Raw genomic sequence first — 92,202 nt, 5'->3', positions numbered from 1 at the left:
TGTTGTTCTCGCCAATGAACTGCGCAACAAAGCTGTTTTGCGGGCTCTCGTAGAGCTGATCCGGCGGTGCGATCTGTTGAATGCGGCCATCGTTGAATACTGCAACGCGGTCCGACATGGTCAGCGCCTCGGTTTGGTCATGGGTCACATAAACCGTCGTGATTCCCAGACTATGCGCCAGATGGGTGATCTCGAACTGCATCTTTTCGCGCAATTGCTTGTCGAGCGCGCCCAAGGGCTCATCCATCAAAACCAATTCCGGCTCGAACACCAGCGCGCGTGCAAGGGCAACCCGCTGTTGCTGCCCACCCGAAAGTTGCGCAGGGCGACGACCGCCAAAGGCCCCCATCTCGACCATTTCGAGCGCACGCTTGACCTTGGCCTCGCGGTCGGATTTGCCGATCTTGCGCACCTCAAGCGGAAAGCTGAGATTCTCGGCAATCGTCATATGGGGAAAGAGGGCGTAGTTCTGGAACACCATGCCGATGCCGCGTTTATGTGGCGGGATGTTGTTGATGCTGATGCCATCGAGCTTGATCTCACCATGCGTGGCGGTTTCAAATCCGGCCAGCATCATAAGGCAGGTCGTTTTGCCCGACCCGGACGGCCCCAGCATGGTCAAGAACTCGCCCTTGGGCATGCTCAGGTTCAGATCTTTGACAACCAGAGTTTCGCCGTCGTAGCTCTTTTGAACACGTTCAAACGCAACGAACGCATCGTTGTTCCCGGTATCTGCCAAGGTCGGCTCCCTATCTTTTTTATCGTCGCGGGCGTTTGCCCCGCGTTCGGGGAAAACTAAAACGTCAATGGCCTAATCATGCAAGCGGATTGCGGCACTTTTTTCCCGAATCCGACGCGCGCAGGTCAAATCGCCTGCAAGTCAAGCAAGATAAGTCAAATTTCCTGCAAATCGCCGGGGCACGCTCCGCTTTAACGCGAGCCTCGGCAAAGGTTTTATAGCGTATTGGCCTATCCCAAGACTGATTTCACGGCTTTTGTAGTTTTGTGAATCACCTCGTCCGCTTCGGATTGCGTGAGACAGAAGGGCGGAGCGAAGCCCAGAATGTCCCCCTGCGGCATGGCCCTCGCGATAACACCTGAGGCCGCCAGCGCGGCGGAAATCTGTGGGCCCACCTTGTCGGCGGCATCAAAGAATTCCCGATTGTCGCGATCCTTGACGAATTCCACGGCACAGAGCATCCCCTCGCCCCGGACCTCGCCCACATGCGCATGCGCGACCAGCGCCTCGGCCAGGCCACGATTGAGATAGCCGCCCACATCGCGGTTATTGGCGATCAGGTTCAGATCATCGAGCAGCTTGAGGTTGGCCACCCCCGCCGCCGCCCCGATGGGATGCGCCGAATAGGTCCAGCCATGGCCGATGGGGCCATTTTCGTCCGTGCCCTGCTCCAACACCGTCCACATGCGGTCGCTGACGATGCTGCCCGAGAGCGGCGCATAGGCGCTTGTGAGGCCTTTGGCGATGGTGATCAGATCCGGCGTCATTCCATAATGATCCGAACCGAACATGGTGCCCAGACGACCAAAGCCCGTCACGACCTCATCGGCAATCAACAGGATGTCATGCTTTTTCAGCACCTCTTGAATGGCCACCCAATAGCCGGCGGGCGGTGGCACGATGCCCCCGGTGCCCAGCACCGGCTCGCCGATGAAGGCGGCAATGGTATCCGCACCTTCGCGCTCGATCAGCGCCTCCAGTTCTGCGGCGCAATGCGCCGAGAACTGCTCCTCGGTCTGATCCAGATTGGCGCGGCGGAAATAATAGGGGGCGTCGGTATGGACAACCTGCGCCAACGGCAGGTCGAATTTCTTGTGAAAGAGCTCCAACCCGGTGAGCGAACCGGTCATCAGTCCTGAACCGTGATAGCCGCGCCAACGGCTGATGATCTTCTTCTTTTCAGGTCGTCCAAGGATGTTGTTGTAATACCAGATCAGCTTGATGTTGGTCTCATTGGCGTCAGAGCCCGACATCCCGAAATAGACCTTGCTCATCCCCTTGGGCGCCCGGTCCATGATCATTTTCGACAGGGTGATCGACGCCTCTGTGCCATGCCCGACATAGGCGTGGTAATAGGCCAGTTCGCGCGCTTGGGTGGCAATCGCCTCGGCAATCTCTTGGCGGCCATAGCCGACGTTGACGCAATATAGCCCTGCGAAGGCATCGAGAAAGCGATTGCCGTCACGATCCTCGATATGACAGCCCTGCCCGCCTTTGATCACCCGGTTCGGCGCCTCACCGCGCGCGAATTGCGCCAGATGCGTGGAAGGGTGAAAAAAGTTATCGCGATCCCATTGATCGAGTTGGTCGTTGCGCAGCATCGTGTTTCCTTTCTTCGGGGGCACACCCCCAGCTTCATCGTTCCAAAAATACTCGAATCCCGACCTTCACGCCCAATCGCGGCAGACATATTTGATCTCCATGAATTCCTCCATGCCGCGCCGCGCCCCTTCGCGGCCCAGACCCGATTGCTTGACCCCGCCAAAGGGAATCGGTGCGCCGGTCACCTTGGTGCGGTTGACCGCGACCATGCCGAATTGCAGCGCCCGCGTCATCCGGTAGATGCGACGCGGATCATGGCAATGCAGATAGGCGATGAGACCGTATTCCGTGGCATTGGCACGGGCCACCACCTCTTCTTCGGTGTCAAAGGGCGTGATTGCCGCCACCGGGCCAAAGGTCTCGTCGCGCATGATCGCTGCGTCATCGGGCACATCAATCAGAACCGTAGGTTGATAAAAAAGCGGCCCAAGGTCGTCGCGTTGACCGCCGCAGGCGAGCGTTGCGCCATGGGTCAGCGCATCGGATACATGCTCTTCCTGCTTTCTGACCGCGTTCTCGTTCATCAACGGCCCGATATCGGGATCATCCATGCCGCGCCCGAGGGTCAGTTTCTGCGTCTCTTCGACAAAGCGACGGCAAAAAGCGTCATAGACAGGCCGCTCCACGTAAATCCGGTTCGCGCCCAGACAATCCTGTCCCGAGGTGGCGAATTTCGCCTTGATCGATTCCGTCACTGCCGTTTCCAGATCGGCATTCTTGAACACAATCACCGGCGCGTGGCCGCCCAGTTCCAGCACCAGTTTCTTGACCGTCCCGGCGCATTGGCGATAGAGCAACTGCCCGATATTGGTGGAGCCGGTGAAGCTCAGGACGCGCACGCGGGCGTCTTGCGTCCAGGGTTCCACCACCGTCGCCGCACGTCCCGTCACCACATTGAACACACCCGCCGGGATGCCCGCGCGCTCGGCCAGTTCCGCCAAGGCCAGTGCCGAATAGGGTGTCTCACCGCTTGGGTGCGCAACGACCGTGCAACCGGCCGCCATCGCCGCCGCCGCCTTGCGCGTGAGCATCGCTGCGGGGAAATTCCACGGGGTGATCAGGGCCGCCACGCCCACCGGCTCCAACCACAATTCCACCTCGGCATCGGGCAGATGGCTTGTGACCCCCTCGATATTGGGGCGTTTGGCCTCTTCGGCGTAGTATTCCACGAAACTCGCCGCATAACTGATCTCGCCGCGCGCCTCACTGAGGGGTTTGCCCTGTTCCAGCACCATGATCCGCGCGAGGTCTTCGCGATGCTCGATCATCAGATCGAACCACCGCCGTAGCAGCACAGAGCGGTCTTGCGGCAGGGTCAGAGACCACATTTGAAACGCCGCCTCCGCCGCATCCACCGCCGCATGTGCCTGATCTGCACTGAGGCTCGCCACATCGCCCAGCGCACGGCCATCGGCGGGATTGGTGACGGGAAGCGTTGCAGTGTGGTCACCGCCCACCCATTTGCCATTCACATAGGCAAAGCTGCGCACGAGGCGTGTGTCGGTGATCCCGTTGCGGGTCCAGATGGCTGAGTCGGACATGAAGGCGCTCCTTTTGCGCCAAAGAATGTCCTGTGATTGCCACCGTGTGTGGCTGAAGTTTCACAAGTTTGCAGATTATTCGTCTGCGGAACCGCCAAAGCGTAGATGTTTCATTCGAAAAATATCTCGAGCGGTGGCAGGCGCGGGGATTTGACCGGCTTGGTCACAATATAGGTGAAATACCGTGCCAGTCCGATCCGGGCCTCCAGCATCTGATCAATCAGCCGCTGATAAGCGTCGATGTCGCGGGTCACGATCTGCATCAGATAGTCAAACCCGCCCCCCAACGCCCAACAGGCCGTCACCTCGCCATAGCGCTGCACACTGTCTTCAAAGGCGCGAAACGAGGCGGGCGTGTGATCCGCCAGTTCCACCGCAACAAAGACGGTCACATGCGACCCCAACTTCTTGAGAGCGATCCGGGCGTTATAGCCCTCGATCAGACCCGCCGCTTCGAGACGCTTCAAACGCTCCCAACACGGGCTGGCCGAAAGACCGACGCGCGCCGCCAGATCGGCCTTGGTGATGCGGCCCTCATCGGCCAGCACCCGCAGGATATCGAGATCGCGCGCATCCAGCTTCATGCAAGGATCACCGTGCCCACGTCACGTCCCTTGAGACGGTCCATCACATGGGTGGCAATCGCAGTATCCTGCACGCCTGTGCCGGTCAGATCGCAAATGGTGATTTCGGCATCGCTCTTGCGCCCGCGCGCCCGACCCCGGATCACATCCCCCAACTCGACCGGCGCGCCCTTGGTCCATATCCCGGCCTCGATCGCGCTGCGCAGCTCGCCCAGTTTTTCGACCTGCGTCGCACGGTCGGCGACGTAAAGGTCGGCCGTGATCAGGGCCTGCGGGTCAATCTCATTCTTGCCCGCCTGATCAGAGCCCATGGCGGTGATATGCAATTCGGGATGCAGCCATTTCGACTCGATCACCGGGGTTTGCGCCGGAGTCGTGGTGATCACCAACTGGCTCGCCAACACTACATCTGCGGGATTGTCCATCACGCGAATATCGCATTTGAGGTCCGCCAGATCGGCCGCGCAGGCGCGCGCGCGGTCACCATCACGCCCCCAGATGAGCAGCCGGTCATAGGGGCGCACCAACCGCGCCGCCCGCGCCTGGAGCCGTGCCTGAACGCCAGTGCCGATGATGCCCGCCGTATGAACCACCTCGGGGGCGAGATGCTGCGCCGCCACCGCTCCCGCAGCCGCCGTGCGCAGATCGGTCAGATAGCCATTGTCGAGAAACACCGCCTCGACCAGCCCGGTCTTGGCCGAAAAGAGGATCATCAACCCGTTGAGGCTGGGCAGACCCAGCTTGGGATTGTCGAAAAAACCCGGACTGACCTTGATTGCAAAGCCATCAAAGCCGGGAATATAGGCGGTTTTGACATCCACCTCGCCATGCACATCTGCCAAATCCATCGACATCACCGGCGGCATCACAACGCCGCCATCCGAGAGCGCGGCAAACGCCTGCTCGATCACCTTGACCGTCTCTCGGTCGAGCTTGATCGCTCCGCGCAACTCGGCCTCTGTCACGATCCTTATATCATGTGTCATATGGTTTGCCCTCAATCACCTTGTCGCCCAAAATCACGGTCTGCCCGGTTATCACCTTGGTAAAGAGCGCCATATCGAGATTGCGGCCCGTGATGATGGTGGCCGTTGGCCCTTTGGGCGCAACCTTGCCACTCAGCACCGCGGCAAGGCCCACGACGCAAGCCCCTTCTGCCACGATCCGATCCTCGTAATAGAGCACCTGCATCGCGTGATAAATCTCTTCTTCGCTCACGAGAATCACCTCGTCCAGCAACTCGCGGCACATGGCAAAGCTGAGACGGTTCGCCATGCCAATCCCACCGCCAAGGCTATCGGCAAGGCTTGGCACCTCTTCAACCTCAACGGGGTGACCTGCGCGGATGCTTTCATACATCGCGGCCCCCCGGTCCATGCTAATCCCAATCACGCGCAGGGTGGGTCTGATCGTCTTGGCGGCCAGCGCCACCCCCGCTGCAAGGCCCCCACCAGACAAGGGCACGAGGAGCGTTTCCAGATCCGGGCGCGCCGCTAGGATTTCCAGCCCGATGGTACCCTGACCTGCGATGACCAGCGGATCATCAAAGGGCGAGATTTCGGTCAACCCTTCCTCAGCAACCAGCCGCTCGGCCTCGGCCTGGGCAGCATCCTGACTGCGTCCAATGATCCGCACCTCCGCCCCCAGCGCGCGGATGCCATCCACCTTGGCCTGTGGCACCAGGTCCGACATACAGATCACCGCCCGCAAACCGCGTGCCCGCGCTGCATAGGCGACGCCGCGCCCATGGTTGCCAGTCGAGCAACAGGTAACGCCCGCCGCATCCCGCGCACCCGCCACCGCATTGAGCGCGCCGCGCAGCTTGAAGGCGCCGATGGGTTGCATATTCTCCAGCTTGAGCAGGAAGTCAGCGCCCAAAACGCCACTCATAAAGGGCGAGGGCACCAGCGGCGTGTGATCCGCCACACCGGTAATCACCTGTGCCGCAGCAAGAATATCGGCCAGAACAGGCTGCATTGTTTTCTCCCATCAGCTGATCGCGCGCAGCTTGCGTTGGGGCAAGCCTAGCGTCAACTCTGCGGCACGAGATGGTCTGAAAACGACAAAACGGGGCGCATTTCTTGGGGCAAGCCCAAGACAAACCCCCAAGTATGACCGGGACATTCTAGATACGGACCCCCGACATGATTGAAAAAGACCTGCCCTTCTCGGCTCAGGAGTATCAGCGCCGGTTGGAAAAAACCCGCGCCGCCATGGCCCGGCTTGACCTTGACGCGCTCTTTGTCACCGACCCGTCAAACCAGCATTGGCTGACCGGCTATGACGGCTGGTCCTTCTATGTGCATCAGGGCGTGCTGGTCTTTCCAGAGGCCGACCCGATCTGGTGGGGCCGCAATCAGGATGCCAATGGCGGCGTGCGCACCGTCTGGATGACAGATGACCGGGTGATCGGCTATGCCGACAATTTCGTGCAATCGACCGAACGCCATCCTATGCAGGATCTGGCGGAGCGATTGAAGGGGATGGGTCTTGCCGACAAACGCATTGGTGTGGAAATGGACAATTACTATTTCTCCGCCAAGGCGATGCAGACCCTGCGCGAGGAATTGCCCGACGCGACCTTTCTCGACGCAACCGCGCTGGTGAACTGGCAACGGACGGTGAAATCCGAGGAAGAGCTTGGCTTTATGCGCAAGGCTGCGCTCATTTCGGAAAAGATCACCGATGGGCTGATGGAGCGGGTCGAACCGGGCATCCCAAAGAACGAGATCGTGGCCGAGATTTTCCGTGATGCCATCCGTGGGGTCGAGGGCGCTTGGGGTGATTATCCGGCCATCGTGCCGCTCTTGCCGTCAGGGTCAGACGCCGCCGCGCCGCATCTGACGTGGAATGGGCGCGAGTTTGCCACGGGAGAGGCGACATTCTTTGAAATCTCGGGCTGTTACCGCCGCTATCACGCGCCCTTCTGCCGCACGCTGTTTCTGGGCAAGCCGCCGCAGTTCCTGCTTGATGCTGAGAAGGCGCTGATCGAGGGGCTGGAGGCAGGGCTAGAGGCCGCAAAGGCAGGCAACCGCGCCTGTGACATCGCCAATGCTTTGGCCGCCCCGTTGGAGCGTGCTGGCATTGAACGTGGCGCGCGCTGTGGCTATCCCATCGGTCTGAGCTATCCGCCCGATTGGGGCGAGCGCACGATTTCCCTGCGGTCCGAGGATGAAACCGTGCTGGAGCCGGGAATGACATTCCATTTCATGCCGGGGCTCTGGATGTCCGACTGGGGTCTGGAAATCACCGAATCCATCCTGATCAAGGACACGGGCCCGGCAGAAACCTTCTGCAACCGCCCGCGCAAGATGTTCGTCAAGGACTGAGCATGAAGGCCCCCACAGGCGATGTGGGGGCCGTTTGCTAATGCGCTATTCCCATTCCATCTGTTCATAGACCCGGCCCGCATTCTTGGTGGCCAACTCTTCGAACGTATCAAGATGGGTATAGGCGGATTGGTCGACGTAATACGCCCCGGCTAGGTCGCCGCCCGAATCGATATGCGCCCGGATCTGGGCGCGCAGATGTTCCAGATAGCCTTTGGTATAGCGGCGCACCTGATCCATGTTGGTGGGATGGCCGTGGCCGGGGATCACATAGCTGGCTTCCAGTGGTTCGAACGCGCTATCCCAAGTTTCCAGCCAATCCGCCGTGATCGTGTCGGGGAAAATCGGCAGCATGCGTTCGTGAAACGCCATGTCGCCCGAGATGACAAGTCTTTGATCTGGCAGCCAGACGACAATATCCCCCGCGCTATGGGCTGGTCCCAGATAGCGCGCCTCGATCCGGAAACCGCCCATCTCGACGAGATACGCGTCGCTGAATGTCTCTGTCGGCAGCACGACGCTTGTGCCTTCGGCCTGCTCCTTGGTCACACGCTGCGCCGTGTCCAGATCGCTGCCGCCGTGGTTCTCGAACTCGGCGGCGGCATCCTCATGCGCCACGATCGGCACGCCCTGTTCGGCCCAATAGGAATTGCCCAGCATGGCATGACCCTGACCGTTCTCATTAAAGACCAGCTTGACGGGTTGATCCGTGATCACCTTGATTTCAGCGTGCAGCGCCTTGGCCAGCCCATAGGACGCGCCGCCATTGATCACCACGACCCCGTCACCCGTGACAATAAAGCTGAGGTTATTGTTGTGCCCCGCATTCTCATAGGTCGGCGGGGCGGTGGCACCGATGGCGGACCAGACATGCGGGATCACTTCGACCGGCTTGGAATAGAGCAGCGATGCGGGATATTGGTCGGGGATATCCTCGCTCGCCGAGGCCAAGCCGGCGGCAGAGAGCAGAACGGCGAGAGTTGCGCGCCGCATCTCAGACCTCCGCCACGAAACGGTAGGCATCGCCATCGCGCTCTACCCGACCCAGACCGCCGTCTGGCAGGTGAAAGCCGACCATGGCCATCTGATCGGTCGCCAGTTGGTCCAAGAGCCGCGTGCGCGTGATAATGCCGGTTTCGGCATCCTGATCCGATCCGCTGGCCCAATCCGGCCGCGCAAAGGCCAGGTGACCGTTGCCAATGGCATCGCCCACCACCAGCGCCGCCTCGGTGCCTTGACGAACCTCAAACGCGATATGCCCCGGCGTGTGGCCGGGTGTGTCATGCGCGAGGATACCCGGCAGCACCTCTTGCCCGCCGCTGATGAACTCCATCTGATCCTCAATCGCCGCCAGCCGCCGCGCCGCGCCCACGGCAAAGCTGGCGCGCTCTGCGCCGATGCTCTCGACCGTGGCGGGATCGGTCCAATACTCCCATTCCGCCTGCCCGATCATATAGCTGGCATTGGCAAACACCGGATCGTCGAAATCATCCAGCACGCCCCAGAGGTGATCGGGGTGCGCATGGGTAAAGAGCACATGGGTGATGGCATCGGCGCTGACCCCAATGGTATCGAGCGCCTCGAGGATCTTGCCCGCTGTGGGCATGAAACCAGACCCGGACCCGGCATCAAAGAGCACCGTTCGGTCACCATCCTGCAACAGTGTCAGGTTGCAAGGCGGCTCTACCGTGTCACCGGTGATGCCGTACTGCGCCAGAACAGGGGCGGCATCGGCAGCGGGCAGGTTACCCAACAGAAACGCCATCGGCAGCACGAGATTGCCATCGCTGAGGGTGGTGATCTTAGCACTGCCCAATGTCAGTTCGGTCGCAGCAAAGCCGGGGCGCGGCAGGCCGACAAGCGTGGTGGCACCTATCGCAGCCAGGATTTGACGTCGCTTGAAATGCATGGTTTCGTCTTCCCTTATTTATTCGCATTTATGAATATGATGCTCCGGCAAGCGTCACAATACAAGACAAAACAAGGATGCGTTTGATGCTGATTTCCGCGCAGAGATGCGATAGGAACGCAGCATTGGAATTCCTTATGCATGATCGACACTCACTCATGGACAATGACATCCCCGCCTATCTGACAACCAAAGAGGTTGCTGACCTCTTGCGAGTCAAAGAGCGCAGAGTTTACGACATGGTCGCCACGGGCGAGATTCCGCATCGCAAGATCACCGGCAAGCTCTTGTTTCCACACAATGAACTGATGTGCTGGATTGAGGGTACTGGTGTCACGCTGCCGACAGAGCGGATGGCGCTCGTGACCGGTTCGCATGATCCGTTGCTCGATTGGGCTCTGCGCGAGAGTGGTGCGGGCCTTGCCACTCTTTGGAACGGAAGCCATGACGGGCTGGAGGTCTTTGCCGAGGGGCGCGCGGTTCTGACGGGGCTGCATATTCCGGGCGATACCGACTGGAACATTCCCGCCATAGAGGCGCGTGGGTTGCGCGATGCGGTGCTGATCGGCTGGGCCGAACGGATGCGCGGTCTGATTCTGACGCCCGCTGTGGCCGATCTGGTGCAGAGTTTTGGCGATCTGCGTGGTCGCCGTGTGATCCTGCGACAAGAGGGGGCAGGCACCACGACGCTGTTTGACCGAATGATGGCCGAGTCCGGATTAGTGCCCGGCGACATCCTGACGCCTGCCAGCCCCGCGCACACCGAGAGCGACGCCGCCGCCGCCGTAGCGGCGGGTGAGGCAGAGGCGACGTTGGGGATCGACTCAATGGCGCGGCAGTTTCGGTTGGTGTTCCGGCCCCTGGTGCAAGAGCGGTTCGATCTTTTGATCGACCGCCGCGCCTATTTCACTGAACCCGTGCAACGCCTTGTCGCCTTCATGCGGTCGGATACGATGATTGCCAAGGCGGCGGCGCTTGGAGGCTATGATCTGGGCGCACTCGGCACCGTTCGCTGGATTTCCGCCTGAGGCCGCGCCTCCCCAAGGAAATTTCAAACTTCCTTGGGGAGAGCTCTGTAGACTGCCGCGCAGGGTCAGCCGCCCGCGTTCGGGAAAAACAACTGCTGGCCGTCGATCTTGTAATCGGCGATGGCCTGTTGGCCGTCTTCCGACAGAACCCAGTCAATGAACGCTTGCCCGGCCTCGGCCTTGACGCCCGCATGCTTTTCCGGGTTCACGAGAATGATGCCATATTGGTTGAACAGGCGATCATCACCCTCGACCGAGATCTGGTAATCGCCCTTGTTGCCAAAGGATATCCACGTCGCGCGGTCGGTCAGCACATAGGCCCCCATCGCCGTGCCGGTGTTGAGCGTGGCCCCCATGCCGGAGCCAGTCTCGCGATACCACGCCCCAGATGCGGCGGCGGCATCGACGCCTGCGTCTTTCCACAGTTTCAATTCTGCCTTGTGGGTGCCGCTGTCATCCCCGCGCGAGGCAAAGGGTGCCTCGGTCTCTGCGACCTTGGTCAAGGCCGCCGTGATATCCTTGGTCCCGGCGATACCTGCCGGATCGGCGGGCGGCCCAACCAGGATGAAATCGTTGTACATCACATCCGACCGTTTCAGCCCGTGCCCATCGGCCACGAATTTTTCCTCGGATGCCTTGGCATGGACAAAGAGCACATCGCCATCGCCATTCTCGGCGTTCTTGATCGCCTGCCCGGTGCCTACGGCCACGACGCGCACCTCGATCCCGGTCTTGTCCTGAAAGATTGGCAGAATGTGGTCAAACAGACCGGAATTCTGCGTCGATGTGGTGGATTGCACCACGATGAACTGATCCTGCGCCTGCGCGGATCCAGCCAGGCCCAAGGCCAGTGCCGCACCGGCAGCAAGCGAAAAAAAATGACGTCTGAGCATGGAACACTCCCTGTTCGGTTGGATGTCAGAGGGTTGAGTTTGTGTAGAGCCGCCCTTCGGTCCAGGCGCGCGCGGCCTCGGAGCGGGGGTGGCGAAGGACTTGATCAAGCGGGCCGGTTTCGGCCACCTGCCCCGCGTGCAGAAAGATCACTTCATCTCCCATCCGACGCGCCTGACCCATATCATGGGTGACCATGACAATGGTCACACCCCGCGCATGGGCCGCGTCGATCAGAGACTCGATCATCTGCGTCGAGGCGGGATCGAGGCTGCTGGTGGGTTCATCAAGAAAAAGCAGGTGCGGCTGACCAATGAGCGCGCGTGCCAAGGCGAGGCGCTGCTGCTCTCCGCCAGAGAGAACGCGCGCAGGATGCCGCGCCAGATCGGTCAGCCCGGCCATATCGAGCGCGCGCCCCGCTTCTGTCGCCCGCTGCGCACCGCGCACGCCATGCATTGAGAGGGCGAAATTGAGATTGGCCAGCACCGACCGGCGCAGCATCACGGGACGCTGGAACACCATCGACTGCGCACGTCGCGCGGTGTGATCCGGGGTTGCCCCCCGCCACAAAACCTGCCCGGCAGAGGGTGGCAAAAGACCATGCAGAAGACGTAAAAGCAGGCTCTTGCCCGCGCCATTCGCCCCCATGATCAGAGTGCGCGACCCTTCGCGGATTGTCAGGGATACACCGTCAATGAGCCGCTTGCCTCCTGCCTCGAAAGACAGGTTACGCGCCTCGAGCAACGCAGCGCTTGTGGCGACCTGTGCCGGGATCATATCCATCACCGTATCACGCATAGGCCGCCCGCACCGCAGAGGCCCGGAGCGCCATGACCACCGCATTCACGATCACCGCGATGGAGAGCAACAGCACACCCAGCGCCAATGCCAGTTCCAGATTTCCTTTGGACGTCTCGAGCGCGATGGTGGTGGTCATCACGCGGGTCACATGATTGATATTGCCACCCACGATCAGCACCGCGCCGACCTCGGCCACCGCGCGGCCAAATCCCGCCAGTGCGACAGTCATCAGGCTATAGCGCGCATCCCAAAGCAAGGCGGCGATGCGGTCATAGGCGCGCAGGCCCATGGAGGCGAATTGCTCGGCATATTCGCCGTGCAGATCCTCGACCACCTGTTTCGTGAGTGCCGCGACGATGGGCGTCACAAGGATCGTCTGCGCGATGATCATTGCCAAGGGCGTGTAGAGCAATTGCAGGGGGCCAAGCGGGCCGGAGGCGGAAAGCATGAGGTAGACAAAGAGCCCAACCACCACCGGCGGCAGGCCCATCAGCGCATTGAGCAGGACCGTCAGAATGCCCCGCCCCGGAAAGCGGAATGCGCCGACCAAGGCGCCCAGGGGCAGTCCAATGAGACAGGACAAGAAAACAGCGGAAAGCGTCACCCGGAGCGACAGCGCAACGATCTCGCTCAGGTTCCGATCCCAATTGAGGATCAGGACAAAAGCCTCTGACATGATGTCGCCAAAGCTGAACACGTGCGATTTCTCCCCTTGTTGGGAAAAAAACCACAAAAAGACATAAGACACCAGCCCCTAAACGCGACAGCCCCTCAGGGTTTTGCGGCGCGCAATCGCCAGAGGCGCAGCGGTTGGATCAATTCCGGCCCATTCGATCCCATGCTTACATGCACCGCATAAAGCCGCCCCAGCGTCTCGCGCTGTGCCTCGGCCAGGGCGCGCCGGGCGGGATCGACACGGGCAAGATAGGCAATAAAGGCGTCCAGATCAGCCACAGGCGTGGGCCGCGCATAGGTGACAGGCGCAGGGCCAGTGGCCTCGCCCGTAGCCAGCATCGTATCAATCGCCCGAATCGCCGCGTGACGTATCGCTGTCTCATCCTCGACCGGGCGCATCACCTCAAAGAACGCGCCTTCTGCCAAGGGTTCGACAATGATCACCTCGCCACCGGGGCGCAGCACGCGCAAGGCCTCTCGCAAGGCGTCCGGCATGAGAGGCACCGGGACATGGTGCAAGGAATTGAGAAAAACGCAGGCTTGAAAAGACGCGGCCGCAAAGGGCAGCGCCTCTGCCCCGCACGCCTCGAACCGGGCCTCGGGCACGGACAGACGCGCGGCAGCGACCGCCTCGGGCGAGGGGTCAATTCCGGTCACGTCATAGCCCGCGCGCGCCAGATTGCGCGCCAGCGCCCCATGACCACAGCCGATATCGAGCACCGCATGTGCGTCGATTTCGGACAGAATTGCCAAAAGACGCGTGCCGGTATCGTTTGTCTCAGTCATCGCCAAACTCCGCGCGCAGCGCGGCGCTATGCGCCCCAAGGGCGGGCACAGACCCCGACGCGGCCTCGACACCGTCGATCTGCGCGCCGGGGGCCAGCATTCGGACCGGGCCAGAGGGGGTGTCGACCGTGACGTGCCGGTTCTGCGGATGGCTCACGAGATCTTCCATTTCACTGACCCGTCCATAGGCGATCCGCGCGGCGCGCAATCGGTCCGCCATGGCGTCGCGCGGGATCGCGGCAAAGACCGGCCGCAGGATCGCGTCCAGCGCCGCGCGATTGGCAACGCGGGCCGAATTGCTGTCAAACCGCGGATCGCGGGCCAGCGCGGCGTCCCCCAGAATCGCCTCGCAGAACATCGCCCATTCCCGCTCGTTCTGGATCGAGATGAGCACCGCTTTTCCGTCACTGCCCTGATAGACACCATAGGGCGCGATAGTCGGGTGGTTGAGCCCCGCACGCTGCGGCACCTTTCCTCCATAAGCATATTGCAGGTAAGGCACATTCATCCAATCGCCCAGCGCATGAAAGAGCGAGACCGCGATATGCCGTCCCTCTCCGGTTGTCGCGCGACCGATCAGCGCCTCCAGAATGGCCTGATAGGCGGTCATTCCTGCCGCGATGTCGCAGACCGAAACCCCTGTGCGCGCCGGGCCATGCTCATTGCCGGTGATCGACGAGAGGCCGGTTTCAGCCTGCACCAGAAGGTCATAGGCCTTGAGGTCCGCCAATGGCCCTTCCTCACCATAGCCAGAGATCGAAACAGTGATCAGACGCGGGTAATCGGCGCGCAGCCGATCCGGCGCGAATCCCAACCGATCAATCGCACCCGGTGCGAGGTTCTGGATGAAGATATCTGCCCCCGCCAGCATCCGCTCCATCAGCGCGCGATCCGCCATTTGCCGCAGGTCGAGGCAGAGCGATTCCTTGCCCCGGTTGAGCCAGACGAAATAAGCGCTCTCCCCATGGACCAGCGCGTCATACCCGCGCGCGAAATCGCCTTCGGGCCGCTCGACCTTGACCACCCGCGCGCCTGCCTCGGCCAGACGGCTTGACGCATAGGGGGCGGCGACCGCCTGTTCGACGGAGACAACAAAAAGACCGGCAAGGTCGCTACGCATATGGGCCTCTTACTTCTGGGTCGCATTCCGGTGGAGCATGCCCCATTCCGTCCAGGATGAGAAATATCAGTGGCGTTGAACGGGTATAGCGCGGGGCTATAGGACATCATAGGCTTGCGCTCTGACCTTTCCAGTTGGTAGACGTTCAGCTTATGGATATCCGCCAACTCCGCTATTTCATCGCCATCGCCGAGGCCCCTTCGCTCTCGGCGGCGGCGCATCGACTGGGGGTCGCGCAACCCTCGCTCTCACAACATGTGGCGCGGATGGAAGCCGAGCTTGGTGTGCGCCTGATCGACCGCTCGCCGCGCGGCTCGATGCTGACCGCCGAGGGGCAAGTCCTCTTGCGTCACGCGCGCGAGATCACCACCGCAATGGAGCGCTGCGTGGACGAGATGCGCGATTCGTCGGGCGCGCCGCGCGGCAAGGTGGGATTTGGTCTGCCATCCTCTGTCTCTATGGTGCTGTCGGTCCCTCTCGCGGAAACCGTCCGTGTGGAATTGCCCGATATCCGTCTGCGCGTGGTCGAGGCGATGAGCGGCTATATCAAGTCATGGGTGAGCGACGGCACCGTTGACATGGGCTTTATCTACGACTTGCAGAACGCCGATCACTTTCGGATCACCCATGTGCTTGACGAACGTCTGCATGTTTATTCCGCCCCGGACAACTGGCCCTTTGATACGCCGCCCGGCACGCCGGTGCCGCTGCGTGCGCTCGAGCGGCTGGAGATGATTCTGCCCGAAGCCGCACATGGCCTGCGCAAGACGATCGAGAGCTATGCCGCGCCGCTTGGCCTGCGCCTGAATGTTCCCATCGAGATGGATGCGATGACGCAGATCAAAGAACTGGTGGCGCGCGGGTCTGGTCATGCGATCTTTTCGCCCTCAGCGGTGCATGACGCGGTTGCGCGGGGCGAACTTGTCGGCGCGCCCATCACGGCCCCTGATATGGTGCGACCGGTTTATCTGGTGAGCAACCCCTCCTTTCCCACCAGCCGCGCCAGTCGTGCGGTCGAGGCGATCACACTCGATGTGCTGCGCGATCTGGTGCAGCGGGGCATCTGGCAGGGTGAGTTGCGGCTATAGGCGCGCCCAATGGCCGCAAGCGGGCATTGGTATTTCCGTCAGGCCGGAAAACCTGCCACCTAGAGCACGAAAATCGGGCATGAGAAACATAAGAGGCTGACATGACGTCATTTGATCCAACGGCAGACTATGCCGATATCCGCGCAGGCGTGGCAAAGGTCTGCGCCGAGTTTCCCGGCGCCTATTGGCGCGATCTGGATGCGCGCCGTGCCTATCCCAAGGACTTCGTTGATGCGCTGATTCGCGAGGGGTATCTGGCGGCGATGATTCCCGAGGAATTCGGCGGATCGGGGCTTAATCTGACGGCAGCCTCGGTCATACTCGAGGAAATCCACCGCTCTGGTTGCAATGCCGCCGCCTGTCACGCGCAGATGTATACAATGGGCACCGTGCTGCGCCACGGGTCCGAGGCGCAAAAGGCGGCCTATCTGCCCGGCATCGCCGATGGCTCCTTGCGTCTTCAGGCCTTTGGCGTGACCGAGCCCACCAGCGGCACTGACACGCTGGCGCTGAAAACAACGGCGCGGCGGGATGGCGATGAGTATGTCATCAACGGCCAGAAAATCTGGACTTCGCGGGTGGAACATTCAGACCTGATGGTTCTCTTGGCCCGCACCACACCGCGCGAGGAGGCGAAATCGAAAACGGACGGTCTGTCGGTCTTTCTCATCGACCTGCGCGGCAAGGTGGGTCACGGCATCGACATCCGGCCCATCCGCACCATGATCAACCACGCCACGACCGAAGTGTTCTTTGACAACCTGCGCATTCCAGCGGACAGCCTGATCGGAGAAGAGGGCAAGGGATTTCGCTATATCCTCTCGGGCATGAATTCCGAGCGTATCCTGATCGCCGCCGAATGTATCGGCGATGCCAAATGGTTCCTCAAGACCGGGTCCGACTATGCCCGCGAGCGGGTGGTGTTTGGCGCGCCCATCGGGGTCAATCAGGGCGTGCAATTCCCACTGGCCCGCGCTCAGGCGCATCTGATGGCCGCCGAGGCGATCGTCTACCGCGCAGCCGCGATGTATGACGCAGGCCACAATCCCGGCGTCGAAGCGAACACCGCCAAACTCTTGGCCTCTGAGGCGAGTTGGGAGGCGGCAGAGGCCTGCATGCAGACCCATGGCGGCTTTGCCTTTGCCGAGGAATATGATGTCGAGCGTAAATTTCGCGAGGCGCGGCTCTATCAGATCGCGCCGATTTCGACCAATCTCATCCTGTGCCATATTGCCGAACAGGTGCTTGGCCTGCCAAAATCCTACGGGCCGGGACGTGGGCAATAGGGGAACGGAATGAACGATTACGCAGATTGGATCGGGCGCAGCTATAGCCGGTCAGAGCCGATTTCCGCGCGGCTGGTCCGGGAGTACCGCGCCACGCTGGCGGGCACTCTGGCCGAGGTGGATATGCCTGTTGGGCTGCATTGGTGTCTGGTGCCCGATACGGTCACGCCTGATCAGTTGGGGCGCGATTGCCATCCCAAGACGGGCATTTTCCTACCTGCCCTGTCCTTGCCCCGCCGCATGTGGGCGGGGGGAGAGATCGAATTTCACGCGCCCTTTGCCGCCGGTGATCTGGTGACGCGAGAGACGACGATTGACGATGTGACCTTCAAGGACGGGCGCAGCGGCAAGCTGGGCTTTGTCACGCAGCGACATGTCTACAGCGTGGACGGGGCGGCGCGCCTGACCGAGCGGCAGGATATCGTCTACCGCGAAGACCCCAAGCCGGGACAGGCCAAGACGCCGGAGGCCGCTGAGGAGTGGCCCGGTGCGACCGCATGGCAGATTACGCCGGATTCGACCCTGCTTTTCCGGTTCTCGTCGCTCACCTTCAATGGCCACCGCATCCATTATGACCACCCCTATGCAACCGGGGTTGAGGGGTATGAGGGGCTGGTTGTGCATGGTCCGATGCAGGCGGTCTGGATGATGAATCTGGCCACCCATTTCCTGGGCCACCTGCCGACGCGGTTCACCTATCGCGGCCTGACGCCGCTTATCTGCAACCTGCCCGTCGCAATCGAAGCGCGCCAGACAGACGGCGGTCTCGACCTGCGGGTGCGGCGCACGGGCGATGGGGTGGCGACCATGGCGGCACGTGCCGAGTGAGATAGATTGACATAACTAGAATTATCGTTATATTGATCGCATGAGCATCACAAGCCCCACAGCCCGCGCCCTTGCTGCCCTTGGCCATGACACGCGCCTTGCGATCTTTCGCCTGTTGGTACGCGCGGGCGACGAAGGGTTGAACGTGGGTGACATCGGTCAGCATCTGGATCAGGCGCCTTCAACCCTCGCGCACCACCTCTCGGCGCTGGTCGAGGCTGGTTTAGTGGTGCAAGAACGGCAGGGGCGCGCGGTGATCAACCGCGTGGATTATGCTGCCATGCGCCGCACGCTGAATTTCCTGACCTCGGAATGCTGCACCGGGGTGAAGTTGGCCAAGACAGAGACTGCTGCCTGAACGCCATTTATTTGGCCAAACTTAACGACATTTCTAGGGATATGGACATGACAGACTCGAGCCTTCCGCAACCACGCGCAACCGTCATATTGCGACGCGCGTGGAAAGATCACCGCATCTGGATGATATCCGCCCTGATCCTGATCGTGCTTGCAATCTTCGATGCGGCGCAGGCCCGCGCCACGCTGGTCTTTACGACCGACGCCCTTCTTGGCACCGCGCCGTTTCTCCTGCTCTCCATCGGCATCGCCGCATGGGCGACAGCCACCGGCGCGGACAATCTGATCGCGCGCGCCTTTACCGGCGCACCGGCGATGATGATCCTGCTCGCGGCCTTTGCGGGCGGACTCTCGCCTTTTTGCTCTTGCGGAGTGATTCCGCTGATCGCCGCCCTTTTGGCGATGGGTGTGCCGCTCTCGGCGGTCATGGCCTTCTGGCTTGCCTCGCCGGTGATGGACCCGTCAATGTTCATGCTGACCACCGGCGTTCTCGGGCTAGAGTTTGCCGTTGCCAAGACATTGGCCGCTGTCGGCCTGGGCCTTATGGGTGGCTGGGTCGTGCATCTGGTGGGCCGCGCCGGGGGGCTAAGCGATCCGCTGCGCGACGGCATCGGCAACGGTGGTTGTGGCGGCAGTAAAGTGCGCGCGCCCAAGCCGGTGGTCTGGCGGTTTTGGACCGATCAGGCACGCCGGGCCAAGTTTTCCCGTGAGGCGCTGACTGTGACCCTGTTTCTGCTGAAATGGCTCACTTTGGCGTTTATCCTGGAAAGTCTCATGCTGGCCTTTGTCCCGGCAGAGACCATCACGAAGGCGCTTGGCGGCACCGGCATCGGCCCGATCTTCCTCGGCACCCTGATTGGCGTCCCTGCCTATCTCAACGGCTACGCCGCCCTGCCACTGGTCGGCGGATTGATCGGTCAGGGCATGGCCCCCGGTGCCGGTCTGGCCTTTCTCGTGGCCGGGGGCGTCACCTCTTTGCCTGCTGCGATTGCGGTCTGGGCGTTGGTCAAGCCACGGGTTTTCGCGCTCTATATCGCGCTGTCGCTCACCGGGGCGTTTGCGGCGGGCCTGCTCTTTCAACTGTGGAACATGGCATGAGGCAGTTGCGGATTGAGGTGAGCGGCCTTCAACCCGGCGCGCACCTGTTGGCCCCGGCTGGCATGTGCAGCCCCGGGGACGCGGTGACAGCCACGACCGTGACGGGAGGAGAGATCACTACCGTCGCACTTGAGCCGGAATTGGGTCTTGCCGCGCTCTGGATCGAGGCAGCAGGGACAAGCCTGACACTCACCCATATCATCGCGCCAGCCCCCATCGGCCAAGGTTATCCCGAGGCGGTCTTTGCCCCACGCGTCACCCGATATACCGCCGCCGCCGCTGATCTGGCCGAGGCCAGCCGCGCCATTGCAGCCAAGGCAGGCGGGGGGCGCGCGGGTATCGACGCATTGGTGGCCGAGGCCGAGGCGCGTTTTACCTACGATCACCCTGAGGCGCGATTCAACGATGGCACAGAGGCGGTGCCCTATCTCTCTTGCGGAACGACGCCCGGCTCTTGTGTGGATATCAACACCTATCTTGTCGCCAGCCTGCGCGCGGCGGGCTATGTCTATGGCTACTTTTTTCCGGCGGAAAAGGGTGGCGTCACCCATGACATGCATTGCTGGGTCGTCACCCGCCATGCCGGCGCGGTGTTGGACTGGGACATTGCGCATCACATGAAGGCGGGGCTTGGCCCGACCAAGCCGGGCCTCAATCCACGGCCCGGTTGGCGCGTGGCTCTCGGGCACTCCATGGGGCATTGCTATCGCAGGGGCGAGACGACGGCCCGCCTCAAACTTTTGGCTGAGCCGATGCAGGCGGGGCCGGACGGCACATGGCAGAAACTACCGATCACCGCGCGCCTGCCCGCAGCCTGACCCTTGCGAACCTGCTCGCATTTTGAGCATAAACCGCTGGGAGTCGGCCTCTCAGCGGTTTAGTTTTGTCCAGTGGCAAATTTCTGTAGAAAATCTGCCGGATAAATTTTACCAATTGGTAAAACCAAAAAGACTGCCCACCTGCCAACATGGAGATCAACATGACACGCCTGCCACTTTCCCGCCGCCGCTTTATGGCCACCTCGGCCGGAGCGGCTCTCATTGCCGGGGCCTCTGGCCTTGCCTCGCCGCTGCGCGCCGCAGAACCGATCAAGACCGCCGGTATTTATACCGTGCCCGTTGAACAACAATGGGTCAGCCGCATTCACAAAGCCGCCATGACCGCGCAAGAGCGTGGCGATGTCGAGTATGTCTATTCCGAGAATGTCTCGAATACCGATTACGCCCGCGTCATGCGGGAGTATGCCGAACAGGGCTACAAGCTCATCATCGGTGAGGTCTTCGCGGTCGAGCAAGAGGCTCGCGAAGTCGCCGCCGATTATCCAGATATCGCCTTCCTGATGGGATCGAGCTTCAAGCAGGATGACGCCCTGCCAAATTTCGCCGTGTTCGACAACTACATTCAGGACGCCTCATATCTCTCGGGCATCATCGCGGGCGCCATGACCAAGACCGCCAATATCGGGATGGTCGGCGGTTTCCCGATCCCCGAGGTCAATCGTCTGATGCATGCCTTCATGGCCGGTGCGCAGGAGATGAATCCGGACATCAAGTTTCAGGTGAGCTTTATCGGCTCGTGGTTCGATCCGCCCAAGGCCAAGGAAACTGCCTTTGCGATGATCGAAGGCGGCGCGGACATGCTCTATGCCGAACGCTTTGGTGTCTCGGATGCGGCACAGGAAAAGGGCGTGCTGGCCATCGGCAACGTGATCGACACCCAAGCCGATTATCCCGAGACGGTTGTCGCCTCTGCGCTCTGGCATTTTGAGCCGACGCTTGATGCCGCGATTGCCGCCGTGAACGCGGGCAATTTCACCGCCGCCGATTATGGGGTCTATTCCTTCATGAAGGAAGGCGGATCGTCACTGGCCCCGCTTGGCACGTTCGAGGGCAAGGTGCCAGAGGCGGCTTTGGCGTTGGTGGCGGAACGCGAGGCGGCGATCAAGGCGGGGACGTTCTCTGTCGAGATCAACGACGAAGAGCCGAAATCCTCGTAAATGACAGGCGCAGACACGGCGCAGGTCGTTCTGCGCCTCGATCGGATCACCAAGCGTTTCGGCGCGCTCACCGCGAATGACGCGGTGAGCCTCGACTTACGGCGGGGCGAGGTTGTTGCCCTCTTGGGCGAGAACGGCGCAGGCAAGACCACGCTGATGAACATCCTCTTTGGCCAATACACCGCCGACGAGGGACAAGTGATGGTGATGGGACGGGCCTTGCCCCCCGGCAATCCGCGCGCGGCGCTCGAGGCGGGCGTGGGTATGGTGCATCAGCATTTCACGCTGGCCGACAACCTGACGGTTCTGGATAACGTGACACTTGGCACCGAACCGCTCTGGCGCTGGCGCTCTGATACTGCCGCCGCGCGCGCCAAAATTGCCAAACTCTCGGCGGATTTTCATCTGGCCGTTGATCCCGACGCTCGCGTTGGAAGCCTGACGGTGGGGGAACGGCAGCGGGTCGAAATCCTCAAGGCGCTCTACCGCGAGGCGCGCATTCTCATTCTGGACGAGCCGACCGCCGTTCTGACACCGCAGGAAACCGACGACCTCTTTGCAACATTGCGTGAAGCGGTGGCCAAAGGCCTGTCGATCGTGTTCATCAGCCACAAACTGCATGAGGTGATGGATATCGCCCACCGGGTCGTGATCCTGCACCATGGCAAGGTTGTGGCGGAAATGGCCACGACAGATACTGACCGCCACGCGCTTGCCGCCGCGATGGTCGGCAGTGAAGTCAGCGCGCCACGGGTGGCCCCCGGCACACCCGGCGCGCCGCTCTTGCAGTTGCACGCGGTCACCACGCCCGACCAAGGCAGCGCGCCGGGGCTGAAATCCGTGACGCTGTCGTTGCGCGCGGGGCAGATCACCGGGCTGGCGGGTGTTTCCGGCAACGGCCAGGCGGCGCTGGCCGATCTCATTGCCGGTCTCAGCGTCCCTGCTTCGGGGCGGCTTGATCTGGGTGAGGCTGACTTGGCGCAATGGTCGCCGCGCGCCGCCGTTGAACATGGCATCGCGCGCATTCCCGAAGACAGGCACAAAACCGGCACAATCGCCGATTTCTCCCTGACTGAGAATGCCATTCTGGAGAGCTATCACAAACCGCCCATGAGCCGCGCCGGCTGGATGAACTGGCCACGCGCCGAGGCGGAAACACAGGCGATTATCAAAGGCTATGACATACGCTGTCCCGGGCCTGATACGCGCATTCGCCTACTTTCAGGCGGGAATATGCAGAAACTGATCCTTGGCCGCGTGCTCGAGGCCAATCCGTGTATCATCCTTGCCAACCAACCCGTCCGAGGGCTGGATATCGGCGCGGTGAACTATGTGCATGAACAATTGCTCAAGGCGCGCGACCGGGGGGCGGCGGTGCTGCTCATTTCCGAGGATCTGGACGAGATCATGGCGCTCTCGGATGTGATCCATGTGATGTCCGAAGGTCGCCTCTCACCGGAATTCGCGCGCGGCACCATGACCCCCGCCGCTCTGGGCGTCTGGATGGCGGGGCATGGCTTTGACGAGGGGTTGGCGCATGCGTCTTGAACCCATCGCAAACCCGAGCCTCGCGCGCAGCACCCTGCCACCTATGCTGGCGATTGTTGCGACCGTGGTCGTCGCGTCGCTCTTGGCGATGCTGGCCGGGGCCAATCCCTTTGCCGTTCTTGGATTGATCCTCAAGGGCGCGGCGGGGTCACAATTCGCCGTGTTAGAGACACTGAACCGCGCCACGCCACTTATTTTCACCGGGCTTGCAGTGGCGGTGGCGTTCCGCGCCCGGCTCTGGAACATCGGGGCCGAGGCGCAGCTATATGCCGGAGCCTTGATGACGGTCGTGTTGGGCACCGGGGTGTTGTCTTGGCCCGCCGCAGCGCTCTTGCCCACGCTGGTGCTCGTATCGATGCTGGCCGGTGCGGTGGTTCTTCTCATCCCTGCGCTGCTCAAGGTGCGGTTTGGCGTCGATGAGGTGGTCACAACGCTATTGTTCAACTTCATCTTTCTGCTGTTCATCTCTCTCCTGCTCGAAGGACCACTCAAAGACCCGATGGGCATGGGATGGCCCAAATCCGAGCGCCTGATTGCCGAGGCGCGCCTGCCGCGCCTTATCGAAGGGTTGCGCCTGCATTGGGGCTTCGCCTTGGCGCTCATTGCCGCCGGTCTCGTTTGGCTGGTCGAGCGGCGCACCACCTTGGGCTATGAGATGCGCGCCGTTGGCCTGAACCGCGAGGCGGCGCGCTTTGCCGGTATTCCGGTCAACGCGGTGTTGATCAAGACGGCACTCCTGTCAGGTGGTCTTGCAGCCTTGGCCGGTTTTTCCGAGGTGGCGGGCGTCAAAGGCAGCCTCACGCTCGATCTCAGCCCCGGCTTTGGTTATACTGGCATCATCGTGGCGATGCTTGCGCTGCTCAATCCGTTGGGTGTCATCGCAGCCGCCCTCTTTGTCGCAGGCATCTTTGTGGGTGCTGACAGCATGAGCCGCGCGGTGGGCGTGCCCACTTATCTCGCCGATATCATGCTCGCCACGGCACTCCTGTTGATGGTGCTGGCGATCCTGCTCACGCGGTTCCGGGTGGTGAGGGAATAGCCCATGGATATTTTCGACATCCTCCTCTCCGCCAGCTTCTGGGCCGCCGCGATCCGCATCGCCAGCCCACTGATTTTCGCCACCTTGGGCGAGTTGATCTGCGAACGTGCGGGCGTGCTCAACCTCGGGATCGAGGGGATCATGGTTGCAGGCGCATTTGCGGGCTGGATGGCGGTCTATTCCGGTCTGGGCCTCTGGCCCGGTGTCGCCGTGGCGATGGTCGTGGGCATGGGATTTGGCGCGGTGCATAGCCTTTTGACCGTGCCCTTCGGCCTCTCTCAGCATGTGGTGGGGTTAGGCGTCACGCTTCTCGCCACCTCGTCAACCTATTACGCCTATCGTCTGGCGTTGCCAGAGGTGACAAGCCCACCCAAGATCATGGCCTTTAAACCTTGGGAAATCCCGCTGCTGTCGGACATTCCCCTGATTGGTCCCGCGCTTTTTTCACAAACCCCGCTCACCTATCTGGCGTTCATTCTGGTCGGCGTCGTCAGCCTCGTGCTCTACCGCACGCCTCTTGGCCTTGCGCTGCGTGCGGCGGGCGAGAACCCGGCGGCGGTGGCGGCACAGGGCCTGTCGGTCACCGGCCTGCGCATGGGCGCGGTGATCGTCGGATCAGGGCTGATGGCGGTGGGCGGCGCGTTCCTGACCATGTCGGCGTTTGATTCCTTCTTCTTCGAGATGGTCAACGGGCGCGGCTGGATCTGCATCGCGCTGGTGGTCTTTGGCGCGTGGAAACCGGGCAAGGCGCTCTTGGGAGCCGTGCTTTTTGCCGCCTTTGACGCGCTGCAAATCCGGGTGCAACAGACACCACTCGGGGCGGATATTCCCTATCAGATCTTCCTGATGACGCCCTATGTCCTCTCCATCCTCGCGCTCATCGTCATGTCGCGCCGCGCCGAGGTGCCCGCCGCCCTGATGGTGGCCTTCAACAAGGGAGAACGCTGATGTTCGATCTGATCGTCAAGGGCGGCACGCTGCCCGATGGCAGCACCGCCGATATTGGTATCACCCGCGACCGGATCACGGCGATGGGCAGGCTTGAGGGGGCCGAGACGGGCCAGGTGATCGACGCCACCGGCGATCTGGTCAGCCCGCCCTTTGTCGATCCGCATTTCCACCTTGATGCGACGCTGAGTTACGGCCTGCCGCGCATCAACGCCTCTGGCACGCTCCTCGAGGGGATCGGCCTCTGGGGCGAGTTGAAAAAGATCGTGACGCAAGAGGACATGGTCACCCGCGCGCTGGAATATTGCGATTGGGCCGCCTCGATGGGCCTTCTGGCGATCCGCAGTCATGTCGATACCTGTGACGACAGCCTCAAAGGCGTGGCGGCGATGCTCGAGGTGCGCGACAAGGTCAAAGGCTATATCGACCTGCAACTCGTGGCCTTTCCGCAGGACGGGTTCTACCGCGACCCCACCGCGCGCGCCAACACGCTGCGCGCCCTCGACATGGGCGTGGACGTTGTGGGCGGCATCCCGCATTTCGAGCGCACGATGGCGGATGGTGCGGCGTCCGTGCGCGAACTCTGCGAGATTGCGGCGGCGCGTGGCCTGCGTGTGGACATGCATTGCGACGAGAGCGACGACCCGTTGAGCCGCCATATCGAGATGCTGGCTTATGAAACGCAGCGCCTCGGGCTTCAGGGGCGGGTGGCCGGATCACACCTGACGTCCATGCATTCGATGGACAATTACTATGTCTCGAAACTCCTGCCGCTGATGGCCGAGGCAGGCGTGGCCGCGATTCCCAATCCGCTGATCAACATCATGTTGCAGGGACGGCACGACACATTCCCCAAACGGCGCGGTCTCACACGGGTCAAGGAAATGCAGGCGCAGGGCATCACCGTCGGCTGGGGTCAGGATTGCGTGCGCGACCCGTGGTATTCCCTCGGCACCGCCGACATGCTCGATGTCGCCTTCATGGGGCTGCATGTGGCGCAGATGTCGAGCCCCGAAGAGATGCGGCGCTGTTTCGACATGGTGACAGTTGAGAACGCCCGCATTCTGGGGCTTGAGGATTACGGCCTGCATGTGGGTGCCGTGGCCTCACTTGTCGTGCTGGATGCGGACGATCCGATTGAGGCCGTGCGCCTGCGTGCCGCGCGCCTTGCGGTCCTGTCCAAGGGGCGCCTCATTGCCCGCACTCCGCGCGGCGATGCCACGCTAGAGCTGCCGGGGCGGCCCGGTTCTGTGCGGCGGCGGCACCCGGTGGCATAGCGCCCCCACGGCGTAAACCTGCGCATGACCACGCGGCACGCTTGCACTCTGGCCAAGCAACCCCGAAACATCGCTACAGATAATTCAGGAGTGTCCCGCATGCGTGTCCTTTCCGTGCCTTTGATCTTTCTCGCCCTGCCCGCCATGGCCGAGGATATCGCCCTCGCGAGCCGGGTCAGCGCCGTGATCCTCTATCCCCAAGGCGCGACCGTGACCCGCGAAGTGCCATTTAGCGCCCCCACCGGACAGCATGACCTCATCCTCGCCGACCTGCCACAAGGCACGCCGCTGGCCTCAGTGCGCGTCACGGTCGAGGGCGCACGCATGGGCGGGGTCACCACCCGCAACGATTACGTGCCGCCGCGCGATCCGGACGACAGCGACGCGCTGATCGCCGCCCGCGCCGAGGTGGAGCGGCTGGAAGAGGCACTGCGCACCGCCCGCAACGAGATCACCGACATTCGCCTAGAAGCCGACGCCGCCCGCGCCCGCATCACCTTTCTGAGCCAGATCGGTCAGGGCGACGGGGCAGCCGCCCTCGCCATCGACCAACTGCGTGACCTCACGACCATGATCGGCGCTGAAACCCTTGCCGCGCGGCAAGCCGAAGCCGATGCCACCCGCCGCGCCGATACCGCAGAACGCGCGCTCAAGGACCAGATCGAGACGCTGGAAGAGGCGCGTCAGGCGCTCAATGCGCTCGTTCCGGAGGACGAGGCCCGCGCCATGCTCGCCGTGGCCATCACCTCGGACACCGAGACCCAAGGCATGCTCACCGTGACCTACACCATCCCCGATGCAGGCTGGCAACCGCTCTACGATCTGCATCTGGCGCGCGACAGCGGCGCTCTGCGGATCGACCGGGGGGCTTTTGTGCAGCAATCCACCGGCGAGAACTGGCAGAACATTTCGCTCTCCCTCTCGACATTGCGCCCCTCCGAGCAAACCGAACCGGGTCAGATCTGGCCTTGGATACCCCGCATTCAGGACCCCGAGGAAATCCAGCCCTTGGCGCGGGGCAAGGCAGAATCCGGGCTGATGACCATGGCCGCCCCGATGGCAGAGGCCGCCAATGCCGACATGGCCAGCGCCAGCTTTGACGGGCTCTCCGTCACCTACAGCTATCCCACGCCGGTCACCGTCACCACCGGGGCGGATCGCGTCCGCCTGATGCTCGCCCCGCTGGAAACAGACGCAGAGATTGTGGCGCAGGCGGTGCCGATGCTCGATCCGACGGCCTTTGTCATGGCGCGACTGACCAATGGCACAGGCGAGATTCTATTGCCGACGCCGGAAGCCCGATTTTATCTTGATGGTCGGTATGTCGGGCAACGCTGGCTTGATCTGATCGCGGACGGGGACAAGGCCGACATGTCCTTTGGCCCCATCGAGGGACTGCGACTGACCCGTCTGGTGACAGATCGCAACGAAGGTGACCGAGGTATCATCACAAAATCCAATCAACAAACCGAGGCTGTTGAAATCACCGTCGAAAATCTGACCGGCGAGACATGGCCCCTGCGTCTGATTGATCGCGTGCCGGTATCAGAACAGGAGGATCTGGAGATCACATGGGAGGCCGAGCCGATGCCCGCCGAGCGCGACATCGACGGCGCACGCGGCATTCTGGCATGGACCTTTGATCTGCCCGCCGGAGAGACGCGCAAGATCACTCTGGACACAACGCTCACGTGGCCCGAAGGCAAGGTGCTGCGCTAGCGCCGCGCCTCCCAACTGCTGGAGGCATATTGGCGCGTATAGAACTCTCCCATCAACCCGATCATCAGCAGCGCAAGCCCGACATAGATCGGATACTCTAGAGAGGTTCTATGCGGGAAATAGTTGATGAATACAAAGCCACGGGTCTGGTCGATGATGTGAAAGAGTGGGTTCCAGTCGAACATGTTCATCATGAAGGTGGGAAGGGTGTTGACCACGAACATCTTGCCCGAAGCAATCATATTTGCGCGCTGATAAATTGAGGCGAATATGGAAACAAATCCGGGCGACCATGGCTTGATCGCCATAAGAACAAGACCGACCGACAGACCCGTAAACCAAGCGGCAAGGATCATTCCGAACGCCTGAATGGGTTGGTAGATCGTGATTGGCACAAAGCCCACGTGATAGACAAAGAGCACCACAAACAACGACAATACCTGAATATAGAGCGAGCTTAGGGCAGCGGCGGAAATCGCGATGATCGTGTTCATCGGCGCGTGCTGCATCATCGGCGAGGCTGGTCCCTCGGCCCCGATGACTGCGCTCATCGCCTTGATATGTGTGATGTAGATGAAGATGCCGGACATCATGAACAGAAGAAAGTCGCCACGCATCTTTGTTCCCTTTAGGCCCAGCACGCTGAACATCAGGTAAAAGGCCAGAACCATGATCACGACGGTCATGATATTCTTGGCCAGAGCGATGATCGCGTTTCCGTCGCTTTTGCGGACGTCTCGCACGGCTGCGTGATAGATCAACTCTGCAATGACAATTGCTGAATGCAGCCTTGAACGGGGACGCGTTGTTTTGAACATTGGAAAGTGTCGCTGCCCTATGATTTTGTGGTCCGGGTTTCTTGCTGTCCCTGACATAGCATATCATAAGGGACATCGGGTAATCCATCGGTTAACGGCGCAAAGTGGCGTCTTGGCGGCAAAGGAGCGGCGATTTGGAGTATGACAGGCTGATCTCGGTGATGCGCAAGCTGGCGCTTGAGGCCGGAGAACGGATCATGGAGATCTATGAGGCGGATGATTTCGCGGTCAAGGTGAAGTCTGATGCAAGCCCTGTGACCGAGGCGGACGAGGCAGCCGATGCACTCATCTCGGCCGGGCTGCGCGCCGCATTTCCACAGATTGCGCTTGTGACCGAGGAACAAGCCGCGTCTCACAGCGAGACCGCAGCCACGTTTCTGATTGTCGATCCGTTGGACGGAACCAAAGAATTCATCAACCGGCGCGGCGATTTCACCGTCAATATCGCCTTTGTCGAGGCAGGTGTCCCCACACGAGGGGTGGTCTATGCCCCTGCCAAGGGACGGATGTTCTACACTCTGGCGGATGGATCGTCCGTCGAGGAAGAAGGTCCATTCGAGAGGGATGCGCCGGGCAAACTGCGCCCCGTTCGGGTGTCAGAGCCAGACAATAAAGCCCTTATGGTGGTGGCGAGCAAATCGCACCGGGATCAGGCAACCGATGATTATATTGGCAGATACGACGTCAAAGACATGACGAGCGCCGGATCTTCGCTCAAGTTCTGTCTGGTCGCGACCGGCGAGGCCGATCTCTATCCTCGTCTTGGGCGGACCATGGAATGGGACACGGCGGCAGGTCACGCGGTGCTGAATGGCGCTGGCGGTCAGGTGGTGCGCTTTGAGGATCACGCACCGCTGACCTATGGCAAGGCGGGCTTTGCCAATCCATTCTTTATCGCACTCGCCCCCGGCGTTGACCTGAAGGGTGCCTGACATGAGCGTGGCGATTGTCATTCCCGCGCGATTTGCCTCGACCCGCTATCCGGGCAAACCATTGGTGTCCCTTACAGGCGCAACGGGTGAGGCCAAGAGCCTGATCCGGCGCTCATGGGAGGCGGCCTGTCAGGTGCAGGGCGTGGACCGGGTGGTTGTGGCCACCGATGACGACCGTATTCGAAGCGCATCAGAGGCGTTTGGGGCAGAAGTGGTCATGACCTCTGAGGCCTGTGGCAATGGCACCGAACGCTGCGCCGAGGCGCTGGAGGTTCTAGGCGACGGATTTGACATCATCGTCAACCTGCAAGGTGACGCGCCCCTGACACCGCATTGGTTCGTCGAAGATCTGGTGGCAGGGCTGAGCGCCGATGCAGGGGCCGAGGTGGCGACCCCCGTGCTGCGCTGTGACGGGCGGGCACTCAACGGGTTTCTCGAGGACCGGGCCGACGGTCGGGTGGGCGGCACCACTGCGGTGTTTGGAGAAGGGGCGCGCGCGCTCTATTTCTCGAAGGAAGTGATCCCCTACACCGCGCGGCGCTATGGCACGGAGGAGGCGACGCCAGTGTTTCATCACGTCGGGGTCTATGCCTATCGCCCGCAAGCGCTGCGCGATTACGCAACCTGGCCCTGCGGCCCACTGGAACAACTGGAAGGCTTGGAGCAACTCCGATTTTTGGAGCGGGGACGCGCGGTACTCTGCGTCGAGGTCGAGGCGAAGGGGAGACAATTCTGGGAGTTGAACAACCCCGAGGATGTCCCCCGGATCGAGCGGATGATGCAAGAGATGGGGATGGCCTGAACCCCCGAACCGGACCGTTGGCGTCGGTGGAATTCTGCCGGAAAGCTGACACATAAGACAGGCTGCGTGCATTGTCCTTGCCGCGTCGGTGGGAATCTGCAATTTCATAACAATTCGCAACTTTTCCCCTTAACACGATGCAATGGTGTTTGCTGTTGTGTAGACTGTGCGGAAAAAAACGAGTTAGGAGCAGGCGATGCGTACGAAGGTTACCAAGGCAATTTTCCCAGTTGCCGGACTAGGAACACGGTTCCTTCCGGCCACCAAGTCAGTTCCCAAGGAAATCATGACTCTCGTAGACCGACCGCTTGTGCAATACGCCATCGACGAGGCGCGCGCCGCCGGGATCAAGGAATTCATCTTCATCACCTCGCGCGGGAAGGGTGCCCTGGAGGATTATTTCGACTATGCCCCCCAGCTTGAGGCGGAGTTGCGCCGCAAGGGCAAGGATGATCTGCTCGAAATCCTCAAATCCACCAATATGGACAGCGGCGAAGTGGCCTATATGCGCCAGCACAAGCCGCTGGGTCTGGGCCACGCGGTGTGGTGCGCGCGGCGGCTGATCTCGAATGAGCCATTTGCTGTGATCCTGCCGGATGACGTGATCGCGGCAGAGAAACCCTGCCTTGCCCAGATGGTTGAAGCCTTTGAGGAAACGCAGGGCAATATCGTGGCGGCGATGGAAGTGCCGGATTCAATGACAAAGTCTTACGGTATTCTCGATATCAAAGAGGACATGGGGAGCATCGTGTCGACCAAAGGCATGGTGGAGAAACCTGCTTCGGGCACGGCACCTTCAAATCTCGCGGTGATCGGCCGCTATATCCTCACACCCACAGTGTTGCAGAAACTGAACCGCAAACAGGCCGGCGCAGGTGGCGAGATCCAACTGACCGATGCGATCGACGCCGCACGCGAGGATGGCGAAGAGGTTTACGGCTTCCGCTTTCAGGGTCAGCGGTTCGATTGTGGCTCTAAAGCAGGGTTTTTGCAGGCGACGGTGGCCTTTGCATTGGCGCGCGACGACCTGCGCGACGAACTTTGGAATTACATTTCGGATGTCGTGCATTCCGAAAAAGCCGCTCAGTAACAAACCGCAAGGGAGACTGCGGTGACGCATATACTGGTCACGGGCGGCGCGGGCTATATCGGAAGTCACGCCTGCAAGGCATTGGCCGCGGCGGGATACACGCCCATCACCTATGACAATCTCAGCACAGGCTGGCAGGATGCTGTAAAGTTCGGCCCCTTCGAGCAGGGCGATCTCACGGACCGCGCGCGGCTCGATCAGGTGTTTGCCGCCTATCAGCCCGTTGCCGTGATGCATTTCGCGGCGCTCAGCCAAGTGGGCGAGAGCATGCAGAATCCGGGTCTATACTGGCACAATAACGTCGCCGGCTCCCTCAGCCTCATGCAGGCGGCGGTCGCGGCGGGCTGTCTCGATCTCGTGTTTTCGTCCACCTGCGCGACCTATGGCGATCAGGATAATGTGGTGCTGGATGAAACCTGCGCGCAGTTTCCGATCAATGCCTACGGGGCGAGCAAGCGCGCGATCGAGGATATGTTGCGCGATTTCGAGGGCGCCTATGGGCTGCGCCATGTGATCTTTCGCTATTTCAATGTGGCGGGGGCCGATCCAGAAGCGCAGGTTGGCGAATTTCACCAGCCCGAGACCCATCTCATCCCGCTGATACTGGATGCGATTGACGGTAAACGTGATGCGCTGACGATCTTTGGCACCGATTATGATACGCCTGATGGCACCTGCGTCCGGGATTATGTACATGTCTGCGATCTGGTTGATGCGCATGTTTTGGGCCTGAATTGGCTCGAAAATGGCAAAGAAAGCCGTGTTTTCAATCTCGGGACTGGCACAGGATTTTCGGTGCGTGAGGTCACGGATCAATCGGCGGCGGTGACGAACCGGGCCGTGCCGATCGTCGAGGGGCCACGGCGGCCCGGCGATTGCACGCGGCTGGTGTCGGGGTCGACCCGCGCGGTTGCGGAATTGGGCTGGAAGCCGACGCGTTCGACGCTGCCTCAGATGATCGGCGACGCGTGGCGCTGGCATCAGACTGGACATTACGACAAATAGCGCTGACTTTGCCTATTGGGGGATCACGGAGTCCGCATGGGCAGAGGTGAAAGGATCAGCGATCTGGCGATGGCCTATCGCCTGCGGTGGAGGCGGCGACGCTTGCTCTGGCGCAGCTTTCGCAAAAGACATCAATTGCACTGTGTTAGAGACGAAACGGCGCAAATCAAACCGGATGATATCCTATGCTTCAGCACGGTGCGCAATGAAGCGCTGCGTCTGCCTTACTTTCTGGAGCATCACCGGCGTTTGGGGATACGGCATTTCCTCATCGTCGAGAATGCGAGCGACGACGGCACGCGCGAGTATTTGGCCGCGCAGGCGGATGTTTCGCTCTGGACGACGCCAAGGAGCTATAAACTCTCAAGATTTGGGGTTGATTGGCTGACCTGGTTGCAAATGCGGTATGGGCATGGGCATTGGTGCCTGACACTCGATGCTGATGAGTGTCTGGTTTATCCCTATCACGACACACGCCCCCTGCCCGCGCTCTGCGCGTGGCTGGAGGATCAGAAACTGCGGTCCTTTGGCACCCTTATGCTGGATATGTATCCGCAAGGACGACTGTCAAACTATCGCTATCAGGCCGGATTAGACCCGTTTGAGACGCTGTGCTGGTTTGATGCGGGCAACTATTCCATGAAGCGCAAGGCGGATTTGCAAAACCTGTGGATTCAGGGAGGACCGCGTGCGCGGATGTTCTTTGGAGAAGACCCTGCCCGTGCGCCGACCATGGGCAAGGTGCCGCTGGTCAAGTGGGACCGACGCTATACCTATGTGAGCTCCGCGCATTCGCTGCTGCCCCGGCAATTGAATCATGTCTATGACAGCACAGGCGGCGAGATGACTTCGGGCATTCTCTTGCACAGCAAGTTTCTGAACACGGTGGTCGAGCGCGCCGCAGAAGAACAGGCGAGACAAGAGCATTTTGCCAATAGTAGTCTCTATCATGGCTATTATGACGCCTTGCAGGCTGATCCTGACCTGTGGTGCGAGGGGTCAACACAATTGACCGGGTGGCGGCAATTGGAGGCGATGGGCCTCATGTCGCGCGGCGGCTGGGTCTAGCCGATCTGAGCGATAAGCGCGTGATACCGTGCGGTATAATCTTGTCGGGTCTCGACCGGGGGGCGGAGTGTGATCCTGAGCCCCTGCAGGAGCGCAGGATCAGGTTTGCCAAAGAAACGATCAGCCTCGGCTACGGTAAAGCCTGCGATTTCAGTGGCTTCCATCCACGCACTGATTTTATCAGCCTGCTTGATCTGCTTTTTGATCGCGGGCGGGATCAAAGCGGGAAGACCGAAACGGATGTGAATGGCCGCCGCAAGGCGTTTGTCGAGGTCATCATAGCCCGGCCCGACGGCGTTCTTGACCGGGGAAATCATGTCGCCGATCACGTATTCCGGGGCGTCATGCAGCAGCGCCGCAAGCTGCCATTTGGCGGGTGTGGAGGGAGTTAGGCGGGAATAGAGTCTTTCGACCAGCAAGGAATGCTCGGCCACGGAGTAGGCGAAATCACCAAGAGTCTGCCCATTCCAGCGGGCAACAAAGCTGAGACCGTGGGCGATATCCTCGATCTCGATATCAACGGGCGTGGGATCGAGCAGGTCGAGCCTGCGGCCCGAGAGCATCTTTTGCCAGGCGCGGGGTTTGGGCATGGGGCCTCCGGAAGTGTTGGACGATCCTGCCTAGCGCGGCTGATCCGGTTTTGCAAAGCCCTGCGCGATCTGTGCCAGAAGCGGCGAGTCGGTGCGGGCGGCGAGGAAGTTGTAGCCCTTGAACGGATCGGTTTTGAGAGCGCGGATTGTGGCGGTGTCGGGCATAGAAGTAAGGCCAGTTTCGGTGGAATAGAGACTGAGTCCCGGCTGCGCCAGCAGATGCGCGCTGACGGTGCAGGCGGGGTCGTTGCCGTGATCCTCGTAGATGAGAACAGAGCCATCGGCCAAGGCGCGGGCGGCGCCGGTGATGGCGGCGATCTCGGCGCCTTCGACATCGAGCTTGATCAGGGCGGCGGTGCCGGGCGGCACGAGATCGTCGATGGCGAGGGTTGTTACAGTCTCGGTCCGGTCCTCTGTCCCGGCCGGGGTATCGCCCATCAGACGGGCAGAGGCATGGCTGAGATGGGTGTTGACGAAGGTCAGAACCTCGCCCGAGGTGGCGTGAATGGCGGCGTGATGGAGGGTGACACCGTACAATTGTGCGGCGTTACCGTACAACCGCTCAAAGGTCTGCGCCGATGCCTCGACCGCGATCACCTGCTCGAAGAGCGGCGCGGCGCGGGTGGTCCAATAGCCCATATTGGCCCCAAGGTCGCAAAAGAGCGGCGTGGCCCCGGCGGCGGCGCGCAGGACTGTGTCAACTTCGGGTTCATAGGGCGCGCGGTAGAGGGCGAAACGGGTCCAATATCCGTCATTGAGGGCGATGCGGTACGGCGCGGCATCGGCGGCATGCAGGGTCACGGCATTCTCTGGATCAAAGAGCCGTCCGAGACCGCGCGCGAAGCGCCCGTAGAGACCACGGGTGACGGCAAGCCGAAAGAGCCCCATCAGGAGGAGGTATTGCACCCGCGCGGCGGGGCTGGAGAAGGTGAGGCGATAGGGTGCTGTCATGGCGACAGAGGTAGGCAAAGCGCGCCCTCTGCGCAAACCTTAAACACATGCGCCACACGCGCTTGTGCGCGAAAATTTAGTGCAAAACGGGCGACGGATCCCCAAATTAATACCATGGGAACCGGCGCGGCCCTGCGCCAACTCTCAAGTCTGAGGAGAAAAGCCATGTTCAAACGTCTCTGTTCCACTGCACTCATCTTTGGCGCGGCAGCGCTTGCGCCGCCGTCCGCCGATGCTCAAGTGACACCCTGTCTGCCGCGCGGCGATCTGGTCGAACGGCTGGAGGGGCAATTTGACGAACATCTCGTCGGGGGCGGGCTGCAGAGCCCGCAGCAATTGCTGGAGGTCTGGGCCTCTGGCGAAACCGGGAGTTTCACCGTCTTTGTGACCCGGCCCAGCGGCGTGAGTTGTGTCATGGCCACTGGTCAGCATTGGCACACTGCGCCGCCGCGCCGTCCCGAGGAAGTCGGGGGCTAATCGCGCATTGCCCAAAGTGGGGGTGAGTGCTATCTGCCTTGCAAAATCGTCATGCAAGGAGCCACTTCAGATGGCAAAAGATTACATCGTCAAGGACATCAACCTCGCGGCATATGGGCGCAAGGAACTGGATATTGCGGAAACCGAAATGCCCGGTCTGATGGCCCTGCGCAAGGAATATGGCGAGGCCAAGCCGCTCAAGGGTGCGCGGATCGTGGGCTCTTTGCACATGACCATTCAGACCGCAGTGTTGATCGAGACGCTGGTTGATCTGGGGGCTGATGTGCGTTGGGCGTCCTGCAACATCTTTTCCACGCAGGATCACGCGGCGGCGGCGATTGCCGCAGGCGGCACCCCGGTGTTTGCGATCAAGGGGCAGAGCCTTGAGGAACATTGGGATTATCTCGACAAATCCTTCATGTTCGAGGATGGCCCGAACATGATCCTCGACGATGGCGGCGATGCCACGCTCTATGTGCTCTTGGGTGCGCGCGCCGAAGCCGGTGAGGACATCATCCCGGTTCCCGCCTCGGACGAGGAAGCGGTGATCAAGGCGCAGATTGCCAAGCGCATGAAAGCCAGCCCCGGTTGGTTCACCAAGCTGCGCGATCAGATCAAGGGCGTGTCCGAGGAAACCACGACCGGCGTGCATCGTCTCTATGATCTGCATAAGAAGGGGCAGTTGCCGTTTCCGGCGATCAATGTGAACGATTCCGTGACCAAGTCGAAGTTTGACAACAAATATGGCTGTAAAGAGAGCCTTGTGGACGGTATCCGCCGCGCCACCGACACGATGATGGCGGGCAAGGTTGCCGTGGTCTGCGGCTATGGCGACGTGGGCAAGGGATCTGCGGCCAGCCTGAGCGGGGCCGGGGCGCGCGTCAAAGTGACCGAAGTCGATCCGATCTGCGCGCTGCAGGCGGCGATGGACGGGTTTGAAGTGGTCGTGCTGGAAGATGTGGTCGGGAGCGCCGATATCTTTATCACCACCACCGGCAACAAGGACGTGATCCGCATCGAGCATATGCGCGCGATGAAGGATATGGCGATCGTTGGCAATATCGGCCATTTTGACAATGAAATTCAGGTGGCAAGCCTGAAGAACCATAAATGGACCAATATCAAGGAACAGGTGGACATGATCGAGATGCCCTCGGGCAACCGGATCATTCTACTGTCGGAAGGGCGTCTGCTGAACCTTGGCAATGCCACCGGACACCCCTCGTTCGTGATGTCCGCGTCGTTTACCAATCAGGTGCTGGCGCAGATCGAGCTTTGGACCAAGGGCGAGCAATATGGCAACGAGGTGTATGTCCTGCCTAAACATCTTGACGAGAAAGTTGCTCGGCTGCATCTTGATCGCATTGGGGTCAAGCTGACCCAATTGCGGCAGGATCAGGCGGATTATATCGGTGTTGGCACCGATGGTCCGTTCAAGCCTGAGCATTATCGGTATTGAGCATTTAGGTAATTGGATAGGAGACCGATGTTGAAGAAATGTATTCTTAATGTCGGGATCCTAGCCATTGGTCTGATGTTTGCGGTTTCTGGTGGAACACCTGCTCAGGCAAAACCAAAAGTAACCGAAACCATCAAGACCTATGCGGTATCGGCCACCTCTCTCCAAGGTTTGATACAGGAAATGGATCAAAAAGGCCCCAAGACCTATTGGGCCTTTACGGAGTGGTATGTGCGGTGGACCGGGGATTGCAAACTCAGCGTTACGGTGGACATTACCCTGCCGAAACACAAGAATCCGGAAAAAATGCCCGCTGATCTGCGCCAGAAGTTCGACACCATGCTTGCCGCGCTCACAGCGCATGAGCGCCAGCATGGCCGTCACGGTATCGAGGCCGCCCAAGAGATTGAACGCGCCGCCTGTGTCGGCGGTGACGCAATCCTCAAGAAGTACAACGCCATCGACGTCACGTTCGACAAGAAAACCGATCACGGTCGCAAGCAGGGCGTGGCGCTAAACTAGATCCTTGCCCACTGTCATCGGCGGATTCTGTTGGGTTCTCGCCCATGGGGAGCGTTTAGGAAAATTTCCCTTTGTATGGCTAATAACCCCGGCTATCGTGCCGAGAGCGTCATTTGTGAGGCTTGGTGAAACGATGGGCCGGTCATTCGCCGGAAAAAGGGAGAGAATTGATGGGAAAGCGTGACGACCTGATCGCAAAATACGCCGACGATCTGCGTAACAAGTGCAGGATGGAACCGGATATGGACCTGCTGACCAAGGTAACGATTGGTTGCGGTCCGGCGATTTACAACGCAGATTCCTCGACGGTCGCGGGCGGCCAGCCGGCGGAATTGGAAACGGTCAAGACGAATTTCCTCGTCAAGAAACTCGGGTTGGCGGATAGCCCCGCGCTGATGGATGCGATCAATCAGGTGATCGAGACCTATGGCAAATCCGAACGCAACAAATATCGCGCGGTCGTCTATTACATGCTGACCAAGCATTTCGGCAAGGAATCGGTCTACCGCTGAGGCCTTGACCCGTCATTGACAGAAGCGCCCGCCGATGTGGTGGGTGTTTTTGTTTGTCGCTCAGGAATGGTTCCGAAAGTCGCTGGTATCGAGCACCGGGGCCGCGTCGATATCCTCGGCATCGAGCAGGGTGGCGACCCGTTCAAGCGATGCCACAAGCTGCGCCTGCTCCCAATCCTCGAGCGCCTCGAACTTGCGCACATAGCGCTGTTGCAGGGCGTCGGGGGCGCGCCGGATGGTATCGCGCCCGGCCTCTGTGATCACGATATTGGTCTGGCGGCGATCCGTCTGAGACTTTTCGCGTGTGACCACGCCGTGTTTCACCAATTTATCCACCAAGGCCGTGATGGTCGCCTGAGACACGCGCATCTGCTGGGCAATCTGGGTCGCGGTGCAGCTGGTTCGGTCCGCAACGATCTGAAGCACACGGAATTGCACCGCTGTCAGCCCGGCAGCGGTGGCAAGTTTACGCCCATAGATTTCGGTCGCGCGCAAAATGCGACGCAGGGCGATCAGGCTTTGGTCTGTGCGGTCCATGCGGGCCCCTCTTGTGATGGCTGTAATGGTTGCAAAGCTGTCGCTCAATTGCAATTTCATTCCTCCTAAGAAAAATTATTTAGTTTGCTAAATAAATATATAGGGTATTTTGTGTAGAAAAATAAGGGCTTTCTTGGTAAAACCGCGCTCAGCACGTTAAAATGACTCCGAAGGTTGATTTCTAAGCTTCGATGATATATTTAGTTACACGAAGCAAATAGAGAGGTCACGCACCCATGCGACATGCAATGGAAATGTTTCGGAAAGCCATGCCAACCCTGCGCAAGCCCTCGTCAGAGGATGGCGCAGCGATTTGGGAGCTGATTCAGGCCTGCAAGCCGCTCGATGAGAATTCGATGTATTGCAATCTGATCCAATGCGATCATTTCCGTGACACCTGCATTGTGGCCGAGTTGAACGGTGACGTTGTTGGCTGGGTGTCGGCCTATATCCTGCCGGATGACCCCGAGACGTTGTTTGTCTGGCAGGTTGCCGTATCGGAAAAGGCGCGGGGCACCGGCCTTGGCACGCTGATGCTGCGTGGCCTTCTATCGCGCGAGAATTGCAAGGGCGTGAGCCGGGTGCAGACCACGATCACGCGCGACAACGGTGCAAGCTGGGCGCTGTTCCGCAAGTTTACCAATCTCAACGACGGTGAGCTGTCGAGCACGCCGTATTTCTCCAAGTCGCTGCATTTCAACGATCTGCACGACACCGAATACATGGTCACCATTGCCATGAAAGAGCGGATGAAGAAGGCGGCCTGATCACAGGCCCCCTGCCCGCCCTCTCTCCCAATCACATGAAGGAACACGTTATGACGACTGACATGTCAGCCGATCTTGCTATTTTTGAACGCCGTGAATCAGAGGCGCGCAGCTATTGCCGCAGCTTCCCCAAGTCGTTCGTCAAGGCGAAGGGGGCGGAGCTGACCGACGCCGAGGGTCGGACCTATATCGACTTTCTGGCGGGCTGTTCCTCGCTCAACTACGGCCACAATGACCCCGATATGCAATCCGCGTTGATCGCGCATATCACCGCCGATGGGATCACCCATGGTCTGGATATGCACTCTGATGCCAAAGCGGATTTTCTGCGGGCGTTCGAGGATATCATCCTGACGCCGCGTGGGATGGATTATAAGGTGATGATGACCGGCCCCACCGGCACCAACGCGGTCGAGGCCGCAATGAAGCTGGCACGCAAGGTCACGGGGCGGCGCAATATCATCGCCTTTACCAACGGATTTCATGGCATGACCATGGGCGCGCTGGCTGCCACAGGGAATGCGGGCAAGCGCGCGGGCGCGGGTGCAGTATCCTTTAGCGATGTGGCGCATATGCCCTATGAGGGTGCGTTCGGCGAGGGCGTGGACAGCCTCAGGATCATCGAGGAAATGCTGAACAACCCGTCAAGCGGTGTTGATGCGCCGGCGGCGTTCATCATCGAGCCGGTGCAGGGCGAAGGCGGGCTGAATGCGGCCTCCACCGCGTTTATGCAAGGTGTTGCGCGGCTGGCGAAAGAGCATGGCGCGCTGCTGATTGCCGATGACATTCAGGCGGGCTGTGGGCGCACGGGCAGCTTCTTTAGCTTTGAGACGATGAGCATTGAGCCGGATCTCATTCCGATGGCCAAAAGCTTTTCCGGCATGGGCCTGCCCTTTGCAGCGCTCTTGATCAAACCGGAGCATGATATCTGGGGACCGGCAGAGCATAACGGGACGTTCCGGGGCAATACCCATGCCTTTGTCACCGCGCGTGTGGCGCTTGAGAAGTTCTGGACGGATGATGCGTTCCAGAAATCTATCGCCACGAAAGCCGAGATTCTGCGCGATGGGCTGGAGCGGATCGCGGATGCGATCCCCGGCGCGCGCCTCAAGGGGCGGGGCATGATGCAGGGGGTCGATGTTGGCCGAGGCGACCTGGCCTCTGCGATTTGTGCGCGCGCCTTTGAAAAGGGGCTTATCATCGAGACATCGGGTGCGCATGATGAGGTGGTCAAGGTTCTGGCCCCGTTGACCATCCCCGAGACAAGCTTTCGCAAGGGGCTCGATATTCTGTTCGAGGCCGCGCGCGAAGTCACTCAAACCCATAAACTTGCTGCGGAGTAACAAGAATGATTGTCAGAGACTTCAACAAGATCATCGAGGAAGAACGAAGCCGCGTCGTGTCGGACGCGCAGTGGTCGAGTGTGCGGATGCTGCTGGCCGATGACGGGATGGGGTTTTCGTTCCACATCACGTTTCTGGAGCCGGGGTCGGAGCATACGTTCGAATACAAGAACCACTTTGAGAGCGTCTATTGCATGCAGGGCAAAGGCTCGATCACCGATATCGCCACGGGCGAGACGCATGAGATCAAGCCCGGTGTGATGTATGCGCTCGACAAGCATGATCGCCACATTCTGCGCGCAGAAGAAGAACTGGTCATGGCCTGCTGCTTTAACCCGCCGGTGACCGGCAAGGAAGTGCATCAGGCGGATGGCTCTTATGCGCTGGAAAGCGCCTGACAAAAGGGTTCGGGCCCTAGCCCGGATAAGGGACTATGACATTTCCAGATCATACCGTCGAGAAGATCGGCGGCACATCCATGAGCCGTGTGGGCGAGTTGCTCGACACGCTCTTTGTCGGCGACCGGACGGGTGCCGCGCTCTATCATCGGATCTTTGTGGTCTCCGCCTTTGGCGGGATCACCAACAAGCTGTTGGAGCATAAGAAATCCGGCACGCCGGGGGTCTATGCGCTCTTTGCCAATGACGATGACGATCACGGCTGGCTCGATGCGCTGACAGAGGTGGGGCGTGCGATGCGCGAGGCGCATGGTGCGATTCTGGAGCATCCCGGCGACCGCAGCATGGCGGATGAGTTTGTCCGTGAGCGGATCGAGGGGGCGCGGTCGTGCCTGTTTGATCTGCAACGGCTGTGCTCCTATGGGCATTTCCGCCTGAGCGATCACATGCTGGTCATTCGGGAGCTGCTGTCTGGTCTGGGCGAGTCGCATTCGGCATTCGTCACCACGCTCCTGTTGCAGCGGGCGGGGGTGAATGCGCGGTTCATCGACCTGAGCGGTTGGCGCGATGAGAGCGAGCATAGCCTGATCGAGCGGATCGCGGCGGGGCTGTCGGATGTGGATCTGAGCAGCGAGATGCCGATTGTCACAGGCTATGCGCAATGCACCGAAGGGCTGATGCGCGAGTTTGACCGGGGGTATTCCGAGGTGACATTCGCCACGATCGCCGCCCATACGGGGGCGAAAGAGGCGATCATCCACAAGGAATTCCACCTGTCCTCGGCGGACCCCAAGCTGGTGGGCGAGGGTGCTGTGCGCAAGCTGGGTCACACCAATTATGATGTTGCCGATCAGCTGTCGAACCTCGGGATGGAGGCGATCCATCCCAAGGCGGCCAAGACGCTGCGGCAGGCGGATGTGGCCCTGCGGGTGACGAATGCGTTTGATCCGGGCGATCCCGGGACATTGATCGACGATCAGCCGACCGATGCCCCGAGTGTTGAAATCGTGACCGGATTGAAGGTCGTGGCGCTGGAACTCTTTGAGCAGGATATGGTGGGTGTCAAAGGCTATGATGCAGCCATTCTGGAGGCGCTCAAGCGACATAATGTCTGGATCGTGTCCAAGACATCCAACGCCAATACGATCACGCATTATGTGCATGCCTCGCTCAAGGTGGTGCGGCGCGTGGCGCGCGATCTGGAAGAGATCTATCCCTCGGCTGAAGTTTCGGCGCGGACGCTGTCAGTGGTGTCGCCCATCGGGCGCGACCTCAGCGGTTTGCGGGTGCTGAGCCGGGGTCTTGCGGCATTGGAAGAGGCCGGGATCGAGGTGATTGCCGCGCATCAGACGCCGCGCAGTGTGGATGTGCAGTTTGTCCTTGGGTCCAAGGATATGGAGGCGGGGATTACCGCGCTGCATCGGTCCTTGATCGAAGGCGAGGGGGCGCAGGTCCCTAGCAAGGCCGCCTGAGCGCGGCCTGTCCTTAAATTGAAATGAATGCGCGGCATTCGCCATTTGGCGGGGCCGCGCATTTGTCGTAGGGTGGATGTATTCGGGCCAGTATGGCCGAGACCTGATCAAGTTACACGTGTGGTGCGTAGGGAGCACGTGGGGGACGGAGGGTGTCGGCATCTGCTGGCATCCTCCGTTTGGGTTTTTGGTTTCGATGCGTGCGGGGATGGTTTTGGGCGTGAGCTGACATTGACCATGGTGATAAGCCGCGCGGTCGCTGGGCCGGGGACTAGCGATGCAACGGCAGAATTTGCCACTTTATACCCGAAAACTCCGTATGACTTCAATGAGTTGCGCGACGCCTCAAAATCGCTAGGCCGCGGGACGGCCCAGCGATCGCGCGGCGGCGCTACGCGCCTTGATTCCGCGCTTTGGGGATTGGGCGGATGTCAGCAACAGGCCCGCCCCAGCCCTCTTACACCTTCAATCCCGCCATATCGCAGATGATGCGCCATTGCTCGGCGGTGACCGGCTGCACCGAGAGGCGGGAGTTTTTCACGAGGATCATTTCGGCAAGGCGCGGGTCGGATTTGATCGTGTCGAGCGTGACGGGTGTCCTGGCCGTCTCAATCGCCTTGATGTCCACGCATTCCCATCGGGGATCGTCGGATTTGCTGTCGGGATGCGCCGTGGCGATCACCTCAACGATCCCGACCACGGCCTTTTCTGTCTGGCTGTGATAGAAGAAGCCGCGATCCCCAATCGCCATGTCGCGCATGAAATTGCGGGCCTGATAGTTGCGCACGCCGTCCCATTCCTCGCCCGCGTCGCCCTTGGCCAACTGGTCCTGCCAGCCCCAGGTGGAGGGTTCGGATTTAAACAGCCAATACTGCATCAGATCACCTTTTTCCACGGGATCAACTCGACATTGGCGAAGAGCCCGGCCTTGGCATAGGGGTCGCCCGCCGCCCAATCCTGCGCGGCCTGCATATCGGCCACGTCGAGGATCACGAGCGAGCCGATCATCTGGCCTGCGTCATCGAGCAGGGGACCGGCCTGAGACACAACGTCGGTCTCTTTGAGATAGGCGACATGCGCGTCGCGGGTGTCGAGGCGGGTTTGCAGGGCACCGGGTTTGTCGCGGGCTATGAGGGCAATAAGCATCATTCTTCCTTTAAGGGGCGTGACAGCAGCATATCCATCGCCTGCGTCACGCGCAATTCGCCTGTGACGAGCGCGGTGACGGCATGGGTGATGGGCATATCGAGATGAAGGGACCGGGCGCGCTGGAGGACGGCGCGGGCGGTTGCCGCGCCTTCGACGGTGATCGAGGGGTCGAACTCCGTGCCGTCTCCGATGCTCTGGCCATAGCGGTAGTTGCGGGATTGGGCAGAGGTGCAGGTCAGCGCCAGATCACCAAAGCCGGAGAGGCCGGCGAGAGTCTGAGGCTCGGCACCAAGCGCGCGTGCGAGGCGGTTCATTTCGGCAAAGCCACGGGTCATCAGCGCCGCGCGGGCGCTCTCACCCAGACCGGCGCCCATGACCGCGCCGCAAGCGATGGCGATCACGTTCTTGAGCGCGCCACCAAGGTCAGCGCCGATGGTGTCGGTGGTGCGGTAGAGCCTTAGGGTTGGTGTGGTCAGGGCACGTTGCAGGGAGTGGCCGGTGCTGTCATCGGCACAGGCCAGCGTGAGGGCGGTGGGCAGGCCAAGCGCGATGTCGCGGGCAAAGCTGGGGCCGGTCAGGATGGCGGGCGTCGCATCGGGGCAGGCTTGCGCGATGAGCGAGGTGGGGCCGAGGCCCGTGGCAAGGTCCATGCCCTTGCAGCAGGCGACGAGAGGGCGGATGGCCAACGCGCTGTGATGCGCGGACAGGAACGCGCCAAGCGTCTGCATCGGCACGGCAAGCAGGCAGGGCGATGTGCCGCCCGGCAATGGGCCCGTGATCACGGTCACATTGTCTGGCAGGGGAATGTCTGGCAGGCGTCTGGCGTTCTGGCGGGTGGCCTGCATCTCTGCCGCGTGATCTGCGTCGCGCGCCCAGAGGGTGACGGGGCCGTTTTGCGCCAATGTCACGGCGAGGGCCGTGCCGAATGCGCCTGCGCCACAGATGAGGATCATGCCTTGGCTCCCTTTTTGCCGCTTCCCAGCATGGCAGGGCTGGTGTGATCCAAGGGCCAGCGCGGGCGGGCGGCAAGGGTCATGTCATGACGGCGGCCAAGTGCGTAAAGCTCGGCCCCGGCATAGGCGATCATCGCGGCATTGTCGGTGCAGAGCGCCAGCGGGGGCGCGACAAAGGTCACGCCCAGTTCGGCGGCACCAGTCTCTAACCTGGCGCGAATGGCGGTATTTGCGGCGACACCCCCGGCGACGGCGATGACCGGATGCTCTGGGCTATCGGCGAGATAAATCGTCAGCGCGCGGCGGGTCTTTTCGGCCAGCACGTCGCGCACGGCGGCCTGAAACCCGGCGCAGAGATCGGCGCGGTCCTGACGTGTCAGGCCGGATTTCTCGGCCACGACTTCATCGCGGGCGCGCAGGAGCGCGGTTTTCAGGCCGGAAAAGGACATGTCGCAGCCGGGACGGTCCAGAAGCGGCCGGGGAAAGCGGAAGCGGGTGGGATCACCTTGGGTCGCCTCGCGCTCGACGTGCGGGCCACCGGGCTGAGGCAGGCCCAAGAGGCGCGCCGTCTTGTCGAAGGCCTCGCCGGGGGCGTCGTCAATGGTGCCGCCGAGACGGGTGAAATCATCCGCGCCGCGCACGATCAGGAACTGGCAATGCCCACCCGACACAAGCAGCATGAGGTAGGGATAGGTCACGCCATGCGTGAGACGCGGGGTTAGCGCATGGCCCGCAAGGTGATTGACGCCGATCAAGGGAATGCCTGCGCCCGCCGCGATGCCCTTGGCGCACATGACACCGGCGATCACCCCGCCAATGAGGCCCGGACCAGAGGTGACGGCGACGGCCTGCACATCGCGCAGTGTCAGATGCGCCTGTGCCAACGCCTCGCGCACGCAAATATCGAGTTTCTCGGCATGGGCGCGGGCGGCGATTTCGGGCACGACACCGCCGAAATCGGCATGGAGCGCGGTTTGGCCATGCACCACCGAAGACAGGATTGCGGGCACGCCATCGGGGTCAATACGCAGCAGAGCGGCGGCGGTATCGTCGCAGCTGCTCTCAAGTCCGAGGAGGATCAAAGGCTCTGTCATCATGCCCATGCGTTGCGTGACGGGTGGAAGGCAGGTAACACCGAATGAGGCAGGCAACAACTCTGGATGGGCCATGAGCGTTACGATCCTGATCACCCGGCCCGAAGCCGAGGCCAGTCGTATGGCCGAGCGGCTAGAAGAGGTCTTGGGCGACGGCGTGGCTGTGGTGGTCTCGCCCCTCTTGCGGATCGAATACGACGGGGCTTTGCCGGACTTGTCGGGGGTGAACGTCCTGATTTTCACCTCGCGGCACGGGGTCGAGGGATTCTGCCGCCTGAGCCGTCGGCGCGATTTTACCTGCTACGCGGTGGGGGATGCCACGGCAGAGGCGGCGCGGACGTATGGATTGCCTGCAATCTCTGCCGGAGGTGATGCCACGGCGCTGCTCGCCCGCATCGCGAAGGACGGGACGCAGGGCCCGTTTCTGCATCTGCGTGGGGCGCATGTGGCGGCGGATGTGGCGGGAGCCCTCGGCGCGGCCGGGCATGATGCACAGGATGTTGTGGTTTACGATCAGGTCGAGGCGACGTTGAGCGCGCAGGCGCGGAACGTGTTGAGGGGTGCGGGCGTTGTCATTGTGCCTCTGATGTCGCCACGCTCTGCGCGGATTTTCTTTGATCAGGCGGGGCGGATCACAGCACGGTTGTGCATCGCGGCCATAAGCCGCAAGGTGGCAGCAGCGGTGCCGGAGGGTGCGGCGACGCTGGTCGATATTGCGCAAACGCCGGATCTGCCGGGTATCCTTGCGGTTGTGCAAGGGCAAGTCGGCGCGGCCAAGCGGCTTGAGGGTGGAAAACGAGCGCTGTAAGGTCAAGTTGACAGGGACGCATCGTGAGATTCGAAAGGGTGGCGCAAGGTGGCCGATAAGAAGAAAGCTGCAAAGGGCAAGACCGAAGCGGACGCGCTGTCTGATGCGGTCGATCCGGTAACAGAGGCAGCACCGGAGCCTGAGACGCAGGACGCGCCGACCGATCCTGTCGCGCGAGATTTGGCGGAGACCGATGAGGACCATCCCAAAACCTCGGATGCGCCAGACCCTGCGGCGGGCGATGACGAGATGTCGGACGGGCTGACGGAGGCCGCAGAGGCCCGCGAGCCTGAGGTAGTGGAATTTGAGAGCGACACCAGGGCAGACGTACCCGGCGCCATTTATGCCCGGACGGAAGAGGCAGAGCCGCAGCACGCCGCCATGGTGAAGACCGAACAGGTGTTTGTCCGACAAGGTGGCTTCTGGTCGATGCTGCTGGGCGGTGTAGTGGCGGCGGGTGTGGGCGTGGCCGCCGCGCCCTATGTGCTTCCACCCGCGTGGTTCTCTAACTCCGACGAGGGTGTCGAGGCAGCGTTGAGCGCACAGAATGAGCGGCTCGCGGCGTTGAGCGCCGAGGTGCAAGGGCTGGAGACCCCACCAGACCTGAGCGGAGAGATGGGCGGGCTGAGTGAAACGCTGACAGCGCTTACAGGGCAGATTTCGGAGCTGGAAGGTCGTCTTTCGGCGCTTGAAGAACGCCCTGCGGCGCAGGGCGATAGCGTGCCTGCGGCCGAGTTGGAGGATTTGCGCGCGGCGCTCGCGGCGCAGGCGTCAGAAATCGAAGCGTTGCGCGGGGCCGCGGATGCGGAAGAGGCCGCTGCGCGCGACAGCGCAATGGCCGCGCTGCGCCGCGCCGCGCTCACTCGGGTGATGACCGCGCTGGACAGCGGCAGCGATTTTGCCCCGGCGCTGACCGATTTGCGCGACACCGGGGCCGAGGTGCCCGATGTACTGGCCGATCAGGCCGATACTGGCGTGCCGACGCAGGCCGCTCTGGTCGAGAGCTTCCCCGAGGCGGCGCGCGCGGCGCTGGCCACGGCACGCGCTGAAAGCGGCGATACGGTGGCCGGGGTCGGCGGCTTTCTCAAGAGCCAGCTGGGCATCCGGTCACTGAACCCGCAGGAGGGCGATGATCCCGACGCGGTGCTCTCGCGTGCCGAGGCGGCATTGACCGAGGAGCGTCTGGCGGATGCGCTGGCCGAGATCGAAAGCCTGCCCGAGGCCGCGCGCGCGACCATGCAGGACTGGGTTGCCGAGGCCACACGCCGCCAAGAGGCGCTGTCCGCCGCAGAGGCTCTGGCCGGAACATTGAATTGAGTTAGAAAAGGCGAGCGCCATGCTTTGGTCGATTATCAAGATTGCGGTTTTCATTGCCCTCGTGGCGGGCGTGACGCTGGGCGCGAGTTTCCTGCTCGAACTGGATGGCGGCGTGCGTATCGTGATGGCAGGGGTCGAGATCAACCTGACCCCGATCAAGGCGGTGATTGCGCTGGGTGTGCTGGTCTTTGCCATTTGGCTCTTGATGAAACTGACCGGGCTCTTGGTGGCGTCGCTCAAGTTCATCAATGGCGATGAAACCGCGCTGTCGCGCTATTTCGACCGCAGCCGTCAGGACAAGGGCTATCGCGCGCTGTCCGAGGGGATGCTGGCGCTCGCCTCTGGCGAGGGGGAGGTGGCGATGGCGCAGGCCGCCAAGGCCGAGAAATATCTGCGCAAACCGGCGCTGACCAATCTGATCACCGCGCAGGCCGCCGAGATGGCGGGCAACCGCAGCAAGGCCGAAGAGGTCTACAAGCGCCTTTTGACCAATGAGAAAACCCGCTTTGTCGGGGTACGCGGCATCCTGCGGCAAAAGCTGGCCGAGGGTGATACCGAGACCGCGCTGAAACTGGCCAAGACCGCCTTTACGCTCAAGCCACGCCATGCTGAGGTGCAGGATACCTTGCTCGACTTGCAGGCCAAGACGTCGGATTGGAAAGGCGCGCGCGAAACGCTGAATGCCAAGCTGAAATACGGCAACCTGCCGCGCGATGTGCACAAGCGGCGCGATGCGGTGCTGGCGCTCTCCGAGGCGCGCGATGTGCTGGATGAGGGCAAGACCATCGAGGCGCGCGAGGCTGCCATCGAGGCCAATCGCCTCTCGCCGGATCTGATCCCGGCGGCCGTGCTGGCGGCGCGCGGCTATATTGACCAAGGCAATACCCGCAACGCGCTGCGCGTCATCAACAAGGCCTGGCTGGTGCACCCGCATCCCAATCTGGCCGCGGTCTTTGCCGCGATCGAGCCGGACGAGACACCGAACCAACGGCTCAAGCGCTTTGCCAAGCTATTGAAAGTGCATCCCGATCACCGCGAGACGCGGCTGCTGGCGGCCGAACTCAACCTTGCCGCTGAGGACTTTCCGGCTGCGCGCCGCGCGCTGGGCAATTTGGCCGAGGTCGAGCCGGACGCACGTGCGGTGACGATCATGGCGGCGATCGAGCGGGGCGAAGGCGCGCCCGATGCGGTGGTCAAGGGCTGGCTGGCGCGGGCCTTGTCCGCCCCCCGCGGACCGCAATGGGTCTGTGATAAATGCCAGCATATCCATGTTGAATGGTCCCCCACCTGCGAAAATTGCAACTCCTTTGACACATTGAGCTGGCGCGCGCCGCCGAACAGCACAATCGCCACGCCGACAGGCCTGGAAATGCTGCCGCTGATCGTGGGAGCGCTGGACGAGCCGCACAAGGAAGCGGCGAAGGAGATGGACGACACGGTCGTCGATGCCGAGATCGTGGCGGAAGAGGACGAGGTAAAGCTCGAAAAATAGGGCTTTTCCCCTGCCATACGCGATGCTATAGCGCCGCCACCGGGGCCGCTGTAGCTCAGCTGGTAGAGCACGTCATTCGTAATGATGGGGTCGGGGGTTCGAGTCCCTTCAGCGGCACCAGAAATATCGCCATAACAAACTGATTTTATTGGCGTTTATCCTGTTCCATTGCGCCTGTGTTATGCACGCCCGTATACACAACGGGGTTAGCATATGCGGAGTTTTGCGGTGAAACACGTCCAAGTTCCCACGAGGGATGGGCCCTAGGTCTATAAGCGGCGGGTGCCGGTTGCCCTAGCGGGACTAATCGAGAAGCCGCACGTCATAAAGACACTCGGCCATACAGAGGCGGAGGCACTGATCGCCTAAGCACCTTGCGGTCCTACGTCTGCTCCGCGACGTCCTCCACATGGACCTTGCCATACGGCGCAGTTCCGAAAAGACTATCGTCTGAACGACATGGCCGGAGACTATGACAAGGTTCGGGCCTGATCGTACAATTAACCCGACACGCTCCGCCTCAGAGCGCATTGAATGCTCGGCTGGCGGCTTCAAATCCCGAATGCAGCGTATTGAACTTCTGTTCTGCGGCCCCTTTAGCGGTTTCGGCAATCGTCACGAGACTTTCTGCCGTCACCTTTACCGCTTCGAATTTTGGAATGGTTTTGTCGCGCAGTTTCTGCATATCGTCAGACAAGGGTGTGGGGGCCGATGACACCTCTGACCTCATGGTCGTCAGGGTGTTTTCTGTTTTGGCAGCAGAAAGGCGCGCCAGCCGTTCACGGTTTCTCGCGTCCCTTAAATCAATCAGCGCGCCCAGGCGGTCCCGCTCGGCCTGACGCATAGTTTCTTGCGCAGCCGCCTTTGTCGCAGCTGCCCTGAGCGCCACCTTGTCGGATGTGTCCTCGGCCTCTGCCTTTTCAGCGGCGACCGCGGCAGCCGACGCTTCCATCACGGAGCGGGCCAATGCGATGTTTGCATCGTCCAATTTTTTCTGTCTTTGATCGTCCACTCTGGCGCTTTTGAGTTGGCTTTTCAGCTTTTCGTTTGCGGCACGGGCCGAATTCAACTGTGTTTCAAGGGCAGCGATGTCATCGGCGGCTTTGGTCACTGCAGACTGGTCTGACGGGTCCGTTTTCGCGGCCTCCGCCTTGCGCTTTTGCAAATCCTTATGCAGGGTGTTCAGCTTGTCATTGGCCGCGTCGCGCCGGGACTGCAGACGGACAAGGGTTTCGGCACGGAACTCCGCATCGTCTTCAAACATCGCTTCAACGCCATCAATCTCGGCGGACCATTGCGCTTTGGCGGCGTCAAGCGCATCGGGGCTGCTGTCCAGCGCCGTGCGCAGCGCGTCTTTCCGCTCGGTGCGCTCGTTGGCGACTTCGGTATCGGTCGGGGTTGTTGACAACGCCTGCTGGTCCTTGACCTCCTGCACAAGGGATTCCGCAAGCGATGCCTTGTCCGCGAGGATTTTAAGCTCTTTCGTAATCTCGGCAAAAGCTGCGCTTTTTTCGCCCCGAGTCTTTTCGGCCTGAACGGCCTTGTTCGCTGTGGGGTCGTCTGTTTCATCCCGGGCAGCATCAAAGGCTGCATCGAACTTGGCTTTGGCTTCATCGCGACGTTGCGTTTGCGGGGTGACCTGTGGCCGCAATTTCCCCAGATGTTCGTCGCAGACGTCTCTCAACTTCTTTTGGGTTGCGATCTTGTTTTCTGCCAGTGCCAGTGCTTCCAAGGCTTTCTGATAGGCCTCTGCAGTGGATTGTTTGGTTGGATCATCTGCTGCTGTCTCATAGGCAAGTTTCTTGGTTCCAAGGTCTGTTTCCAGACCTGCAAGCAAGGCAGTGGTGTCCGTCATGGCCGTGTCGGCAGCAGCGCGATGCGTTTCAACGCTGACAATCGAGTCCGTAATGCTTTTCAGTTCTGCCTCTTCCGCAGCCAAGGTCCGCGTCGCAACCGCCAAGGCAAGAAGCTGCAGACCGCCGGGATCTTGTGTCGCAAGTTGATGAATTTCATCCTTAGCTGCGTCATACTCGGCCTGTTTGGTGGCCAGTTCACCGCTCCGGTTCAGAATAGCCGCGTCCGAGGCCGCACGTGCATCTGTCGCAGCCGTTTGTGCCGCATTCAGGGCGTCAGCCTGAGCTGTCGCGCGCTGGGTGGCGAGATTTTCCGCGGCGTTATTTTTTTCAAATGACTCCGCAGTTACGTTGGCGTCTGGGAAGGCTGTGATCGTCCGAAACGACCCGTCAGGCAAGGTTTCGATGATGATCCGGGACTGTTTGATATCGCGCTGGATCAGGATTGCCTCGGCGCGGACCTTGATCTCGGCGTTCTTTGCTGTCGCGGTCCCGGTGTTCAGCGTGTTATGGAAGGCGTTTCTGCTGGACAGGGCCGTCTGTGCCCCGGACACAGGCGCGCTGAGTGTCTGCCCGCCAGAATTCTTTTCCAGCATGGCAGCTTCACCCACAGAAACATCACCCGTTCGCGCGAGGGTTTTGACCACAAACGTGTCACCACTGTTCGCCTGATTGTACATGCTGCTTTCATGTATCTGGGCCAGCGCGTCCTCGATCATGTAAAGCGCCGCTTCGCCCGAGCCGGTTCGGCTGGCTCCGGTCGCATAATGCGGCCCCGCCACCCCCACTTTGGGAACATTTGCATTGACCGGATCTCCGGTCACGCCGCCAGCGGTGTCGCTGCGGGTTGTGATGGGGACCACATCTGTGGGGAGAAGCGTCGATGGCAATGGATCATCGGGCGCAAACCCGGTGGCGATACGGGTGATGTGTTGCTCAATCGTCGTGGCTGGGCCATGGCGGGACGCATGGTGGGCAAGCGACCCCTGATTTACCCGGCTCGCCATATCGGCAATGGCAATGTTTGTGGCCATGCGCTTGCTGTGCCCGTTCGTGGTTTCTTCGGCCTCGCGTTTGGCGATGATTTCATCAGCGACATACCGTTGCATGGCCCGCTGTTTTTCCAGCTTGGCCTTGGCCGCATCGACGACCAGTGCGTCCGTTGCATCCGTTGGCTCGCGGCGGGCGTCCTTGTATTCTTGCTCGGTGACTGGAGCGAGCTTCAGCACGATCTGGTTGGCGTTCAGCCCGTCCTCGTCCCGCAACAAGATATCCTGCAAGTGCTTTTCGCGGCGGTCCTCGCTGGCACTTGCCCGATCATCCAGAGGCAAACGAGTGTCCAAGACCCGGCCCGTATCGGCAAGCTTTTCTTCAAGTCCCGCCTTGGCCGTTGCCGCGCCAACGGGAATGTCGCCAAGCGTGTCGCGGGCCGCGCGTATGGTCTTCATCGCCGTCCGTTTGGAGATGTATTTTGTTACGAAATTACTTTGTTCACCTGTAAGCGGCATGGAATACGTCCTTGAATTAAAGTTCGGGGTACTTGGGAATTGGTTATCCCACACAGCAGGAGCCATTTTTGCGCGAGACTATAAGGCAATCAACTATTTTTTAAATTCTGGTATGCAACTGCGTTGAACAATCGACGCAGTTCTGAAGCGCCGCTAGACCACAGATATCATCGGGTTTGGGGCGGGGTTTGCGTCTGGGAACAAGGTTGGCCTATCGCGGCCGCCCCTTGCCGCCGCGCATGATCCTGCATATCTTGCTGCGTACAGCACCGGCATCGCGCCGTGCCTGCTGCGCCCGAGGGCTCATCGCCCTGACCCTGTCAGGCCCCCTGATCCCCTGAGCACGACCCGGCCCGGCACATTGCCCGACCGGGATCATTCAGGAGACGATCCCATGTCCAAAGGAAAGAGCCAGAGCAACCGCGAGGCAAAGAAACCCAAGAAGGAAAAGCCTAAGGTTCTCGCCACCGCGAATTCCAACAATGGCAAGAACGCCACCGTGATAGCCGGCAAATCGGTCAAGTAGCACGACCGGCATCGCCGCTCAGGCGGTGCCGCACGCGACACACCCAAGAGTGACTCACTCGGTAATGGCGGCCCCGTCCGAGCGTGGGTCGGCTGCGGCCTCGATCAATCCCGAGGCATGGCGCACCACCGCTCCGGCATGGCCGGCAAGATCAGAATAGGGTGCGATCAGCTCGACCTCATGCCCGGCCCGTTGCAGTGTCGCAACCAGATCCGGGTTGAAACGATCCTCGAGTTTCAGAGATGTGGTGTCTTGCCCCCATGTCTTGCCCAAGAGCCAACGGGGCGCGGTCACGGCCGCTTGCAGGTCCATGCCAAACTGGACATAGCGCGTGAAGACGGCGGATTGCGTCTGGGGCTGGCCTTCGCCGCCCATCGTGCCATAGGCCATGACCCGCCCGTCGTGCAATTCGGCCATGGCGGGATTAAGCGTGTGGAACGGGCGCTTGCCAGGAGCGAGCTGGTTCGGCCCCGGAGCCAGCGCAAATCCCGCGCCACGGTTCTGAAAGAAGACGCCTGTGTCCGGGCATGTGAGCCCCGAGCCGAATTCCCAAAAGACCGATTGGATAAAGCTGACCACGGTGCCGTCGGCGTCGCAGGCCCCCATCCAGATCGTGTCGCCGTCTTTGGGCTCATAAGGCCAGGGCAGTGCCTTGGTTTTGTCAATCCGCGCCGCCAGCACGTCCAGCGCCGCATCCATCAGCCAATCCTGCGCCGGTGTCGCCATATGGGTGTGGTCACCCAGTTCGGCATTGCGCCGGATGAACGCCTGTTTTGTGGATTCGATCAGCCCATGGATGTGATCAAAGCCTTCACCCGTCGTCACGAGCAGACGGTCAAATAGGCCAAGGATCATCAGGGATGAGATCCCCTGCGTGGGCGGTATCATGTTGTAGAGCCGCCCTTGCGATGTCTCCAAACTCAGTGGCGTCACCTGCTCTGCGGTATAGGCGCTGAAATCTTCGGCGCGCAGCGGGCTGCCGTTGGCCTCGAGATAGGCGGCATGGGTGCGGGCCAGCGGACCGTCATAGTAGGCGCGCAGGCCCTCGTCTGACAGGTGGCGCAGGGTACGGGCGAGGGCCGATTGACGAAGATGCGCGCCCGCCTCCGGCACCTTGCCACCGATCAGAAAGGTCTCGGCAAAGCCCGGAACGTCGCGCAGCCCGTCCAGTTTTTCAGCCGTGGTGCGGGATTGATTACCAGTCACGGCGATACCGTGTTCGGCATAGGCAATCGCCGGGGCCAAAAGGCGAGAGAGCGGCAGCCTTGTCTCCTGCACCCCAAGCGCAGCTTGCCAGCCACCGATTGTGCCGGGAACGGTCAGCGCAGCCAAACCGCCCCGCGTAGGGATCGCACGATCATGCCCGCGCGCCGCATACCACTCGGGTGTCGCCAGCGCCGCCGCCTGTCCGCCCGCAAAGATGCCGACGGGCGTCTTGCCCGGTTGCTTGATCAGCCAGAACCCATCTCCGCCGATGCCGTTCATATGCGGATAGACCACGGCAATCGTGGCAGCAGCGGCAACCATCGCCTCTATCGCCGTGCCACCGTCGCGCAGCACATCGCGCCCCGCCAGAGCGGCGGCGCGGTGGGGTGCGGACACCGCGCCGTTATATCCCAAGGCAGCATGGAGCATGAGTCACCATCCGATCGCTTGGGGCAGCCATGTGGCCAGCCCCGGTGAAAAATAGACAAGGCTCAACGCGACAAGCTGGAGGCCGATGAAGGGCAGAACGCCTTTGTAGATGTCCGACGTCGTGACCTCAGGCGGGGCGACGCCCTTGAGAAAGAACAGCGCCCAGCCGAAGGGTGGCGTGAGAAACGAGGTTTGCAGGTTCATCGCCACCAGAATGGCAATCCATGTCAGATCCGCGCCCGATTGCATGAAAATCGGCAAAAAGAGCGGCAAAGCGATGTAGGAAATCTCGATCCATTCCAGAAAGAAACCCAGCACGAAGAGCAAGAGCATCAGGAAAAAGATCTGACCGTCCAGCCCCCCCGGAACGCTGGAAAACGCTGATTGCACCAGATGTTCGCCCCCAAGGCCGCGAAAGGCCAACCCGAATGGCTGGGCGAAGATCAGGATCAGGAACACCATGGCTGAGGTGACAAACGCCGCGCGCATCGCGTCGCGCAGGATCGAGAGATTGAGCCGTCCTGCCAGCGCCGCGAGAACGATAGAGCCGAACGCGCCCATGGATGCGGCCTCGGTCGGGGCAGCAACGCCGCCGATGATCGAGCCCAAGACCAGCACGATCAGGGCAATGGGCGGAAAGACGACCTTGAGCAGTTTGCCTGCAAGTTCGCCACGCAGCATCGCGGCGCGCTCCTCGAGTGGGATGGCGGGCAGGGTCTTGGGCGAAAGAAACCCGAGGATGAGAACATAGCCCACAAACAGTCCCGCCAGCATCAGCCCCGGCAAGAGCGCCGCCGCAAAGAGCGTACCCACGGATTGCCCCATGATATCGGCAAGCAGGATCAGAACCAGACTGGGCGGAATGATCTGCCCAAGCGTGCCCGAGGCACAGATGACACCTGCCGCCACGCTGGCGCTGTAGCCCCGCTTGATCACCGGGCCGAGTGCGATCAGCCCCATCGTGACCACGGTCGCACCGACCACACCAGAGGCCGCCCCCATCAGCACGCCAACGAGAATGATCGCCAACGCCATTCCCCCGCGCAAGCCGCCCATGGCAAAGCCGATCACCTCCAGCAGGTCTTCGGCTATTCGGGATTTTTCGAGCATGATCCCCATGAAGATGAAGAGGGGCAGCGCCAGAAGCGTGTAATTGGTGATCACCCCGAATATCCGCGCGGGCATCAGCGTGAAGAGCATGGAGCCAAAGCCCATGTAGCCAAACACAAACCCTGTCACGCCAAGGCAAATCGCTACCGGCATGCCAATGAGCAACAGGATGAAGAATGCGCCGATCATGCACAGCGCGAGAATTTCTGTATAGGGCATTGGACTTGCCTATTCCTGTCTTGCTGGAGGACGTGTCATCAGTTTGAGCGCGGCATGTCCGGTCATCGCCACTGCCTGCACCGCCAAGAGCACGAAGGCCAAGGGCATGGTCGCCTTGAGCAGGTAGCGATATCCGAGACCGCCGGGGTCGGGCGAGCCTTCGTTGATCGCATAGCTCGATTGTACGTAGGCGATGCAAAGCCAGGCAATGATGAGCGCGAGGGCAATAAGGGCGATGTTAGAGACGAAATCAACCAGCGCCTGCGTCCTGGGGCGCATCGTGCCGTAGAAGATATCGACCCGAACCTCGCCCCCCTGATTGAGACCGTAAGACATGCCAAAGAGCGCGCTCACGGCCATGATGTGCCACTCGGCCTCTTGCAAGGCGACGGTGCCGTAGGAAAAGAGGTAGCGCGCCAACACATTGAACGCGACAACGAGCACCAGTGCCAGCGCGCTCCATGCCGCGACATGTCCGGTCACACGGACGAGGCCAGAGGCCCCGTCCGTAACGCGTTTGATCCCGGCCTGCATCACAAGGCGTAGAGCGGCTTTTCGGACACCGAGGCCCAGCTGTCATGCTCTGCCTTGAACGCCATAAAGGCGTCATGCACCTTTTTGGTCGCCGGATCGGCGGCGGCGCCTTCCTCCAGCACCTTCTGCGTGACGGCTTTCAGCTCGTCCACCACGTCCTGCGGCAAGGTGTTGGCGATCACGCCCTCATTCTCGACCAGATCCTTGAGGGCGGCGGCGTTATTCGCCTCGCACCATGTGTGGCTCTCGAGATTGCAGGCCATGGCGGCGGTGGACACGATCGCCTGAAGATCGGCCGGCAGCGTGTCCCACGCGGCCTTGTTGATCAAGAGTTCGGTCACGTTGGAGGGTTCGTGCCAGCCGGTCGTGTAGTAATATTTGGCCGCGTTGTGCAATCCGAGGCGACGATCCTGATAGGGTCCGACAAATTCCGCCGCATCAATCACGCCGCGTTCCAGCGCCGGGAAAATCTCGCCGCCCGGCAGCAGTTTCACATCGACACCCAGCGCGGCATAGACTTTGCCGGCAAGGCCGGGGATGCGCATCTTGAGGTCTTTGAAATCGGCGACGCTCTCGATCGGTTCACGGAACCAGCCGGTCATCTGCACGCCGGTATTGCCCATCGGCAGCGCCTTGAGGCCAAGCGGCTCGTAGAGTTCGTCCCAGAGCGCCATGCCGCCGCCATGATAGAGCCACGCCGTCATGCCCTGAAAGTTCATGCCAAAGGGCACAGTCGTGAAATACTGCGCCGCAGGCAGTTTTCCGGCCCAGAAATAGGCGTTTGCGGCGTTCATTTCGACCGCGCCACCGCGCACGGCGTCAAAGCCTTCGAGCGCCGGGATCAACTCACCCGCAGCGAAATGCTGAATGGTGAGGCGACCATCAGACATGGCGGCAACCTTGTCGCAGAAATCCTTGGGGCTGCCCGGACCCTCGACATAAAAGGGGGAACCGGGACCATAGGCGTTGGTCATTTTCCATGCGAAACTCGTCTGTGCCCGCGCAATGCTCGGTGCGGCCAGAGGGGCGGCGGCAGTGGCCGCCAGAAACTTGCGTCTGTCCATAGTCCTGTCCTTTTCCATCGGTTGCAGATGGGCAGACCATGATGTTCCGAAGACCAGAAACCAGATTCCGCAGCGCGGAAAATACGAGCTTGCCGCGTTCTGTATACAATTTTGGTGAAATTCAGGCAGGGTGGCTAGAAAATGAGCAGCATATAAAGGTTTGGCGGGCGCGGCACGGCAGATTCGCCATATCTCTGCCTCCCGACTCGGATGAGTTCGCGCGCAGGACAGCTATGTCCCGTCGGCCTCAGGCCCAGTCTGCCTCGACGATATTCAGGGTGCCGATGCGGGAATATAGCGTTGTCGGCTTGATCCCGAGCAAGGCGGCGGCACCGGAGGGACCAGCAATGCGGCCGCGTGTTTCGCGCAGGGCGGCGATCAGATTGACCCGAACCAAGTCCTGCATCTGCGCTTCGGTCCGAAAGGATCGGCCTGTCTCTGCCTGCGGACCCACGCCGCCCAGTTCGACAACCAGCTTGCGATCCTGTGACACAATCGCGGCCCGTTCCATCACGTTGTGAAGTTCGCGCACATTGCCGGGCCAGTCGTAGGATTGAAGCTGTTGCACCACCCCTTCGGTCAACACCGGTTCCGGGCGGTTGAGCCTGCGACAGGCGATCTTGAGCAGATGGGCGGCCAGAAGCGGGATATCTTCTTGCCGGTCGCGGAGTGGCTGGCAGGTGATCGGGAAGACGTTGAGAAACAAATACAGGTCTTCGCGGATGCGGTGAGAGCGGCGGGCCTGTTTGTCCGACAGTGTGGTCGAGGCGATGACGCGTATATCGAGCGGCTTTTCGCGGGTATCGCCCAGACGGGTCACGGCGCTGTTTTGCAGCGCGGCCAAAAGTTTGCCCTGTATCTCAAAGGGCAGTTCCTCGACATCATCGAGAAAGAGCGTGCCGCTATGCGCCAGTTCCAGTTTGCCGGGCTTGTCGCGTGTGGCACCGTTGGGGGCGCCGCGCACCTGACCCCATAATTCGGCCTCCACCTCTTCGGGCGCGACAGAGCCGCATTTGAAATGAATGAGGGGACGGCGGGCGCGCGGGCTCGCCTTATGAATGGCGGTGGCGACAAGTGATTTGCCGGTGCCGGTTTCCCCGCTGATAAACACGGTGGCATCGGTGCGTGCCACAAGGTCGATGCGTTGAACGGTCTGGCGCACCGCTGGCGACGCGCCGATGATGTTGTGATGCGCGCGTTCTGTGGTGATCGCCTCTTGCAGATAGGCGTTTTCCTGTTCCAGCCGGTCGCGGAGCGCGGCAACCTCTGTCATCGCCTCGCGCAGCTTGCGTTCGTTTTCCTTGCGCTCGGTGATGTCGCGAAAGATCACCACAGCCCCCGCCAGAACATTCTGATCGTAGATCGGGGTTGAGACATATTCGACGCGGATCGGTTTGCCATCCTTGCGCCAGAACACCTCATCCTCGATGCGGTTGACCTCTTCAAAGCGGAAGGATTGATAGATCGGGCAATCATGCGCGTGATAGACATCGCCGTTCAGATGGTGGTGGTGGATCACGGAATGAATGTCGTGACCCAAGAGATCCTCGGCGGTCCAGCCCAGCATTTCCTGTGCAGCGCGGTTGAGAAAGGTGGTCTTGCCATCCGCGTTGACGCCGTAGATCCCTTCTCCGGCGGCATTCAGGATCAACTGGTTCTGACGTTCCAGTTCGGAAAAGAATTCCTGTGCCCGCCGCCATTCGAGCAGGCCCGAGCGGTGCAGTTCGGCGGCCTGCGCGATGCGGTCGTGCCGCTCCATTTCCGCGAGATCGAGCAGGGTCAAGGCGAGGAGCGACGGGGCATTGGCAACCAGCCTGCCCCGGATTTCAACGCGCAGGGGCGTGCCTTTGGTGGTGGCGAGGGTAATGTCGCGGCTCCATGCCTCGCCCCGATGGGCGATTTCATCCACCAGGACGATAAAGCCGGGCAGGCTGGCCCCGACCAGAGGCGAAAAGATGGCGCCGGGGGCCGGCTCCAGATCGAGCAGCTTGCGGGCGCGAGGATTGGCAGCGACGATCCGGTCGGCGACAAGGTCGATCACCAGCGCCGCCTCGGCCAGCGCATCAAGCAGGGAATCGGGGGTTGTCGGTATCTCTCGCATGGGATCAGGAAACACTGCCGCATCGCAGCACGGCAATACGAAATATCGTAAATTACGAAAACCCGTAAGTGTCTCTTGGTATGGAATTATATTAACTATATGTAATCATGTTGAAATTTAACGTGCTTAAAATTTAGGCGCTCCCCTTTTGTGTCGGATCGCTTCGTCGGATCATGGGCGCAACTGTATCTGAGCGAGAGGACGCGAGATGACAACGAAGAGCCTTGGCGACCCATTTTCGGAAAAGAACGATCTGCGCCACGGCGCGTCCTGTGGCTGCGCGACATGCAAGACAGCGGCGCACGGGTCCGCCGCGCAGGTGATGTCCGCTGACGCGATGCTGGAGCGCGCGGTCGAAAGCGCCGTGGTGCGGTCGGTGTTCGGTCACAGCGACATCGGGCGGCGGTCGTTCATGGGGATGATGGGCGGCGGCACGGTTGCGGCGGCCCTTGCGTCGGTGTTTCCGCTCGATGCGGCCAAGGCGGCCATTCTGGATAATCTCGGCACGCCGGAAAAGACCGATCTCAATATCGGGTTCGTGCCGATCACCTGCGCCACGCCGATCATCATGGCGCAGCCGATGGGGTTCTATGAGCGCTACGGCTTGAACGCGAGCGTGATCAAGACCGCCGGTTGGGCCGTGGCGCGCGACAAGTCGCTCTCGGGGGAATATGACGCGAGCCACATGCTGACACCGATGCCTCTGGCCATGACACTCGGGGCAGGCTCGACCGCCGTTCCCTACATTATGCCCGCCGTCGAGAACATCAACGGACAGGCCATCGTGCTGTCGAACGAGCATCTGGACAAGCGCGACCCCAAGCAATGGAAGGGATTCACCTTTGGTGTGCCGTTCGAATATTCGATGCACAACTTCCTGCTGCGCTATTATGTGGCCGAACATGGGCTTGACCCGGATGTGGATATCCAGATCCGCGTGGTGCCGCCGCCCGAAATGGTGGCGAACCTGCGTGCCGGGAACCTTGACGGTTATCTCTCGCCTGACCCGTTCAATCAACGCGCCGTGTGGGAGGGGATCGGCTTTATCCATATCCTGACCAAGGAGATCTGGGAGGGGCACCCCTGCTGCGCCTTTGCTGCACCGCTGAGTTTTGCCACGGATATGCCCAACACCTATGGTGCGCTGCTCAAGGCGATCATCGACGCCACGCAATACGCCTCGAACCCAGAGAACCGCAAGGAAATCTCGGCGGCGATTGCGCCCACCAACTATCTCAATCAGCCGGTCGAAGTGATCGAACAGGTGCTGACCGGCACCTATGCTGATGGTCTGGGCGCGGTCCAGCAAGTGCCTGACAGGATCGACTTTGATCCCTTCCCCTGGCATTCGATGGGTGTGTGGATCCTTACCCAGATGAAGCGGTGGGGCTACATTGAAAATGACATTGACTACAAGGCTGTGGCCGAACAGGTCTATCTGGCTGCCGATGCCAAGAAGGTGATGAACGATCTGGGTTATGACGCGCCCGACATCACCTACAAATCGCACACCATCATGGGCAAGACATTCGATCCGGCAGAGCCCGAGGCCTATGTCAAAAGCTTCGCCATTGGGAAGGGCTGAGCGATGTCGACGCTGTCGCTGAACCAGCGCGCCTTGCTCTTGTCTGTGGTGCTGCTTTTTGTCGGGCTCTTTGTCTGGGAGATGGCGATCCCGGCACAAAAGGCCGTGGGCGAATTGACGGAATACGAGCGGTTGACCGGCGGGGGCGCGCAAAAGGCAGGTGTGCCGCCCCCCTCTCAGGTCCTGGCCAAGGCGTGGGAAGAACTGAGCAATCCGTTCTACGATGCCGGGCCCAACGACAAGGGGATCGGGATTCAGATCGGCTATTCGATCTACCGGGTGCTGTCTGGCTATCTGATGGCGGCGCTGGTGGCGATACCGCTGGGGTTCCTGATCGGCATGTCGCCGGTCGCCTACAAGGCGCTGAACCCGTTCATTCAGGTGCTGCGCCCCATTTCGCCACTCGCATGGATGCCGCTGGCCCTCTTCATCATTCAGGACAGCGAGGCGAGCGCCATTTTCGTGATCTTCATCTGCTCAATCTGGCCGATGCTGATCAACACGGCCTTTGGAGTGGCAGGTGTGCGCAAGGATTGGGTGAATGTGGCGCGGACGCATGAGCTGGGTCATTTGAAGACCGCGTTTACCGTCATCCTGCCTGCCGCCGCGCCGACCATCGTGACCGGTATGCGGATCTCCATCGGCATCGCGTGGTTGGTGATCGTCGCCGCCGAGATGCTCGTAGGTGGGACGGGCATTGGCTACTACGTCTGGAACGAGTGGAACAACCTCGATCTGACCTCGGTCATCTTTTCGATCCTGATGATCGGCATTGTCGGCATGATGCTGGATGCGGCCTTTGCCACGCTCCAGCGCGCCGTGGCCTATGCGGAATAAGGAGCCGTGAGATGAGCAAACCATTTCTGTCGATCGAGAATCTGACCCAGTGTTATCCGGATGGCCAAGGCGGCACGATGACCGTCTTCGAGAACGCCACCTTCGGGGTGGAAAAGGGCGAATTCGTCGTTATTCTCGGGCATTCGGGCTGTGGCAAATCCACCATCATGAACATCCTCGCGGGCCTTGCAGAGCCGACCAGCGGTGTGGTCAAGATGGATGGGTATGAGGTATCGGGGCCAAGTCTGGACCGGGGCGTGGTGTTTCAGAACTATTCCCTGCTGCCCTGGCTCAGCACGCTCAAGAACGTGAGCTTTGGGGTTGCTGCCCGGCATCCTGACTGGTCCAAGGCCAAGGTGCTGGACCATTCCCGCGAATATCTGGCGATGGTGGGGCTGGAAGGGGATGTAATCCACCGCAAGCCCAGCCAATTGTCTGGCGGCATGCGGCAGCGGGTGTCGATTGCCCGCGCCTTTGCCAATCACCCCAAGCTCTTGTTGCTGGATGAACCGTTTGGCGCGCTCGATGCGTTGACGCGGGGCACAATTCAGGACGAACTGCTCAAGATATGGGGCGGCACCGGGCAGACCGTGTTCATGATCACCCATGACATCGACGAGGCCATCTTGCTGGCGGACCGTATCCTGCTGATGACCAACGGTCCCTTTGCCCGCGTGGCCGAGTCGGTCGAGATCACGATCCCGCGCCCGCGCAACCGGACCGAGATCGTGGAGCATCCCAACTATTACCCGATCCGCAACCATATGGTGCAGTTTCTAGGCAAACGGTCAAAGGAATTGGCCGGCCAAGCGTCGGATGGGGCAGCACAGTCCCCTGCGACCGTTCGGATCGAGAGGACACCGCCGGAGGATGAGAGCGGCGAGGCCCGACGGCTGCGCGCCGTGAATCTGTGACACCGATTTTCACCTGAGACCAAAGGAATGGAGGACACCATGAAAGACACTTTGAATATGCCCGCACTGATGACCAAGGAGGATGTGACCACCCTGATCCTGATCGCGAAGAAAAAGACCGGGATGAAATGGGAAGAGATCGCAGAGGGCATCGGCATGTCGCCGGTCTGGACCCACTCTGCCTGCATGGGCATGAACACCATGCCCAAAGCCAAGGCAGAGGCGCTTGTGGCGCTTCTCGATCTGCCGGAGGAGGCGGTTTCGGTGCTGGAGGAATATCCGACCAAGATCTGGGAACAGGCGGTGCCGACCGATCCCTGTATCTATCGCCTCTATGAGATCGTGGGCGTTTACGGCCCGACGATGAAGGCGCTGATCCAAGAAGAGTTTGGTGATGGCATCATGTCGGCGATTGATTTCGACATGAAGATCACCCGCGTCGCCAATCCCAAGGGTGACCGCGTCAAGGTTGAGATGTCGGGCAAGTTTCTGGGGTATAATTCCTGGTAACAAGGATCATTCAGTGCCGGGTTCAATCAGGGACGCCGGGACAGGTTGAAAGACCGGGCCACGGAACGGTGCCGAGCGGCGCAGAGGGAGTGCGCCGCTCGGATGGCTCACTAAGTTACAAAAGGAAATCTGACGCCTCGAGATCAGACAAGGCAACGTCGTCAATTCGAAGCACCTCCGCCCCGCCAAAGCGCAGAACGTGTCATCGTTGCGTGTACTTGCAAGGTCGAGCAGTTGGGCGACTCTTGCCAACGCATAGGCGGTCAGATCAATCATATCCGCTGCGGATCGCGTGGATCGGAGTGTAGACCTCTAGCAGGGGCACACCAAGCGCGCGCGCGCCGTCGGATTCGTCATGGTCGAGTTCATCGACTCCGGCGAAAATATCGCCTTTCGACTCGAATTTCTGGCAATCAGATCGGGATCACTCGCATAGGCGACAAGGCCAGCGTCTTTCCAGATCTTGACGGACAGAATCCCTTCCCGAACAGCGGGCCGCGCGAGAATCTCATCCAGATTGGCGCGTTGCTCCCGCGAGAGTTCGTTGCCATCCGCCAAGTCCTGCGACAGCGGCGCAATCAGGCTCTCCATATAGACTGCGGCCGAAATCGCAGAATTGCGAGTCCCGAGAGCGGCCTCGAACCGCGCCAAGGAGCGTTATGGCACCGCCATATTCGGGGATCTGGCTTCAGACCCTGCCGCATTTGAACAGTCTCGGTGGCCTGGGGTCAGACCGCGCTAGACCAGCACCTCGATCTCGTCCTGGGCGCCGACCCCGAAGACACGCTTGTAGCGGGCAATCTCGCTTGCGGGGCCCATCGCCTTGCGCGGATTGTCCGAGAGCTTGACCGTGGGCCGCCCATTGGCAGCCACCGCCTTGCACACCAGTGAGAAGGGTTCCAGCGCATCATCCGGCGTCAGGCCCCTGAAATCATTGGTCAGAAGCGTGCCCCAGCCAAAGGAACAGCGCACACGCCCCGAGAACCGCTCATGCAAGGCAATGATCCGGTCCACGTCGAGCCCGTCGGAAAAGATCACCATCTTCTTGAGGGGATCCTCGCCGCGCGATTTCCACCAATTGATGGCCGTTTCCGCGGCGTCTTCGGGGGCACCGGAATCGATGCGGATGCCGGTCCATCCGGCCAACCAATCGGGGGCATTGTCGAGAAACCCGCGCGTGCCATAGGTATCGGGCAAGATGATACGCAGGTTGCCATCGTGTTCCTCGTGCCAATCCGAAAGCACCTCATAGGGCGCGCGCGCCAAAGCCGCGTCATCCTCGGCCAAGGCGGCGTAGACCATCGGCAATTCATGGGCATTTGTGCCGATCGCCTCTAGATCGCGGTTCTTGGCGATGAGGCAATTCGACGTGCCGACAAAGCGGTTGCCCAAACGCTCGCTCATCGCCTGCACGCACCAATCCTGCCACAAAAAGGAATGCCGCCGCCGCGTGCCGAAATCGGCGATGCGCAGCCCCTCGATGGGGCGCAGGCGTTCGACCTTTTCCCAGAGTTTCGTCATGGCGCGGGCATAGAGCACCTGAAGCTCGAATTTCTTGAGGTGGTGCAGCACGGCGCGGGAGCGCAATTCCATGAGAACGGCAAGCGCCGGAATTTCCCAAAGCATGACTTCGGGCCAGTTGCCCTCAAAGGTCAGCTCATATTGCCCATCCCGCTTTTCGAGATGATAGGGCGGCAGGCGCAGCGCCTCGAACCAGTCCATGAACTCGGGCGTGAACATGCTGCGCTTGCCATAGAACATGTTGCCCCGCATCCACGTGCTCTCGCCGCGCGACAGGGACAATGACCGGATGTGATCCAGTTGCTCGCGCAGCTCGCCCTCGTCCACCAGTTCGGCCAGACGGATCGAAGTGCTGCGGTTGATCAGGGAAAAGGTGACGGTGGTGTCTGGCCGGTTGCGAAACACCGACTGACACATCAGCAGCTTGTAGAAATCGGTGTCGATCAGAGATCGGACAATCGGGTCGATCTTCCATTTGTGGTTATGCACACGGGTGGCGATATCGACCATGAGCGGCCTCCGGCGGGACAATTGCGGCGGTTAAACCAAAGCGGGCGGGCGCGTGCAAGGCGGATCGGCGGGCACCACCCGCCCTCTGCTCCGGCTTTTTCGAGAGTTTGACGAGAATTCAGGCGGATTTGGTAAATTAATCTTACCAGAATGCTTGCCTTTGCTTGGATAACCGTTACGATCTGGCGTGTGTGGCGGATTGCAGGGCCTCGAATCGCCCGTGGGGGAGACGCTTTGCCCGCCATCAAGAGCAATCTGACGCACAAGAATTTATGGGAGGAATACCATGACAGACAAGTCTAAGATGGACCGACGCTCGTTCCTGCGCCGCGCGGCGGTTGGGGCGCCCGCGATTGCTGCGGGCTCGCTCGCGGCCCCGGCGGTGCTGGCACAGGCGCCGTTGGTTCTCAAAATGCAGACATCCTGGCCCGCCGGCGATATCTGGCAGGAAATGGCACAGGATTACGCGACCCGGGTCGAGGAAATGTCCGGTGGCCGCCTCAAGATCGACGTGCTGCCCGCAGGCGCTGTCGTGGCCGCGTTCCAGGTGCTTGATGCCGTGAATGACGGCGTTCTCGACATGGCGCATTCGGTGCCGGTCTACTGGTACGGCAAGAACAAGGCCGCGTCGCTCTTTGGCACCGGCCCCGTGTTCGGTGGCTCTGCCACAACAATGCTGAGCTGGTTCTATGAAGGCGGCGGCAAGGCGCTCTATGACGAACTGACCCAAGACGTCATGGGCCTGGAAGTCGATGGCTACATGGGCTTCCCGATGTTCGCGCAGCCCTTTGGCTGGTTCAAAGGCGAAGTGAACACTGTTGCCGACCTGAACGGCTTTAAGTATCGCACCGTAGGCCTTGCGGCTGACCTGCTTCAGTCGATGGGCATGTCCGTGGCACAGCTTCCGGGTGGCGAGATCGTCCCCGCGATGGAGCGTGGCGTGATCGACGCGTTCGAGTTCAACAACCCGTCGTCGGACCGGAACTTTGGCGCGCATGATGTGGCCAAGAACTATTACCTGTCCTCGTATCACCAGGCCTCCGAGAGCTTTGAATTCCTGTTCAACAAGCTCACCATGGAAGATCTGGACCCCGATCTGCGTGCGATTCTGAAATACGCGGTCGAAGCGGCCTCTACGGCCAACACCGCCAAAGCGATGCGTCGTTATTCGGCAGACCTCAAGTGGCTGCAAGAAGAGGCCGGTGTCACCATTCACCGCACCTCGACAGACATTCTGAATGGCCAGATCGAGGCATGGGACAAGCTGATCCCAGTTCTCGAAGAAGATCCGTTCATGAAGAAGTGTCTCGACAGCCAGCGTGCTTGGGTTGAACAGGTCACCTACTATGAACTGATGAACGCACCGGATTATGCGCTTGCCTTTGATCACTACTTCCCCGGCAAGCTGAAGATGTAATCACGGTACAATACCGTTGCAACAAGGGCCCCGGCGCAGTAAACGCCGGGGCCACTTTCAAAATAGAGGGGGCTCCGTGTGATCGGTTTCATACGTTTCGCCGACAACCTGTCGGCTTGGTTCGGCAAGGCGTTTGCCTGGCTGATCGTCCTGATGGCCTTTGGCACTGGCTATGAAGTCGTGGTTCGCTACGTCTTCAACAATCCGACCGCCTGGGCGTTGGATGTGTCGTTCATCATGTACGGCACGCTTTTCATGATGGGCGGGGCGTATACCCTGTCGCGGGGCGGTCATGTGCGGGGCGATTTTCTGTATCGCCTCTGGCAGCCACGCAATCAGGCCAAGGTCGATCTGGTGCTCTATATCGTGTTCTTCTTTCCGGGTATCATCGCACTGATCGTGTCGGGCTGGAAATACGCCGCGCGGTCCTGGTCCTATGCCGAGGTGTCGGTCAATAGCCCGGCAGGCATTCCGATCTATCAATTCAAGACGGTGATCGTCGCCGCCGGAATCCTCCTCTTGATCCAAGGCATCGCTCAGGTGTTTCGCTGCATCCACTGCATGCGCACCAATGAGTGGCTCAAGGCCGATGAAGACGTCTTCGAGACCGAAGACCTGCTGATGCAAAAGGCCGCTGAGGCCGAAAAGGACGCACATCCATGACCGATCCGCAAATCGCCCTGATGATGCTGGGCCTTTTCCTAATCTTTGTTTTTCTCGGCTTTCCGATCGCCTTCACCCTCATGGCGATGGGTATTGGCTTTGGCTATTACGCCTACTTCGATGCGAGCCGGATGTGGCGCAGCTTTGACCGGTTGGCTGAGGATGCCGGGGCTTGGGACCAATGGAGTCTCTGGCTTGAGGGCTTCTTTAACAACCGAATATTCGACCTCTTCGTCAATCAGACCTATACGGTGATGTCGAACGAGGTTCTGACCGCTGTGCCGCTGTTCCTCTTCATGGGGTATATCGTCGAGCGGGCGAACATCGTGGACCGGCTGTTCGGGACGCTCAACATCGCAGCCAAGAATATGCCCGGCTCTATGGGCGTGGCGGCACTTGTGACCTGCGCGCTCTTTGCCACGGCCACCGGGATCGTCGGTGCGGTGGTGACGCTGATGGGTCTGCTGGCCCTGCCCGCCATGCTCAAGGCGCGCTATGATCCGTCCTTTGCCTCGGGCATCATCTGCGCGGGTGGCACGTTGGGTATTCTCATTCCGCCCTCGATCATGCTGATCGTCTATGCAGCGGCGTCGAGCGTCTCAATTGTGCGGCTCTATGCGGCGGCGCTCTTGCCGGGTCTTACTCTGGTTGGTCTCTATCTGGTCTACGTGATCGGCCGTTCGATCCTGCAACCGTCTGTGGCCCCGAAGCCCACAAAGGAAGAAATTCCCGACATCCCCAAGAGCCAGCTCATGCTGATGATCTTGACCTCGCTCGTGCCGCTGGCATTCCTGATCCTCGCAGTGCTTGGCTCGATCCTCTTTGGTCTGGCGACCCCGACAGAAGCGGCCTCCATCGGTGCGCTGGGCGGTATCTTCCTCGCCTTTGTCTACCGTGCCATGACATGGCAGCGGATGCGCGAGAGCGTATATCTGACCGTGCGCACCACGGCGATGGTTTGCTGGCTCTTTGTCGGTTCCTACACCTTCTCGGCGGTGTTCTCTTACCTCGGCGGGGAACATGTGATTTCGGAATTCGTCCAGAGCATGAACCTCAGCCCGCTGATGTTCCTGCTGTTGGCACAGCTCATCATCTTCTTGCTGGGCTGGCCGCTGGAATGGTCGGAGATCATCATTATCTTCGTGCCGATCTTTCTGCCGCTCCTGGCGTTCTTTGAGATTGACCCGCTGTTCTTTGGGATTCTGGTGGCTCTCAACCTGCAAACCAGTTTCTTAACGCCACCCATGGCCATGTCGGCCTATTACCTCAAGGGGATCGCCCCGCCAGAGATCAAGCTCACGCAGATTTTCTCGGGCGTCATGCCGTTCCTCTTCTGCGTCTTCATCGCCATGGCTCTGATGTATATCTTTCCGCAGATCGTGTTCTATCTGCCGGAGCTGATGTATGGCAAATAAGGCCGAAATCCTGATGTTGGACGCGTGCACCCTTCGCACGCGTCTGGCCTCAGGGGCGCTGAGCGCTCTGGACTTGGTCGAGGCCTGTATCGCCCGGATCGAGGCACGCGAGCCAGAAATCCGGGCTTGGGCGTGGTTTGACGCCGATTTTGCCCGAATGCAGGCCAAGGCGCTCGACACGCAACGGCAAGCCGGGCGCCCCATCGGGGCGCTGCACGGTCTGCCGGTTGCGCTCAAGGACATCATCGACACCGCCAAGATTCCGACGGAGAACGGCTGTTCGCTGGACGCAGGCCGCATCCCCACCAAGGATGCCGCCATCGTCGCCCGGCTCAAGGCGGCAGGTGCGGTGATCATGGGCAAGACGGTCACGACCGAATTGGCCTATATGCACGCCGGACCCACCCGCAATCCGCTCAATACCGCGCACACGCCGGGCGGCTCGTCCTCGGGCTCTGCGGCGGCGGTGGCGGATGGGATGGTGCCGCTCGCGGTGGGCACGCAGACCGGCGGCTCGGTGATCCGCCCGGCGTCCTATTGCGGCGTGACCGGGTTCAAGCCCAGCTTTGGCGCGATCCCCCGCACCGGCGTTCTGATCCAATCGCCCACGCTCGATACGCTCGGCGTCTTTGCCCGCACGCCCGCCGATGCGGCGCTCTTGGCGGAGGTATTGATGGGCCATGACGCGGGCGATCCGGCGACCGTTCCCGCCCCTGTGCCATCGCTCTTGTCGGTGGCCTCCTCGACCCCTCCGCTCAAACCGGTCTTTGCCTTTGTCCGCCCGCCGGGCTGGGACAAAGCCGATCCGCAACTGCATGCCGCCTTTGAAGAACTGGTTGCGGCCTTGGGCGAACAGGTGTTTGAAGCCCCTCTGCCCACGGCGTTCAGTGAGGCTGCAGAGATCCGGGCACGGATCAATTTTGCGGAGATGGCGAAATACTACTATCGTTATTCCAAATCCATCGACGCTCTCGGCCCACGCACGCAAGAGGCATTGAACGCAGGCAACGCCACGCTCGCGCGGGATTATCTGGCGGCGCTGGATTGGGCCGATGTGCTCTATGCCGGGCTGGGCGAGATCTTTGAGCGCTGCGACGCAATCCTCTGTCCTGCAGCCACTGGGCCCGCCCCCGAAGGGCTGGAATTCACCGGCGATGCGATTTTCAACGGGCTCTGGACGCTGACGGGAACGCCTGCGGTGACCGTGCCTGCCTTTACGGCGGAAAACGGACTGCCGATGGGGATTCAACTGGTTGCCGCACGCGGCAATGACGCGCGACTCTTGCGCAATGCAAACTGGTTTACGGGCTGGCTGAATGAAGCCGGAGCATGAGAAAAGGATGACGATATGAATAGATTTCTGGCGATATTTGCCTTCGCGGTCTTTACCGCCTTTCTCTACATCCTTGTGCGCAAGGTCGGCACGCTGGACCTGTGGATCGTGGTTGGCCTGACGGCAGCCTTGGCGGGGTATGATTTCGTGACCTCGAGCAAGAACAAAAGCTGACATGCCCGATAAGAAGGTTATTTGGATCCCGCGTCGCCTATCCGATGCCACGCTGGAGCGCGCGCGTCGTGATTATGAGGTGATCGTCAACGAGGCGGACACCCCCGGCACCGCCGAGGACATCATCGCCATGAGCCAGCGGGTGGACGGGATGATCCCCTGCCACTCGGAGCATTTCAGCGCCGATGTGGTAGCGCAGCTTGATCCGAGGCTCAGAATCGTCGCCAATCATTCGGTGGGTGTGGATCATTGCGATCTGGCAGCGCTCAAGGCCGCCGGTATCGTTGTCACCAACACGCCGGATGTGCTGTCTGACGCAACGGCCGAAATTGCCATGCTTCTGATGCTGGGTGCGGCGCGCCATGCGATCATGGGCGACCGGATCGTGCGACAAGGTCAATGGGATAGCTGGTCACCCTCCTTCATGGTCGGCAAGCAGATGACCGGCGCGCGCTTGGGCATCCTTGGGATGGGCCGCGTCGGTCGTGCCTTCGCCGCCAAGGCGCGCGGCTTTGATATGGAAATCCATTATCACAATCGATCGCGCCTCTCGCCCGAGGATGAACATGGCGCGATTTTTCATGCGGATGTCGAGAGCCTGCTTGATGTCTCGGATTTTCTGTCGCTGCACTGCCCGGCCACGCCCGATACGATCAATCTTCTCAATGCTGATCGCATCGCGCGTCTGCCTGCGGGGGCCGTTGTGGTCAACACCGCGCGCGGCGCTTTGATTGATGAACACGCCCTGCTCTCCGCCATCAAATCCGGCCATATCGCAGGCGCGGGGCTGGATTGCTTCAAGGTTGAACCGGGTGGCAATGCGGCCTTTGCAGCACATGAAAACATCTTCATGTTGCCGCATATCGGCAGCGCCACACGCGCCACACGGGACGCCATGGGCTTTCGCGCGCTGGGCAATCTGGATGCGTTTTTTGCAGGGCAAGAGCCGGGCGACAGGCTGGTCTGAGACAGCCCAAGGTCCGGCAGGGCGTCAGGCGGCTTGTACCGCCTGCGCCTCGGTGACGATGGTATAGAGTGTCATGGGATCACTGTTCGACCGCAGTTTGGCGCATAGCCCAACATCCCGCAGAGTGCGTGACACAAGCGCAAGCGCCTTGAGGTGTTCAACCCCGGCATCAAGCGGCGCAAAGAGCGCAAAGGCCAGATCCACCGGCTGCCGATCTACCGCGTCAAAGTCGATCGGTTTTTCAAGTAACGCCAGCACACCAACAACCTGCTCCAACCCTCGAAGGCGCGCATGGGGGAGAGCCACACCGTGCCCAACCCCTGTCGGGCCAAGGCTTTCACGTTCCAACAGCGCTTCGACAGCGGCGGAGTGGGACACGCCATAGGCGGCCTCTGCAATGCTTCCAAGTTCGTGCATCAGGCGCTTCTTGCTGGTTGCGCCTGATAGCACGCGCACTGCCTCTGGCTTGAGGATCATTGGAATTTCCATAAACTCTGTTGCTCAGACAAGCGTGTCACCGCCTGTCTCCCTCTCGTTATGGGTCAATCCAGCCGATATTGCCGTCCTCACGGCGATACACGACATTGACCGTATCCTTGCCTTGCTTGCGGAACACCAGCACCGGGGCGCCTGCCAACTCCATCTGCATGACCGCCTCACCAACCGAGAGCGACGGAATCTTGGTTTCCATCTCGGCGACGATGATCGGTTGCAGGCTGTCGGGCTCTGATTCCGGTTCCACACTATCTGAGGCGAGGATATAAGAGGACGCACCGAAGAGTTCAACCGGTTCCGCCCGCTCGCGGTGATGGTCCTTGAGGCGTCGTTTGTAGCGGCGCAGCTGCTTCTCCATTTTGGCGCAACAGGCATCAAAGGCAGCGTAAATCTCATGCGCCTTGGCGCTGGCCTGCGCGGTCAGGCCGGTGGACAGATGCACGATGGCTTCGCAGACGAATTCGCTGGCGCTCTTGGAAAAAACGACCATCGCGTCAGTCGGCCGGTCCGCGTATTTCGCGACCGCGCTGCCCAACTCATCCTTCACATGAACCTGAAGGGCCTCGCCAATGTCGATCTGCTTTCCACTGATTTGATAACGCATCTCATCTCCTTCGTTTGACAAGCCGGGGGCATGCGCGGCACGCTTGCGCCGCGGGATTGCCTAGTCCCGGATGCGGGTACACGACAGGTGTTGAAATTGTCCCAAGACAGGCCCTTGTCGCGAGGGCCATTCGGGGAACAGCGCGAGATCAACACATGTCATAGCTCAATTGACGCGCTTTCCGCGCAGCTTGTCAATCTGATTTGAAGGATAGGGGCACGGATTCGCCGTGGCTCTGACGCTCAGGAAATCCGAAAGGTGTCGCCCAGATAGACGCGGCGCACGTTCTCGTTTTCCACAACGTCGCGCGGACTGCCGGACATCAGAACCTTGCCGTCATGCAGGATATAGGCGCGATCAACGATTTCCAGCGTCTCGCGCACATTATGGTCGGTGATCAGCACCCCAATGCCGCGTTTCTTGAGATCGGCAACCAGATGCCGAATGTCGCCGACAGAGATCGGATCAACCCCCGCAAAAGGCTCGTCCAGCAAGAGATAGCGCGGGTTGGCGGCCAGACAGCGCGCAATCTCGACCCGCCGTCGCTCGCCGCCGGACAAGGCCAAGGCGGGCGCGCGGCGCAAATGCTCGATCGAGAAATCCGAGAGCAACTCTTCCAGCCGCTCGCGCCGCTTGTGACGGTCACGTTCTGCGATGTCGAGAATCGCAAGGATGTTGTCTTCGACCGACAGGCCACGAAAGATCGACATTTCCTGTGGCAGATAGCCGATGCCCAGCTTGGCGCGGCGATACATTGGAAGACTGGTCACATCCTGACCGTCGATATGGATATGTCCGCCTTCGGGGTAGATCAGCCCCGCAATGGCATAGAATGTCGTGGTCTTGCCCGATCCGTTCGGCCCCAAGAGCGCCACCACCTCGCCCTGTTTGAGCGAGAGCGATACGTCGCGGATCACCAAGCGCTTGCGATAGCTCTTGCGCAGGTTTTCAACCACGAGGCCGGCATTTTCATGCGCGAGTGTCAAGTTCGGAGAGCTCATTCGTTGCTGCCCGGTTGCAGGATGGTCTTGACCCTGCCGCTGACCTGCGCCGTGCCCGCCGCGGTATCCACGAACACGGTCTCACCTGTGATCGCATTGGTGCCCTGCACCAAGAGGACGTTGCCGCGCAGTTCTATCATCCCCGTGGTGATGTCATAGTCGGCTCGTTCCGCCTCGGCGGCATCTTCGCCACTGACCAGCGTGACGCCCCCTGTTGCCTTCAGGCTTTCGATCCCGCTCTTGTCGGGCAAGTAGACCACAAGCACCTCGGGTGCAGCCAGCCGCATCGCGCCCTGACCGATCACAACATTCCCGGTGAAGGTGGCGGTATTGTCCGCCTGATTGACGCTGAGAGAGTCGGATGTCACCTCGACGGGCAGGTTGCGATCCGCTTGGGTGTTGCCAAAGGCCACCTGCGCGCCCTGCGCCAGTGTGACAACAGGTGGCAGAAGCAGCGCGAACGCCAAAATCAAACTGGAAATTCTTGGCACTTGTGTCATTCCCCCGCTTCTTCCGGGCGGTATATCAGCTTGACACCCTCGGTGAAAAGCAATTCCGGCGTAGCGCTCTCGGAGTTGTTATGCAACAGCATCCGCCCTGCCGTCACCTCTCCCAGAGGACCGGTGGCCTCAACCCGTCCCGGCGTTTCGGCATAGACCTCATCCAGCTTGGCATTCAGCCGCTCGGTGTCGATCTCATAGCCCGTTGATGTGGTGATGTGCACTCGGCCCGTCAAGCTCGCCGTCATGTCACCTTGCTGCATTTCGGCATTGGCAGAGGTGATGTCGATGACTGTCCCTGCGCTCAGCCGCAATTGTGCGGTGATATCCTCGGCAATCAACTGATCGGGCGTTTTGCGGTCGGGGCGTGCGATCTCGGCGGCAAAGGTAATCTCGTCGCCGTCGGCCGTCACCCCTGCAAACCGCGGCTTTGTCGCCCCGAGATCCTGAGCGCGCTGTTCCAGATCAAGTTGGTCAATCGGCACCGTTTGCGTCGGATCAACGGTGCGCGAAAACAAAAACAGCGTCGAGAGCAGCCCAAGGGCAGTCAGCGGCAGGATGATTTTCATCCACGCCACGATCCGCGAATAGGTGTTCTGCGCGCGTGCCATTCCTTAGTGGGCGAAGATGTCGATCTCGGGCCATCCGGCCAGATCGAGCACAGCGCGTTGCGGCAGGAAATCAAAGCAGGCCTGCGCCAGCCCCATCCGGTCTTCCCGGACCAGACGTGTGTTCAACTCGTCCCGCAAGCGGTGCAGATAGAGCACGTCCGAGGCGGCATAGTCGAGCTGTGCGGACGTCAGGCTTTCGGCGCCCCAATCCGAGCTTTGCTGCTGCTTGGAGATGTCGATGTTCAACAGTTCTTGTAACAGATACTTGAGCCCATGCCGGTCGGTGTAGGTACGGATGAGTTTGCTCGCGATCTTGGTGCAATAGACCGGAGCCGCAAGCGCGCCAAAAGCATTGTGCATTGCCGCGATGTCGAAGCGACCAAAGTGAAACAGTTTCAGGACATTTGGATCGGTCAGCAGCCGTTCCAGATTGGGCGCGCTGGTCTGCCCCTTGGCGACCTGCACCAGATGTGCATGCCCATCCCCCCCCGAAAGCTGCACGACACAGAGCCGGTCACGGTGCGGGTGCAGACCCATCGTCTCGCAATCAATCGCGACGACAGAGCCAAGATCCAGCCCATCGGGCAGGTCGTTCTGATAGAGATGGTTGGCCATTGAAAATCCTTTTGCCCGGAGCGGACCGGGGCCGTGAAACTGGGCGAATAGCCTCGTGATTAGGCGCTTTCTCTTGGCCCCTCAACCCGGATTTAGGTCTGCGGTCACAGGAAAACCAGTGGCGCCCTGTTAATCGCGCCCTGAAGCGGGCTTGCGGTTGCCCCAACCCTCGGCCACAAAGTGCCCAAGGACGACAGAGGAGCCCACCCCGTGAACGATAGCCAAGAGACCCAGAACCGCGCCGCCGACTATCTTGCACGGCGTCTATACGAGGCGGGTTGCCGCCATGCCTTTGGCATGCCGGGCGGCGAGGTTCTGACCGTGATGGATGCGTTGGCGCGGGCGGGCATCGAGGTGACATTGGCGCGGCATGAGAACGCCGCCGCCTTCATGGCCGAAGGCGTCTGGCACCGCACCGGCGCACCCGGCATTCTGATTGCCACGCTGGGGCCGGGGGTATTGAACGGGGTCAATGCCATCGCCAACGCGCATCAGGACCGTGTGCCGCTGATCGTGATTTCCGGGTGTGTCGATGCCGATGAGGCGCTGACCTATACCCATCAAATTCTTGATCATGAGGCGGTGCTGGCACCAATCACCAAGGCGACCTTTCGCCTGACCGCCCAAGGGGCCGATATCATCGCCGACAAAGCCATCGGCATCGCCACCGAAGGCCGTCCCGGCCCGGTGCATATCGACGTGCCGATTTCCGTGGCGGATATGCGCGTGACCCTGCCGCGCCTGCGCCGACGCCCCGATGCCGTGCCGATGCAGCCCGCCGCGCCTCAGGCGGCGCGTGATTGGCTGGCGGCAGCCGAGCGTCCGGTGATGATCGTGGGCCTTGATGCGGTCAACGAGGGGGCGGGCGAGACGATCCTTGAGGTCGCCGAGCGCCTGAACATTCCCGTTGTCACCACCTACAAAGCCAAGGGGATCATCCCCGAGACGCATCCGCTCGCCCTTGGGGGTGCCGGCCTCTCACCGCTTGCCGATGATATCCTCGTGCCGCTGGTGCGGCAGGCCGATCTGATTCTCTGTGTCGGCTATGACCCCATTGAAATGCGCCCCGGCTGGCGCGAGATCTGGGACCCGGCAGAGGTCAAGGTGATCGACATCGCGGCCGTGCCCAACGATCAGTACATGCATCAGGCGACGATGAATATCGTGGGGGACTGTGCGGTCTCTCTCGCGGCGATTACCCACGGAGTCACTCCCCGCGCCACTTGGACAGGGGGCGAGGTGGCCGAGGCGCGAGCCGCGCTGGCCCGCGCCTTTCCGACAGATGACGACTGGGGCGCTGCGGCAGTGATTGCAGAGGCGCGCGCCGTGTTGCCGCGGGAGACCATCGCCACCGTCGATAGCGGCGCGCATCGCATTCTCTTGTCGCAGATGTGGACCAGCCATTTCCCCCGCGCCCTGCTGCAATCCACCGCCCTTTGCACGATGGGCTGTGCCGTGCCGCTGGCCATGGGCGCGAAACTCGCCACGCCTGAGGCCACCGTCGTCAGTTTTTCCGGCGATGCCGGGTTCCTGATGGTCGCGGGCGAACTCTCGACCGTCGCCGAACTCAAACTGCCGGTGATCTTCGTCGTCTTCGTCGATGCCAGCCTTGCGCTGATCGAAAAGAAACAGCGTGAGCGGCAGATGGTCAATCTGGCGGTCGATTTCGGCCATCACGATTTCGCCGCCATCGGGCGCGCCTTTGGCGGCCACGGCGTGCGCGTTACAAACCGTACAGAATTACGCGCAGCCCTAAAGGTCGCACAAGAGGCCAATACCTTTACTGTCATCGCCGCCGAGATTGACCGCGGCTCTTATGACAACCGTATCTAAGGAGATGCCCATGCCCGGTCCATTGGAGGGTCTCGTTGTCCTTGACCTCAGTCGCATTCTCGCCGGCCCCACCTGTACGCAGCTTCTGGGCGACCTTGGGGCGGAGGTGATCAAGATCGAGAGCCTGGAGGGCGACGATACGCGCCAATGGGGCCCTCCCTTTGCGCTCAATTCCGAGGGTAATCCCACCGATCTTTCGGCCTATTTCATGTCCTCGAATCGCAACAAGAAATCCGTGGCGGTTGACCTGACTGATCCCGAGATGCAGCGCGTGCTGCACGCGCTGGCAGGCCGCGCCGATGTGGTGATCGAGAATTTCAAACCGGGCGGATTGCGGAAATACGGCCTAGATCACGACACGCTCTGCGCCGCCTATCCGGGCCTTGTCTATTGCTCGATTTCCGGTTTCGGCCAGACCGGCCCCAATCGCGACAAACCCGGCTATGATTTGATGGCCCAAGGCTACGGCGGCATCATGTCGATCACCGGCGAGGCGGATGGTGAGCCAATGAAGGTGGGTGTGGGCGTCGCCGATGTGGTCTGCGGCCTTTATGCTTCGACCGGCATTCTGGCGGCGCTGCGCCACCGCGACGCGACCGGCGAGGGGCAGCATATCGACATCGCGCTGGTCGATGCCACGATGGCCTGGCTGGTCAATCAGGGGCTGAACTACCTGACCTCCGGCACTTCCCCCACCCGCGCGGGCAATGCCCATCCCAATATTGTGCCCTATCAGGTCTTTGCGACCGCCGATGGCCATGTGATCGTGGCGGTGGGCAATGACAGCCAATATGCCCGTTTTTGCGATTATCTGGGCCAACCCGACTGGGCCACTGATCCGCACTATGCCACCAATACCGCGCGACTGACGCATCGCGACACCCTTGTGCCGATGATTGTCGAAGTTCTGGCCACCCGCACCACCGCGCATGTGATCGAAGGGCTAGAGGCGCGCAAGGTGCCGGTGGGGCCAGTCAACACCATTGGTCAGGCGCTGGAGACCGAACAGGCGCAGGCGCGCGGCATGACGATCACGATGCCCGTGCCGCACACCGCCAAGGGCGACGTGCGCCTCATTGGCAACCCGCTCAAATTCTCGCGCACGCCGGTGAGCTATCGCAGCGCTCCGCCCACGACCGGGGCCGATACCGACGCGGTGCTTGGACCGCTCCGGCGCGATCTGTAACCTTGCCTCGCGGCCACGTGATTTGCCGCGACTCGAGGTATGCCTTACCTCTCCGGGCACAACCGGAGGACTGTGTCATGCAACGATTTCTGGCAATTCTGAGCGTTTTCCTGTTTCTGTCCAGCACCGCACAGGCGCTGGAGCCCCGCGAAGGCTGGGTGATCCACGACACGGCCAAAGGCTTTGACGCGCTGGTCGAGGCGGTGCGCGCAGCGGTCGAGACCGCGCCCATCGCCATCGTCACACAGGCCAGCGCCTCGGATGGCGCGCGCGGGCAGGGGATCACCATCCCCGGCAATCGCATCTTTGGTCTCTATCGCAACGACTATGCCCGCCGCATGTTGGCCGCCAGCGTCGCAGCCGGAATCGAGGCGCCGATCCGCCTCTATGTGACCGAGGAGGCCGATGGCACCGCCACGCTCAGTTATAAAACGCCCACTGCGGTCTTTGCCCCTTATTTCGACGAAGGCGGGGACGATCTCCGCGCGCTCGCGACCGAATTGGATGGTGTTTTCAAAACCGTCGCGCAAACTGCCATTGCCGAGTGAAATTTTGGCGAACCGGTGGGGCTCTCTCCCTGCCTGAGCAGAATTACGCCTATTTTCTAGCGCATTACACGGCAGCATCTGCAAGATACCTGTCACATTCGCTACAGTGCGGATAACGACTTGGTGAGATAAGCGGCAGGTATGTTGCCGCTGTCACATTTACCGGGCTAGCTGTGATGCAGAGGTATCAGAAGGAATTCGGGTTATGCGTATAGATCAATTTGGGTATGAGTTGACCATATCATCGCCCACCGCCGCCGAGGCTTGGGACAAGATGGTATTGGCCTTTCTCGCCCATGCCGCGAAGACCCCCGAATATCTGGGGTCCGTGCTGAGCCAAGAGCCTGATTTTGCGATGGCGCATGCCACCAAGGGTCTATTTTTCCTGATGCTCGGGCGGCGCGAGATGACTGAGACCGCGCAAGAGGGGTATCGCGCAGCACAAGAGGCGGCCTTGCGCAGCGCCCCCACGGCGCGCGAGATGGGCTATATCCGTGGGCTGGGCGCATGGCTCGACGGACGCCCCTCCGAGACCGTACGCGAGATGGAAGCGATTCTCACGCGCTGGCCTGAGGATGCGCTGGCGATGAAAATCAGCCATGCGACCCGCTTCATCATGGGTGACGGCAAGGGCATGCGCGCCTCGATCGAAGCGCTGCTTCCCGCCTATGACGCCAAGAATCCAGCGCGTGGCTATCTCTTTGGCTGCCACGCCTTTTCCTTGGAAGAGACGGGCGACTATGCCCGCGCTGAAACCGCTGGTCGGTTGGGCCTGAGCCTCTCGCCTGACGATGCCTGGGGCCTGCATGCCGTGGCGCATGTATTTGACATGACAGCCAATGCGCGCGCCGGGCTGAATTGGCTGGAAGGGCGCGAACACGCCTGGGCGCATTGCAACAATTTTCGCTATCACGTTTGGTGGCACAAGGCGCTGATGCATCTCGATCAGGGTGAGATTGACGCGGTGCTCGACCTCTATGACACCGAGGTGCGGCGCGATCATACCGACGATTTCCGTGATATATCCAACGCAACGTCCTTGTTGATGCGGCTGGAACTGGAAGGGGTCAATGTCGGTCATCGTTGGGACGAGCTGACCGATATCGCAGAGCGGCGCACCGAAGATGCCTGTCTTCTCTTTGCCGATCTGCACTATCTTCTGGCGCTTATCGGCGGCAATCGCGATGTGGCCGTCAAGCGTATGCTGGCGCGGATGCACCGCGATGCCAAACAGACCAACGCAGGCGAGCTTTTGGCGCGGATGGCGAATCCTGGCCTATCGGCCGCCACGGGCCTTGAGGCGTTTGGGGAAGGCGATTACAAAACCGCGTTCCTCAACCTTGGACGAGCGAGACGTTCCATGCAACTGGCCGGGGGCAGCCATGCCCAACGCGACGTATTTGAACGACTCACGATTGATGCGGCTATTCGTGCCGGATTTCTCGATGAGGCCGAGAACTTCTTGCACGAGCGCACCGCGCAGCGCGCAGGCCGGCTTGATTCCTATGCCAGCGCCCGTTTGGAACTTATCTCGGGGTCACGCGTTGACTGGGACGAAGCTGGCCGCTTGCCGGCGGAATAGGCGCGGACTAACTCACGAAAAGGAGCCGACACCGTTATGACGAGTGTTGCCGATCCGTCCATATTGCACGGCCGCGCCAGCGCAGCGGTTGCCAAGCCGGTCGCGAGCACGCGCGACATCCGGCTGGATTTCTTTCGCGGTCTTGCGATGTTCATCATCTTGGCCGCGCATACCCCGCGCAACTTTTTCACAAGCTGGATTCCGGCGCGCTGGGGCTTTTCCGACGCCACAGAGATCTTTGTGTTCTGTTCCGGCATGGCCTCTGCCATCGCCTTTGGCCGCACCTTCGACCGCGCGGGCTGGACGCTGGGAACGGGACGTGTGGGCTATCGTGTCTGGCAGGTCTTTTGGGCGCATATCGCGATGTTTTTCGTCATTGCCACGATGCTTGCCGCCTTTGATGTGCTGGGCAATTTTGAAAAGAGCTACGTCAGTTCGCTCAATCTTCAGCACTTCTTTGCAAACCCCGCGCCTCAACTGGTCGGGCTGTTCACGCTCACCTATGTGCCAAATTATTTCGACATCCTTCCGATGTATATGGTCATCCTCGTGATGATGCCGGTCATCATGGCGCTGAGCCGCATCAGCCTCTGGGCGGTGGCGGGGGCGATGGGTCTCACATGGCTCATGGCGCAGCAATTCATCCTCGACTCACTTGGGCTGGGCCATCTTCATCTCGCCTTTCCGGCAGAGCCATGGTCGAATCGGGAATGGTTCTTTAACCCCTTCGGCTGGCAATTGATCTTTTTCACCGGCTTTGCCTTTATGCGCGGCTGGCTGCCCAAGCCACCGGTCAACCAAGTGTTGATCGGCATCGCTCTGGCGCTTGTGATTGCAAATATCCCACTTTCCAACATCGGCGTGCGCGAATTCGGTTTTGACTGGGCCCGCGACTGGCGCGGCGCAAACAACTGGCTCTTCAACAAATCCGATTTCGGCATCCTGCGCTATGTACATTTTCTCGCCCTTGCATATCTGTGCTGGGCAGCGGCCGGAGAAGGTGGTAATCGCCTCCGCGTCGCTGGCAACGGCATCATCTCTTACATTTGGGGAGTTCTGCTCAAAATGATTCTGAAGGTCGGGCAGCAATCGCTGGCGGTCTTCGTCTTCTCCATGGTGTTCGCCCGCTTTTCGGGTTTCGTCATGGACCAGATCGGACGCAATACCTGGAACATCACGCTTGCGAACTTTATCGGGTTCGGGGCGCTTATCGCGGTGGCCTACACCGTAGCCTGGTTTAAATCTCATCCTTGGCGGGGTGCAAAATGATCCGCCGCGATGTTCTCAAATCTCTCGCCGCCCTCGCGATCTGGCCGGGCATGGCCCGTGCTTCGGTTGGCACCGCCTTTTCCGAGTCGGAACTGCATGAATTGGCCCGTCAAATCGCGGCCAACCCCTATGCCGAGCGTCCCTTCGTACCCGACGCATGGCGTGATCTAACCTATGATCAGTATCGCGGCATTCGCTACAACACCGACAAGGCGATCTGGGCCGGGACTGACACCACGCTCGAATTCGACATGTTTCCGCCGGGCCTCTATTTTCCGCATGCGGTCGAGGTCAACATGGTCGAGAATGGCATCGCGCACAGAATGCCGTTCGATTTCGGGCTCTATGACCTGCATGAAATCGTGCCCGATCTGCCGGTGGATGAGGCATTGGGCTATTCCGGTATCCGTCTGCGTGCAGAGATTGCAAAGCCCGGCTTTTTTCAGGAATACGCTGTGTTCCAAGGGGCCAGCTATTTCCGCGTCATCGCTCGCGATCTCGCCTATGGCCTCTCGGCACGCGGTCTGGCGCTCAACACCGCCTCACCGGATGGTGAAGAGTTCCCGGATTTCACCCGTTTCTGGATTGAAAAACCGGCACCGGGCGTCTCCGAACACAAGGTGCACGCCTTGCTGGAGAGCCCCTCTGTTACCGGCATCTACCATTTCACCCTGCGGCCCAATGGCACCACCACAGAGGTCGATGTCCGTTGCACGCTCTGGCCGCGCACCGAGTTGGCGAATGTCGGCATCGCGCCGCTCACTTCAATGTTCTATTTCGACGAGACGAACCGTGGCCGCTTTGACGATTTCCGTCCCGCCGTGCATGACAGCGACGGGCTGAGCATCCTCAACGGCAACGGCGAGCTGATCTGGCGGCCTCTGGCCAACCCGACCTTCATCCAGATTTCCAGCTTTGCGGATGAAAACCCCAAGGGCTTTGGTCTGGCACAGCGCGAGCGGGCCTTTTCCAACTTCGAGGATCTCGAGGCGCACTATCAGGACCGCCCGAGTCTCTGGATTACGCCGGGCGAAGACTGGGGTCAGGGCGCGATCACTTTGGTCGAGATTCCCACCGACAAGGAAATCTACGACAATATCGTCGCCTACTGGAAGCCGCGCACACCACTGGCAGAGGGCTCCGAGCACGCGTTCTCTTATCGCATGACGTGGACCGACCAGATCGAGTCAAGCAAGCCGGTGACGCAGGTGCTCAACACGCGTCTGGGCAAGGGCTTTGCGCAGAATGATCACAAACTCGTTGTCATCGACTTCGCGCCACATCCCGCCTTGCCCGAGGATTACCAGGATCTGGTCCCCTATGTGCGGGCCAACACCTTTGAACCCTCGGTGCCGCAAATCCAGCGCAACCCCGATACTGACGGCCCGCGTCTGGTGTTCTCCTTTGACCCTGCCGATGTGACGGCAGCCGAATTGCGCGCACAACTCTATCACCAAGGACAAGCTGTGTCCGAAGTATGGCTCTACCGATGGACCGTCTGACGCCCTTTCCCGGCACCGGGCTGATGCCCGCGCCTGCCCCTCTGGACCATCCGGTCCAGAGCTTCAGCCGTGTCTATCGCGATCCCAACGCGCCGAAATGGCAACCATCGGCCGTGTTTCAATGGCGCCGCGCGGCGGCCTTTCTTCCTGCGGTACTGACCACAGGGGCCCTGGCCTGGGCCTTTGGGGACTGGTTGTCGACCAATGGCATCTGGTGGCTGGAATGGGTGCTGCTGGCCTTTGTGATGGTTACGTTTTTCTGGATTGCGCTGGCTATGGGCACGGCCACGCTTGGCCTTGCCGTTCACCTCAAACAGCAACGCGCCCGCGCGCAGGCCGCCCCTGCGCCGTTGAACGTTGCCCTCCTCGTGCCGATCTATAACGAGGACACGGCCGAGGTCTTTGGCAATGCCAGCGCCATGATGAGCGCCCTGCGCGTCGCGCGCAGCGCGCATCGGTTCGAGCTTTTCATCCTGTCGGATACGCAGGACACGGAAATCGCCATGGCCGAGCAACGCGCCTATGCCACGCTGCGGGCCACCATGCCGCCCGATGCGCCCGTGTGGTATCGCAGGCGGGTGCAGAACACCGAACGCAAGGTCGGCAATATCGCGCAATGGCTGGAAAACTGGGGCGGCGCCTATGAGGCGATGCTCGTTCTCGACGCTGACAGCCTCATGAGCCCCGAGGCGGTGATTGCCCTCTCGGATGAGATGTCGCTTGATCCCACGGCAGGCCTCATTCAATCGGCACCGCTGGTGGTGGGCTCTGACACGCTCTTTGGCCGGATGCAGCAATTCTCGGCCTCGGTCTATGGTACGCTTCTGTCCGAGGGGCTGGCGGGCTGGACCGGCTCCGAGGGCAACTACTGGGGTCACAACGCCATCCTGCGCACCCGCGCCTTTGCCGATTGCGCGGGCTTGCCGCGCATGCCATCGCTGCGGGGCAAGGGCGGGCTGATCCTCAGCCACGATTTCGTCGAGGCCGGGCTCTTGCGCCGCGCCGGTTGGGCGGTGCGCTTCATCCCCACCATTCCCGGCAGCTATGAAGAACCGCCCGCCACCCTGATAGACTATGCGCTGCGTGACCGCCGCTGGTGCCATGGCAACCTGCAACACCTCAGCCTGCTGGCAACACGCGGCCTGCACCCTGTCTCGCGGTTTCACCTGTTTCACGGCGCGATGAGCTACCTCCTGTCGCCCACATGGTTCGGACTTCTGGTGATTTGGGCCATTCTGGGCAATGGGCAAGACAGCGTCATCAGCTACTTCTCCATGGAGAATCCGCTCTACCCGGTCTGGCCGGAATTGAGCCGGGTCAGTTCGGTTCTGATCCTGCTCTTCATGTATGGCATGCTGCTGGCCCCCAAGATGCTGGGCGCGCTGATGATCGGCATGACGGATCGGCATATGACACAATTCGGCGGGGGGGCCCGGTTCACCATTTCGCTGCTGGTCGAAGTCCTGCTGTCGATCCTGTTTGCCCCGATCATGATGGTGCAACAGGTGGTTGCCGTGCTGCGGACCGTTATTGGCATTCGCCCGACGTGGTCGCCACAGGCGCGCAAGGGCGGCGATTACAGCGCCCGCACCGTGCTCAAGTTTCACGCGCTGGAAGCCGTCAGTGGGGCGCTCTTGACCTTTGGGATGGCGGCGGGCGTGGTGTCGCTCTGGCTCTTGCCGATTGCGATCAGCCTGATTGGCGCAGTGCCTCTGTCGATGATGTCCGGTTTGCGGATGGACCAGCGGCGCGGCCTGTCCACAGTGATGGCCACGCCGGAGATGGTCGATACTCCGCCGATCCTGCAACTGGCGCGCAATCACCGGATGATGTTCCGCTATCCTGAGAGCCCACCGATCGCCGCTGAGTAAGCGGATTACTGGCCCGGCCCGTCCAGCGTCTCGAACCAGTCGAGCGCCAGCGTGCTCCAGCCTTTCGGCACCGTGTGCCCCCCGTCAAACAGCGCGAATTCCAGCGCCGCGCCGGGGGTGCAGCGGGTCCAGATACGCCGCCAGTAGTTTCCCGTTGTCTCGAACCGATCCGCGCGATGATTCTCACAGCCATTGGCCGCGCGCCAGAGGCCCATGGCGTGAAACACGTCGCCTTGTGCGAAATCGCGCCCCATGACCTGCCGGATCACCCGCCCTTCGAGCGGCACCACCTCGTCGCGCCAGCCATGCGCATGCAAGAGACGCACAGGCCCGGCGCAGCCCGTCGGATGTGGCCGCCAAAAGCTGCCGGATACCGGCGCATAGGCGCTGAACGCCTTGGGCGTGGCGCAGGCGATATAGCTGGCCAGCGACCCGCCGATAGAGAACCCCGCCAAGAGGCTGCGCTTGGGGTCGATGTCGAACCGCAGAGCGGCATCCTGCATCACCTCTTGCAGAAACGCCGCCTCATCCCTCTGTCCCGGAAAATCCGGGTGGAAATTCCAGCTTGGGCGCGTGCGCGCCGGTCGGATTAGGCCATTGGGTGCAATATACGCATACCCGCGCGCGGTCGCATCCCGTGCCGTCGCACCTTCGACCATAGGGCCACCACGCCCGCCATGCCCGTGCAGAAACACCAGCACCGGATGCGGCCCCGGCCCCTCGGGCAGGGCAATGTGATAGCTGCCCGTCGCTGTCTCGCAGGGCGTGTCAGGATCGCCACAGAGCGGCGCGGCGGCCAGCGGCCCGGTGAGGCCCAGACAGAGGGCAAGAACAGAGACGAGGCGCATCAAAGGCTCCGGTCAGCGAAAGGTTGCCCCCAACCCTCCCATATTCAGCCTCTCCTGCACAGAGCGCCCGCGTCACCCTTGCGTGAGGTCCGGTGGAATCACGCCCAATCGTCGAAACCAAAGGTCATATAGTCGCGCAAATAGGCTTCGCGCGTTAGCGTCTCGATCTCGGCATCGTAAATCTCGGCCAGAGAAAACGGCCCAGTGTCCTGAACAGCGGGCGGCGCGGGCGGCTTGGGGTAGCCCACCTGCCGCGCCAAGGCCGCCAGATAGCCCGCCATTTCCGCCTCGCGCACCACCATGTCGGGCAGGGCGAATTCGGCCAGCCCTTCCAGCACGGAGGCCTGCGTCGCCCAATGCGCATCCACCCTTATACCGGTTTGCCCCGCCAGATTGGCCTTGAGAAATTGTAGAAAGGCGGCAAATGCCTGCCGGTGCGCCACGCGATCATAACTCTCGTCCAACTCCCCTTGGGGGATCGGCAGCTTGTGAAAATTGCGCAACGTACGGCGAATGTCGCGATAGCATCCCGGCCCCTTGATCAGGATCTTGTCGCAAAAGGCGGCATGCGCCCGCGCCACCGGGTGACGCAGCACGGTAAAGCGCCGATGCCCCGGCTTGCGCCGCATCCATTGCCGCAGCGCCTTTTGATTGAGCTTTGTGGGCAGCGTCTCGACCGGCACAGTGTCGAGGGCTGCCAGCCACGCGCGCACCTCGGCCTCGGGACCAGAGCGCACCGGCATATAGAGCAGAGGCGCACGCGCGCCGCTCACGAAACCGGGCACCGCCGCCCCGCGCCGTGGCTCAAAATTGGGGGTGCGCGTGAGGTTGAACTGATCGAGGCCCGCCAGCGCCCGCTCCATCTCTGCGAAATTCTCGACCTTGCTTTCCAGCGGCTCCGGGTTCTGCTTCTTGAGCGAGGCATCCAGCGCCTCCAGCCGCGCCGTGCATCCCAGATAGCGCGCCAGACCGTTCATCACCTCAAGGCTCTGCAAATCCTCATAGGCAAGGTAAAACCCTGCCTGCCCGGCCGCTTGCAGGCGGTTCAGCAAGAACACCTGAAACGCCTGCAACCGTCCGACATGCAGCTCGAATTCGGCCGGATCAAAGGTGATTTTGCTGTCACGGCGGCGCTTGACGTTGGTCAGTTTCCATTGCCCGGTTGCCTGCGCGATTTTCCACGACACATAGCTCTCGACCGGGTTACGCGTCAGGATGATCTTGGCGCAGCGCGGATTGTCCAGCATCAGGTCCAGAATGCGCGGGTCGTGATCATGGAAGTAGCGAAACCCGCCAATCCCCTGCGACTGCCCTTTGATCGCGCCGATCAAGCGTTCTGGCACCTCGTCGCGCTCAGCCTGTGTCAGACCCAGCAACTCGGTCTTGTTGGGATAGCCGATGAAATGCGGGTTGAACGCCTCACCATGGCATTCGACGCCGTCAAAGGCATTGAGGTTGGTTTCCAGAAAATTAGACCCGGTGCGCATCTCTGCGAACACCACGAAATAATCAAAAATGGCTGTCATTCGACCTTATCGCACAAGATAGGGTTTGCGGGGATTGCTCTGTGGTTCGATCAACCCCTGTTCGACCGGGAAATCCCCCATCACATAGGGATGCATGCCCTGATTCTTGAGGTTTTGCAGGAATTGGCCAAAGCCGGTCAGATCCGCCATGCGCGGGACCTCGGCCAAACCGCGCAGGTTCTGCTGCCCGATCTCGTCAATTATGGTCTGCAACGGCTCCATCGGGGCCTCGATGAAATCGGCCATGGTCCAGATCCGCACCCGCGCCTTGATCCATTGCGAACGCAACACCTCCAGATGCTTGCTCTCGATCCTTTGCAGCACCGCGGCCTCACGCCGAATATCCGAGAAGTTGGCGTTGGATTTGAACAGTGGCACCGCCCAAGCGCCTGAGATCACCGAAACCTGCGCATTCGGATCGCGCGCAATGTGCCACTCGATATCCTCAAAGACATCGCGCGGTCCAAGCTGAAAGCATTGCCGCTCGCCGCGCGTGTTCCAGATCAGGCTCGCCAGAAAGGCGCGCGGATTGTAATCGCGCAGCGCCGCACTGTCCGAAAGCGCGCCGTTCATCACCGTCTGACCATCCGAAAACTCGGCCCGTTCAGGAGCAAAGAGATGGCCATGCACCCGCATGCCCGTCATCCGCGCCAACCACGGCTGGAAATTCTCAAAGAGATCGCTAAAGCCCTCGAACACCGAATAGGGCGCGCAGGTCAGCCCATTTTCGCGCCCCTCTACCGGAAACCGGCTCTGCATATACAGGCCGGGACGTCCGCGCGTGCGCCGATCGACGGCCTTGGCAAAAATACGGTCGATCTTGCCGGGATTGGGTTCTGTCCGCTTCATCGCACTGGCCTGATCGGTCAGGAATGCCTCGTAGAGGCGGTCGGCAAAGGGCCAGATCTTGCGCGCGACAAAACAGTCGGAGCGCCGCAAGAGTTGCAGGTGATCGTCGTAGAAAATATGCGGCTTGCCCTGATAATCGAACTTGGACAGCGTGAGCGACCTGCTTTCGATCTGGCGGGAATATTGCCGCGCGAGGGTCTGAAAATAGCTCTCGTCGGGAATCCACACCTTGGAGAAATAGCGGTCGTAACCCCGCCGGTCCGGGTCCTCCAGAATCGCCGATAGCGTCTGACGCGTCAGACACCACCACTGGCTGCCCATATGCGGCACGATGCCGTTGGGGATGCGCCGCTTGAACCGCACCAACCGTTGCAGCGCCACGTATTTGTCAAAGAGATACCGGTTCTTGCGCCATGAGAAGGGAAAGCGCAGCGTGAATCGCTCCTGATCCAATCCCCCGATGGTCCAGGGCACATCCGCCGTCGTGGCGCTCTCGATGAAATCGGTATGGGGCCGTTTCGCGAGGTAGTCGATCAGTTCTTGCACCGGGCGCAAGGGCAGGCAAGACCCGGAGGCAAGATAGACATGCCGCACATCCTTGAAATCACGCAGCATGATTTCCGCAGCCCCCTGCGTTGCGGCGACAAGACCCCAAGTGCCCCATTCACAGCGATGGCGTGGGGCAAAGCGCACATCGGTCATATCCGAAAGCGCCTGCACAAAGGCATTGTAGCTCTTGCGCGGCACCGCCTTGTCGACATGGATCACCAGCGGACAGCCCGACGCCGCCCAATGGCGCGCCACCTGTTCGGCGCGACCAAAGGCCGTGTGAACCAGCATGATGATGCCTACGCTCATCGAGTCACTGCCCCTGTGCTCATGCCCAATTTCCTTTGGACATGAGCCCGAGAATTTCTAATTGCCGCCAGTTTATATATTTTTCCGACCATTTACACCAAAGTTCGGGATTATCCTTCACAATCTCGGCATAGGCTTTGTATTCGACACTGCCCGAGTAATGTTGGCGGCGCGTCAGCTCCTCGGCGGCCTTGACGGTAAAGGTGTCGAGGAACTTGGCATGCAGCAGAATGCCGCTTGCCTTTTCCCCGCCCCATTCGTCATAGGTCAGGTTCAGACCGCGCGGCAGGATCATGTGGGTCGAGCTTTCATAGGCATAGCGCCTGTCCCATTTGACCAACGGTGTCTTGTTGAGCGCCGGCGCCTTCTTGGGATTATCCGGGAAAAATACCCGCGCCCGTGGTCCGCCCTGAATCCAGAGGTTGCCGTAAAACTTGTTTTTTTCAACGATGTAATTACCGGGATCAAACCACGCGGCAATCTCCATCGGGTTTTGACCCGGCTGATACGGCACGGCGTCAATCCGCCCTTTGGGATACATATCGAGCAGCATCGCGCCAAAGGATTTCACCTGAGAGGTATCCAGCCAGTCGGTCAGCGCGCGAATGGGCCGCGTGTCGCAGAAAGGATAAATAAAGAACTCGTCGGGATCGATCACCAGAGTCCAATGGCCGTGGCCATATTTACCCTGAAGCCAGTTGAGCCAATCCACGCCAAATCGCGACCGCTTGTAGCTCGATTTCGTGGACCAGAGCGATACGTCCTCTTGGGCCGCAAGATATTCTGCGCCGCCATCGGTGCTGCCATTGTCCACGATCAGGAAATGCGAAATCCCCAACTCTCTGTAATAGCGCAGAAAATAGGGCAGGCGGATATGCTCATCGCGCATCGTCGAGAACAGAAGGACATCGCCCGGCTTGATCCGTTCGGTGCGGTTGATGACCGGAGTCAGTGAGAAATGCTTGCGGAACGCACGAATTTTCGCACGCTTGCGTCGCAACCGCATCCGATATGACTGCCATGCCCCCAAAGATTATGCCCTGCTGCCCGCTCTGAATTTCTCAACATTAGTCCCTCAGGATTAATACGAGCTTTTCCAAAACAATCTTAGCTAAAAATACGGTCTGTCGTCTCAAAGTGACCCGATTACAAGCATGACGAGCTTTTAAATCGCTAGAAACTACCTTGGAGATCGCTTTGCCAAGATCCGCTGCAATGTACGCCGATGCATATTCAGACGCCGCGCGGTTTCACTCACGTTCCGATCGCACAGCTCATAGACCCGCTGAATATGCTCCCAGCGCACCCGGTCCGCGCTCATCGGGTTCTCGGGCGGTGGCGGCAATTCGGCACCATTCGCCAAAAGCGCGTTGGTGATGTCGGTGGCATCTGCTGGCTTGGACAGATAATCCGTGGCCCCGATCTTGACCGCAGCGACCGCGGTCGCAATTGCGCCGTAGCCCGTCAGAACCACGATCCGGCTATCCGGCCGCTTTTCGCGGATCACTTCGACCACATCGAGCCCGTTGCCATCCTCCAACCGCAGGTCACACACCGCATAGGCGGGGGGGCGTGCCGTGGCAATCGCGCGCCCGGCGGCGACCGATCCGGCGGTCTCGACCTCAAAACCGCGCTTTTCCATGGCCTTGGCCAGACGTTTCAAAAATGCCTCGTCATCGTCAACCAGCAGAAGCGACCTGTCTTCACCGATGTCCTGCATGTCGTCGGCCATGCCGATCCTCCTGTTGCGCAACGCTGTCGTAGGTTCTAGCCCGCTGCATGACCTGCGTCAAACAAACGCGCTATTCTAGCTTGCGTCAATGAAACATTGAACGCGATCAGCCATTTGCTCTGGAGTCACGTCACGGCGGAAAAACTCGACAAAGCCGTGCTGAGGCAGAGACAGGTAGGTCATGGTGGAATGGTCCACCAAATAAAACTCTTCCTCGCCCTCGGTCGGCTTATGCGCCTGAAAGAATGTGCGATACGCCTTTGAGGCTGCGCGCACCTGCTCTTCGCTGCCCGTCAGACCCAGCATCCGGGGATGCAGATACTCGGTGTACTCAGCCATCACCTCGGGCGTGTCCCGCTTTGGGTCGATCGAGATGAACACCGGCTTGACCATGGCGCCCCGCTCCTCCAGCAGATCGACCGCTGCCGCGTTGCGCGCCCCGTCCAAGGGGCAGACATCCGGGCAGAAGGTGTAGCCGAAATAGATCAGAGCGGGTTGATCAATCACCTCTTTGTCTGTGACCGTCTCGCCGGTCTCGCTGACAAGGGTGAACGCTCCACCGATCTGTGCAGCCCCGCCCGCCACATTCGACGCCCGGCATTGCGCAAACTGGTCATCGCCCGTCTTGCCC

The 92,202-nt window shown here is 60.8% G+C and carries 89 protein-coding genes and 1 tRNA gene (1 of these 90 cut by a window edge); 49 read left to right on the top strand and 41 right to left on the bottom strand.

Features of this window, described 5'->3' with window-relative positions; all coding sequences use genetic code 11:
• The 6 genes from ROS217_RS07300 to eutB all read right to left on the bottom strand — a co-directional run.
• Positions 1-739 (bottom strand): ABC transporter ATP-binding protein (locus ROS217_RS07300; protein WP_009817057.1); only part of this gene is annotated, 739 nt, incomplete at its 3' end.
• 230 nt (positions 740-969) lie between these two features.
• Complete coding sequence (locus ROS217_RS07295; protein WP_009817056.1) at positions 970-2,340, bottom strand: aspartate aminotransferase family protein; 1,371 nt, start codon at positions 2,338-2,340, stop codon at positions 970-972.
• Between the two features lie 66 nt (positions 2,341-2,406).
• Positions 2,407-3,882 carry an NAD-dependent succinate-semialdehyde dehydrogenase gene (locus tag ROS217_RS07290; protein ID WP_009817055.1) on the bottom strand — a complete coding sequence of 492 codons (1,476 nt, stop codon included), beginning with the start codon at positions 3,880-3,882 and terminating at the stop codon, positions 2,407-2,409.
• A gap of 110 nt (positions 3,883-3,992) precedes the next feature.
• Positions 3,993-4,466, bottom strand: a complete 474-nt coding sequence (locus ROS217_RS07285; RefSeq protein WP_009817054.1) for an Lrp/AsnC family transcriptional regulator — start codon at positions 4,464-4,466, stop codon at positions 3,993-3,995.
• Complete coding sequence (locus tag ROS217_RS07280; protein WP_009817053.1) at positions 4,463-5,452, bottom strand: cyclodeaminase; 990 nt, start codon at positions 5,450-5,452, stop codon at positions 4,463-4,465. Before ROS217_RS07280 ends, ROS217_RS07285 begins: the two co-directional genes overlap by 4 nt.
• Positions 5,442-6,443 (bottom strand): hydroxyectoine utilization dehydratase EutB, encoded by a 1,002-nt coding sequence (eutB, locus tag ROS217_RS07275; protein ID WP_009817052.1) that lies wholly within the window; start codon positions 6,441-6,443, stop codon positions 5,442-5,444. The genes ROS217_RS07280 and eutB overlap by 11 nt, the downstream gene beginning before the upstream one ends.
• Before the next feature lie 167 nt (positions 6,444-6,610).
• Between eutB and doeA the strand changes: the two genes are divergently transcribed.
• Entirely contained in the window at positions 6,611-7,795 is a 1,185-nt protein-coding gene (gene doeA / locus ROS217_RS07270) for an ectoine hydrolase DoeA (RefSeq protein WP_009817051.1), read from the top strand.
• 45 nt (positions 7,796-7,840) lie between these two features.
• Here doeA and ROS217_RS07265 read toward each other — a convergent pair whose 3' ends face one another.
• Both ROS217_RS07265 and ROS217_RS07260 read right to left on the bottom strand, forming a co-directional pair.
• Entirely contained in the window at positions 7,841-8,788 is a 948-nt protein-coding gene (locus tag ROS217_RS07265) for an MBL fold metallo-hydrolase (RefSeq protein WP_009817050.1), read from the bottom strand.
• Position 8,789: 1 nt separating this feature from the next.
• On the bottom strand, positions 8,790-9,704 hold the full coding sequence (locus ROS217_RS07260; RefSeq protein WP_009817049.1) for an MBL fold metallo-hydrolase: 915 nt from the start codon (positions 9,702-9,704) through the stop codon (positions 8,790-8,792).
• 158 nt (positions 9,705-9,862) lie between these two features.
• Here ROS217_RS07260 and ROS217_RS07255 point away from each other — a divergent pair, with 158 nt between their 5' ends.
• On the top strand, positions 9,863-10,732 hold the full coding sequence (locus ROS217_RS07255) for a helix-turn-helix transcriptional regulator (RefSeq protein WP_009817048.1): 870 nt from the start codon (positions 9,863-9,865) through the stop codon (positions 10,730-10,732).
• Between the two features lie 65 nt (positions 10,733-10,797).
• Here the strand turns inward: ROS217_RS07255 and ROS217_RS07250 are convergent, their stop codons facing one another.
• The 5 genes from ROS217_RS07250 to ROS217_RS07230 all read right to left on the bottom strand — a co-directional run bounded on the left by ROS217_RS07250 (position 10,798) and on the right by ROS217_RS07230 (position 15,005).
• On the bottom strand, positions 10,798-11,625 hold the full coding sequence (locus ROS217_RS07250; RefSeq protein ID WP_009817047.1) for an extracellular solute-binding protein: 828 nt from the start codon (positions 11,623-11,625) through the stop codon (positions 10,798-10,800).
• A gap of 25 nt (positions 11,626-11,650) precedes the next feature.
• Positions 11,651-12,406, bottom strand: a complete 756-nt coding sequence (locus ROS217_RS07245) for an ATP-binding cassette domain-containing protein (RefSeq protein ID WP_254656387.1) — start codon at positions 12,404-12,406, stop codon at positions 11,651-11,653.
• A gap of 7 nt (positions 12,407-12,413) precedes the next feature.
• Positions 12,414-13,121, bottom strand: a complete 708-nt coding sequence (locus tag ROS217_RS07240) for an ABC transporter permease (RefSeq protein ID WP_083781520.1) — start codon at positions 13,119-13,121, stop codon at positions 12,414-12,416.
• A 74-nt stretch (positions 13,122-13,195) separates the two neighbouring features.
• Positions 13,196-13,885 (bottom strand): class I SAM-dependent methyltransferase, encoded by a 690-nt coding sequence (locus ROS217_RS07235; RefSeq protein ID WP_009817044.1) that lies wholly within the window; start codon positions 13,883-13,885, stop codon positions 13,196-13,198.
• The gene (locus ROS217_RS07230) at positions 13,878-15,005 is read right to left on the bottom strand and encodes a CaiB/BaiF CoA transferase family protein (RefSeq protein WP_009817043.1); all 1,128 of its coding nucleotides are present in this window, start codon (positions 15,003-15,005) and stop codon (positions 13,878-13,880) included. The genes ROS217_RS07235 and ROS217_RS07230 overlap by 8 nt, the downstream gene beginning before the upstream one ends.
• A 152-nt stretch (positions 15,006-15,157) precedes the next feature.
• On the opposite strand from ROS217_RS07230, the gene ROS217_RS07225 reads away from it, so the two are divergent.
• The 12 genes from ROS217_RS07225 to ROS217_RS07170 all read left to right on the top strand — a co-directional run bounded on the left by ROS217_RS07225 (position 15,158) and on the right by ROS217_RS07170 (position 28,189).
• Complete coding sequence (locus tag ROS217_RS07225; RefSeq protein ID WP_009817042.1) at positions 15,158-16,093, top strand: LysR family transcriptional regulator; 936 nt, start codon at positions 15,158-15,160, stop codon at positions 16,091-16,093.
• 101 nt (positions 16,094-16,194) lie between these two features.
• Positions 16,195-17,379 carry an acyl-CoA dehydrogenase family protein gene (locus tag ROS217_RS07220; RefSeq protein ID WP_009817041.1) on the top strand — a complete coding sequence of 395 codons (1,185 nt, stop codon included), beginning with the start codon at positions 16,195-16,197 and terminating at the stop codon, positions 17,377-17,379.
• Between the two features lie 9 nt (positions 17,380-17,388).
• On the top strand, positions 17,389-18,207 hold the full coding sequence (locus ROS217_RS07215) for an FAS1-like dehydratase domain-containing protein (protein ID WP_009817040.1): 819 nt from the start codon (positions 17,389-17,391) through the stop codon (positions 18,205-18,207).
• Positions 18,208-18,247: 40 nt separating this feature from the next.
• Positions 18,248-18,565 (top strand): ArsR/SmtB family transcription factor, encoded by a 318-nt coding sequence (locus tag ROS217_RS07210; RefSeq protein WP_009817039.1) that lies wholly within the window; start codon positions 18,248-18,250, stop codon positions 18,563-18,565.
• A gap of 41 nt (positions 18,566-18,606) precedes the next feature.
• A complete protein-coding gene (locus tag ROS217_RS07205; protein ID WP_009817038.1) occupies positions 18,607-19,662 on the top strand; it encodes a permease in 1,056 nt (351 codons plus the stop codon).
• The gene (locus ROS217_RS07200) at positions 19,659-20,480 is read left to right on the top strand and encodes a transglutaminase domain-containing protein (protein ID WP_009817037.1); all 822 of its coding nucleotides are present in this window, start codon (positions 19,659-19,661) and stop codon (positions 20,478-20,480) included. The genes ROS217_RS07205 and ROS217_RS07200 overlap by 4 nt, the downstream gene beginning before the upstream one ends.
• Before the next feature lie 161 nt (positions 20,481-20,641).
• A complete protein-coding gene (locus tag ROS217_RS07195; protein ID WP_254656386.1) occupies positions 20,642-21,658 on the top strand; it encodes a BMP family protein in 1,017 nt (338 codons plus the stop codon).
• Positions 21,659-23,206: an ABC transporter ATP-binding protein gene (locus tag ROS217_RS07190; protein ID WP_009817035.1), complete on the top strand. Its 1,548-nt coding sequence runs from the start codon at positions 21,659-21,661 to the stop codon at positions 23,204-23,206.
• Complete coding sequence (locus ROS217_RS07185) at positions 23,196-24,245, top strand: ABC transporter permease (RefSeq protein ID WP_009817034.1); 1,050 nt, start codon at positions 23,196-23,198, stop codon at positions 24,243-24,245. The genes ROS217_RS07190 and ROS217_RS07185 overlap by 11 nt, the downstream gene beginning before the upstream one ends.
• A gap of 3 nt (positions 24,246-24,248) precedes the next feature.
• The gene (locus ROS217_RS07180) at positions 24,249-25,193 is read left to right on the top strand and encodes an ABC transporter permease (RefSeq protein ID WP_009817033.1); all 945 of its coding nucleotides are present in this window, start codon (positions 24,249-24,251) and stop codon (positions 25,191-25,193) included.
• The gene (locus ROS217_RS07175) at positions 25,193-26,470 is read left to right on the top strand and encodes an amidohydrolase family protein (protein ID WP_009817032.1); all 1,278 of its coding nucleotides are present in this window, start codon (positions 25,193-25,195) and stop codon (positions 26,468-26,470) included. The genes ROS217_RS07180 and ROS217_RS07175 overlap by 1 nt, the downstream gene beginning before the upstream one ends.
• 99 nt (positions 26,471-26,569) lie before the next feature.
• Positions 26,570-28,189: a mucoidy inhibitor MuiA family protein gene (locus tag ROS217_RS07170; RefSeq protein WP_009817031.1), complete on the top strand. Its 1,620-nt coding sequence runs from the start codon at positions 26,570-26,572 to the stop codon at positions 28,187-28,189.
• Here the strand turns inward: ROS217_RS07170 and ROS217_RS07165 are convergent.
• On the bottom strand, positions 28,186-29,007 hold the full coding sequence (locus ROS217_RS07165; RefSeq protein ID WP_009817030.1) for an ABC transporter permease: 822 nt from the start codon (positions 29,005-29,007) through the stop codon (positions 28,186-28,188). The genes ROS217_RS07170 and ROS217_RS07165 overlap by 4 nt on opposite strands.
• 134 nt (positions 29,008-29,141) lie before the next feature.
• On the opposite strand from ROS217_RS07165, the gene cysQ reads away from it, so the two are divergent.
• From cysQ to ROS217_RS07140, 5 genes are all read left to right on the top strand, one after another.
• Entirely contained in the window at positions 29,142-29,939 is a 798-nt protein-coding gene (gene cysQ / locus ROS217_RS07160; protein WP_040651207.1) for a 3'(2'),5'-bisphosphate nucleotidase CysQ, read from the top strand.
• A 1-nt stretch (position 29,940) separates the two neighbouring features.
• Positions 29,941-30,741 carry a 3-deoxy-manno-octulosonate cytidylyltransferase gene (locus tag ROS217_RS07155; RefSeq protein WP_040650434.1) on the top strand — a complete coding sequence of 267 codons (801 nt, stop codon included), beginning with the start codon at positions 29,941-29,943 and terminating at the stop codon, positions 30,739-30,741.
• Between the two features lie 196 nt (positions 30,742-30,937).
• Positions 30,938-31,831, top strand: coding sequence for a UTP--glucose-1-phosphate uridylyltransferase (locus ROS217_RS07150; RefSeq protein WP_040650433.1), 894 nt, complete (start codon positions 30,938-30,940; stop codon positions 31,829-31,831).
• 21 nt (positions 31,832-31,852) lie between these two features.
• Positions 31,853-32,836: a UDP-glucose 4-epimerase GalE gene (galE, locus tag ROS217_RS07145; RefSeq protein ID WP_009817026.1), complete on the top strand. Its 984-nt coding sequence runs from the start codon at positions 31,853-31,855 to the stop codon at positions 32,834-32,836.
• A 36-nt stretch (positions 32,837-32,872) separates the two neighbouring features.
• Positions 32,873-33,904, top strand: a complete 1,032-nt coding sequence (locus ROS217_RS07140) for a glycosyltransferase family 2 protein (RefSeq protein WP_009817025.1) — start codon at positions 32,873-32,875, stop codon at positions 33,902-33,904.
• On the opposite strand, the gene ROS217_RS07135 is transcribed toward ROS217_RS07140, so the two are convergent.
• Both ROS217_RS07135 and ROS217_RS07130 read right to left on the bottom strand, forming a co-directional pair.
• A complete protein-coding gene (locus ROS217_RS07135; RefSeq protein ID WP_009817024.1) occupies positions 33,901-34,494 on the bottom strand; it encodes an HD domain-containing protein in 594 nt (197 codons plus the stop codon). The genes ROS217_RS07140 and ROS217_RS07135 overlap by 4 nt on opposite strands.
• Before the next feature lie 30 nt (positions 34,495-34,524).
• Entirely contained in the window at positions 34,525-35,463 is a 939-nt protein-coding gene (locus ROS217_RS07130; RefSeq protein ID WP_254656385.1) for an FkbM family methyltransferase, read from the bottom strand.
• Between the two features lie 147 nt (positions 35,464-35,610).
• Between ROS217_RS07130 and ROS217_RS07125 the strand changes: the two genes are divergently transcribed.
• From ROS217_RS07125 to ROS217_RS07110, 4 genes are all read left to right on the top strand, one after another.
• Positions 35,611-35,922 (top strand): hypothetical protein, encoded by a 312-nt coding sequence (locus tag ROS217_RS07125; RefSeq protein ID WP_009817022.1) that lies wholly within the window; start codon positions 35,611-35,613, stop codon positions 35,920-35,922.
• A 70-nt stretch (positions 35,923-35,992) separates the two neighbouring features.
• On the top strand, positions 35,993-37,381 hold the full coding sequence (gene ahcY / locus ROS217_RS07120; RefSeq protein ID WP_009817021.1) for an adenosylhomocysteinase: 1,389 nt from the start codon (positions 35,993-35,995) through the stop codon (positions 37,379-37,381).
• A 27-nt stretch (positions 37,382-37,408) separates the two neighbouring features.
• Positions 37,409-37,903, top strand: coding sequence for a DUF922 domain-containing protein (locus ROS217_RS07115; protein WP_009817020.1), 495 nt, complete (start codon positions 37,409-37,411; stop codon positions 37,901-37,903).
• 170 nt (positions 37,904-38,073) lie between these two features.
• The gene (locus ROS217_RS07110) at positions 38,074-38,415 is read left to right on the top strand and encodes a DUF2853 family protein (protein WP_009817019.1); all 342 of its coding nucleotides are present in this window, start codon (positions 38,074-38,076) and stop codon (positions 38,413-38,415) included.
• A 60-nt stretch (positions 38,416-38,475) separates the two neighbouring features.
• Here the strand turns inward: ROS217_RS07110 and ROS217_RS07105 are convergent, their stop codons facing one another.
• A complete protein-coding gene (locus tag ROS217_RS07105) occupies positions 38,476-38,952 on the bottom strand; it encodes a MarR family winged helix-turn-helix transcriptional regulator (RefSeq protein WP_040651205.1) in 477 nt (158 codons plus the stop codon).
• 236 nt (positions 38,953-39,188) lie between these two features.
• Here ROS217_RS07105 and ectA point away from each other — a divergent pair, with 236 nt between their 5' ends.
• Genes ectA through ROS217_RS07085 form a run of 4 tightly spaced genes read left to right on the top strand, consistent with a single transcriptional unit; the run spans position 39,189 to position 42,932 of the window.
• Positions 39,189-39,719 (top strand): diaminobutyrate acetyltransferase, encoded by a 531-nt coding sequence (gene ectA, locus ROS217_RS07100; RefSeq protein WP_441295877.1) that lies wholly within the window; start codon positions 39,189-39,191, stop codon positions 39,717-39,719.
• A gap of 50 nt (positions 39,720-39,769) precedes the next feature.
• A complete protein-coding gene (gene ectB / locus ROS217_RS07095) occupies positions 39,770-41,062 on the top strand; it encodes a diaminobutyrate--2-oxoglutarate transaminase (RefSeq protein WP_254656383.1) in 1,293 nt (430 codons plus the stop codon).
• Positions 41,063-41,067: 5 nt separating this feature from the next.
• On the top strand, positions 41,068-41,460 hold the full coding sequence (locus ROS217_RS07090) for an ectoine synthase (RefSeq protein ID WP_009817015.1): 393 nt from the start codon (positions 41,068-41,070) through the stop codon (positions 41,458-41,460).
• Between the two features lie 35 nt (positions 41,461-41,495).
• Entirely contained in the window at positions 41,496-42,932 is a 1,437-nt protein-coding gene (locus tag ROS217_RS07085) for an aspartate kinase (RefSeq protein WP_009817014.1), read from the top strand.
• A 457-nt stretch (positions 42,933-43,389) separates the two neighbouring features.
• On the opposite strand, the gene ROS217_RS07080 is transcribed toward ROS217_RS07085, so the two are convergent.
• From ROS217_RS07080 to tsaD, 4 genes are read right to left on the bottom strand one after another with little or no spacing between them, the layout of a single operon-like run.
• On the bottom strand, positions 43,390-43,809 hold the full coding sequence (locus ROS217_RS07080) for an EVE domain-containing protein (RefSeq protein WP_009817013.1): 420 nt from the start codon (positions 43,807-43,809) through the stop codon (positions 43,390-43,392).
• Positions 43,809-44,078 carry a YciI family protein gene (locus tag ROS217_RS07075; protein ID WP_040651203.1) on the bottom strand — a complete coding sequence of 90 codons (270 nt, stop codon included), beginning with the start codon at positions 44,076-44,078 and terminating at the stop codon, positions 43,809-43,811. The genes ROS217_RS07080 and ROS217_RS07075 overlap by 1 nt, the downstream gene beginning before the upstream one ends.
• A complete protein-coding gene (locus tag ROS217_RS07070) occupies positions 44,078-45,034 on the bottom strand; it encodes an NAD(P)H-dependent glycerol-3-phosphate dehydrogenase (RefSeq protein ID WP_009817011.1) in 957 nt (318 codons plus the stop codon). The genes ROS217_RS07075 and ROS217_RS07070 overlap by 1 nt, the downstream gene beginning before the upstream one ends.
• A complete protein-coding gene (tsaD, locus tag ROS217_RS07065; protein WP_040651201.1) occupies positions 45,031-46,128 on the bottom strand; it encodes a tRNA (adenosine(37)-N6)-threonylcarbamoyltransferase complex transferase subunit TsaD in 1,098 nt (365 codons plus the stop codon). The genes ROS217_RS07070 and tsaD overlap by 4 nt, the downstream gene beginning before the upstream one ends.
• A gap of 73 nt (positions 46,129-46,201) precedes the next feature.
• Between tsaD and ROS217_RS07060 the strand changes: the two genes are divergently transcribed.
• The 4 genes from ROS217_RS07060 to ROS217_RS07045 all read left to right on the top strand — a co-directional run bounded on the left by ROS217_RS07060 (position 46,202) and on the right by ROS217_RS07045 (position 49,865).
• A complete protein-coding gene (locus ROS217_RS07060) occupies positions 46,202-46,936 on the top strand; it encodes a uroporphyrinogen-III synthase (RefSeq protein ID WP_009817009.1) in 735 nt (244 codons plus the stop codon).
• A gap of 48 nt (positions 46,937-46,984) precedes the next feature.
• Positions 46,985-48,253: a COG4223 family protein gene (locus tag ROS217_RS07055; protein WP_009817008.1), complete on the top strand. Its 1,269-nt coding sequence runs from the start codon at positions 46,985-46,987 to the stop codon at positions 48,251-48,253.
• Between the two features lie 19 nt (positions 48,254-48,272).
• Positions 48,273-49,745 carry a heme biosynthesis protein HemY gene (locus ROS217_RS07050; protein ID WP_009817007.1) on the top strand — a complete coding sequence of 491 codons (1,473 nt, stop codon included), beginning with the start codon at positions 48,273-48,275 and terminating at the stop codon, positions 49,743-49,745.
• A 44-nt stretch (positions 49,746-49,789) separates the two neighbouring features.
• Positions 49,790-49,865: transfer RNA gene (locus ROS217_RS07045), tRNA-Thr, on the top strand.
• Positions 49,866-50,265: 400 nt separating this feature from the next.
• Here ROS217_RS07045 and ROS217_RS07040 read toward each other — a convergent pair.
• Positions 50,266-53,106: a hypothetical protein gene (locus ROS217_RS07040; RefSeq protein WP_157046561.1), complete on the bottom strand. Its 2,841-nt coding sequence runs from the start codon at positions 53,104-53,106 to the stop codon at positions 50,266-50,268.
• 394 nt (positions 53,107-53,500) lie between these two features.
• On the opposite strand from ROS217_RS07040, the gene ROS217_RS24885 reads away from it, so the two are divergent.
• On the top strand, positions 53,501-53,632 hold the full coding sequence (locus tag ROS217_RS24885) for a hypothetical protein (RefSeq protein WP_009817005.1): 132 nt from the start codon (positions 53,501-53,503) through the stop codon (positions 53,630-53,632).
• 54 nt (positions 53,633-53,686) lie between these two features.
• Here the strand turns inward: ROS217_RS24885 and ROS217_RS07035 are convergent, their stop codons facing one another.
• The 5 genes from ROS217_RS07035 to ROS217_RS07015 all read right to left on the bottom strand — a co-directional run bounded on the left by ROS217_RS07035 (position 53,687) and on the right by ROS217_RS07015 (position 60,295).
• Positions 53,687-55,267 carry a gamma-glutamyltransferase family protein gene (locus tag ROS217_RS07035; protein WP_009817004.1) on the bottom strand — a complete coding sequence of 527 codons (1,581 nt, stop codon included), beginning with the start codon at positions 55,265-55,267 and terminating at the stop codon, positions 53,687-53,689.
• Between the two features lie 3 nt (positions 55,268-55,270).
• A complete protein-coding gene (locus tag ROS217_RS07030) occupies positions 55,271-56,596 on the bottom strand; it encodes a TRAP transporter large permease (RefSeq protein WP_009817003.1) in 1,326 nt (441 codons plus the stop codon).
• A gap of 9 nt (positions 56,597-56,605) precedes the next feature.
• Entirely contained in the window at positions 56,606-57,130 is a 525-nt protein-coding gene (locus ROS217_RS07025; RefSeq protein ID WP_009817002.1) for a TRAP transporter small permease subunit, read from the bottom strand.
• The gene (locus ROS217_RS07020) at positions 57,130-58,194 is read right to left on the bottom strand and encodes a TRAP transporter substrate-binding protein (RefSeq protein WP_009817001.1); all 1,065 of its coding nucleotides are present in this window, start codon (positions 58,192-58,194) and stop codon (positions 57,130-57,132) included. The genes ROS217_RS07025 and ROS217_RS07020 overlap by 1 nt, the downstream gene beginning before the upstream one ends.
• 247 nt (positions 58,195-58,441) lie before the next feature.
• Entirely contained in the window at positions 58,442-60,295 is a 1,854-nt protein-coding gene (locus tag ROS217_RS07015; protein ID WP_009817000.1) for a sigma-54 interaction domain-containing protein, read from the bottom strand.
• Between the two features lie 208 nt (positions 60,296-60,503).
• On the opposite strand from ROS217_RS07015, the gene ROS217_RS07010 reads away from it, so the two are divergent.
• The 4 genes from ROS217_RS07010 to cynS are packed head-to-tail and all read left to right on the top strand — an operon-like array spanning position 60,504 to position 64,141.
• A complete protein-coding gene (locus ROS217_RS07010) occupies positions 60,504-61,880 on the top strand; it encodes a CmpA/NrtA family ABC transporter substrate-binding protein (protein ID WP_009816999.1) in 1,377 nt (458 codons plus the stop codon).
• Positions 61,881-61,883: 3 nt separating this feature from the next.
• Positions 61,884-62,717 carry a nitrate ABC transporter permease gene (gene ntrB / locus ROS217_RS07005; RefSeq protein WP_009816998.1) on the top strand — a complete coding sequence of 278 codons (834 nt, stop codon included), beginning with the start codon at positions 61,884-61,886 and terminating at the stop codon, positions 62,715-62,717.
• 11 nt (positions 62,718-62,728) lie between these two features.
• Positions 62,729-63,631, top strand: coding sequence for an ABC transporter ATP-binding protein (locus ROS217_RS07000; protein ID WP_009816997.1), 903 nt, complete (start codon positions 62,729-62,731; stop codon positions 63,629-63,631).
• 39 nt (positions 63,632-63,670) lie between these two features.
• Positions 63,671-64,141, top strand: a complete 471-nt coding sequence (gene cynS / locus ROS217_RS06995) for a cyanase (protein WP_254656382.1) — start codon at positions 63,671-63,673, stop codon at positions 64,139-64,141.
• Between the two features lie 312 nt (positions 64,142-64,453).
• On the opposite strand, the gene ROS217_RS06990 is transcribed toward cynS, so the two are convergent.
• Both ROS217_RS06990 and pncB read right to left on the bottom strand, forming a co-directional pair.
• Positions 64,454-64,732, bottom strand: coding sequence for a hypothetical protein (locus tag ROS217_RS06990; RefSeq protein WP_009816995.1), 279 nt, complete (start codon positions 64,730-64,732; stop codon positions 64,454-64,456).
• A gap of 147 nt (positions 64,733-64,879) precedes the next feature.
• Complete coding sequence (gene pncB, locus ROS217_RS06985) at positions 64,880-66,172, bottom strand: nicotinate phosphoribosyltransferase (RefSeq protein ID WP_009816994.1); 1,293 nt, start codon at positions 66,170-66,172, stop codon at positions 64,880-64,882.
• A 286-nt stretch (positions 66,173-66,458) separates the two neighbouring features.
• Between pncB and ROS217_RS06980 the strand changes: the two genes are divergently transcribed.
• From ROS217_RS06980 to ROS217_RS06960, 6 genes are all read left to right on the top strand, one after another.
• Positions 66,459-67,589 (top strand): TRAP transporter substrate-binding protein, encoded by a 1,131-nt coding sequence (locus tag ROS217_RS06980; protein WP_040650431.1) that lies wholly within the window; start codon positions 66,459-66,461, stop codon positions 67,587-67,589.
• A 78-nt stretch (positions 67,590-67,667) separates the two neighbouring features.
• Positions 67,668-68,252: a TRAP transporter small permease subunit gene (locus ROS217_RS06975; protein WP_009816992.1), complete on the top strand. Its 585-nt coding sequence runs from the start codon at positions 67,668-67,670 to the stop codon at positions 68,250-68,252.
• Entirely contained in the window at positions 68,249-69,667 is a 1,419-nt protein-coding gene (locus ROS217_RS06970) for a TRAP transporter large permease (protein WP_009816991.1), read from the top strand. Before ROS217_RS06975 ends, ROS217_RS06970 begins: the two co-directional genes overlap by 4 nt.
• Positions 69,657-71,000 (top strand): amidase, encoded by a 1,344-nt coding sequence (locus tag ROS217_RS06965; protein WP_009816990.1) that lies wholly within the window; start codon positions 69,657-69,659, stop codon positions 70,998-71,000. Before ROS217_RS06970 ends, ROS217_RS06965 begins: the two co-directional genes overlap by 11 nt.
• A gap of 15 nt (positions 71,001-71,015) precedes the next feature.
• Entirely contained in the window at positions 71,016-71,174 is a 159-nt protein-coding gene (locus ROS217_RS24330; RefSeq protein ID WP_009816989.1) for a hypothetical protein, read from the top strand.
• Position 71,175: 1 nt separating this feature from the next.
• Positions 71,176-72,141, top strand: coding sequence for a 2-hydroxyacid dehydrogenase (locus tag ROS217_RS06960; protein ID WP_009816988.1), 966 nt, complete (start codon positions 71,176-71,178; stop codon positions 72,139-72,141).
• Between the two features lie 24 nt (positions 72,142-72,165).
• On the opposite strand, the gene ROS217_RS06955 is transcribed toward ROS217_RS06960, so the two are convergent.
• The 6 genes from ROS217_RS06955 to ROS217_RS06930 form a co-directional block, all read right to left on the bottom strand.
• The gene (locus ROS217_RS06955; RefSeq protein WP_009816987.1) at positions 72,166-72,630 is read right to left on the bottom strand and encodes a PTS sugar transporter subunit IIA; all 465 of its coding nucleotides are present in this window, start codon (positions 72,628-72,630) and stop codon (positions 72,166-72,168) included.
• Between the two features lie 46 nt (positions 72,631-72,676).
• A complete protein-coding gene (gene hpf, locus ROS217_RS06950) occupies positions 72,677-73,240 on the bottom strand; it encodes a ribosome hibernation-promoting factor, HPF/YfiA family (protein WP_009816986.1) in 564 nt (187 codons plus the stop codon).
• A gap of 242 nt (positions 73,241-73,482) precedes the next feature.
• Positions 73,483-74,241, bottom strand: a complete 759-nt coding sequence (lptB, locus tag ROS217_RS06945; protein ID WP_009816985.1) for an LPS export ABC transporter ATP-binding protein — start codon at positions 74,239-74,241, stop codon at positions 73,483-73,485.
• Positions 74,238-74,741 (bottom strand): lipopolysaccharide transport periplasmic protein LptA, encoded by a 504-nt coding sequence (gene lptA, locus ROS217_RS06940; protein WP_009816984.1) that lies wholly within the window; start codon positions 74,739-74,741, stop codon positions 74,238-74,240. Before lptA ends, lptB begins: the two co-directional genes overlap by 4 nt.
• On the bottom strand, positions 74,738-75,352 hold the full coding sequence (lptC, locus tag ROS217_RS06935) for an LPS export ABC transporter periplasmic protein LptC (protein WP_009816983.1): 615 nt from the start codon (positions 75,350-75,352) through the stop codon (positions 74,738-74,740). The genes lptA and lptC overlap by 4 nt, the downstream gene beginning before the upstream one ends.
• Before the next feature lie 3 nt (positions 75,353-75,355).
• Positions 75,356-75,967 (bottom strand): ribonuclease D, encoded by a 612-nt coding sequence (locus ROS217_RS06930; RefSeq protein ID WP_009816982.1) that lies wholly within the window; start codon positions 75,965-75,967, stop codon positions 75,356-75,358.
• 210 nt (positions 75,968-76,177) lie between these two features.
• On the opposite strand from ROS217_RS06930, the gene ROS217_RS06925 reads away from it, so the two are divergent.
• The 7 genes from ROS217_RS06925 to mdoH all read left to right on the top strand — a co-directional run bounded on the left by ROS217_RS06925 (position 76,178) and on the right by mdoH (position 85,758).
• Entirely contained in the window at positions 76,178-77,800 is a 1,623-nt protein-coding gene (locus ROS217_RS06925) for a thiamine pyrophosphate-binding protein (protein ID WP_009816981.1), read from the top strand.
• A 10-nt stretch (positions 77,801-77,810) separates the two neighbouring features.
• Positions 77,811-78,986, top strand: coding sequence for a CaiB/BaiF CoA transferase family protein (locus ROS217_RS06920; protein ID WP_040651197.1), 1,176 nt, complete (start codon positions 77,811-77,813; stop codon positions 78,984-78,986).
• A 77-nt stretch (positions 78,987-79,063) separates the two neighbouring features.
• The gene (locus ROS217_RS06915) at positions 79,064-79,534 is read left to right on the top strand and encodes a DUF302 domain-containing protein (protein WP_009816979.1); all 471 of its coding nucleotides are present in this window, start codon (positions 79,064-79,066) and stop codon (positions 79,532-79,534) included.
• A 205-nt stretch (positions 79,535-79,739) separates the two neighbouring features.
• Positions 79,740-81,116: a tetratricopeptide repeat protein gene (locus ROS217_RS06910; protein ID WP_009816978.1), complete on the top strand. Its 1,377-nt coding sequence runs from the start codon at positions 79,740-79,742 to the stop codon at positions 81,114-81,116.
• A gap of 36 nt (positions 81,117-81,152) precedes the next feature.
• A complete protein-coding gene (locus ROS217_RS06905; protein ID WP_009816977.1) occupies positions 81,153-82,385 on the top strand; it encodes an OpgC family protein in 1,233 nt (410 codons plus the stop codon).
• Positions 82,382-83,887 (top strand): glucan biosynthesis protein, encoded by a 1,506-nt coding sequence (locus ROS217_RS06900; RefSeq protein WP_009816976.1) that lies wholly within the window; start codon positions 82,382-82,384, stop codon positions 83,885-83,887. Before ROS217_RS06905 ends, ROS217_RS06900 begins: the two co-directional genes overlap by 4 nt.
• Positions 83,875-85,758: a glucans biosynthesis glucosyltransferase MdoH gene (mdoH, locus tag ROS217_RS06895; protein WP_009816975.1), complete on the top strand. Its 1,884-nt coding sequence runs from the start codon at positions 83,875-83,877 to the stop codon at positions 85,756-85,758. Before ROS217_RS06900 ends, mdoH begins: the two co-directional genes overlap by 13 nt.
• Before the next feature lie 5 nt (positions 85,759-85,763).
• On the opposite strand, the gene ROS217_RS06890 is transcribed toward mdoH, so the two are convergent.
• The 6 genes from ROS217_RS06890 to ROS217_RS06865 all read right to left on the bottom strand — a co-directional run.
• The gene (locus ROS217_RS06890) at positions 85,764-86,606 is read right to left on the bottom strand and encodes an alpha/beta hydrolase family esterase (protein WP_009816974.1); all 843 of its coding nucleotides are present in this window, start codon (positions 86,604-86,606) and stop codon (positions 85,764-85,766) included.
• A 98-nt stretch (positions 86,607-86,704) separates the two neighbouring features.
• Entirely contained in the window at positions 86,705-88,132 is a 1,428-nt protein-coding gene (locus ROS217_RS06885) for a sulfotransferase family 2 domain-containing protein (RefSeq protein ID WP_009816973.1), read from the bottom strand.
• A 6-nt stretch (positions 88,133-88,138) separates the two neighbouring features.
• The gene (locus tag ROS217_RS06880) at positions 88,139-89,839 is read right to left on the bottom strand and encodes a DUF5927 domain-containing protein (protein WP_009816972.1); all 1,701 of its coding nucleotides are present in this window, start codon (positions 89,837-89,839) and stop codon (positions 88,139-88,141) included.
• A gap of 19 nt (positions 89,840-89,858) precedes the next feature.
• A complete protein-coding gene (locus ROS217_RS06875; protein ID WP_009816971.1) occupies positions 89,859-90,845 on the bottom strand; it encodes a glycosyltransferase family 2 protein in 987 nt (328 codons plus the stop codon).
• Between the two features lie 174 nt (positions 90,846-91,019).
• The gene (locus tag ROS217_RS06870) at positions 91,020-91,571 is read right to left on the bottom strand and encodes an ActR/PrrA/RegA family redox response regulator transcription factor (protein ID WP_009816970.1); all 552 of its coding nucleotides are present in this window, start codon (positions 91,569-91,571) and stop codon (positions 91,020-91,022) included.
• 75 nt (positions 91,572-91,646) lie between these two features.
• Positions 91,647-92,202, bottom strand: the 3' portion of a protein-coding gene (locus ROS217_RS06865; RefSeq protein ID WP_009816969.1) for an SCO family protein. Its footprint extends 74 nt past the window's final position; only the last 556 of its 630 coding nucleotides appear in the window; the start codon falls outside the window, past its right edge; it ends in the stop codon at positions 91,647-91,649.

The organism is Roseovarius sp. 217 (genome assembly GCF_000152845.1).
In the GTDB taxonomy this organism is placed as follows: domain Bacteria; phylum Pseudomonadota; class Alphaproteobacteria; order Rhodobacterales; family Rhodobacteraceae; genus Roseovarius.
The sequence above is the reverse complement of the archived record's forward strand: the minus strand, read 5'-3'. Positions and strand labels throughout refer to the sequence as shown.

What these genes read in the sequence shown, in the direction of transcription:
- ROS217_RS07085 (WP_009817014.1), top strand. Translation starts at nt 41,496, where the DNA reads ATGACATTTCCAGATCATACCGTCGAGAAGATCGGCGGCACATCCATG.
- ROS217_RS06900 (WP_009816976.1), top strand. Translation starts at nt 82,382, where the DNA reads ATGATCCGCCGCGATGTTCTCAAATCTCTCGCCGCCCTCGCGATCTGG.
- ectB (WP_254656383.1), top strand. Translation starts at nt 39,770, where the DNA reads ATGACGACTGACATGTCAGCCGATCTTGCTATTTTTGAACGCCGTGAA.
- ROS217_RS07295 (WP_009817056.1), bottom strand. Translation starts at nt 2,340, where the DNA reads ATGCTGCGCAACGACCAACTCGATCAATGGGATCGCGATAACTTTTTT.
- ROS217_RS07030 (WP_009817003.1), bottom strand. Translation starts at nt 56,596, where the DNA reads ATGCCCTATACAGAAATTCTCGCGCTGTGCATGATCGGCGCATTCTTC.
- ROS217_RS07280 (WP_009817053.1), bottom strand. Translation starts at nt 5,452, where the DNA reads ATGACACATGATATAAGGATCGTGACAGAGGCCGAGTTGCGCGGAGCG.
- ROS217_RS06955 (WP_009816987.1), bottom strand. Translation starts at nt 72,630, where the DNA reads ATGGAAATTCCAATGATCCTCAAGCCAGAGGCAGTGCGCGTGCTATCA.
- ROS217_RS06915 (WP_009816979.1), top strand. Translation starts at nt 79,064, where the DNA reads ATGCAACGATTTCTGGCAATTCTGAGCGTTTTCCTGTTTCTGTCCAGC.
- ROS217_RS07175 (WP_009817032.1), top strand. Translation starts at nt 25,193, where the DNA reads ATGTTCGATCTGATCGTCAAGGGCGGCACGCTGCCCGATGGCAGCACC.
- ROS217_RS07020 (WP_009817001.1), bottom strand. Translation starts at nt 58,194, where the DNA reads ATGGACAGACGCAAGTTTCTGGCGGCCACTGCCGCCGCCCCTCTGGCC.
- ROS217_RS07060 (WP_009817009.1), top strand. Translation starts at nt 46,202, where the DNA reads ATGAGCGTTACGATCCTGATCACCCGGCCCGAAGCCGAGGCCAGTCGT.
- ROS217_RS06960 (WP_009816988.1), top strand. Translation starts at nt 71,176, where the DNA reads ATGCCCGATAAGAAGGTTATTTGGATCCCGCGTCGCCTATCCGATGCC.
- ROS217_RS07190 (WP_009817035.1), top strand. Translation starts at nt 21,659, where the DNA reads ATGACAGGCGCAGACACGGCGCAGGTCGTTCTGCGCCTCGATCGGATC.
- ROS217_RS07010 (WP_009816999.1), top strand. Translation starts at nt 60,504, where the DNA reads ATGACAACGAAGAGCCTTGGCGACCCATTTTCGGAAAAGAACGATCTG.
- eutB (WP_009817052.1), bottom strand. Translation starts at nt 6,443, where the DNA reads ATGCAGCCTGTTCTGGCCGATATTCTTGCTGCGGCACAGGTGATTACC.
- ROS217_RS07220 (WP_009817041.1), top strand. Translation starts at nt 16,195, where the DNA reads ATGACGTCATTTGATCCAACGGCAGACTATGCCGATATCCGCGCAGGC.
- ahcY (WP_009817021.1), top strand. Translation starts at nt 35,993, where the DNA reads ATGGCAAAAGATTACATCGTCAAGGACATCAACCTCGCGGCATATGGG.
- ROS217_RS07230 (WP_009817043.1), bottom strand. Translation starts at nt 15,005, where the DNA reads ATGCGTAGCGACCTTGCCGGTCTTTTTGTTGTCTCCGTCGAACAGGCG.
- ROS217_RS24330 (WP_009816989.1), top strand. Translation starts at nt 71,016, where the DNA reads ATGAATAGATTTCTGGCGATATTTGCCTTCGCGGTCTTTACCGCCTTT.
- pncB (WP_009816994.1), bottom strand. Translation starts at nt 66,172, where the DNA reads ATGGTCGATATCGCCACCCGTGTGCATAACCACAAATGGAAGATCGAC.
- ROS217_RS07140 (WP_009817025.1), top strand. Translation starts at nt 32,873, where the DNA reads ATGGGCAGAGGTGAAAGGATCAGCGATCTGGCGATGGCCTATCGCCTG.
- ROS217_RS07285 (WP_009817054.1), bottom strand. Translation starts at nt 4,466, where the DNA reads ATGAAGCTGGATGCGCGCGATCTCGATATCCTGCGGGTGCTGGCCGAT.
- ROS217_RS07185 (WP_009817034.1), top strand. Translation starts at nt 23,196, where the DNA reads ATGCGTCTTGAACCCATCGCAAACCCGAGCCTCGCGCGCAGCACCCTG.
- ROS217_RS07155 (WP_040650434.1), top strand. Translation starts at nt 29,941, where the DNA reads ATGAGCGTGGCGATTGTCATTCCCGCGCGATTTGCCTCGACCCGCTAT.
- ntrB (WP_009816998.1), top strand. Translation starts at nt 61,884, where the DNA reads ATGTCGACGCTGTCGCTGAACCAGCGCGCCTTGCTCTTGTCTGTGGTG.
- tsaD (WP_040651201.1), bottom strand. Translation starts at nt 46,128, where the DNA reads ATGACAGAGCCTTTGATCCTCCTCGGACTTGAGAGCAGCTGCGACGAT.
- ROS217_RS06920 (WP_040651197.1), top strand. Translation starts at nt 77,811, where the DNA reads ATGCCCGGTCCATTGGAGGGTCTCGTTGTCCTTGACCTCAGTCGCATT.
- ROS217_RS07015 (WP_009817000.1), bottom strand. Translation starts at nt 60,295, where the DNA reads ATGCGAGAGATACCGACAACCCCCGATTCCCTGCTTGATGCGCTGGCC.
- ROS217_RS07040 (WP_157046561.1), bottom strand. Translation starts at nt 53,106, where the DNA reads ATGCCGCTTACAGGTGAACAAAGTAATTTCGTAACAAAATACATCTCC.
- ROS217_RS07170 (WP_009817031.1), top strand. Translation starts at nt 26,570, where the DNA reads ATGCGTGTCCTTTCCGTGCCTTTGATCTTTCTCGCCCTGCCCGCCATG.
- ROS217_RS07135 (WP_009817024.1), bottom strand. Translation starts at nt 34,494, where the DNA reads ATGCCCAAACCCCGCGCCTGGCAAAAGATGCTCTCGGGCCGCAGGCTC.
- ROS217_RS07025 (WP_009817002.1), bottom strand. Translation starts at nt 57,130, where the DNA reads ATGCAGGCCGGGATCAAACGCGTTACGGACGGGGCCTCTGGCCTCGTC.
- ROS217_RS06970 (WP_009816991.1), top strand. Translation starts at nt 68,249, where the DNA reads ATGACCGATCCGCAAATCGCCCTGATGATGCTGGGCCTTTTCCTAATC.
- ROS217_RS06980 (WP_040650431.1), top strand. Translation starts at nt 66,459, where the DNA reads ATGACAGACAAGTCTAAGATGGACCGACGCTCGTTCCTGCGCCGCGCG.
- ROS217_RS07210 (WP_009817039.1), top strand. Translation starts at nt 18,248, where the DNA reads ATGAGCATCACAAGCCCCACAGCCCGCGCCCTTGCTGCCCTTGGCCAT.
- ROS217_RS07250 (WP_009817047.1), bottom strand. Translation starts at nt 11,625, where the DNA reads ATGCTCAGACGTCATTTTTTTTCGCTTGCTGCCGGTGCGGCACTGGCC.
- ROS217_RS07205 (WP_009817038.1), top strand. Translation starts at nt 18,607, where the DNA reads ATGGACATGACAGACTCGAGCCTTCCGCAACCACGCGCAACCGTCATA.
- ROS217_RS06965 (WP_009816990.1), top strand. Translation starts at nt 69,657, where the DNA reads ATGGCAAATAAGGCCGAAATCCTGATGTTGGACGCGTGCACCCTTCGC.
- ROS217_RS07090 (WP_009817015.1), top strand. Translation starts at nt 41,068, where the DNA reads ATGATTGTCAGAGACTTCAACAAGATCATCGAGGAAGAACGAAGCCGC.
- ROS217_RS06880 (WP_009816972.1), bottom strand. Translation starts at nt 89,839, where the DNA reads ATGAGCGTAGGCATCATCATGCTGGTTCACACGGCCTTTGGTCGCGCC.
- hpf (WP_009816986.1), bottom strand. Translation starts at nt 73,240, where the DNA reads ATGCGTTATCAAATCAGTGGAAAGCAGATCGACATTGGCGAGGCCCTT.
- ROS217_RS07070 (WP_009817011.1), bottom strand. Translation starts at nt 45,034, where the DNA reads ATGATCCTCATCTGTGGCGCAGGCGCATTCGGCACGGCCCTCGCCGTG.
- ectA (WP_441295877.1), top strand. Translation starts at nt 39,189, where the DNA reads ATGCGACATGCAATGGAAATGTTTCGGAAAGCCATGCCAACCCTGCGC.
- lptB (WP_009816985.1), bottom strand. Translation starts at nt 74,241, where the DNA reads ATGAGCTCTCCGAACTTGACACTCGCGCATGAAAATGCCGGCCTCGTG.
- ROS217_RS06870 (WP_009816970.1), bottom strand. Translation starts at nt 91,571, where the DNA reads ATGGCCGACGACATGCAGGACATCGGTGAAGACAGGTCGCTTCTGCTG.
- ROS217_RS07255 (WP_009817048.1), top strand. Translation starts at nt 9,863, where the DNA reads ATGGACAATGACATCCCCGCCTATCTGACAACCAAAGAGGTTGCTGAC.
- ROS217_RS06885 (WP_009816973.1), bottom strand. Translation starts at nt 88,132, where the DNA reads ATGACAGCCATTTTTGATTATTTCGTGGTGTTCGCAGAGATGCGCACC.
- ROS217_RS07290 (WP_009817055.1), bottom strand. Translation starts at nt 3,882, where the DNA reads ATGTCCGACTCAGCCATCTGGACCCGCAACGGGATCACCGACACACGC.
- ROS217_RS07105 (WP_040651205.1), bottom strand. Translation starts at nt 38,952, where the DNA reads ATGGACCGCACAGACCAAAGCCTGATCGCCCTGCGTCGCATTTTGCGC.
- doeA (WP_009817051.1), top strand. Translation starts at nt 6,611, where the DNA reads ATGATTGAAAAAGACCTGCCCTTCTCGGCTCAGGAGTATCAGCGCCGG.
- ROS217_RS06930 (WP_009816982.1), bottom strand. Translation starts at nt 75,967, where the DNA reads ATGGCCAACCATCTCTATCAGAACGACCTGCCCGATGGGCTGGATCTT.
- ROS217_RS07265 (WP_009817050.1), bottom strand. Translation starts at nt 8,788, where the DNA reads ATGCGGCGCGCAACTCTCGCCGTTCTGCTCTCTGCCGCCGGCTTGGCC.
- mdoH (WP_009816975.1), top strand. Translation starts at nt 83,875, where the DNA reads ATGGACCGTCTGACGCCCTTTCCCGGCACCGGGCTGATGCCCGCGCCT.
- ROS217_RS24885 (WP_009817005.1), top strand. Translation starts at nt 53,501, where the DNA reads ATGTCCAAAGGAAAGAGCCAGAGCAACCGCGAGGCAAAGAAACCCAAG.
- ROS217_RS07115 (WP_009817020.1), top strand. Translation starts at nt 37,409, where the DNA reads ATGTTGAAGAAATGTATTCTTAATGTCGGGATCCTAGCCATTGGTCTG.
- ROS217_RS07080 (WP_009817013.1), bottom strand. Translation starts at nt 43,809, where the DNA reads ATGCAGTATTGGCTGTTTAAATCCGAACCCTCCACCTGGGGCTGGCAG.
- ROS217_RS07165 (WP_009817030.1), bottom strand. Translation starts at nt 29,007, where the DNA reads ATGTTCAAAACAACGCGTCCCCGTTCAAGGCTGCATTCAGCAATTGTC.
- lptA (WP_009816984.1), bottom strand. Translation starts at nt 74,741, where the DNA reads ATGACACAAGTGCCAAGAATTTCCAGTTTGATTTTGGCGTTCGCGCTG.
- ROS217_RS07245 (WP_254656387.1), bottom strand. Translation starts at nt 12,406, where the DNA reads ATGGATATGATCCCGGCACAGGTCGCCACAAGCGCTGCGTTGCTCGAG.
- ROS217_RS07180 (WP_009817033.1), top strand. Translation starts at nt 24,249, where the DNA reads ATGGATATTTTCGACATCCTCCTCTCCGCCAGCTTCTGGGCCGCCGCG.
- ROS217_RS07225 (WP_009817042.1), top strand. Translation starts at nt 15,158, where the DNA reads ATGGATATCCGCCAACTCCGCTATTTCATCGCCATCGCCGAGGCCCCT.
- ROS217_RS07050 (WP_009817007.1), top strand. Translation starts at nt 48,273, where the DNA reads ATGCTTTGGTCGATTATCAAGATTGCGGTTTTCATTGCCCTCGTGGCG.
- ROS217_RS07235 (WP_009817044.1), bottom strand. Translation starts at nt 13,885, where the DNA reads ATGACTGAGACAAACGATACCGGCACGCGTCTTTTGGCAATTCTGTCC.
- ROS217_RS06875 (WP_009816971.1), bottom strand. Translation starts at nt 90,845, where the DNA reads ATGCGGTTGCGACGCAAGCGTGCGAAAATTCGTGCGTTCCGCAAGCAT.
- ROS217_RS07215 (WP_009817040.1), top strand. Translation starts at nt 17,389, where the DNA reads ATGAACGATTACGCAGATTGGATCGGGCGCAGCTATAGCCGGTCAGAG.
- ROS217_RS07110 (WP_009817019.1), top strand. Translation starts at nt 38,074, where the DNA reads ATGGGAAAGCGTGACGACCTGATCGCAAAATACGCCGACGATCTGCGT.
- ROS217_RS07075 (WP_040651203.1), bottom strand. Translation starts at nt 44,078, where the DNA reads ATGCTTATTGCCCTCATAGCCCGCGACAAACCCGGTGCCCTGCAAACC.
- ROS217_RS07195 (WP_254656386.1), top strand. Translation starts at nt 20,642, where the DNA reads ATGACACGCCTGCCACTTTCCCGCCGCCGCTTTATGGCCACCTCGGCC.
- ROS217_RS07035 (WP_009817004.1), bottom strand. Translation starts at nt 55,267, where the DNA reads ATGCTCCATGCTGCCTTGGGATATAACGGCGCGGTGTCCGCACCCCAC.
- ROS217_RS06905 (WP_009816977.1), top strand. Translation starts at nt 81,153, where the DNA reads ATGACGAGTGTTGCCGATCCGTCCATATTGCACGGCCGCGCCAGCGCA.
- ROS217_RS07260 (WP_009817049.1), bottom strand. Translation starts at nt 9,704, where the DNA reads ATGCATTTCAAGCGACGTCAAATCCTGGCTGCGATAGGTGCCACCACG.
- ROS217_RS06990 (WP_009816995.1), bottom strand. Translation starts at nt 64,732, where the DNA reads ATGGAGAGCCTGATTGCGCCGCTGTCGCAGGACTTGGCGGATGGCAAC.
- ROS217_RS06910 (WP_009816978.1), top strand. Translation starts at nt 79,740, where the DNA reads ATGCGTATAGATCAATTTGGGTATGAGTTGACCATATCATCGCCCACC.
- ROS217_RS06890 (WP_009816974.1), bottom strand. Translation starts at nt 86,606, where the DNA reads ATGCGCCTCGTCTCTGTTCTTGCCCTCTGTCTGGGCCTCACCGGGCCG.
- ROS217_RS07150 (WP_040650433.1), top strand. Translation starts at nt 30,938, where the DNA reads ATGCGTACGAAGGTTACCAAGGCAATTTTCCCAGTTGCCGGACTAGGA.
- ROS217_RS07200 (WP_009817037.1), top strand. Translation starts at nt 19,659, where the DNA reads ATGAGGCAGTTGCGGATTGAGGTGAGCGGCCTTCAACCCGGCGCGCAC.
- cynS (WP_254656382.1), top strand. Translation starts at nt 63,671, where the DNA reads ATGAAAGACACTTTGAATATGCCCGCACTGATGACCAAGGAGGATGTG.
- ROS217_RS07125 (WP_009817022.1), top strand. Translation starts at nt 35,611, where the DNA reads ATGTTCAAACGTCTCTGTTCCACTGCACTCATCTTTGGCGCGGCAGCG.
- ROS217_RS07000 (WP_009816997.1), top strand. Translation starts at nt 62,729, where the DNA reads ATGAGCAAACCATTTCTGTCGATCGAGAATCTGACCCAGTGTTATCCG.
- lptC (WP_009816983.1), bottom strand. Translation starts at nt 75,352, where the DNA reads ATGGCACGCGCGCAGAACACCTATTCGCGGATCGTGGCGTGGATGAAA.